This window comes from Bradyrhizobium sp. 61 (genome assembly GCF_023073075.1).
In the GTDB taxonomy this organism is placed as follows: domain Bacteria; phylum Pseudomonadota; class Alphaproteobacteria; order Rhizobiales; family Xanthobacteraceae; genus Bradyrhizobium; species Bradyrhizobium barranii.
This window is the reverse complement of the sequence record NZ_JADPIU010000103.1, coordinates 1-106,657: the sequence shown is the minus strand read 5'-3', so window position 1 is coordinate 106,657 and position 106,657 is coordinate 1. Positions and strand designations below refer to the sequence as shown.

The window sequence follows — 106,657 nt, the reverse complement described above, 5'->3', positions numbered from 1 at the left end:
TGTTCGTCCGGGCTTGCATAACCGTCGGCGAAGGCGGTGCCGATCAGTCTGCCCTTGCGCCAGGCGACCCGGCAGTCCTTGCGCAGTCCGCTGCTGAAGACCAGCGTGAACTGCTCGGCGACCCATAGCGACGAGTTGAGCTGCAGGCGGGCGCCGGTGCCGGAGACATCGCGGATCGTGCAGGGCACGCTGACGAGGCTGCCGGTGCCGTTGTCGAACTCGACAATCCCGGTTCGCAACGTCTGATGTCTGGCAGCGGCACGATGCTCGCTCATGACTTGGACTCCCAAAGCTTGCGGCAGCGTCGAACGGCGTAGCCGACGCATCCGTATGATCAGGACATGGATACCGCGGAATTTTTCCCGAACTCCTAAGGCTCCGGCACTTCAACCGGGACCGGACGCCATGGTAAAGGATTTGCTCCCAATCCATCTTTTCCGGCGGAATGCGTGCGGCGCGCCCGTGAGAGCGTTTTCGAGCGAAGTGGATACCGGTTTTCGTAAAGAAAACGCGCCAAAACAAAAACCTGGAGCAAAGGCTCTAGGGGGTGACGAGGCAAGCAATGACCGAACCGATGAAATGCCCGAACTGCCAGTCCGAGCACGCCTATCAGGACCGCGATCTCTGGGTCTGTCCGGAATGCGCCCATGAATGGCGCGCTGGGGGCGATGCGGCCGCGCCGGCTCCGCAGGAGGCCGGGGTGCGCGATGTGCATGGTAATGCGCTCGTCGATGGCGACAGCGTCATCGTGATGAAGGACCTCAAGGTCAAGGGGTCGTCGTCGGTCGTCAAGGGCGGCACCAAGGTCAGGAACATCCGCCTCCAGGACGCCACCGACGGCCACAACATCGCCTGCAAGATCGACGGCATCGGCGCGATGAATTTGAAATCGGAGTTCGTGAAGAAGGCTTAAGCCGCCCGCGTCCGCTCGAGCTATTCCTCCAGCAGCGCGTCATACCCCTTCGCGCTGAACGCCAGCAGACAAAACCCGTGCCCGAACGGATCGGCCAGCATCGCGATCCGGCCATAGGACGCATCGCGCGCGGGCGCCTCGAGGATCGCGCCGGCGGCAAGTGCGCGCGCGACGGCGGCATCGACGTCATCGACGACGACGTCGATATGCAGCGGCGTCCAGTGCCGCTCGTAGCGGCGGCGGTCGCTGCCCGCGCCCGGTGTGCCGGCCTGCTTGGTCAGAAGATACAGCGGCACGGGCCAGCCCAGCAGCTCGACGAAGTCGGTGCCGAAGCGGCGGCCGACCGTGAGGCCGAAGGCGGCGGTGTAGAAGGTGGTCGCTTGCGCTGCGTCAGGAACGTCGATGTTGAGCAGGATGGTCATGACGGGCAGCGTAGCCCGGATGGAGCGGACGCATAATCCGGAATGTTGCCGCACCTCCGGTCGCGCTATGCGATCACCGCTGCCGCTGCGCCAGATAGAACCCGCACAGCACCGTGACCAGGCCCGCCACCTGCAACATCGTCGGCGGCTCGCCGAGCAGCAGCCAGCCGACCAGGAGCGTCAGCGCCGGCACGCAGGCCGGGATCACGGCGGCGCGGGCGACGCCGAGGCGCTGGACCGAGACGGCGAACAGATAAAGCGCGGCGGGGCCGGCGAGCACGCCCTGCGCCAGCGCCTGAATGGCATTCTCGGTCACACCGATCGCCGCGACATGGGCGAGACCGACGGTGGCGAGATAGATCGGCAACAGCAGCAGCGACAGCACGTTGATGACGAGCGCGGCCGACACGGCGGAGACGCGCCAGTGCCGCAGCAGCGCGCCAAAACCGGCGAACATGAATCCGGTGAGCACGAAGGTCAGATCGCCGAGCACGCCGTCGGCTCCGATATGGCCGATCGATTCCGCGCCGATCACGCAGAGGCCGCCGACGATAACCAGGGCGCCGGCAAGGCGCGACGCGGAGATGTGCTCCTTCAGCACGACCGCCGCGAGCAGGAGGCCGCCGAGCGTCGCGCAGGAAGGCTGGATCACGCTGCCGTGGCCGAGCGGCACGAACAGGAATCCGGTGTAGGAGATCAGCGACATCACGGGACCGCCGAGCACCATCAGCACGAGGCCCCTGCCCCAGCCGATGCCGCAGAGATCACCGATGCCGGCGCGCGCGACCAGCGGCAAGAACGCGATGCCCGACCAGACATAGCGATGCACGAGCAGATCGACCGGGGTGAAACCGACCCTGAGGCCGTGCCGCGTGCCGGCAAAGCCCAGCGCCCAGAACAGCGCAGCCGACAGGCCGCAGACGACGCCGAGCAACGCCGGCGCCGCATCGTTCTTCTGAATGAGAGCGTCAGCGCCGCTCGTTCGCTGATCCATGGGAAAGCCTTATGTCAGCGCGTGAGCCGCCTCAACCCACGCCGTTGCAGGTCTGGCACGCGGCGAGATTCCGTAGCCCGGATGGAGCGTGTCCAATCGTCAGGCCGCCTCGCCGAACACCATCCGCCATCCCTTGCGCGTGTCCATGTATTCCCGCACCTCGCGAATGCGGTCCCCGGCCACCGTGAACACGAAACAATAGTCGTTCTCGTAGGGCTTGCCGCCCGCAAGCGTGGCACGCATCCGCTCCTCCACGATCACGACATCGCCGTCGGCGTAGACGCCGCGGAAGGCGATATCGACCTCGGAAAACATCCTGTGCATCTCCTGCGCGATGAAGCGCGCGATCGCTTGCGCGCCCACCATGTGATCGGTGTGATCGAGCGCGACGGCGGTGGCGTTGCCCTTCGGCGCGATCCATTCGGCATCGTCGGTGAACAGTGCGGCGATGCGGCCGGCATCGCGCGACGAAAAGGTCTTCCAGGCGTTGAGAACGATGTCTTTCGGGCTGGTCACGGCGCGCTCCAGAACTGGCATTGAGGGGGCTTGCATCGAGGGCCGCCTTCTAGGCCGCCATGCGCGTTGCGGCTCGCCACAATCGGACTCGGTCATCCCGCGGCCCTTCCGCCCGCGCGGGCATGCGCTATCATCCGGCCATGCTGAGTTTTGACGACTGCAACGCCGCGCGCCTGCGCAGGGATCCCCGTTATGACGGCCGCTTCTTCACCGCGGTGAAGACCACGGGCATCTATTGCCGCCCGGTCTGCCCGGCCAAGCAGCCGCTGACGCGCAACGTCGTCTATTACCCGACGGCGGCCGCGGCCGAAGCCTCTGGCTTCCGGCCCTGCCTGCGCTGCCGCCCCGAAACCGCGCCGTTCTGCCCGGCCTGGAACGGCACGCGTTCGACGGTCGCGCGCGCGGTGAAGCTGATCAACGAGGGCGCGCTCGATGAAGATTCGGTGGTGACGCTTGCGATGCGGCTCGGCATCTCCTCGCGTCACCTGGCGCGCTTGTTCGAGCGGCATGTCGGCGCGACGCCGCAGCAGCTTGCCAAGACGCTGCGCGTCCAGCGCGCAAAACGCCTGCTCGATGGCGGCGAACACACCATGACCGACATCGCGTTCCAGGCCGGCTTCGGCAGCCTGCGCAGATTCAACGCCGCGTTCGCCGAGCTCTATGGCAGATCGCCGTCCAGTCTGCGCTCATCGAAGCATGCGTAGCCCGAATCGAGCTGCGCAAGTTCGCTCAGAAAAATCCGGGGCTGAGATCGAGTCCATAGGTCAGGCTCAGCACGAACACGAACAGCGCGGCGGCTGCGAACAATGCAATATGTCTGAGAATAAACGCGCGCGGCGAGGTGGTGGCAATAACGGCTTTTTGCGCAACGGGCATGACGGCTCCATTATGAAAACGGTTTTTGGCCGCCACTAAGCGGCGCCCGCATCAGGCGCCGCGATCTGCAAAGCAACTATTAAAGAGATCACACGCGTCTTGAACGGCCGTCCACAATCGGCGTGCGACGGCGGTTTTTCTTGCCCCAACTTTCTCAACCCGCGCACGGCCGCGCCAGAACGTGGCTCGCTTCTCAAAAAAAGACCGCGCTCCTGAAAGGGAACGCGGTCCATGCAGGCTCGGGAGGAGACGAGCCTGTTTCATGTCTTCAAGCGATTGAGATCAGCGGGCCGTGCCCGTCGTGACGTCCGCGGTCTTGACCTTGCGCGGCGTCAGCACGCGGGCCTGGTGGACCGAAGCGACCGTGGTCGGCACGGTTGCCTGCTGCTCGACATGAGCTGCACCGAGCACGCGCACCTGCAGGGGGGAGACCGGGAAACCGTTGGCCTCATAGGTCGGCAGCTCGGCGGCGAAAGCCGCAGTGCTGCCCGCGATCGTCAGGATGGCGGCGGCGATCGACAGAGTCTTCTTGTTCATTCGTGATGCTCCTGAGTGGAAGGTTCGGAGCACATTTAAGCGCGTTTTGCTGCATTGCGACATGCCCTGTTGCATTGCAACAGCGCGCCCGCTGCATGGCAATATGTTTAATGCGCACAAGCGCTTGGTCGAAGCCCCGCCAGACGCGACATGACACTTTTATGGGCGGCGGTCAGGCACCGAGCACATGCCCCGCGTCCACGCGGCTTATTTCAACGCCGTCGCCAGCGATTGCAGCTTTGCGACGAGATTGGTGCCGAGCGCATAGATGATCTCGATGATCGCCAGCGCGATACCGGCTGCAATCAGACCGTATTCGATCGCGGTGGCGCCGGATTCATCGGCGGCAAATTCGGTCAACAGGCATTTCAATTTCACAACTCGCATCCTTCCAATTCTACCGCACGTTGCCGGCACGGGAGAGATACCAAGCCGCAATCCAAGATTGAGTAAATTCAACCCCTTCAATTTGATGACAATGAATGGCTGCCGCTTTTCAGCCACTTGCCCCCCTGAAACCGCAGGGAATTCGCGTTGCACCTCGGCAACACCCGCCCGAAAAGACCCATTTCGCCCATTTGCGCCATTGCGCCGCCACACCATCCTCCGAACAATTGACGCGTCGCGTGCCTGGCTGTGCAAGATTGGTTCGAACAGAACCGTTTGGAGGCAGGGATCATGAATGATCGGCGGTCTCTTCTGGTGGCGGTCTCGTGCCCCTCGGCCGTTCTCGCCGGCTGGCTGGCGCTCTCCCTGTCCGCCTACGCTCCGGCCCTCATCGAGAAAAGCAGCGCCAATGCTTCCGCCGTGTCGCGCGCGAAGGATCTTGGTCGGCTCGAGCTCGCCGACGTCCCGCATGCTGCGGCCATCGAGGATGGCATCGCCCTGACCGCCGATATCGCGGCCGCTGTCGCTGCAACGCCGAATCCGGATCCGGCCCCCGAGGCCGCAACAGCCGAGATGCCCGCCGCCGTCATCAAGCTCGCCTCGGCCGATCCGGCCCTGATCTTGCCGGCGGAGGCGCCGCCGGCACTACAGATATCACCTGAACCCCCGCCGCCCATCCTCAGCGAGGCTGCACCGGCAGAAGCCGCACCGGCGCCGGAGCCTGCGATCAAACTCGCATCCGCCGATCCCACCGAGATTGTAACGACAGATGCGTTGTCGCCCGCGGCGATCGCGACCGGCCCAGCGCCTGCCGCGAGCATGCCGTCGCCGCCGGCCGATACCGTCGCCGTGCTCGATGAGTGCTTTGTCATGGACGCCTGCATCGACCGCTATCTGTGGACGCTCTATCAGCGCACCGCGAAGGAGGATTCGATCAAGGTCGAGGATCGCCGCCCCGTCACCATCAAGCGCAGGGGCAAGATGGTCACGGTGATGCGCAGCTTCACAAAGCTGGTCGATCAGGATTTTGGCTGGAAGGATCCGAAAGCGGCCGAGCGCGCCAGCATGCCGATGATGGATTACGTCATCGGCGGCATGGACAAGAGCTTCAAGCGAAAGCTGTTTCGCATGCTGCTCGCAGCCGAGGCCGCCGGCCTGTCGCCGGGCATCACCAGCGCGTTCCGCGACGACTACCGCCAGTCGATCGCGAGCGGCCTGAAGGCCGCGTCCGACCGCTCCTATCATGGCGGCAGCACGCGCGGTGGCTACGGCCACGGCATGGCGGCCGACATCGTCAGCACCCAGGGCAACAACCGCGCGCAGCGCTGGGTCTCGACCGAAATCCTGTGGAAGTGGGTCGACGCCAACGGCAAGGCATTCGGCATTGGCCGGCCCTATCTCGGCCGCGATCCGCCGCATGTCGGCCCGGTCGACGGCCAGGAATACATCTCGAAGCGTGGCACGGGAGACCGCAAGGAAGCGACCAACGTGAGGTCCAAGAAGGTGATGCGGGCCGCGGCCCACGCAAAGCTGCGAAAGACACACGCCGCGCGCGAGCAGAAGAGTTTGGCTAAGCCGCAGAAGTCGGCGCAATCGGCCGGCAAGCGCGCGACCTGACCCTGTTACGGCTTCCGCCCGGGGATCGGCAGCGGTACGAGGCGCATCTCGGCGGTGCCTGCGTCTTGCGTGCGCACGAGCACCGCAAAGATGGTTTCGACCGCGAGCCGTACGGCCGCCTGCATCGCCTTGCCCTTGGCCAGATGCGCCGCAATCAGGCCGGTAAGGAGATCGCCGGTGCCTGAGGGGCGGATCGGCAACCGCGGCGTCGCAAAGCGCGACAGCTGGCCGTCGGCGCACAGGATCGTCTCCACCTGCCCTTCTGCCGTGTCAGCGAGCGTGCAGCCGGTAGCGACGACATCGATGCGACGTTGCCCCGCCAGCGCCGCGCAGGCCGTGCGCAGGCTCTGAGTGTCCGCGATCGTGACGCCCGACAGCAGCTCGAGCTCGAACTGGTTCGGCGTGGTCAGGTTGGCGGCCGGCAGCAGCCGGTGCTGCACCACGTCCAGAATGCCATCGGCGACATAGACGCGGCCGTCATCGCCGATCACGGGATCGCAGAGATAGACCAGTTTCGAATTCCGCGTCAGCGCCCGCTCGACAAAGTCGGCGATCACCGCCGCATTGCCGGGGGAGCCGAGATAGCCGGTGACCAGCACCGCAGCCTCGTCGACGAGGTCGCGCTCCTCGACGCCTTTGAGGAGATCGGCGACGAGCTCGGTCTCCAGCACCCGCCCGCGCAACGTCGGATAACGCGGATGGTTCGACAGCAGCGTCGTCGGCACCGCCGCGACGTTCACGCCCTCCGCCTGCATGGCAAAGGCCGCCGCGCTGTTGCCGACATGGCCGTGGACCACTTGGCTTTGAATGGAGATGACGAGCATGCAGAGGTCCGTAAGATCAAATGCTGAGCGAAGCAAGCGTAGCAGGAACGGCTCGCGTAGCCCGGATGGAGCGATGCGCAATCCGGGGTTCTCAGATCGCGGCATGAATCCCGGATTACGCTGCGCTCCATCCGGGCTACAAGTTTAGAGCATCTCATACCCCAGCCCCGGCCGCAGCGCCTGCATCTTCCGCGCCAGCCGCCGGTACCCCGTCTCCTCCGACCGCGCCAGCTGGTCGGCGACCGCGACATGGTCCGCATCGCTCTTCTGCTGATTGAGCTTGGCCTGTCCCTCGACCGTGTCGACCACGAGATCGACGACCCGGATCGCGGCCAGCATGCTCTCGCGCTTGCCCGGCTCCATTTGCGCGAGGTCCCAGGGCTGCTTCGGCAACCGCGCCTCGGACACCGCAAGCAGCGCATCGCCATGCCCGCGGTTCTCGTCCAGTTCGCGCAGATGCGCCACGCCCGACAGGTGCACGGCCTCGTAGAGCCAGGTCGAGACATTGTCGCGCGAAGCGTACCAGTCGTTGGAGATGTAGGCGTCGTCGCCGGCAACGATCAGCAGGAAGCGCCGCGTGCCGTCCGCAAGCGCAACGAGCGGATTCTTGGCGGTGAAATGGATCTGCACGATCACCTGCCCGTTGCGCCAGTCCAGCACGAACGGCACGTGCGAGGCCCGCGGACCGTGCTCGTCCGCCGCGACGATCATGCCGAAGCCGCGTTGCCCGGCAAATTCCAGCGCGCGCTGCTCCTCGATGCGAAACTGGGGACGAAGCAGATGCATGGCGCGGCGCTCGATGGCTCGAATAGGGGACGGCGAGCGAAGGCTAACCCATGACCCGGCAAAATCTGAAGAATAATCGGCCCGCAAACGCCGATGTCAGCAATGCCTCAGCGCCGCGCCAGCGTCGCAAGATAGGCGCAGAACATGTCGGCCATGGCATCGGCATAGACTGCGATCTCCGTCTCGCTCCGCGTCTCTTCCGAAAAACTCTTGCCGACCTCGCTCAGCGTCGCCGTGATCAGCTCGCCGGCGAGGATACGCGTCGCATCCGTGGCTTTGGGCAGCGTCTCCCGCATGAACGCGGCGACGATTCCCTCGCCGGCTGCCCGGGCGTCCTGCGCCTCGGGCGCGTCGCGATACAGCGGTGCAGCGTCACTGAGCGCGACGCGGATCGCGGCCTCCTCGCACTCAGAACGAATGAAGGCATGGACCAGCGCGCGCAGCCGCGCCGGTGGCGGCTTCGCCGCATCCGCGAGGATCCCGCGCAACAGCTCGCTCGTGCGCCGCCACTCGTCGCTCTGGAGGCGGAACAGGATCGCCGCCTTGTTCGGAAAATATTGGTAGAGCGATCCGACGCTCACACCGGCCCGCTCCGCGACCCGCGCCGTGGTGAAACGCTGCGCTCCCTCCTTGGCCAGGACCTGAACAGCGGCATCCAGAATCGCGGCCACCAGCCCGCTCGATCGGGCCTGTTGCGGCTGTTTTCGCGAGGAAATTGAACGGCTTCGGCGATCGGCCATGGCGTGCTCGGGCAATGCGAATAGGAAATGCGACGAATTAGTCGTATTTCAATCCCTGCGCAAGCACGCGCTTCTTCGCGAACTTCGGAGACATCAAATGACCACCCCGACCATCACAACGCTTGCGCCGCTGCTGGATCGCCTGTTTGACGAGGCCGAAGCAGCCAGGGGCGCAACGCATGCCGCCGTCGCCGATTTGTCCGCCGCGGACCGGGCGCGGATGATGCAAAGCAAGATCGATTACCGCGACCTCTACGGACGCTTGAAGGACGCACCGCTCGCGGTCTCGCGCGAGACGGGTCACCTGCTCTACATGCTGGCGCGCAGTTCGCGCGCCAAGGCGATCGTCGAGTTCGGCACCTCGTTCGGCATCTCGACCCTGCATCTCGCCGCAGGCTTGCGCGACAATGGCGGCGGCCGCCTCATCACCAGCGAGTTCGAGCCGTCCAAGGCGGCGCGGGCGCGGGACAATCTCTCGGCCGGCGGGCTGATCGATCTCGTCGAAATCCGCGAGGGCGACGCGCTGAAGACGCTCAGCGCCGATCTGCCCGACACGATCGACCTCGTGCTGCTCGACGGCGCCAAGGCGCTCTACCCGGAGATCCTGGATCTGGTCGAAGGCCATCTCAAGCCGGGCGCGATCATCGTCGCCGACAATGCCGACGACAGCCCCGGCTATCTCGCGCGCGTACGCAGGCCCGCAAGCGGCTACATGTCCACGCCCTTCGCCGAAGACGTCGAGCTCTCCGTGCGGATCAGCTGACGTTGCATAAAATCGACACTCTGAGCCGTCGTGCGATCTGTCGCGCGGCGGCTTCGTCTTTTCGGCGAAACAGCCGAAACTCCGGCAAACCGCGGCCAACAGGCTCCGGCCTGTCGCAGGCTCGTCACTCACACGTGATACCTCCACCCGCCAAAAGCCATGTTCCGCGTGCTAAACATACCTACCGCGCGGTATCTTTCGCGCGCCACATCTGAGCTCGCCATGACCTCCGCCTTCAATGCCTACGCCGCGCTTGCCCTCGCCATCGTCTTCGAGGTGACCGCGTCCGCCTTCCTGCAGCAGTCCGCGCAGTTCACGCGGCCATGGCCGACGCTGGCCATGGTGCTGTTCTACGTCGCCTCGTTCTACGCGCTGTCGGTGGCGATCCGGGTCATTCCGCTCAGCATCGCCTACGCGATCTGGGGCGGCGTCGGCATCATCCTGACCGCGACCGTCTCCTTCGTGCTGTTCCGCCAGATGCTGGACGCCGCAGCCTTCGTCGGCATCGGGCTGATCGTGTCAGGGGTCGTGGTCATCAACCTGTTCTCGCAGACGACGGCGCATTGATGCCGGCCAGCGCCTACACCCGCGCCAAGCAGCCCGAGCAGGTCCGGCGCGCCCTGCTCGACCATGCCGCGGCGATCGCCATGGATCACGGCGTATCGGGGATCACGGTGCAGGCGGTGGCGGCGGCGGCCGGCGTCACCAAAGGCGGGCTGTTCCATCATTTCGGCAGCAAGCAGGCGCTGATCGAGGGCCTGTTCGCCGATCTCCTCGGCCGCGTCGATGCCGAGATCGACGCCGCTATCGAAGCCGACCCGAAGCCGCGCGGCAGCTTTACGCGGGCCTATGTCAATGCGGTCTTCACCGGCAAGGCCTTCGGCTTTGCGACGCCCTGGGCGGCGCTGAGCATGGTCGTGGTCACAGATCCGTCCCTGCGCCGGCTCTGGAACGACTGGATGAAGGCGCGCCTGAAGCGTCACCGTACGACCGACGCGGCGCCCGAACTCCACGTCGTGCGCCTCGCCGCCGACGGCGCCTGGCTGTCCTACATCACGACGGGACAGACGCGCATGGGCGCGGAGTTGCGTGCCGTGCACGACCGCCTGATCGCACAGACCTATCGGCGCGGATAACCGGAACGACAGCTATTGGCTCTGCACTGCCTTGGGCGGACGCGGCGCGGATTTGGCCGGCTTTGCACCGGACTTGGCCGCCGCGCGCGGCGGCGGTTCGTCGACGGACACCAGATAGGCGGCGAGCGCCTTGGCGGAGTCGGGGCTGGTTACGTAATGGTCCTTCAGGAACCAGGCGAGCGTCAGGCTGAAGCGCCCTTTCGCCAATCCCCGCGGGCTGCGATGGCAGGTCGCGCAGCCGTCCGCGAAGAGCTTTGCGGCCGGCTTGCCGGCATCGAGATTTTGCGCGGACGCGACCGTCACCGTCAGCGCCGCGGCTGCGAGATTCACCAGGGGCGCGATCACGTCGCGCCCCGGTCGAAACAGCGAAATCAATGTCGCCCCCTAGAGCGTTTTCGAGCGAAGTGGATTCCGGTTCGCGTAAAGAAAACGCGTCAAAAGAAGAATCGGCCCCGTCGCGCGGTCACGCCGCCAACAGCTGATCGAATTCGGGCGGAGTGTAGGCCTTGCCGTCCGGGTCGGTGATGACGACCTTCCATCCCTCGCTCGCCCATACTTTTGCCTTCGCCACGATGAGCAACCGGCTCTCGCGGGCAAAACTGCACTTCTCATTGTCGCGTTCTGCGACCATTTTATAGGCCAATGCGCATCCCCTTGCGTCGCTCTGCACCCGCTCCCTCGTGGCAGCGGGCTTTGGCGGCAATTCGCCGGGAGCGTGGCAATTTGGTGCCATCGACGGCAGCATTGTGCCCTGGTTCCAACTGAGCGACGGAGATTGATCGTGCGCAGCATCAAAAATGCGATTCTGCTTGTCGCTGGCTTGCCTGGCGTGGCGCTGCTTGCCACCGCACCTGCGCGGGCGCAGACCTACGATCCGCGCTATCCCGTCTGCATCGAGATCTACACCATCGACGGCAGCAGCATCGATTGCAGTTTCACGTCGATCGCGCAGTGCGCCGCGACTGCTTCCGGGCAGTCCGCCCAGTGCTACGCCAACCCTTATGCCCTGCGGAGCCGGCCACCGGGCCCGGGTCCATCGCCGCCGCGACGGAACCGTTAGGATATTGCGATCCGCTCAGTGGACGCGGATGATATGGGGACGCCCGAGATCGATCAGCCCCTGCACCGCCGAGAGACGGTCGTCCAACGCTGCGATGGTCAGCAACAGGTTGTTGCGGCGCTCGTCGAGCATGCCCATCTCGGCACCGGTGAGCTTCGTGCTCGTCCGCTCCTTGTGAATCCCGTCGAGGGATTTGCGCAGCCCGGCGATCAGGCTGGACAGCTGTTTGGCCTCCTTGGTCATCGACCGCTTCGCGACATTTTGGCGGCGCGTCTCCGCCTGGCTCTGTCTCATCGTCATCCTCCCGTTGCCCCGCTGCCCCGAGTGGATGCTTACAGCTTTGAGTACACATATTACGATCGATGAAATCTGCCCGCGAAGAACTTTCTTAAATTGGACAAGCCGGGAACCTGACTCGAACCAAACGGAAAGCCCGGCGCGAGGACCGGGCTTCCGTTGGCAACGCCAGGGCTGTTTAAGCGCCAGCTCGCTTGCAGCATGAACGCGTCGAAGTACGCCGCGAGCGCAGAAAAAGCGTCGATCGGAAGAACCTGCGCGACATATTGGTCGGGGCGCACCACGACGATGCAGCCAGCCCTCCGATCGATACCGCGCATGGTGAAAACGTCCTGGCCGCTCTTGAGGTCCGGACAGAACATCTTCTCGTAGTCGATCAAGCCGTGTCGCCCCTTGCGCGGCAGCAGCAGCGCCGGCATCGCCTCCACGGCGAGCGCGCGATGATCCTGCTGGAAGACGGCACGCAGGTCGATCACGCTGTCGATGTCGGCTCCAGCGGGCGTATGGCGACGGGCCGGCGATTCACGGGCCTCTGCGAGAAAATCACACAGCGCGCGGATCGCCGATCCCGCGGCGGCGGGATCCTCCGCGGGCGAGAACGCGTAGATGCGGAAGCGGCCATCAGCCTGCGATGCGTGGCCGAGATGGACAGGCTTGGCATCCCCGAGCCGAATAACCGGCGCGGAATGGAAGCGCGTGCCGATGACGAGGCCTTCGGCAAGATGCTGGTGTGATGTCGCGCCCGTGAGAAGCGAAGAGCGGTAATGCGTCGCCGTGCCCGCGGTGTAGCGCCCGTGCCTCACAAAATAATCCTGCGTCTTCGCCGCATCGGCGCCACCGGCCTTGGCGGCGGAGGCGAGAATGCCCGCCCATTCGCGGTCGAAATCGATCAGCTCCTTCGCCACCGCCTGGCGCTCGGCCGAATAGGAATGCAAGAGGCCCGGTGCACACTGCCCCCGGAGGACGGCGGCGAGCTTCCAGCCGAGATTGAAAGCGTCCTGCATCGAGACGTTCATGCCCTGCCCCGCCTTCGGGCTGTGGGTGTGGCAGGCATCGCCGGCAATAAAGATGCGCGGCAGGCGGCTCGCGATCTCGGCCTCCGGCACGTCGTCGAACTTGTCGGTCAGGCGCTGGCCGATCTCGTAGACCGACCACCAGGCGATCTCCTTCACGTCAAGCGTATGCGGCTTCAGGATCCGCTGCGCTTTCGCAATCACGTCATCGGCGGTGATGTTGCGATTGGCGACGCGCTCGCCGACATCGAGTTTTGCGAGCTCGACATAAAGGCGGACCATGTAGCCGCCCTCGCGCGGAATGATCAGCAGGCTGCCGTCCTTCGCCGACTGGATCAGGGCCTTGAAGCGGATGTCGGGAAAATCGGTCACCGCCAGCACGTCCATCACGCCCCAGGCGTGGTTGGCGGAATCGCCATGCAGCTCGCGGCCGATCGACTTGCGCACCGTGCTGCGCGCGCCGTCGCAGCCGACGACATAGCGCGCCTTGATCGTCTCGATCTTGCCCTCGTTTGCGCCATCGCCGCGCTCGAGCCGCGCCGTCACGGCATGGTCGGCGGGACCTGCCGCCGGATCGACCTCGAGGTCGAGCAGGCGCCGGTTGTAATGCGGTTCGAGCTTGGCCGGCGATTTGCGCATGACATCGAGAAAGCCGTCATGGATGCGCGCCTGGTTGAGGATGACATGCGGGAATTCAGACAGCCCGTCCTCGACATCCTGCACACGCCCGCTGCGGACGATCGTCTCGGGCTTCCGTTCGTCCGGCTTCCAGAACGTGGTCTCGTTAACCCAATAGGCTTCCTTCAGCACGCGCGCGCTAAACCCATAGGCGTGGAACATCTCCATGGTGCGGCAGGCGATGCCGTCGGCCTGCCCGACCAGCAAACGGCCCGGCTTCTGCTCGACGATGCAGGTCTTGATGTCGCCGAATTGCGCAAGCTGGGCCGCGAGCGTCAGGCCCGCTGGGCCGCAGCCGACGATGAGGACATCGACCTCTTCAGGCACGGCCCCGGATGCGCCCGAAGCCTGAATGCGATCGGCGGGATCGGCGATTTCAGGATCGCCCGGCTGAAATCCATTGAGATGGAATTGCATGAGCACCTCTCCCGTCAACGTCTTCTTCGATATTGCTCAGTATGCTGACTATCAGTATACTTGTCAACGATCTGCGCATTCCCTGCCGCAACGGAGAATTCGGTGAAAGACAACAACGACATGCCCGGGCACCTGGCGCGCCGGTTCCAGCAGATCGCGGTGGCGGTGTTTCTGGCCGAGGTCGGCGAAGCCGGCTTCGACCTGACGCCGGTGCAATACGCAGCCCTTGCGACCATCAAGGCCAATCCGGGGCTCGACCAGGTGACGCTCGCAGGATTGATTGCCTACGACCGCACCACCATCACCGGGGTCATCGACCGCCTCGTCCAGAAAGGCCTTGCCGAGCGCCGCGCCTCCAGCCGCGACCGCCGCGCCCGCGAGCTCGAAATCACCGACGAGGGCCGACGCACGCTGCGCAAGATCACTCCGGCCGTGGAGTCCGCCCAGCGCGTCATGCTGCGCGGTCTCAGCGCGAAGGAAAGTGAAGAGCTGATGCGGCTGCTGCGCAAGGCCATTGCCGCCGGCAATGAGCTCAGCCGCGCCCCGCTGCGCGAGCTGGAGGCATGAACCCCGTATTTCCATCCGTAATTGTCGCAGTGCCGCGAAACCTGGAACTAACCTTCGGCTGCTAGGGTCGGCAACATTCGGCGTTTAACGCGCGATTTACTTTGCCGCTCGGGAGTTTCGGATGTTCAGGTTCCTCATTGCGGCGACGGCCATCGCGCTCTCGGCCGGTCCTGCGCTTGCCAACGGCCATGGCGGCGGCGACCCTGCTCCGCCGAAGCCCGAGGCCACGACCGCACCAGCAAAGGTGATCCTGACCAAGCAGGGCCCCACGCTCGTCGACCTCAAGGGCATGACGCTCTACACTTACGAGCGCGACACCACCGGCAAGACGTCGAACTGCAACGGCAAGTGCGCCGAGAGCTGGGTACCGCTGCCCGCAACGGTCGACGCCAAGGCCATCGGCGACTTCACCGTGATCAGCCGCAACGACGGCAGCAAAATGTGGGCGTACCGCTATCGTCCGCTCTACACCTCGCCGGCCGACAAGGCGCCAGGCGATGCCAACGGCAATGCCACGACGCTGCAATGGCGCGTCGCCCGGCCTGAGAACTAGGTCTCAACCGGCAACCCTGCCCACGACGAAAGCCTCGTGAGCAGTGGAATGACCGATCGCACCGCGCTTACCCGCGCCAGCTAGACCCCGCGGCGACCCGCGCGTTCTGCCCGGGCGGCAGCACCACCACCGTCGCATTCAGCTTCACCCGGTCGAACAGATCGATCACGTCCTCGTTGCGCATCCGGATACAGCCGGACGAGATCGCCTGCCCGATATATTCCGGCTGGTTGGTGCCGTGGATACGGTAGAGCGTGTCCTTGTTGCCGAGGTAGAGATAGATGCCGCGCGCGCCCAGCGGATTGGCGGGGCCACCGGCGACGCGCGCCGGATATGGTCCGAGCCGCGCCTGGATCTCCGCTGTCGGAACCCAGTCGGGCCATTCCGCCAGACGACCGACGCGCGCGACGCCGGAGAAGGCCATGGCTTCCTCTCCGACCGCGACGCCGTAGCGGATCGCCTTGCCTTCGGGCAGCACGAAATAGAGATAGCGCGCATCGGTATCGACCAGGATCGTGCCCGGCTGCTCCTTGCGCGGGTAGTCGACGATATGACGGAGATATTGCTCCGGCACGTTCGCCTGCGCGTAGGGCGTGTGCGCAAGCAACTGCCGGTCGCGCGGCGTCATGCTCGCATCCGTCGATGGAGAAAGCGTCGTCTGCATGCAGCCGGCGAGCGGAAGCATGGCCATGACGAACAATACGATTAGAGATTTTGGCACCACCGGCCCCCCGATAGCGGATAGTTGCGCTCCCAGCGACGCCAGATGCTGCCCAAATCGTGCTGAAAACAAGGCAATGCGGAACACGTGCCCGTGTTCGACTGGCATGGTTCCATCACCACAAACGGCGAAGAACCGTCGCACAGTCTCCATCCCCTCGCCTTGCTTTGGTCAAACCCGGCTGGACTCGTGGCTCATCGTGCGGACTCATCGGATTTGGGATGGGTTCACCTCGACAGATCGGCTCGCGCCAATGCGGACGCCCATACTTTAAACACTCGGACTTCAAAGGAGCTGCGATGCTCGCGACGCTGAACTCTAGGCAAATCGTCGATGAGATCGTGAAGGACACGGTCAAGGACAACGATCCGCACGACGCCGTTGAGATTTCACCCGACATGGTGCTGGCTTCGCGCCCCATCAGTGGTGCGCCCGCGTTGGCCCCTGAGATCGCAACCCGTCCAGAGCCGAAAATAGATCCGAAGTTCGCGCCGGAGCGCACCATCAATCCGGAGCCGAAATTCAGTCCCGTCCTGGAGCCGCAGACGGCAGCGCCCTCGGTCGACACCGCCGTGCGCGTCGCCGCCAGCGATGGTCGCCGGCAGAAGCGATCCTCCGCCGGCAAATGGCTGCGCGGCGCGTTCGTCATGATCTTGTTTGCGGGCGGAAGCGCGGCCGCCACTGTCGCCTGGGAGAAACATGGCGACACGGCCAGGCAGATGCTCGCCGAATGGACACCTGCATTGACTGCGTTGACTTCGCTGTTGCCTTCGACATCGCGAACGGCGGCACCGGTGACCGCCGCGCCGGTCACCGCTGCGCAGGCCGCGCCGCCCGCGGAGCCAGTCGCAACGGATCAAGCGGCGGATCAAGCTGCTCAACCTGCGACGCCGCCTCCGGTTCAGGTTGCAGCAGCCGCACCTGTCGCAACACAGCCCGATCCCGCGCAGTCGGTCCAATCGATGACGCGCGATCTCGCAGCGATGGCGCAGCAGATCGAAGCGCTCAAGGCCAACATCGCCGAGCTGAAGGCCGGGCAGGAGCAGATGGCGCGCGAGATGGCGAAACCGCCCGCGCCAAAGCCGGTGGCTGAGGCCAAGCCGGTCGATCCGCGCGCGCGCGTGTCCACGCTCCCGCCGCGATCTCCGGCGCCTCCGGTTCGCAAGCCGAAGCCGGTCGCGTCGCAAACCTACATGCCGGCCTATTCGCCCGCGCCGCCTGCACCTTCGCAGGCTGCCGCGGTCGCGCCGACAGCAGCCCCGGTCGCCACGACGCAAGCAGTTGCCGATGACGACGGACCTGTCGTGCGTCCGCCGATGCCGCTGCGCTAGACCAAGCGTGAGCGCAGCGTCGCTGTCGCGACGTCGCCCAAGCTGTCCGAGTCGATGCGACGCGTTGAGTCCGGGCAATTACGGAGACCGATATTTCGATCGTCTTCCGTCAAGAGAAAAGGCCGTCGGGATTTATGCCGCCGGCCTTCTCTTGCAGCTGCCGGTTCCCGGAGCCCGGTTCTGCTGCAATTCCATGCCTTATGATCACGTCGACATATTTAATAAAATCTTAACGCACACAAATGCTGCACATGATTTCTGCGCCATAAGCACAGAGATTGCGCGACCTGTTCATTCGAAAATATCGACTCAGTGGTATCATCCGGGATGTGTTGAGACTTCCACTGAAGCTCACGTCGTCACACCGGGGAAATCGAATGCCCTACTATTCCTTCGATCTCGTGGTTGGTGAAGAGTTCAAGAACCAGGGTGGAATCATCCTCGAAGACATCGAGGTCGCTTCCGATCGCGCCGTTCAATTGGCTACCGAGCTGTCGCAGGTGAAGCCGGAGCTGCAACGGAAGGGTTGCGCGGTGCGCGTCACCGATCGCGATCACAACGAGGTCTATCGCACGCCGCTCGATCCCGTACCGGCATGGCGACGCTAGGCCACGGCGTTTCGAGCGATTTGGAAACCGGTTCGCGTAAAAGCGCGTCGAACCGGGACTCAAAAGCGTCGTTCCGAGTCATCGGAACGGGGCCTTAATCGTCCAGCTCCGGCGGCTCGAACCAGTTCGTCAGCGACAATCCGCCGTCGACGACGAAGGCTGCGCCGGTGACGTAACCCGAGAGCTTGTTCGACAGCACCGCAAGCGCCATCGGCGCGAGGTCCTTCGCCTCGCCGAGACGCCCGAGCGGAATGTGCTTCGCCAGCGAGGCATCGGCAACGAACCCGCCCGCCGCGATCGCGCCGGGCACCAGCGCGTTGACGCGGATGCCGTGACGCCCGAGCGTCTTCGCGAGCTCCTTTACCAGCATCGCCATCCCCGCCTTCGCCGTCGAATAATGCGGCAGGTTGCGCGGCGTGCCCGCGTGCAGCGAGGTGAGAAACAGGAACGAGCCGGGCCGTTTCGCCGCGATCAGCCGTTTTGCCAGCCCGCGCGCCAGATGGAATCCGGCATCGAGATTGACGGCATGCATCTCCTGCCAGGTCTTGCGGTCGACCGCGAGCGCATGATCGGCCTCCCGCCGCGGCGGCGATGCGCTGTGCACAAAATGCGAGACCTCGCCGAGCGCCTCAGCGGCGGCCAGCAGGGCATCGCAAGCGTCTGACCTGGCGAGATCGCCGACCCACGGCACCGCCAGTTCAGGCCTGCCGCTCGCGCTGATCGCCGCGCTCACCCGTTCCAGGCTCACATCGGCGAACACGGTCCGAACGCCCTCGCCGACCAGCGCCTGCGCAATCGCGCGGCCGATGCCGTTGCCTGCGCCGGTGACGAGGGCCGTGTCGCGTGCGGGGTCGAACGGCGTGCTCAACAGGCTCATGTCGCTCTCCTTGGCCAGGACGGGGTGACGATAGCGCACCGCACCGGGGAGCGACAAATACGTCCCGGCACCATTGCGGAGTGGCTTGCCGGACGCTAGCCTCCCAAAAAAACGGAGGAGATATCAAGGATGCGCACCGGTTTCCTGATTGCAGGTCTGTTACTGCTCGCCGCGCCGGCCCAAGGGGCGGACCGTGCACGCTCGACCTATGTGACGATGGTCTTGCAGGCCTTCGCCGCCAAGGTGGAATGTCCGAACACCGATCTCGTCTATCAGGACCTCGTGCAGAAGGCGCAGCAGATGCAGCTGCCGGACGGCACCACCGAGAAGGTGCGCAAGGCGATTGCCTGGATGCACACCGGCGGCAAGATGGGCGAGAAGCAGGACGACGATTTGATGGCCGAGGTCGCGGTCGCGACGCAGGCGACCGACATGGACCAGCGCCGCCTCGGCATGCCGGGCTGGTGCGAGGCCCAGAAGACCAACCTCGCCGGCCTGATCCGCAGCAAGGGCGGCTAGGCGCTCTCTCGCCGCGTTAAGCACGCTGCGGCGCAACCGTCGCGGCGGCTAACTATCGTCATAATCCTCGACACCATGCGGCCTCTTCGAATTCGAACGGGAGAGCCCACATGCGGAGTATCCATATCGTTTTCGCCGGCGCATTTGCGGCCGCCATGGTGCTGACCGCGCCCGCCCTGGCGAGGAATTCCGATGCCCAGAAAGGCGAGGAAAAATCCACCTCGTCATCCTGTAGTGCCTACCAGCAGGCGCCCGACGGCTCGTGGGAACCGCTCCCTTGCAAAGAGACAGGCGAGCGTCCCCAGCCGCAGACACAAAATCGCACTACGCAGCCGGGCGCCGACCGCGGTGAGCGCTGAGCGCGCTGGCCGCGGATCAGCTCTGGTGCGGGCCGCGGATGATCTTCATGGCGTCCTCGATGTGACGCCACTCCTTGGCCTCATCGGCCTCGCCGCGGCCCTCACAGGCCTGGGCCTGCTCGGCGGCCTTCGCAATCGCAGCGAAACCATGTTTTTCCAGCATCTGGCGCGCGATGGTGTGGACCTGGATCTCGGATATCATGGGCGCTCTCCTGTTCAGGAAACCGCAGCGCCTGGCTTGGCGCTCCGCCGCCTCTGACAACGATTTCGCCGCAGGTCCCGTTCCGCCCACGATCGATCACATCGGCAGGCCTGGAATTTGACGTGACGAGCAAGCAAGACAAAGGCGGTCCGCTATGCCCAGCGGACCGCCTTCTCACCCACCCCAAATTTGCATTGTACCGGCCGGATCCCCTACCCGACCGCCGCGCGCTTGCGCTCCAAATCGTTCGGCACCTCGATATCGACCTCCAGGGTCGATACCTCGTCGCCGCGCTCGAGCCGGACGATGACCTTGGTCGGGTCCAGCGTGACGTGCCTGGACACGACAGCAAGAATTTCCTCGCGCAGCACGCCGAGCAGATCGGGCTGGCCGCGCAATCCGCGTTCATGGGCAAGCAGGATCTGCAGCCGTTCGCGTGCGACGGGTGCCGAGGCCTTCTTGCCGCGGAGAAGCCGAAGCAGACCCATGCTCATGCAGCCCTCCGTCGCAGCAGACGATCCATGAAGCGCCTGCGCTCGGCCGGAACCTGCATCGCCACGGTGTCGCCGCACAGCCGCCGCGCCGCGTCGATATAGGCCCGTGCGGGTGCGCCGTCCACGTTCGACAGCGTCACCGGCGTGCCGACATTGGAGGCCTTCAACACGTCCTGGCTCTCGGGGATGATGCCGAGCAAGGGCGTTGCGAGGATTTCGAGGATGTCGTCGATGGTCAGCATCTCGCCGCGCGCGGCGCGCGAGGCATCGTAGCGGGTGATGAGAATGTGCTTCTGGACGTGCTCGCCCTTCTCGGCCCGCACCGTCTTGGAATCGAGCATGCCGATGATGCGGTCGGAATCGCGCACCGAGGAGACTTCCGGATTGGTGACGATCACGGCCTCGTCCGCAAAGCGCATCGCCATGGAGGCGCCGCGCTCGATGCCGGCCGGGCTGTCGCAGATCACCCAGTCGAAGCGGTCGCGCAAATCGTCGATGACCTTGCCGACGCCCTCTTCCGTCAACGCGTCCTTGTCGCGGGTTTGGGAAGCCGGCAGCAGCCAGAGATTCTCCAGCCGCTTGTCGCGGATCAGCGCCTGTGGCAGCTTTGCGACACCCTGCACCACGTTGATGAGATCGAACACGACGCGGCGTTCGGCGCCCATGACGAGGTCGAGGTTGCGCAGGCCGACGTCGAAATCGACGACGACGACCTTGTCGCCGCGCTGCGCCAGCGCAGCCCCCAACGCGGCGGTCGTCGTGGTCTTGCCGACCCCGCCCTTGCCTGATGTCACGACCAGTACCTTACTCATCTGAAATGTCTCCTTTGCTGGTCAGTTCAGTGCTGTAATTCGCATGGTATTCCCCTGCAGCCAGGCCTGCGCCGGCTTGCCGCGCAAAGCGGCGTCGATGTCGTCCGCAGTCTGGTAAAATCCATCAATTGCAAGCAGTTCAGCCTCGATCTTCTGACAATAGATGCGGGCGCTCGTGTGCCCATTGACCCCCGCCATGGCACGGCCGCGGAGCGCGCCGTAGATGTGGATGGAACCGCCGGCGACGACTTCGGCGCCGGAGCCGACCGAGCCCAGAATGGTGACGTCGCCCTCCGGGAAGATCACGGTCTGGCCCGAGCGCACCGGGCTATCGAGCAGGAGCGAGGTCGGCTTGGTTACGGCCTTCGCCTCGGCCTTCTTCGGCGCGCTCGGCTCGACCACGCAGCTGCGCCCTCCCGAGAGCAGCGGCGGCATGGTCGGCGTCAGCCGGCCCTCCTCCACCCCCTCGATCCCGAGCACCCGGATGTTGCGATCCTGGAGGCTCGTGAGCAGATGGGCGATGCCGGACTGGCTGAGATCGACCGAGGACAGATCGATCACCACGGGCCGGCCGGCGAAGAAACCCGGCGAGCGCGCAATCGTGGCGTCGATCTCCTGCAGCCAGTCCTGGATCGGAACCGTCGGCACGAACACGAAGGCCACGTAGGAGCGCCCGCGCAGGCGAACCATTTGGCGTTGGACTTTTGCTGCAGCCTCCATAGCGGCCGACTCGATCCCTGTTATTGAATGGTTAACGATGCGGCGAATTTGGTTAATGGCTGGTTAATTTATCCTAGGGCACGTGGGGGTGTGGACGGGCTGGGCCTGCGGAAGGGCTTGGGCGAGCGCTTCCGCGCAACACACCGCTGTCATGCCCCGGCTTGACCGGGGCATCCAGTACGCCGCGGCTTATCCGCATCATGGCACGGCCTCTGGAATACTGGATCGCCCGCCTACGCGGGCGATGACACTGAGAATGTCGAGACAGTGGGCCCTCACGCCGTCCATTGTGATCGCAGGCCCGACCATCCGGATTGACATGCTCATGGCATCTGGTTTCGATCCGCCTCCCCCGCAGACGGAGCCGATCATGTCAATTCAGTCTTCCATCAGGCGCAAGACCGCGCCGGACATCCGTGCACGCAAGCGGGGCGAGCCGATCGTGATGCTGACGTCCTATCACGCGCATACGGCCGCACTGGTGGATCGGCATTGCGACGTCATCCTGGTCGGCGATTCCCTTGGCAACGTCATGCATGGCTTCGAGACGACGGTGCCGGTTACGCTCGACATGATGATCCTTCAGGGCGCCGCGGTGATGCGCGGCTCGAAGCAGGCGCTGGTCGTCGTCGATATGCCGTTCGGCTCGTATGAAGCTTCCAGGGAGCAGGCGTTCAACTCCGCGGTGCGGATCATGAAGGAAACGCAATGCGGCGCGGTGAAGCTTGAGGGCGGCGTCCGCATGGCCGAGACGATTGCATTCCTGTCCGGGCGCGGCATCCCAGTGATGGGGCATGTTGGCCTCACACCGCAATCCATCAACACGCTCGGTTCGTTTCGTGCCCAGGGGCGCAACGAGGTGGACTGGGGCCCGATCGAGGACGATGCGAAGGCCGTCGCCGATGCCGGTGCATTCTCGGTCGTCGTCGAAGCCGTGGCCGAACAGTTGGCGCGCAGGATTACGGAGACGATTGCGATCCCTACCATCGGCATCGGTGCGAGCGCTGCCTGCGACGGTCAGGTGCTCGTGCTCGAGGATATGCTCGGGCTGTCGCCACGCACCCCGAAATTCGTCCGGCGGTACGGCAATCTTGGTCCGGCCATCGAAGCGGCGATCGAAGGCTATGCCGCCGACGTGCGGTCACGCGCCTTTCCCGGGCCCGAACACGTCTACGGGATGAAGAAAAGCTGAGGATAGCACCGTAGCCCGGATGGAGCGCACCGAAATCCGGGACAGCGCATCCTCAGCGGCAGGTTTCCCGGATTGCGCTTCGCTCCATCCGGGCTACAAGCGGAAGCGTACGGGTGCCCTACTTCTTCACCTTGCTCGCATCCATCTTGACGGCGGGATCCAGCATCTTGGTCGTGAAGGCCGTAGAGACGTCGAACGGCTTCTCCATGCCGAGATAGGTCTGGACCAGCTCATAGTCCTTCTTCATCCGCTCGCCGTCGATCCAGCCGAGACCCTTGGCGGTCGTGAACTCGTCGGTCATCAAATACTTGATGCGCTCCCACTGGCGTTCCTGGTTCTCCTTGTCGAGACCGGAGACCTGGTCGAGCAGCGCCTTCAGGCACGGCGTGACGTCGGCGACGCAGGCGGCAAAGGCCTTCTGCGAGACGCGGACGAACTCCTCGACCAGCTTCGGGTTCTTCTGGAGATAGGCGCCGTTGACGATCAGCGAATTGCCGTAGGGGTTGAGCCCGATGTCCTTCCAGTTGATGAAGCCGAGATCGGACCCGAACTCGATCACCTTGAGATCGTGCTCGTTGTAGAAGTCGCTGATGATGTCGACGGTATGGCTCTTCAGCGCGGCGATCTTCGCGGTCGGGCCGATATTGACGAAGCTGACGGCATCAGGCGCGATGCCTGCGGCCTTGGCAAAAGCTGGCCACATCACGCGCGAGGCGTCGCCGGGCGGGTTGCCGATCTTGTGGCTCGGAAAATCCTTCACGCCATTCACGCCGTAGCTCTTCAGCCAATAAAACGTCTGGCCGGTGTTGGCGTAGATGCTCATCAGCGCGACGTCGTCGGCGCCCTTGCTCTTGGCGACCAGCATGGTGGCGAGATCGGCGATGCCGAACGGCGAGCCGCCGGAGCCGACCTTGGCGGCGGAGACGCCGGAGCCCTTGCCGACCTCGATGGTCAGGTCGATGCCGGCCTTCTCGTACCAGCCCTGCGCCTTGGCGAAATAGAACGGCGAATGGTCGGCCGTCGGTGTCCAGTTCAGGATCAGGTTGACCGCCTCCCCCGCGCTCGCCGGCACCGCCGGCACACCGAGCATCAGGGCCAAAGCCAAAGCCGAGCCCACAGCCTGCAAACGCTTCATCGCATCCCTCCTCATTGCCGCGACCCGGCTTGTCGCTCTCCCCATGTGAGGATACCAATGCAACAAGCCCGCCCTCGACTTGTCAACTGTCTGGTTGGAAATGCCCGCAAAACGTTCAGGCGACACCGTGCCGCAGCGGCGCGATCCCGTCGCCACCCGCAAGAAGCTGCTCACCGCGGCGCGCCTGGAGTTCGCCCGGCACGGCTTTGCCGGCGCCCGCGTCGACGAGATCGCCGAGCGCGCGGGCGTCAACAAGCAGCTCGTCTACCACTACTTCGGCGACAAGGACGCGCTCTATCTCGCCGTGCTCGAATGGGTCTACGCCGACATCCGCGAGCAGGAACGCCAGCTCAACCTCGAAGGCCTGCCGCCGGAAAAGGCGATCCGGAAGCTGATCGAGGCCTCGTTCGATTACCTCGCAACAAACCCCGATTTCATCGTGCTTCTGAACGACGAGAACCGCGGTGGCGCCCGCCACGTCCGCGGCTCGACCCGGCTGGAGGCGATGCATTCGCCGCTGGTGAAGAGCGTCTCCCACATCCTCCACGAGGGCGTTCGCACCGGCGTGTTCCGCAAGGGGATCGACCCGATCCAGCTCTATATCTCCATCGCCGGCCTCAGCTATTTCTATCTCTCCAACACGCCGACGCTGTCGGCGATCTTCGGCAAGGACCTGTCGAGCCGGGCGGCAAGGCGCGCCCGCCGCAGGCATGTCGTCGACCTCTTGCTGCATTCGCTCCGGCCCTAATCAACCAACTGGTTGAAACTTTCTGCAAGGCCGGTTAGGCTGACGGACAGCGGCAAGGTCGCCGCTGGCAACAGGGAGCAACCGGTGACCGGAGACGGCGCACGCACCTCGCGCAGCTTTGCGATCATCCTGATCGTGCATCTCGCCGTGCTCGTGCTCTGGCAGGTCGCGGTCGATGCCTTCCACGTGCCGAAATTCATCCTGCCCTCCCCGCTCGCGACGGTGCAGACGCTGGGCACCGCGAGCTATGCCTGGGGCGCCAACACGCTGGTCACCGCCATCGAGATCCTCGGCGGCTTCGCCCTCGGCGCGTTCGTCGGCGTCGCGCTCGCGGTGATTTTCAGCTGGGCACCGCTGCTGAGCCTCGTGCTGCTGCCGCTGTTCGTGACGATGAACATGATCCCGAAGGTCGCGCTCGGCCCGCTCTTCATCGTCTGGTTCTCCTACGGCATCGTGCCGAACATTTTGATCGCCTTCAGCATCTGCTTCTTCCCGATCCTGCTGACCACCGCGCGCGGCCTGCGCGAGGTCGAGCCGGACCTGCTCGACCTCGTCAAATCGCTGCGCGGCTCGCGCTGGACGCTGTTCCGCAAGATCCAGTTGCCGGGATCGCTGCCTTACGTGTTCTCCGGCATGAAGGTCGGCGCCATCCTCGCGGTGGCCGGCGCCATCGTCGGCGAGTTCATCGCCTCCGAGCGCGGGCTCGGCTATCTCATGATCCAGGTTCAGTCGTCGCTCGACACGCCCGCGATGGTGATGGCCGTCGTGCTGCTGACCCTGCTCGGCGTCGCTCTCTACGGCCTGGTCCTCGCCCTCGAACGCAGGTTCGTGGTCGGCGATGCCAGGCAAACTTGAAACGGCAGAACTAACGACAAGGACCGATCCATGCTGCTCACCCGCCAGACGCTGCCGAAGACGATCCCGGATATCGCAGCCCTCGACGATCTCCTGTGCCGGCCGACCCAGGCGCTGATCGACGACCTCAAGAAGGTCAAGGGCGACATCATGATCCTCGGCGTCGCCGGCAAGATGGGACCGACGCTGGCGGGGCTCGCGAAAGCCGCCGCACCCGATCGCCGCGTCATCGGCGTCGCCCGCTTCAGCGACGCGAGCGTCAAGGACTGGCTGCACGCGCGCGGCGTCGAGACGATCAGTTGCGACCTGATGGACGAGAGCGCAATTCACGCATTGCCGAAGGCGCCGAACATCGTCTTCATGGCCGGCCGCAAGTTCGGCGCCGAGGGCGACCTGTCGCTGACCTGGGCGATGAACGCGCATGTCCCGGCGCTGGTCGCGCAGGCCTTCCCGACGTCGCGCATCGTGGCGTTCTCGACCGGCTGCATCTATCCCTTCGTCCCCGTCGACCGCAAAGGCGCGACCGAGGACATGGCGCCGAACCCGCCCGGCGAATACGCCCAGTCCTGCGTCGGCCGCGAGCGCATGTTCGAGTATTTTTCGCGCAAGTTTGAAACGCCGGGCCGGCTGTTCCGGCTCAATTACGCGATCGACATGCGCTATGGCGTGCTGCACGACATCGCGACAAAGGTGCTCACGGGAACGCCAATCGATGTCAGTCTCGGCCACGTCAATTTCATCTGGCAGGGCGATGCATCCGCGCAGGCGCTGCGGTGCCTTTCGCATTGCACCGCGCCGACCTCGCCGATCAATGTCAGCGGCCACGAGATTTTGGCGGTGCGAGATCTCGCAGCAAAATTCGGCGCGCGCTTCGGCCGCGCGCCGGTGCTGACAGGCAAGGAAGAGCCGACGGCCTGGCTGACCGACACGTCGAAAGCCGTGGAGCTGTTCGGCCTGCCGGTGGTCGACACCGAGCAGTTGATCGCCTGGACCGCGGACTGGGTGTCCCGCGCCATGCCAAGCCTCGGCAAGCCCACCAAATACGAGGTGCGCGATGGACGCTACTGACGGTTCGCCCATCCTCAAGCTCGGCGTCGACGACGCGATCGCCGGGCTGGTGCTGTCGACGGAAGCGCACTGGAACCAGACCGAGGAGGACTGGCGAATCTTCCTGCACGAGGGCGTGGTGTTCGGTATTCGCGACGGCCTACGGCTGGTCGCGACCGCGGCGCTGCTGCCCTATTCCGGCAACAACGCCTGGATCAGCATGGTGCTGGTATCAGGCACGCATCGCCGCCGCGGCCTCGCCACCCGGCTCGTCGATGCCTGCCTGGAAACCGCGCGCAAGAACGGCCTGACGAGCTGGCTCGACGCGACGCCCGACGGCGCCGCCGTCTACGGGCCGCTCGGATTCACGCCGACGCTGCAATTGCGCCGGCTGAAGCTGGTGAAATCCGGGCGAGCCGAAGCCCCACCGTCTTCATCGGCGACCATCGATGCGCTGCGGGCGCGGGACCGGCGCGCCACCGGTTTCGACCGCACCGCGCTCCTCGCCGCCATCGCCCTGCGCTCCGGCTCGCGCATCGTCGCCGCGCATGGCGCCATCGCGCTGGTTCGCGACGGCCGAACCGCGCGCCATATCGGACCGTTGCTTGCCAACAATGCCGCGCCGGCGTTGGCCCTGGTTCATGCGATCGCGCGCTCCGAGACCGGCCCGATTCTGATCGATGCCGTTGCGTCGCAAGCCGCATTCCTGGACGGGTTGACCGCCTCGGGCTGGACCATCGAGCGGCCGTTCCAGCGCATGCGGTTCGGCCCCGCCACCACCGCTGCCAAGGATGCGCCATTCGCCGTCGCCGGCCCTGAATTCGGATAGGACATCATGCACCACGGCCAGATCAACAGCGACGTCCGCAAGCTGATCGCCGACGGCACCGTGCTGCCGGCGCACCCCCTCGCGCTCACGGCGGAGCGCCAGCTCGACAAGAAGCATCAGCGCGCGCTGACGCGCTACTACATCGACGCCGGCTCGGGCGGCCTTGCGGTCGGCGTCCACACCACGCAATTTGCGATCCGGGACGTCGGCCTCTACCGTCCCGTGCTGGAGCTCGCCGCCGAGACCGCAGCCAGCTGGACCAGACGTCCGCTGGCGATGGTCGCGGGCCTCGCCGGCCCGACCCAGCAGGCGACGGCTGAGGCCCGCACCGCGCGCGATATCGGCTATCACGCAGGGCTCCTTAGCCTCGCCGCGATGAAGAGCGCCTCCGAGGAGGAGATCATTGCGCATTGCACGGCTGTCGCCGCCGAGATCCCGCTGGTCGGCTTCTATCTCCAGCCGGCCGTCGGCGGGGTCGTCCTGTCGAGCCGGTTCTGGCAGCGCTTCGCCGCGATCGACAATGTGATCGCGATCAAGATCGCGCCGTTCAACCGCTATCGCACGCTCGACGTGCTGCGCGGCGTCGCGGCGGCCGGTGCGCTCGATCGCGTCGCGCTCTACACCGGCAACGACGACCACATCCTGCTCGATCTGATGCTGCCGTTCGATCTGCGCGACAACGGCATCACCACACGCACCTACTTCAAAGGCGGTCTGCTCGGGCATTGGTCGGTGTGGACCGCGAGCGCCATCAAACAGTTCGAGCGCTGCAAGGCGGCGCGGCACAAGGAGGCCGTGCCGGCCGATCTGCTCGCACTCGATGCCCGCGTCACCGACTGCAACAGCGCCTTCTTCGACGTCGCCAATAATTTTCACGGCTGCATCGCCGGTTGCCACGAGGTGCTGCGGCGTCAGGGCCTGATGCAGGGCCTGTGGTGCCTCGACCCGAACGAGGGCCTCAGCCCCGGCCAGAAGGAGGAGATCGACCGCGTCTATCGCGAGCACGCCGACCTCAGCGACGATGCGTTCGTCGCCCCCAATCTGGACAAATGGCTGGCATGAGCGCCGAGCCCTTCATCAGCCTGAGCGGCGTCCGAAAGGTCTATCGCAGCGGTGGCGCCGAGTTCCTGGCGGTGTCCGACGTCACGATGGACGTGCAGGAAGGTGAGCTCGTCTCGCTGGTCGGCCCCTCCGGCTGCGGCAAGACCACGGTGATGAAGATTTTGGCCGGCCTGCACGGCGCCGACGGCGGCACCGTCAGAATTGGCAATGCCAAAAGCCCGTTCGATCCGACCCGCGACATCGGCATGGTGTTCCAGCAAGCGCTGCTGCTGAAGTGGCGCACCATCCTGGACAACGTGCTCTTGCCGGCCGAGATCGTTGGCCTGCCGATCAAGGCCGCGCGCGAGCGGGCGCGCGATCTGCTCAACCTGGTCGGGCTTGCCGGCTACGAGCAGAGATATCCGCAGCAGCTCTCGGGCGGCATGCAGCAGCGCACCGCGATCGCGCGGGCCTTCATTCACGATCCAAAACTGATCCTGATGGATGAGCCGTTCGGGGCGCTGGACGCCTTGACGCGCGAGCAGATGAATCTGGAGATGCTGCGGATCTGGCGCGAGAGCGGCAAGACCATCATCTTCGTGACGCACTCGATCCAGGAAGCCGTGTTCCTGTCCTCGCATTGCGCCGTGCTGACGGCGGGGCCTGCGAAGATGGCCGACTACTTCCCGATCGACCTGCCCTTCCCGCGCGACCTGCCGCTGAAGACGACCGACGCGTTCGGCGCCTATGCAAGGCGGATCTATGCGAAGCTTGGCTTGGGGGCGGCTTGAGTCCGTAGCCTGGATGGAGCGAAGCGTAATCCGGGGCGGTGCCGTTGACGTGCGAGATCCCGGATTTCGCGGCGCTCCATCCGGGCTACGGAAGCGGGGCGCGGCGTAGTCACCGCGCCCTGCTCGTCATCAAGTCTTATTCCGCATCTTGCTGAGCAAATAGTTGTCGTAGAAGTTTTCCGCGATCTGCGTATAGAACAGCAGCTCCTTCATGTAGGCGTCGTGGCTTTCCTTGGTGCGCTTGAACAGGTCGCTCTTGGCGGCGAGCTCGTTCAGATGCTCCTGGGTCGCGTTGTAGCAGGCTTCCAGCACCGGCTGCGGGAACGCCTTCAGCTCCGCGCCGTTGGCGATCAGTCGCTTCAGGGCCGCCGGATTCACGCTGTCGTATTTCTCCAGCATCCAGGCACCGGCCGCCGAGGCGGCCTGATTGACGATCGCCTGGTACTGCTTCGGCAAGCTCGCCCACTTCTCGTCATTGACGATCATGTGCAGCATCGCGCCGCCTTCCCACCAGCCGGGGAAGTAATAGTACTTGGCGACCTTCTGGAAACCGAGCTTCTCGTCGTCATAGGGACCGACGAATTCAGCGGCGTCGATCGAGCCCTTCTCCAGCGCCGCATAAACGTCGCCGCCGGCGAGCTGCTGCGGCACGATGCCGACCCTGGCCAGCACGTGGCCGCCCATGCCGGCGATGCGGAATTTGAGGCCCTTGAGATCGTCGACGGTCTTGATCTCCTTGCGGAACCAGCCGCCCATCTGGGTGCCGGAATTGCCGCAGAGGATGGCGTGCGTCTTGAACGGCTTCAGCGCCTCGTTGGTGAGATCGGCGCCGCCGCCGAAATACCACCAGGACTCCTGGTGGCGATGGTTCATGCCGAACGGCGCGCCGGTGGCGTAGGCCAGCGCCGGCTCCTTGCCGATGTAGAAATACAGCGGCGTCTGCGCCATCTCGACGGACGCGACGCTGACGGCATCGAGCGCCTGGAGGCCGGGAACGAGCTCTCCGGCCGCAAAGGTCTGGATCTGGAATTTGTTGTCGGTGGCTTCCGCAACGTATTTCGCAAAGGTCTGCGCCGTGCCGTAGATGGTGTCGAGCGACTTGGGGAAGCTCGAGGTCAGGCGCCATTTGATCTCGGGCGCGCCTTGCGCAATCGCAGGTGCAGCAACCAGCGTCGTCGCGCCGGCGACCGCGCCGCCCTTGAGGAATGTACGGCGTTTCATGTTGGGGTCTCTCCCTGGAAGTTTCAAACATATCGGCGTCTGGCGACGGTCTTCGCGGACCGTTTGCCCGTTCCTATAGCGGAGTTCAAGCTGGGAGCGGAAGGCCTGCCGGCGTCCATAGCCCGGATGGCGCGCAGCGCAATCCGGGCGACGAGAGCGCGTTGAAAGGCCGCTCAGAGCAGCTTCGCGCTCACGAACAGCGCGCGCACGGCGTTGGTCGCCTGCACCGCGAGCATGGCGTTGTCGGCGGCGCCTTCGAGCGCCGCGACCGCCTCTTCATGGAGCGAGCGGAATTCCATCCACTCGACCGATTTGAAGTTGGTGAGGAATTGATAGGCCTGGCCGACGGTCGCAATCGCCAGCGTGTCGCCGTTCAGCTTGATCTTGAACGTCGTACGCAGCGGGGTCTCGGAACTTTGGGGATCACTCATGGGCTGCTTCTGGACGAGGTCGGCTTAACGAAGGGGAAACGGCAGCCCCGCCGTCCAGCAAATATCAGGAGTCGGTGCTCGCCCGCTGCGAGGCGGTCGCCGATCCGCGCAGGTTAGGCACGACGACCAGGCGGTTGAACTCGCCATTGTCCCAGGCCTTCAGGAAGCGATCATAGTCCTTGATCGAGACGCAGCCATTGGAGTCGCCGCGTGGCCCGAGCATGTAGTTGTGGGTGAGCAGGCCGACGCGGCCGAGCGCACTGGTGCCGTCAGTGGGCGTCAAGCGCAGGGCACGGACGCCGTGGAACAGCTTTTCGCGCGGCTTCAAATCATAGGTCGCCGGCGGGGTCGCGCCAACCATGCGCTGGTCGACATGGTCGGGGTCGTCCATCAGCGCGCCCATGCCCGAATGCGCCTCCAGCGCGACGCCGCTCGGCAGGTAAAGCGCCTTGGCCTTGATGTCATAGACCGCCGTGCGTGAATCGTAGCCGAGCGCGGCGAGATCAGGCGCCCTGCTGAGCAGGCCGTCGCCGGGAGTCAGTGACGCCAGCTTGATCTTGTCGGTGAATTTTTCGAAGAAGTTGCGGTTGTCGACCCTGGGGTTGGTCTCGGCATAGGCTTGGCTCGAGGCGATCTGGGACGCGAGGTCTGCCTGGGCCGGGCGCGAGCGCGGCACCGGGATGGCGTCGGCGCGCTGCGACGGCCTCGTCTCGTCAACCACGTGCCGGTCGTCATCGGTCAGGGTCGAGCCGGTCAGGGTCGAGCGCCAGTCGTCACCCTGGAGTTTTTGGGCCAGCATCGCCTTGGCGTCGCGCAGCTTGAGCTGGACCACGCTCACCGCGGAGCGCTCCAGCGTCCGCAGGCCGAAGTCACGGGCAGGCGGGCTGCTGGATACCGAAGCGAAACGGTCGTCAAACGAAGGGCCATTGGCCGGAGGCAGTGCGGTGGCCGGAGGCAGTGAGGCGGTGACCAGCGGCGCCGAATCGCCCATGTCTGCAACCCAGGCGGCCGCTCCCAGTGCCAGCGCGACGGCTGCCAAAGACAGCAGTATCGTCTCCGCTCGCCCAATACGGCGGCGCGACAACAGCCTTTCGGCGCTTGCGCGGTCGGAAACCATCAGATCCCCAAATCAACCCCCGGAGGGGCCCAACCCCCGTCCGGAGACTCTATACCAGCTATCGCATTGGGAGCCAGCTCTATGATGGAATTGTGGCTCGGTAAAGAAAAGTTAGAAGCCCTTACAAAATAAGGGTTTTTGGCAAACACTCCGGGCCACGTTTTCACGCGTTGGCCCCGCTTTTCCGGCGAGTCGGTTAGCCGGGGCTACGCTCCAACCTATCAAGTTTGAGGGGCAAATGCCGTACATCACCGACCTCCATCTCAAGGCCTCCGACACCCGCCAGAGCATCAGCGACTGCCCCGTGAAGGGCCAGAAGGGGTTCGTGCTGCGCACCACCCCCAACGGGGTGTTCAGCTTCTACTACCAGTACCTGAACAAGAAACGGCTGCATCCCGAGACCGGCAAGCCGGTGCGCGAGTGGCACCTGCTCGGCGAACACCCGGTGTGGACGATTGCCCGCGCCCGCGCCGAAGCCACCGCCCTCGCCGGGCTGGTCGCCAGCGGCAAGAGCATCACCGCTGAGCGCGCCCGTGACCTCGTCCTGTCCCGCGCCACCGGCCGCACCTTCCGGCAGATGCACGACGCCTACATGGCCTATTGCGAGGAGCCGGTGCTGCGCCGCTGGGGCACCGTGCCCCGCAAGGAGAGCCACGACGGCATCCGTTCGGCGCTGAGCCGCCCGCTGGCATGGTGGGGCGACCGGGTCGCCAGCGAGATCACCAGCCAAGAGATCATGGAGCTGTACCGCAGCTACGTCACGGAGAAGCACCCGGCCCAAGCCAACAACGTCCTGCAACAGCTTGGCACCATGTTCACATGGGGCAAGCATCCCGACCGCGCCTTCGTGACCGTCAACCCGGTCCCGACGCTGAGGGGTGACGACCGCGCGACCGAGGTCGGCGACATCGAGGATGGTCTCGTCCTCACCGCCGACCAGCTGCGCAAATTCTGGTTCGGTCTCGACGACCCGCACTGCCCCGGCTCGCCGCTCACCAAGCTGGCGCTGAAGTTGTCGCTGGTGACACTGCTGCGCACCGGGGAATGCTGCGCGATCCCGCGCGCAGGGATCGGGCCCGACACGGTGACGATCCCGCTCGCCGTCACCAAGGGGCGTCGCTCGCCCAAGGCGCGCGACCTCGTGCAGCCGCTCAACAGTCTGGCGCGCGAGATACTCGGTCAGGTCTTTTCGATTGGCGACCCGATGCGGGAGTATGCATTCCCGAAAGCGCGCGGCGGCCGCAAGTCCAGCAAGGCCGCCACCGCCAACAAGCGCTACATGGCGCAGTGTTCACTCCAAATCATGACACGCCGTCGCGGATGCCGCGACAAGGAGCGCAGCCAGATCGGCATCAACCAGTATCTCGGCCTGCCCGAAGGCTTGTCGCCGCACGATCTGCGCCGCACCGGGGCCTGCATCCTTGAGCAGCTGGGTTACAGCGACGCCGAGATCGGCAAGGTGATGACGCACAAGGCCCCCGACAAGAACGCCGCCCCGGTCACCCGCAGGCACTATCTCGTGCCGGTCAAGATCATCGAGCGTCAGATCGTTGACCCGCGCGTCAAGGCACTCGACGACCTCGATGCCGCGCTGCGCGAAATACTCGGCCTGTCGTCAACGCCGCAATTGGTCGAGGCCGCCTGAAGCGTTCGCCAACAATCGCTCACCAGCCAGACCCCGCCACGGCGGGGTTTTTCTTTTGAGAATTGTATGGTCCATACAATCGCGGAACGACACGATGAAGCCGCGATCTCGCCATCCAGCTCGATGGCGCCTGCTTGAGCAGCAATCGCGCGGCGTTTGCTGACTTCTTTTAATGCGAATCGCATCTCGACGCGGCAAATTTCGAATCGAGGAACATCGCGGCCTTGGTCAAGTTTTCCCGACGCCCTCAAGCTCGTGAGGGCAAACTCAAGCCCCGGCTCATGCCCTAACGTGGGCTGGGGTCCTTTTGAAAAAGCCCGGCGCGGAGGCCGGGAACACCCGCCGCCTGCGTCCGGTGTACGCACAACACTGTGCATAACTGTGCCCCAGCCTCCACTATGCAGTTTGTGCCACTCCCAACATTGTCACTGGATCGCGCGCGCAGAACAGCTACCTCCCCGCTGTGCAAGCAGAGACACCCATCCCGCTGAAACTGTCGAACGCCCGTCGCGCGCTGGCGGAAATGTTCATCGATCTCTGCTTGGCGTTTCACGCCACCACGGTGCCGCTGGATCAGGAGCCGGGCGAGACCGATGCCAACCGCGCCTTGGTCGCTGTCGCCGCGATGCTGGGTCACGCCAAAGGGCGCGCGATGAACGCCAGCGAGATCGCCGTCCGCCTCAACATGCCGCGCACGTCTGTCATGCGACGGCTCGACGTGTTGCGGGAGCAAGGTCTGCTGCAGCGGATCAAGGGCAGATATTATCTTGAGCCACATCGCGCGGCGCAGGTGCCACACCGGGACAAATTCACGCTGATCCTGGCAAAGGGCTTCAAGGAGATCGCGCCGCTCCTGTCCGAAATGGACAGTTGATTTTTGCGATGCAGAAAAGTCTTTCCGCGCCTTCGCATTTCTGCGGGGAACGTTCTCCGCAATTCTTGCTTCGCACCTTATACGATAGTCTGCAGACAACTGCGACCTGTAACGCCTGCCTCATTTCTGTCGTACTCTGTACGCTCTGTTGACTTCGGGGGGATTCGACGATTGATTAACAATCGCGCCCCGGTTGAAAACTGAGAAGGCGATTGTGTCGCGTAATGTACGACACCTACAGGAGGACGGGGACGGTGGCGAAGAAGAAGCGGGTGGCAAAGCTGGGCCCGACGAAAGTGAACGCCGACACCGAACGCGAGTTCGGCACGCGTCTGCGACTGGCGCGGCTCGCGAAGAACATGAGCCAGGAGCAACTGGCTGCTCAGTTCGGCCTCTCCTTCCAGCAGATACAGAAGTACGAGAAGGGCACCAACCGCATGTCCGGCTCCCGCCTGATCCAGTTCAGCAAGGCGCTCGACACCACGCCGCACCAGCTGCTGGGCTGGGACAGGACCGAGAGCGCCGCGATCATCAACGCCGACGTTTACAAGATGGCGCAGGTGTTCATGCAAATCCCGGCGCTGCTGCGCCCGCTCGTGCTGAAGCTGCTCAACGGCATCGTGGAGCTGGTCGCGTGAGCAACATCGTCCGCATGCCCCCCGACGAGAGCGAAGGATAACAACCATGGCCTATCAGAACGAACTCACGGAGATCGCGATCAACGAGCTGAAGGCGCACGGCATCCGGCCGCAACTACGCGACACCAACGGCGGCCACATCGAGATCGCGTGGCAGGTCGTCCCCGAGAAGGACGTGCGCAAGATTGTCGTTGCGAAGACGACCAGCGACTGGCGCTCACGCATGAATACACGCGCGGACGTGCGCCGCCTGTTACGCGCCGACAATGTTTCGTTGAAGATGTCCACCGACAGACCGAAGAAGCCCGAGAAGCTGAAGGTCGAGCAGGCACTGTCACTGCCGGTGGAGGTGCTGCCGATCCCCGATCAGGTCGCCGCGATGCGCGGCGAAATGGCCGACCTCGCCGAGTTGGTCGTGCGCCTCGTCAAGATCGTCACGGGCGTGCGCGACACGATCTCGACCTACGTGCCGAAGCCCGAGGAAGTCAAGCCGGCGCCAGCCTCATCGCGCAGCATCAAGCTGGTCGAGTACATCTCGCATGACCGCTGGACGAACATCGACACCCTGCCGCGCGACACCGGGTTGAAGCCCGAGCAGATCAAGCTGAAGCTGCAATATCTGAAGAACCACGACGAGGTCGAGATTTTCCGGGGACAGGTCAAGCTGAAACCGCCGAAGCATGGCGAGGCGCCGCCGAAGAAGGTCCACTGGAAGACCGCGCAGAAGATTGCGCGCGAGGAAGCCGAGCGGGTGGCGAAGGAGAAGGCAGCAGCGAAGAGGCCTGAAAAGGTGACTGCGAAGAAGAAGGGACCGAAGGCCAGCGGCGCGGCGCACGTCGCCGGGCCTGCGTTCTTCAACGGAGCCACCGCCGAGCGGGCGACATGAAGCTGGAGATAGCGAACGAGCCGGGCTGGATCGGAGACTTCTCCCGGCATCAGGCGAAGGGCGCGATCCCGAACGGGTCGCGCATTATGAAGACGCGGGCTGAGCCGCGCGAAATGACCCCGGTGGGAACATTCGGCACCGTTCTCGGCTCCATCGACACGCGTGAAATCGACCCTGCCTTCGCCACGCGCATGAAGACGGAATACGCCTATTGGGTCGAGTGGGACGACGCGCCGAAGTGCGCCGTGTTCATCGTCGGCTGGAAGATCGGCCGACCGACGTGATTATTTGAGCAGGTCCTGGCCCGGTGCCAGCAGCCGCACATAGGTGCCGCTCTCGTGCAGTTCGAGCCAGCCCATCTTGACGGCGTAATCGATGCCAGCCCCGAACTCTGCACCCCTGCCCTTCAGCATATAGAGGAACGGCGCGTTGATTTTCTCGATGTGGATGCGGCCATCCTGAACCGGCGGGATGCTGGCAGCCAGCTCGATCAGCTTGCGAGCGGCGGCCTCCGGGTCGGCGTAGGGCCGCTCCCCGACGTGCTTCATGCGCCAATGCCCCGGTGAACGGAGCGAATGTGTGCGTCGCAGGCGACTGGGATCGACTCGCCACAAAAGCATTTCGACCAGCCGCTTTGGTTCTGTGTTGGCATTTGGCACCCCTCATCCCACATGCGATATTTCCACGCATGGAAGTCGCGGCTGAGCCGCCACGCCTCGTAATTGTCCTCAGTGAGCGTCGGCTGCAGCTCCTGCCACGCGCGCTCGAACGCAACACGGGCCTCGTCGAACGTCGCGGCCGAACCGGATCGCTGCGTACCCGGCTCTATGCCGGGATAAAAGCCGACGCTCCAACCCCATTGGTCGGTGCTGGTCGGTACGCCAGCGCGCATGCCAATCGATCCTACGCGGACATCGCCGAAATAGACGTGCCAGGTTTCTTCGTGCTCGTTGTCACAGCGGCGTCGGGTGAGAGCGGTCATGCGGAGCGTTATAGAACTCGTCCTGCAGGTGAGCAACTGGACATCAACCGAGAATGAAATGGAGAACGTAGAGCGAGTAACTGATCACAAGGAGACCCATTACTACCGAAAGCCAGAATAGGAGTTTGTCATGTTTCATTGATGATCTACTGGCGGATCAAACCTTTGGCGAGATGGCGAAGCCCAATAGGGCCAATTCCCGACGAACAACGGTAGCAGACAGTCAGATTTCCATGCTTTGAGTCGAAACAAGCCGAATAGCGGCAGGACCTTCTATGTTGGCGCCAATATAGTTTTGCGCGGCCAAGATGAGAGTTTCTACGGCGGGCCGATTGTACGAGGGATGCTTCGGATTTAGGTGCAAGCCAGTTTCGACGATCATCACCTGGATAATCCCGCAGGGTAGAACTTCAATGGCGAATGATACGAAAGATGTGTGCGGCGCTTTGAAAGGCATTAGAGTCCCTTTCCCTGACGTCGAACGTAGATGACGCCCCAGCCAAGGCCGAGTGTGGCGGCAACAAGCGAGCCGAGGAGTACCCCCAGTTTCGCCGCCCTCAATAATCCCTCATCGGAGAAGGCGAGCATCGAGATGAAGATCGACATGGTAAAGCCGATCCCAGCCAGCAGGCCGACCAGACAGACGCCCCCCCACGAAACGCCCGGAGCAAGGCGACACCAGCCAAGTTGTACCGCGACCCAAGTCGTGCCGACGACACCAAGCGGTTTCCCAGCGACCAACGCAAGCGCAGTGCCCATCATCACTAGATGGCTCCCAGCGGAGAGATCAGCGCCCGCTAGGCTGACGCCGGCATTCGCCAGCGCGAAGATCGGCATGACACCGTAAGCCACCCACGGATGCATTGCCATCTGCACCCGCGACACCGGCGGCAATATCTCGCGGTGAGCTACGCGAAGGTCTCGCAGCGGTTGCTCTAACAGGTGCCGATCCCTTGCCTTCACCGCATCGCTGCTTCGCAACTGCTTGAGCACTCGCGACACTACTTCTAGCGGGGGCTCCCGCATCGGTATGGCGCGTGCCGGAGTTATCAACCCGAGCACGACGCCTGCAAGGGTTGGATGGATGCCTGCTGCCATGAACCCAATCCAAACCAAAGAACCCGGCAGTACGTAAAAGGGCGCAGAACCGATCCCAATCCGCTGACATCCCAAAACCGCGAGAACGCCAATTGACGCGATGATGAAACCGCCAAGCTGAAGACTGGCGGTGTAGAAGAGGGCAATGATCAGAACCGCAATGATGTCGTCGATGATCGCCAGAGCAAGCAGGAAGACCCGCACATTGACCGGGATGGTTCGTCCAAGCAGCGCGAGCACCCCAACGGCAAAGGCGATGTCTGTCGCGGTTGGCACGGCCCAACCCTGCCCTCTACCCGGATCGCTATTTAGGCTCAGATAGATGAGCGCTGGGACGATGACGCCACCAGTCGCCGCGACAAGCGGCAGAATGGCTTGGTCGAGTTTGCTCAGTGCGCCTTCATAAACCTCGCGCCGAATCTCCATGCCCACGACGAGGAAGAAGACTGTCATCAGCGCGTCGTTGACCCAGAAATGCAGCGAGCGGGAAAAGACGTATTCCCCGACACCGATTGTGAGCGGAAGGTTCCAAAAGGCGTGATAGCTATGAACGAACGGAGAGTTGGCCCAGATCAGTGCAGCGGCGGCGGCAACGAGAAGAGCGGCACCACTGACTGCCTCGACATGCAGAAACCGATGAAGGGTGCTGAGGGCCTGTTCCGCCAGCCGCCGGGCTTTCGGCAGATCGTCAAATGAAGGGTTATCGTTCATGGGGCGCACGCTTTCCGCGTGGCGGCCCGACCATCGCTCAGCCTGTCGCTGCTCAATGCAGCGAGCACCCGAGCGCCGTTATACATCGGGATGGCGACAATTCAACCCCGGAGGAGTGATCGGTCACCAATGTCTGCTGAGGCACCATTCCAGCCGCTCGCCACCCGCCCGTCAAGGACTCGACAAGGCCCACGCGCATTCCTATCTGCGCCAGATATGTCAAAACCTTTTGAGCCTGCGCTGCCGGTCGTGGGTACCGAGGTTCCGACCGGCGCCGACTGGATGCACGATACCGCCTGATCGTGGTGCGGGAGAACGGCCGCGTGCGCCTGCTCACCAGGAACGGCCACGACTGGGCCGGGCGCTACCCGCGCATCGTCGAGGCGGCCCTGCAGAACCGGCAGAAGCGTTTCGTGATCGACGGCGAGGCTGTGGTGCTGACCATGACCGGCCTGCCCGATTTCAACGCCCTGCACTCCCGCAGGCACGACGACGAGGTCCAGCTCTACGCCTTCGACATACTGGCGGGCGACGGCGACGACTACCGGAGCCTGCCGCTGAAGCTGCGCAAGCCCAACCTCGCGCGGCTGCTCGCGCGCCGCCCCGAGGGCATCTTCGCTGCGCCCTACGAGCAGGGCGAGATCGGCCCCGAGCTATTCCGGCAGGCCTGCCTGCATGGGCTGGAGGGCATGGTGTCGAAGCACGCCGAGCGCGCCTATCGCGCCGGGCGATGCGATCACTGGATCAAGGTCAAGAACCGGCAGCACCCGGCCTTTCACCGCGTTCGAGATACGGTCTCGACTCAAAAAAAATAGCCCCTGTGCCGGATGGCACAGGGGTGTCGAGGGTCGCGGCGTGCCATCACGCGCGTGGCCTGCCTCCTATTTGATGCAGCGTTCAATGATCGCGTCACGCCGGGCAATCGCCTTGCCGACCTCGCGCAGCGTGAACGCGAAGCCGATCAGCACCGCCAGATTGATGATCAGGATGGCGAGCAGGAACGGTGTTGCCCGCATGGTTTCGACAACCTGCTTCGCGATCTCGCGCATGGCCTACCCGTAGATGCCGCCCGCGCTGACGCTGCCTGCGATACTTCCGGGGAAGTAGTTGGCGCCGCCGCCGCCTGTCGCGATGACGCCGTTCGAGGTCGCGCCGTAACGCGGCCCGGTCACGGTCGCGCCCGCCGGGTTGAACGTCATGCCGGATGTGTAGAGCACGCCGCCCTGGTTGGTTAAGGCAAAGCCTTGGCTGAAATTGAGCGTCCCCGTGAGCGGCACAGTGCCCGCGAGGTAGTTTGCCATATAGCCGTTGTTGACGGACAACAAGTGGAAGCCCGCGTCGCCGCTGATGGTGTAATTGCCGGTTGCGGCAATGATCGCGGCCCCGCTCGCCCGCATGTGAGCGTAGCCCTGATTGAACGTCTGGAAATCAATCTTCTGGAAATAGATGATGCCGCCGTTGGTCGCATCAAGGCCGCTCCCGGCAGAGGTGGCGCGTATCCGCATGCCGCGAATATGCCACGGGCGCACATTGTCGGAAATGAAGACCGACGACCCGTTGCCATCGACCGCGACATTGCTGGGTGTCGTTTCGTCGCCGACGATAATGGGTGCAAGCGCGCCGACATAGTTTTTGAGTTGGTTGCCAAAGCTGAGATTGCCGCCGCCAGCGGGGCGCACGATGACGGTCACCTGATAGATCGAGAGATCGAGCGAGGCGATGACATCAATCGCCTTCTGGATCGTCAGGAAGGCCCCGCCAGCGGTGTCCGCCAAGCCATTGTTGGCGTTGTTGCCATCGGGACGGACGTAATAGGTACGCGCCGCCGTCAACATGTCGCGGACAATTGGCGCGGCTGGCACGGCTGACCATGCGAGGCTTTTCCGGCCGTAGAGGATGCCGTCATTCGGCGCCTCAGGAATGCCGCCGCCTGTTACGGCTGTCCACGCCGCATTTTTTCGGCCGTAGGTCGTGCCATCGCTAGGCGCATCCGAAATGCCGCCACCAAGCAGCGAGATCGGCAATTGTGCATATTGCCCGGTCGCGGGATTGAAGATCAGGGCATAGGTGGCCCCGGCTGGAACGGCGCTGATGGTCTGGAAATCGTTGTAGTCGAGATCGAGATAGTAATCGCCGTTCTGCTTGGTGACATCGACACCGGCGCGGCCGATCACTCGCGCAGGAAAGCGCGGTGACACTTTCAGCTTGATGGCGCGCGGTTTGACGCTGAGGAACGGAACACTCATAGACGGGTCTTGATGTGGGCGAGCACGGCCGCCTGGTTCGGCAGTGCCAACACGGACTGATACACTTCGACCCACAGCACGAAATCGGGCTGCTGCGCGATCTGCAAGGTCAGCGCGTCGGTGTAGCCGTCGAGCACCCCGGCCGGGATCGGCCGCAGCAGGTTGGACACCGCCATCACGCCGCCGAGGCTGTGTTCGGTGTCGATCATCGTTGCGGCTGTGCCGTCAGCAAGCCAGTCCAAATAAGCCGGATCACTCACCCCCACATAGTCGCGCAGCTTGGACGAGTAGACCTGCAAGCCGTCGCCGCCGACGATCCAGTACCAGTCAAAGACATTGTAACTTTTGCTCATGTGTATTGCCCGCCTGTGAGAACCGAGCCCGCCACCGTCCCCGGAAACAGCGTGATTGAGCCGGTGTCGGAGATGACGGAATTGGTGACGGCGCTGTAGCGCTGGCCTGTCACCACAAACGCGCCAAGGCTGAACGTCGTTGTAAAGGCGCTGATATAGCCGAGCGTGCGCGCGGTCGCCGTAGCGCTGCTATAAGTCACGTTCGCGCCAATCGTGAATGCTGCGCCGTTGATATACAAAAAGCCGCTGATCTCAGCGAGGAGAAGACCGGCCCCGCCGGTCAGCACCTTGTGCGCGCCCTGAATTTGCAGCCTGCCGAAATTGCCGACATAGATGCGGTAGTTGGCGCTGGTGCCAGCCCACTCGCAAGTGTTCAGCGTGACAAGGGTATACGAGCCAACATTGACATCCTGCCCCGCCGAGGATTGCAGGCGGAAGCCGTTGAAGGTGAAACTTCCGCCGTTAACTGCCGCAGCCCACAGCGCTGGTGAACCTGTGATAATGACATTGCCCGGCGTAACGTTGTCGCCGTTAAAGGTGACGTTGCCAGAACCGAGATAGGATTTCAGGATCAGTTGCGCATAGGTGCCGTTGGCGACCGTGACGACGTTGTTGAAAATGCTGTTGTCAGTCGCTGCAATGACATCCATCGCCTTTTGCAGCGTGGCGAACGCGGTTCCGGTAGTCAGGCCGTTGTTGGCATCGCTGCCCGTCGCAGCGTTGACGAACAAATTACGATCCGCCGTCAAAACGTTGCGGACATTGATCCATGCCGCACTGCGCCGCGCATAGGTGCTGCCATCGTTCGGGGCATCCGCGAGCCCTGCGGGTACGGCCGACCACGCTAGGTTTTTCCGGCCGTAAAGCGTGCCGTCATTTGGCGCGTCCGCAAGACCGCCACCGAGCAACGCAATCGGCAACTGTGCATATTGCTTTGTCGCCGGGTTGTAGATCAGCGCATAGGTCGCGCCGGTCGGCACCGCAGAGATCACCGGGAAATCGTTGTAGTCGAGATCGAGGAAATACTCCCCGCTCTGCTTGGTCACGTCGATGCCAGCGCGCCCGGTCAGCCTCGATGGAAACTGCGGCAGAACCTTCAGCTTGATGGCGTCGCTCATTGCTGGTCGATACCTTCCATCACGTTGACGTTGCCGATCACGAGCTGCACCGTGCGGTCGTCACGCGAGATGCGAACGCCGACGTTGTAGGCGCCAGGGCACAGGCCGCTCATCTGATCGTCAGAAAAATCCCACTGGAAGGTGCCGACATCGGGCAGCGTGATCGAGCCGTCGTCGGTCGAGGCTTTCAGCCGCACGCTGCCTTGCTCATCAGCGACACTCAGCGTCAGCCGGCAACCGCTGATGTCGATGGTGTCGCCGCTCTCGGCGTCGGTGAGCACGATGGCTTCCGACCAGTCGCCGCGATTGGAAGCGGTCGCGAAATAGCCGGTATACATGGCGCCTCACAATTTGATGTAGAGCGTGACCAGCAACGTCGGCTGCGTGACCGAAAACGGCGAGCTTGAGCCGCCACCAGTCGAGCCGGTGAACGTGGATGCGGCCTGCGAGGCGGTGATGGTTGCGCCCGTGTTCTGAAACGAACCGCCCGGCGAGCTATTGGAGATGAGGGCGCCGCCACCGAGGAATTGCGCGTTGTGGCTGATGCTGATGGCGCCGTTGCTGATGACGCCCGCTGGCGTGATCGGCGGAAGATTGGCGAGCGCCAGCGCCCTGATTTCGGCGCCGCTGGCGGCGCCAAGCTGATCGGGGTTGATGCCGAAATAGGTTAACGTCAGGCGGCCCGCGTCGGTGCTGCCCATGGCGCCGAGACCGGCGAGCAAGCGTCCGCGCGCGTCTGGCGTCGTAATCGTCTTGTTCGCCGCCCAATCCGCCGCCGAAGACGCGCCGCGCGACGGCGACACCGGCAATGTGCTGTCACCATTCCAGAGAAAATTGAACAGCGCCTGACAGTCCGCATTGGCGCGCTCCGAAGCGCCCGACGTGGCCGAGCCGATGGTGCGCCCGTTCATGCGGACGAAACCGGCAAGCACGCCCGTCCCGTAGAACGGCTGGATCGCGCCGGTCTGGATCAGCGTGGTCGGATCGACACCGCCGCCACCGCCACCGCCCGCGCTGGGGCCGATCACGAGGACGCCGTCGCGCGCGAGCTGGGTGACGCCGAACTTGTCGTCGAGGCGAACCTTGATGTAGCCGTCCGCGAGGAAGAACTGCGGCACGCGGCCAGCGGCGTCCAGCTGGATCGGGTTCGGCTGCAGGATGCTCAGCGACGCATCCTGATAGGGCTGCTGCGGCGTGCTCACCGTGCCCGCCTGAATGATGTAGAGCAGCGCACCCGACAGCGGTTTGCCGAACTCGTCGAACTGCTGGGTGAGCGAAAGCGGGATGGTGCCTGCCATCTGTGCCTCAACAAAAAGCCCGCCAGAGGCGGGCTACTGATCGCGGTTTGGTGAAACGTATAGTCGCGGGACGCGGCCGGTTTGCCGCAGCCCCTCCAGTGCCCGATAGCCGAACCGATCCATGTAGCGCTGCGCGACGCCGAGCGCGTGCGAGCCTTCGCCGACGATGCGCGGCGAGCCCGCCGCCAGCGTCGCCGGGATCAGCGCGAGCGAACCAACGTGACCGCTGGCGAGATCGCCGAGCGCGTGGAACAGCTCGACGCCACTCGCCGCCCTCGCGAGACCACGCGGCTCCCACGCGTTCAGCGACGCGCCCGCGATCTTGTTGGTGAGCTGCGGCGCGCCTGCGGCCTCGAGTTGGCTCACCATGTCGATGCGCTTGCCGAAGTTGGTGTTGACGTTGTTGCGCATGATCGAGGTCAGTTTGCGTAGCGCCGGTTCGACTGGCGCGTTCGGCTTGCCGATCAGTGTGCGCTCGATCTCGCGCAGCGCGGTCGAATAGCGCTCGTAATCTGCCATCGTCTTCGCATAGGTCGGGTCTTGCTTGACGATGGTGCCCTTGACCGCGTCGTAGAGATCGCCAGCGATTTTGCGCGCCGCCTTGTCCTCAAACGGGATCTTCCCGAGCACGTCCTCGTAGACGACTTTCTTCAGCTCGTCGAAGCCTGCGGGCGTGTGGAAGAAGGCGGGGTCGCGACCCTTCCACTCGTTCACGAGGTCCACCAGCCTGTCGCGGATCGGCAGCAGCTCCTGACGCGGCCTGCCGTGATAATTGACGATGTTGTCGATGCGGTTCACCGCAGCGTCGATGTCGTTGAACTGCAGCTGCGCCGGGTTGGCGCGGGTCGCGGCCATCTCGCGCTGATAGCTCGCCTGCGCGTCGCGCTTCATCTGATTGGCCGCAGCGCGCGCGTCGGCGACAATCTCGTCGATGGGCGCATTGCGGCGCATCTGCGAGGTCAGCGCCTCCGACGCGGCACCGCCCTCGCGCCCCGCCTGCCGGGCCGCCGCAATGGCCTCCCCGCCCGCGCCGGTCGTGACGCCGAGAAGTTTGTTCGCCCCCCACACTGCGCCAGCCGCAGGCGCGGTCACTGCATTGAGCGGATCGACAAAACGCCCCGCCGTGCCTGCGGCCTTCGCGGCCTTGCCAGCGAGACCCGGCAGGCGCCCGAGCACCGCCTCGCCGCCCGTGAGCAAGGTCGAGATGTCGCCGAACACACCGGCAGGGTCTTCCGCCAGGGCGCGCTTGAAGCCTTCCGTCGAGGTGTAGCGGTTGGCGAAATACTGGTTCACCGCGTCGGCATATTGGGTGTGCTCGTCGCCAGAGATCAGGCCGCCCTTTTCGAGATAGCCCTGCCCGACATTCTTGATCGCGGTCGCGGTGTCGATTGGATGCAGGATCGGCTGCACGATGTCGGAAACGAAGTTGCCGATGCTCGATGGCGCGTTCTGCAGCGCGCGCCCCGGCACGTCCGACCACGAGATCGGGTCCAGCTCCGCGAGCACGGCGGGATCGGTGACGGGTGTGCCGCTGGTCGGCGCTGCAGAGCCGTTCAGCTCAGCGAGCAGTGCGGCATCGGTGACGGGCGTTGCCATCAGAGCGCGTCCCAGCTGCCGTCAGCCTTGCGGCCATAGGTCTTCCCCTTGATCGTTTTGGTCTCGACGTAGCCGCCCTGCGCTGGCCCTGCAGCTGCTGCAGGAGCCGGTGCGGCGGCAGGAGCGGCCGACGGCGCAGTCAGCAGATTGCCGCCACCCCTCCCCTTGCCGAGCAGCTCGCCCATCGTGCTGAGGTGCCGCTCAAGCCCGTTGATCTTGGAGCTGATGGTGAAGGTCGTGTCACGCGGCGTGATGCGGTACTGCTGCGCGTTCTGCTCTGCCTCCGTCTGGCTCATGCCCGCGCCGGTCAGCAGGCGGATCAGGCTCTCCGCGCCCGCGTCCAGCATGCGCTTGGTCTCGCCGGGCACCCCGACATTCGCAATCGCCTTCGCGTGGTTCTGCCAGTTCTCGATGCCGACATCGCCGCGCGCGACGCGCGCGCGCAGATCGGGCAGCGTGCCCATAAACGATTTGGCGAGACCGATGCGCGCGACGATCTCGTCGCCGATCTTCTCGGGGGTCGCGCCGGGGATCGGCTCGACGCCCTTGGCGTGGTCGTTCGGATCGAGCCAGCGGTAATTCGCCGGGAGCTTGCCGCCCTTCCCGCCCGCGTCGGCTGCACCGCCACCGATGTCAATCGGGCCTTCGGCGCCCTGCTTCTTCACGCGCACCAGCCGCTCGTTGCCACTGTCGTCCTTGACCGTCTTCACCTCGTAATCGTTCTTCACGTCGCGCATCATGATCTCGGAGCGACCGGTGCGGCTGTTGGTCCGCACCAGATTGTCGCCGACCACCTTGAAGTCGTAGGTGCCGGGATCAAGCTGCTTCTGCACGAGGCCGATGGCGAGCGGTCGCGTCAATGGATTGCGGGCGAGCGCCGCGAGCTGCTCCGGGCTGATCGCCGGGGCCTGCGGCTGGTCGCTGACGAGCGCACCGACCGCGCTGTTGCGCACCTCGTTGAAGGCGAGCGCGTTGCTCTGCGGCGCGCCACGCGACGCCCCCGACGTGATCTCGGGCGGCAGGCCGAGGTTGCGGTTGAAGCGATCCGCGTAGGACGACACCGAGGTGCCGAGAATGTCGCGCGCGTTCGGATTGTTCATGCCGCGCTCGCCAGCGAACCACGCCTTGGCGGCGCCGGTCGGGCCGTACTTATCGACGAGGCGGCCGAACTCGCCCTTGTAGACCGCGTCCTGCGCTTGCGGATTGATCAGGAACTCACGCGGCGTCAGTCGCTGGCCGTAATAGCGCTCCGTCCACTCGGGGACGTTCGCACCCATCACCTGATAGCGGCCGAAGGCGCGGTCGCCGGTCTTCGTCTGCGGGCCGACCAGCCGGTAGTTGCCCTGCGGGCTGCCGCTCTCAATGGCGGACGTTGCCTGCGCATAGCGCGCCATGGGGTCGGCCGCCTGCGCGACAGGTGCAGCAGCCGCCAGCGCAGGTGCGACAGGAGCAGGTGCAGCAGGTCCGGCCACGGCAGGCTCAGCCGGAGCGGCAGGCGCATCCGGCCACGGCGGTGGTTGCGTGGCAGGGACCGGCGCGGTGCCACTGCGGAGCGGATACTGGCCGAAGGTCTGGGCCGCCGCCTGGTCGAACCAAGGCGGTGCCGTGACGCCCGGCGGCACGGTCGGACCCGGCAGTCCAGTCGCCTCCTGCGGACGCGGCCGGGGCAGCGGGATGCGCTCCGTGACGGCGGGGCCTGCTGGTGCAGCGGCGACCGGCGGACTCCCCACGGGCGGCGCCTGAGTCACCTGAGGGCCATTCTGCTGGGGGCCATTCTGACCCGAGCCGTAGAGCTGCGCGATCAGCCGCGCGGCTTCCTCCTCCTCGCGGTTCTTCCGCAGCGTCTCACCGATGCGCGCCAGCGGTGACCAGTCGATCTCGCCGATGAAGGAGCCCGGCATGTCATACCGGACAGGGTTGATCGCCATCGCCGGTCTCCTAGCCGAAGCCGAACATGCCGCCCAACTTGCTCAGGCCCTGCCCGAGCGGCGAGCCTGAGAAGTTGTAGGAGCCGCCAGAGTAGGCACCGCCGCCACCACCACCGCCGCCGCCCGTGAAGCTGGAGCCGAGGCCCGGCATGCCGAACGCAGCGCCCGCGATGGACAGGCCCGCGCCGAGCAGGTTCTTCGCGCCCGCCGCCTCGCCTGCGGCCTGCTGGTTGTTCGCCGCGACGTTGGTGCTCATGTTGTTGCCGTAGACGTTGGTCTGGTTCTGGCCGTACTGCGAGGCGAGGTTCGCGAGGTTGGTGTAGCCGCCCTGCTGGCCCTGCGCCGCCGCCGCCGTGTACTGGCCGCCCATGCCAGCAGCGCCCTGCAGGCCCGCCATCCACGGCTGGTACTGTGTCTCGTAGAGGTTCTTGGTGATCCAGTTGCCGGTGTCGATGTCGGCGTTGCCGCTCGCATACATGCCACCGATGGCGCGCCTGCGGTCGATGGCATCGAGCGCGGCGTTCTGCGTCAGCTCATAGCCGGGCGTGGTCTGGAAGACGGACTGCGCGCCCTTCGCGGCATCGGTGCCGTTGACGCCGAGCGCGTTCATCCAGACATCGCCTGCAGCGTTGTATTTGGTGCCGAGCGCGGCGAGCGGGTCGTAAGCCGAGATGCCCTTGTTGAGCGCGGCAGTGCCTTCGCCGTAGGTGTTCTTGAGCGCATCAAGCGAGGAGGTCTGGTACTCGGCCGCGAGCCGCCGGTTGGCTTCCGCAGCTTCGCGTTCGGCACCACCGCCGAACAGCGTGTCAAAGAAACCAGCCATGTCAGTTTGCTCCAGCCTTGAACTGGCCCTGTGTCGCGTCCCAGATCAGCACCTGATTGTTGGCAATCGAGGTGACGGTCGGCGGCGATGCGGGTGGAGAGGTCGGCCGCGAAAATTCGATGTAGCCGAACAGATTGACGAAGCTCTCGATCACCTTGAGCTTCTCGTACCAAGTCGGGTTCATGGTGCCGTCAGGCAAAAGGATCGGCACGTTCTGCGCGGGCAACGAGAACTTCGTCCTCATCGCAGCTTGTCCCCGAGCATGTCGGCGCCCATGAAAGCGAAGTCCACGCCCGCGCTCTCCTCGAACCGCCAGCGCACGCCCTGCACTTCGGCCTGTCCCCAGATCGAGGCGCGCACCCGCCCGTTGGTGATCGCCTGCCGCCCGATCTTGACGTTGCGCGGGTTCGACCAGTTCTGACCCCCGTTGCGGGAGATCGAGATCGCGATCTCGACATTGGTCTCGTCGGGGTCGTGACCGGTCGCGTCGCTCGCGCCCTTGGTCAAATACAGCTCGATGGCGTTGATCCGCACCGCGTTGGGGAATGAACCGAACGGGCCGGTCTCGATCCGCATGTTGATCGGGTTGCCCAGCTCCTTGCGCACCTGCGCGCTGATCTCGCACAGGTTGGCGCCGTCGCTGTCGCCGCACAGCCACTTGTTGAAAGCCTGCACGGGATAGAGGCCGCGCCAATACTGCTGCAGGTACGAGCGCCGCTCGTGCCATGTGTTGAGCGTGGTGTCGAAAATCCAGCACCACGCCGCGCCCTGGACAACGACGAAGCCGTGGCCACGCGAGTTGAACACGCCGACGCGAATGTTGCTCTTGACCGGTTCGCGCTCGATCAGCGTGTCGATGTCGGAGTTCGAGATCGGCACGCACTCGTATCCGTTGAGGCGCGAGACGCGGTAGTCGTCGCCGACGAGGAAGATGCCCTTGCCGAAACCGTCCTCGCTACCTGCAATCGCGGCGGGCCCAACGAGGCCGCGCCCGATGGTCGCGATGTAGGAGAACGGGTAGCCGCTGTCGTTCGCGCCGCCCCACACCTCCAGCGAGGTCGAGCCGCACAGCAGCAGCTGGCCGTTGGCGAGCGGCACCGGACGGTAGAGCGTGTCGGGCTTGCTCTCGGCGGTGGCCGAGTTGAGCACGTTGATGGTGGTGACGTTGACGTTCGAGGTGCGCGTGGTGCCGTTGCCATAGGTGAAGACGAAGAAGCCCTTGTGGAACACCACCGCGTTGGGCTGGCCGACATTGGCGTCGGGATAGGTGACGACCTGACCGCTGCCGTTGATCCAGAATGCGCCGTTGCCCGGCGAGACAAACACCACGTCGGGATTGGCGGCGTTGTTGCGCGCACCGAACACGATCTCGCTGCCGGGGATCGCGCCCGGCAGCAGCGTGCCCACGCCGCCAGCGGCCGACCACGAATAGACCGACGTGCCGAACACGCCATAGAACGTGTTGTTGACCAGCACGCCGCCACGGAAGCGGCCACTCGGCGTCGTGCCGAACGCGCTGAGGCCCGGCACCCTGAACCAGCCATACGGCTTGCCAGCGGTCTCGGGCAGCTTCTCCGGGTAGCAGTTGAGCACGCGGCCTCCTGCGGCCTGCGGCTTGAGACCCGGCGCTGTCAGGAGAGGAAACGGGACATCGCTCATCAGAAGTAATTCACCGCCAGCACTTCGTAGGTCGGCGTCTGCGCGATCAGGTAGCGCAGCCGCTGCTCGTGCTGCTGCACCGCCATCAGATCGAGCGGCTGGTTCGAGAACTCGGCCGCCGCGTAGATCGCGACGAGGCGCGCCATGGTCTCGAACACGAGGTTGGGGATTTCGTCGCGGTCGGAGATGGCGACGATCTTGTTGATCTCGGCGATCACATCGTCGATGCAGCGGTCGATGGTCGCGTGCTCGACATCGCCGAGCGCCTCGCCCGGCACATACTTGCCGAGGATCGCTGCAGCCTTGTTGATCAGCTCCTCAGCGCTGTGGGTCTCTGCCATCACGGCACCAGCTTGATGCGCAGGGCGGGTTCGGTGGTGGGACCGGGGATCACCTCCAGCGCGATGGCGAAGACGCGCTCCGCAGGCTGCGTCACCGGCAGGTCACGCGTGCCCGAGCGGAACTTGATGAAACTGGCGGCGGCCAGATAGTCGGCCGGGACGATCACCGCCGTGCCCGCCACCACGATCGATTTCAGCTCGATGCCCTTGTTGTCGAACACATCGTTGAAGAACAGGCCGTCACTGGAAATCTGGAACGTCAGCGGCGCGTTCAGCCAGTCGCCGGGCATGGTGAGCCGCACGATCTGGCCCGCGCTGCAATCGACGGCGTCGGACAGGCTCTCGCCCGCCGCAATCGTCGGGCCGTTGATGATCTCGATGGCCATGATGTCTCCCCAAATGAAAAGGGCCGCTCAACGGCGGCCCTTCTTCACCTTCTTCTTCGCCTTCGGCTTAGCGGTGCGCCTTGCCGATGTGCTCGTCCTTGGCTTCGGTTTTCGGGCCCTCCTTGGGCTCATCACCCTTGGAGACCTCCTTCGGCGGCGTGTAATCGCTCACGCCTTCGACCTTGAGCATGCCGCCCGCCTTCTCCAGGCGCGCCATCAATGCGTCGTCGCAGACCACGGTGTCGGGCTTGCCGGTGACGAGCGTGGTGCCGCCGATGTCCAGCGTCTTCGCCTCGCCCTTCGGCGCGGTGTACGTCACAGTTGCTTTCTTCATCACGTTTCCCTTTACGGTGTGCGTTCCACATGAAACGGAAAAAGCGCCGGGCCGAAGCCCGGCGTTCCCTCACTTCATGTAGCCTTCCAGCAGCAGGTTGATCGTGGGTGTCGGGCTGAGACCCGCTGCCGCCACCGTTGCCGTCAACAGGATGTCGGTGTCGTCGGTGAACTCGTAGCCGACCGAACCGGCGACCAGCGCAGGCATCGCGCCGCCCGCCTGTCCAATCGCGTTGGCGGCGAAGAAGCGCGCGTTGTTGGCGGCGTCACCGAGCGCCAGCATCAGGGCCGCGCCGGTATCGAGGTCGCCGACCGTGCCGCCGATGGACTGCAGGATGAAGCCCTTGGGCACACGGGCGATGGCCGTCTGCGCGTTGAGCGCAACGTCACCGGCAACGAGCGTGATGGTGGGGCCGCCGAACACCTTCTTGGTGCGGGCGAAACCCTGACCGCCAGCCTGCGGCTGACGGTATGCAGTGCGAGGAGCCATGGTCATGATCTCATCGTTCGAGAAAAATCAGCGCGGGCGGGTCCGTCCACGCTGTCGCTGTTGTGGGTCGATAGATCAGGTCGTGGCGACGAAGCCGGTGACCATGCCCCAATCGACGAGATCGCCGACCGTCGCGCCGGACGCCGTGAGCGGTGCCTTGGCGATCTTGCCGACGCCGTACTGCGCCTCGATGCCGAGACCGGTGACGAAGTCGTAGTCGCCGTCCTCCAGCTGCGTCGGGCGCGGCATCTGGCCGGTCGCATAGGCCAGCGCGGCCTGACCGCAGAGGAAGAACGGCTCGACGTTCGCCGACGCGGTGCCGATGGTGCCGAGGTTCAGACGCTGCGTGATCTCGGGGATGTTCTTGTAGAGAACACCGTCGAACAGCAGCGCACCGCCCGTGAAGATCGGGTTGGTGCTGGTGGGGTTGCCCTCACGCGCACGCGCGTCGCGGTTCGCCTGGTACATGACGGGATCGTTCTGCAAGCTGCGGAACGCGCCGTCGCCGAGGAAACAGACGTACATTTCCTCGTCCAGCTCCTCGATCTCCCACGGCGTGATCTTGGGGCGGCCGTTGTAGACGCCCGGATTGGCCGAGGAGACGCCCGACTGCTTCGCCTTCTGCTTGGCAAGCGAGCCCACTGCCGCCGTCATGATGTCGGCGGTGGTGTCGAGCAGCAGCGCCGCTGCCGCGAAGGTGGACGGCACCGCCGAGGCGGCCACCGTGCCGAACTGGACGCGGTCGAGGTTCGCGTTCATCCAGCTGTCCTTCTGGCCTGCGCTCGCCGCCGACCACTTGATCCCGTTGACGCGGTTGCCGGGAACGCCGAAGCGGTTCGCCTGCACCGACGCGGTCGGGATCGACAGCAGCGCGTCCGTGATGTCGTCACGAACGACGCGGCGTGCCCAGCCGCGCAGGAGATCGCGCGCGGTCGAGCGGACGTTGAACGAGGACTCCTTGTTCGACGCGCGGTTGTTGGCGACCGCGTTGCGGGCCCAGTCCGCCCACAGCGGGAAGCCGTAGCTGTCGAGCATTTCCTCGTTGCCGCGCAGCGTACCAGCGCCGACGCCGTCACCTGACATCTGGTTGACGAGCGGGACGTTGACCTGCTTGCCATGCTTTCGAGATCGGCGAGGCGCACGATGACGTTCGTGGAGCTGTCGCCCATGAACGGATCGAAACGCGAGCGCCGCAGGAAGTCCGAGATCACCTGACGGCGAAACTTGATGACCTCGTTATTGACGTGGTTGGACGTAAGCATAGCCGCTCACCATTGGTGATGCGCGGCGCGTGCGGGCTCGCTCTCGCGATGCCCTGTGTGTTCAGCGCCGCTTTGCCTGAGTTGCGGCCCGGAACAGTTCTGCGTCGGAGGGTTCGACGACTTGAGCGTCGCCTCCACCGGCACCGATGTTGCCGAGCGATGGAGAGGCGACCGCAGGCTTGACGGGGCGAGCGACGTGTTGACCTGTCGCTGCCGCTTGACCTTTCGCAGCTTCAATGACGCGAGCCCGGTACTCGGGATCGGCCAGTGCTTCTTCGAGAATGCGCTTCCTGTACCCGTCGAGATCACCACCGATGTTGCGCAGCGTCTCGCCGTCCTGATGCCATTTGACGATGACACCGTAGGGATCGTGCGAACCCATTGCGCGCTGGTAGGTGCTCCACGCGTGCGGATCACCGCGCTGCATGCCCTGTTCGAGGGCCTGCCGTGCGGAACCCACCCTCTCCTCGCCATGCCGCTGCAGGGCGAAGTCGAGTGACATCGCTTCACGCTGCATCTGGAATTGCGACTGGATGGTTTCGAGGTACGGCTTCAGCTCCTGCTGCACGAACCCCGAGGGGTTCTCGAACAGGTCAACGCCCTTGGGCTGCTCGCGCTGCTGCTGTGGCGGCGCTTGCCGCGCCAGCAGCTGCATCTGGGCCCGCAGATCGTCGCGTTCACGTTCGGCCCTGCGCCGCGCTTCAGCCTCCTCGCGCAAGCGACCCGGAGGAACGGGCGCGTTGTCGTCGGTCTTGGCTTCGGGCTTCAGTTCGGGCTTCGGTTCGGTCTTTCCGTCCGGTGCCAGGGCGACCGGTTTGTCCGGCTCCTTCACGGGTGGCGGGTTCTCGAACTTGTCGAGCGTTTCGGCTTCGACAGCCGCGTTGAACAAAGCATTCTCGTCGAGCGCGTCAGCGCCCTGCGTTACGTCAGTCATTGCCTTGTGGTCTCCCCGGAATGTCGTTTCCGGCAAACGTGGCCCGGCTATCGCGACGAGCGGCGTGGCGAGACATCCCTCTCGCTGGGTGACGCGATGTCGCTCGCGTCAGGCGTGGTGCGTGATTGCGTTCACGCGGACGAAGGGTGTTGCGGGCACGGGGACAGGCCGCGCCCGCCCGTCACCGGCCTGCCGCAGAACGACAGGAACGCGACGACGGTTTTCTATTTCTGTGCAGTCTGACGACGCGCGGCGGCGAAGCGCGCGACGCGCTCGCGGCTGTCGCGATCTTCGGCGCGGTGGAAGTCATCCACGCGCCGGTCGAGATTGCGGTGATAAGTCTCGATGCCACGGCTGGCGATCTGCTCGATGGACTGCGAGAAGCGATCAGCATGACGCTGCGCGTGGTCCGCGAGCAGCTGCAGCGGCGTGACGCGGTCCTTGTTGCGCAACGCTTCGGCCGAGGCGCGCTTGTGCTCCGCGGTCGCCTGCGTCTCCGCGATGTTGGCGAGCTGCTCCGCGTAGTCGAGCGGCGTCTTCGGTTCGGGGCCGCCGTCCGGCATGCCTTCGGTGCGTGCCTTGGCGATGTTGAGCATGCCTGCGGTCTGCGCCTTGCCTGCGTCGGCCTGCGCCTTGCCCGCCTGCGCGTTGGCGAGAGCAGCTTCGGCCATGGTCTTCTGGATGATGGCGTTCTGCGCTGCCTGCTTCGCAGGATCGGGCTGCGCCAGCATGCCGAGCAGCTTCTTCTTCTCCGACAGCGGCAGGTTCGACGCCTCGATGATGAGCTGCGGCGGCACCGGCACGTTGTTCTGGTTCAGCGACATCAGCAGGTCGAAGATGTCGCCCATCACCGTCTCGGTGTCGGGGCCCTCATCGACCTTGATCTCGACATCGATGTTGCCGAGCACGTTGACCAGCATCGGGCGGCCATACGGGTCCAGCTCGACGCCGTTGATCTGCATGAACTGCGCGACGTTCTGGTCGCCGGTCACGCGCAGGAAACGCTCGCCGGTCCAGTAATGCTGCGCGGCGACCCAGCAGGCGCGGTAGCGCTCCAGCTTCCACATGCGGAAATTTTTCAGGAACGGCCCCAGCTCCGCGAGCCCGGCCTGCTGCAGCATGTTCGCCGCGCGACCGGAGACGTTCTGGCCAAATTCCTGGATCAGCTGCTGGTTCGGGCCGAAGCTGTCGATCTCGGTCTTTGCGTCTTCGTAGTATTTGGTCTGCTGCAGGAACTCCTGCTCCGGCTGCAGCACCTCCAGCGCCTTCGGGTCTCCGGTGTAGACCAGCACGCCGTCAGGCCGCGCAGCCTCGCGCCGCGTCACCTCGATGTCGTCAACGGCACCCTGCGCGATCTTGAGCTGCCGCGTGTTCATGATGTGGATCGCCTTGGAGCGGTGCTGGTTGAGCCCGTCCTGCGGTCCCTTGAGGCGGCGCACGAAGCCGTAGTGATCGCCGTCGATGTCGATCATGTTGGCGAACGCGTGATACTTGGAGATCGACAGGCCGCGTTCGTTGAAGAACTGGCTCTCGCCGCTCATGATCTCGACCCTGCCCGTGTGCAGGCACCAGCGCCACTGATCGCCGCGCTTGTACCAGTGGTCGATCAGGCGCACGCGGCGGCGGCTATCGACCCAGAGGTTCTCGCGGTCGGTGTCGAATGCTGTCCAGTAGCCGCCGTCGCTGTCGAGATGCTCCTTGACGAGCTCCGACGCGCCGTCAGCGAGCGCGTCCAGCTCGTCGATGTCCGCCCATTTGTAGACGCCGTGAAAGCGGGTGTCGCCGAAGTTGGAGCGCAACGAGCGCGGGTCGTAGAAGAACGTGCGAGGGTCCACATAGACGAAGCGCAGATCGGGGTCGCCCTTGTCACCGGGCACCAGCATCAGCTCGTCGATTCCGATGCCATGCACCAGCGCGTCGCGGCAGCACTCCACTTCAAGGTCTTCGGCGAACGAGGCGTCGTTGATGGTGCGGATCACCTGCGTCGCGACCTCAGCCCCCTGCTCGCCGTTCGGCGTATTCGGATAGCACTTCGGGTCGGTGCGCAGGCGGCGGATGGTGCCCGACAGGCTGTCGATCTTGCGCCCGGTGCGGTCGAAAGTGATCGGCGGCTGGTGCCGCTTGCGCAGCACCTTCAGCTGCTCTGGCGTCCACTGATCGACGTGATAGTAGCGCCACGACTGGCGCTGCTCCTCGATCTCGCGCGATTTCGCCGAGCAGTAGTCCTCGAACTCACGGCGGCGGATGATCAGCTTCGAGGTGGCTGTGTCGCTGGGACTCTCGTAGCTCGCGTAGTTTGCGACAGCCGTGTCGAGATTGATCATAGCGTCATGGCATCCACATTGTTGTTGCGTTTCACCGAGCGGTAGCCGTCATCCGGCAGCTTGACGGTCGGCGCTGCGCCGACGCGGCCCTTCACCATCTTGTCGAGCAGCTGGCCGACAAGGCCGAGCGCGTCGCCCTGGTCGTCGTGCTTGCCAACCCACAGGTTGAGAACTTCCGCGAAGAAGTCCGCCGCCCACGGCGCGTTCTTCGGATAGAAGATGCCGTCGAGCGCGAGCCGACCTTGGATCGAGCGCGCGCGCACCGCCTTGTCGCCGCGCGTCGGAAACTGCTCGCGATTGACCCACACGCGACGGTCACGCATGCGACGCTCAAGGAACGGCCCGACCGAGGCCTTGATCTGGCCGGTCTCCTCAGCCCATGCGAGCGGCTTGTACTTCTCGACCAGATCGCAAAACGCGTCGATCCAGACATCGGTCGTCCTCTGGCCGCGCCAGATGTCGAGCAGATAGAGATTGTTCATGTGATCGACCCCGATCACGACATGCACGGTGAAGTCGCCGCCGTTGTCGGTCACCGCGTAGTCGCTCGCGCCCTAGCAGCGCATCAAGGTGTGCGATGGCGCGATGTCGAGCGGCTTGAACCACTGGGTCTTGAAGAAGTCGCCCTCGTCGGGAGCCGGCGCCTGCTGGTACAGCGCCGACCACACGCGCGGCGGCGTCGTCTCCTTCAGCTCGCGCAGCTGTTCGCCGTAGCCGTAGGCATCGTCCCCCCACAGGAACTCGCCGGGCGCGCGGCCGAGCTGGTCATTCGCCTTCGCCTCAGCGGGCAGCGAGATCACTTCCCACGGCTGATGGTTGAGGCAGCGGCCCGCGAGATCGTCCTCGTGCCAGCGCGTCTGGATCAGCAGCTGACGCGCGCCGGGGATCAGGCGGGGCCGGAAGTCGTAGAGGTACCACTCCCAGAGCCGCTCGCGGATCGCCTCGCTGTCGGCGTCCTCGCGCGAACGCAGGGGATCGTCGATCACGCCGAACAGCGCGCGGAAACCGGCGATGCCGATGCGCGCGCCTGCCGCGAGATACTCGCCGCCTTCCTTGATCGCCCAGCGGCCCGCCGCCTGGTTCTGGTCGTCGGGCGTGATGCCGAGGATCGAGGAGTGCTCCGCGATCAGATTGCGGACGCGGCGCCCCCAGCGCTCTGCCAGCTCCGTGGTGTGCGAGGCGGCGAGAAACTGCGCCTTCGGAAACTGCGACATCGCCCACGGAGGAAACAGTACCGAGGCGTAGGTCGATTTCGCCGAGCCCGGCGGCATGAAGATCGCGAGGCGCGGGATGTCACCCCGCGCAAGGGCCTCCAGCTTTTCGATCAGCAGCAGATGGTGACGGGCTGGCGTGTAGCCGTTTGCAATGCACCACTCCGCGAGAGACGCGCGAAGCAGTTTTCGCCGGAGGATTTCCCCTGCGGCGTCTTCCGCCGAGATCATGATTGCTGAAGAAGCGGCCCATCAGGTCGAAGGCCGCCCGGATTTCCTGCTCGTTCGCCACGCCATCATGAACGTGGGATACAAAATGCGGCATCCCGATCAAGCGACCGAGCCGCTTGGCCGAAATTCCGGTGATGTCCGTGAACGCATCGACCACTGACATAAGTGCGAAGTGGTGCCGCTCGTTTTCTTGTGGCATTGCGGGCTCCCCTCCCAAGGGAGAACCATCAAACGCCAAACATTACGAACTCGCAACAATTACGAGGCGACCGGTGCAGAAGTCGCATGGACCGCATCGCGGCTTGACAGGCGCACAAAGTACGAGAGCGCCCAGCGGCAGTTGCGCGAATTTATTACTCGCTCGCCTCTCGGGTGAGCGCCGCGTCGTACTCGCGCAGCAGATCGATGATGTACTGCTCCTCAGGCTCGATCACTTCAGGCACCTCGCCCCACCAGTTGATGGCGATGAAGCCTTCGGCGAGCTTACCGATATGTTGATCCCTGATGGGGAGCAGTCGCGCTAATGCCGCTTCGCGCCCACTCAGGCGTACCAATTCCGCCAGCAAGACCGAAGATAGCACTTCGGGCTTGGTCGATTGAGATGTCGCCACGGTCGTAGGCCCCCCAGATGTCGTCAACGGCAGCATTATTCTTAGCCGTTTTCCACTTCGCGGGGAATAGCTCGCGCACCGGCTCCCACGTTGCGGACTGGCCCGCGCGCGGGATCAGGCCGACGCTCTCGGCAAACTGCCGCGTGGCATCGTTCACCAGACCATAGGTGCCCTTGACCCCGGTGATGGCGCTGGAGCGCGCGTTCACCGAACCGGCCGGGCCGCCGGACGCCAGATGCTGGATCACCGCCTCCGACGCCCCGGACAGTGGACGCATCTGCGCCGCAGCCACCTGATGGGTGTCCGCCGTCACGTCGCCGAAGCGCGGGTCGTTCGGCACCTCGATGTTGTTGTAGAACGAGCGCACTTTGTGCTTCTCGCCGAGCAGCGGCGAAATGATGCCCATGTCACCGCCCGAGCGGATCGCGCGCACCGCCTTGTCGATGTCGCCGAACGTGCCCCACGCCACCTTGCTGGGATCACCGGACATCGTGGTGATGAAATCACCATAGTCGCCTTCCGGCAGGATCGAGCGATAGTTGCGCGTGTTGTGCGCCTCGTCGAAGGCGCGCACGAACAGCGCCGCGTTCTTCGGATCGACCTGATCGAGCCGCTTACCGGTGATCTCGCGCAGCGCATCTTCGGCGCCAGGCGCAGCCATCACCTTCGGCTGCGACCTGATCCAGTTGACCATGTCGCCGGACGCGCGCGGATTGTCCATGACGATGTCGCCGACGCGCTCGCCGAGCGTGGCGTTCATGAACCAGTCCTTTTGCGGCGACAACGACGCCAGCGCGGCCGACGCGCTCTGACGCGGGATGCCCCAGCGCTGCGCCATCGCATCGGAAATGCGGTTCGCGCCCTCGTACCAGTGCGGCGCGCGCGCCTTCATCTCGCCGGGCGAGTTTTCGTACAGGAAGCGCATGTTGCCAGCGGCCTGATCGACATAGGCCTTTGCCGCCTCCTCGGGCGCCATGCCCTGCAGCCGCGCGAAGCCCGGATAGCGCGACAGCAGCGAGGTGTTGTGCGCGAAGCCCTCCGGGTCCGCCTTCATCTCATCGACGCCAATCGACAGGTGCTGCCGCAGCGGGTCTTCGGTCGCCTTCACGGCGGTCGGGAAGCGCGTCGAGACGCGCAGATCACCGGCAGCGATGGGCACGCGAGCTGCTTCACGGGCGCCCTTCGCAGCCACGCCGAGCGCAGCCAGCGGCGTCGCCAGCATCATGTCGCCGCCGAGCCCGAGGGTCTGCAGCGCCGCGTCGCGATAATTGCCGCTGAGGAGGTTGCGGCCGAACGACGGCTGATAGCCGCCCCTGAAATCCGGCAGCAGACCGAGCACGTCGGCGATGCCAGCGCCGGGGACAAGCCCCGCCGCCATCGAGGCGGCGTCGGCGCCACCCTCCAGAGCGGAATTGCGGCGCACATCCGATATCACGGAGCGCCGCATGCGAGCTGCTGCCGCTTCGGCGGCGTCCTGCGTCAGGTTGCTGAGCGGTTCGGACAGGTTGGGCCGGTAGCGGATACGGTCGAGGGGGCCGTATTCGTCCGCCATCGCTGTGTTACCTCTGCCCTCGTGCGCTCATCTTTCAGATCAATCACTGTGACGCCCGCAGCGCGGGCCTGCCTGCACATATCGGCGGTGCCGTCGCCGCCAGGAAACGCGACCACGAGCTGCGGCTTGCCCTCGGCCAGCATCTGCTTGTTGCGGATGGGCCCGGCGCTGTTGCCGTGCAGCCGCCAGTGCGCCGGAAACATCTCGACCGGCACCTTGTGCTCGCCCGCCCAGCGATGTGCGCAGGTGTCCGCGCCCTTCGCCCTGCCGTGGATCAGCAGCGTGAAGCGGTGGAGGTCGTGCAGCATGTCGAGATACTTCTTGACCGCCGCGTAGTTTTCGAAGGTGCGCCCGCCGCACACGATGACGTTCATTGCGCCCGCTCCACCCTGATCACGCCACGGCGGCGCAGGGCGGCGGCGGTGCGGCTGCGCAAGGAGTGCTCGAACCCGCGCCTGTCACCGCGCATCAGCTTGGCGAACAGCAGGTCGATCACTTTCTGCTCCTGCGCAGAGCGATATTTGCGCAAGTCGCACACGAGACGCAGGTCACGGTCGTGCGCGGACTCTGTCACGACGGCAGCTCGCGCGCGATGGCGTCGGCGAGTGCGTGGACATCGATCACGCCGATCACATCGAACTTGTCGGGCGTCTCGACCGGCACCAGAGAGACCTTGCGGTCGCGCTGTTGGCGCTTCAGCTCGTCGCGGATGATGTCGATGAGGTCATCGCGCGTCATTCTCCCAGCAAGTCCCAGCTGGTTTCGACGCAGTCCATGAACGCGGGCTTCTCCATCCCGGCTTCGGCCGCGATGGAGACCAGAACATCAGCGAGGAGCGCGAGCGCGTCGGCGACCGCGATATTGGCGGGGATCGCATCGATGAACTTGAGCCGGGCCAGCTCATACTCGTGATCGGTCACGACAGCCTCCTGCGCGCGTCGATGATCGAGACGTTCTGCGCGAGCAGCTTGAAGGTCTGGATTGCGCCCGCGCTGTTGGCGAGCGCGCGCCAATCGACCGGCAGCTGGTCGCTCAGAAACCGCGCGACGTGCGGCGACAGCTTGTCGATGTCGTGCTTGCGCAGAAAATTCTTCACCGCCTCGACGCTGTCGATGTTCGGACGGAGCGCGGACGGGTTGAGCTGGAAGATCACCTGCTCCAGCACCGCGACGCGGGCCTCGAGCCGGGCGATCTGGGCGTTGAACTGGCTGCGTTCAGTCATGACCCAATGCCCTCCGCGCGATTTCTCCGACCGACGTGATGACGTGGCGCATGCAATGCGCTGAGATGCTGTCGAGGCTGATGCCTGCAGCTTCCAGCGCGGCGCGCGCCTTCTTCAGATCGGGTTCGGGGAAAACAGAGAGGGGATAGGCTTCAGACCACTGCACAATCGACTGCAGTCCGTCTTCCATCGCTTCGCAACGCTCGCACATCATCGTCTGTCCTCGATGATTGTAGCCGGGTCAGTGCAGATTGGGCTGGGGGGCTGAGGCTGCACTGCCCGACAAGGCCCCGATGACACCGCCGCAGGGGCGGCCTAAAGCGGTATGTCGGGGGCTTGCCGAAAAGTACGCACAAATCGCCCCTATCGTAAAGAGTTCGATCCAAAGAATTTTTGGGGGGCTTGACGCGGGTGATGTGGTGGAGATTCGTGACGTAGTTTGCCTCGAAGGCATAGGCGTGGAAAACCCGCCACTTAGGCCGTGTCCTCATAAACCGTCGGCGATGTCCGCTTTGCTCCGATACCGACCGCCTTTGTGCAACCGCAGCAAATGTCGTGATGGGCCAACAGGCGACATGGGACACATCGACAAATGAAAGAGGCCGCCAACTGAGGCGGCCTCTTGTAGCTCTGACAGGTCACTACTGGCTCGCTACGACCTAGTCTCCGTTGGCGCGAGTCCTCTTCATTTGTTCCTTAACCTCCGTGAGAACCTGGGCTAGGCTGTAGGACGCCGGGGACTGAAGCGCCGGGAACGGACCGTAGCTTTCTAGTTCTTTCAGCCACAGCGCCTGACCGACAGGGATGATGTTCCAGTCGTAGATGTAGGCGGTAACGGGTCCGGCAAGTGCGCCGCCCTGGCCGAGAAGGGTTTTCGGTTCGAAACCGACGGACCCCTCGAACGGATCCCTTTTGATGTTGGCGACCAAAGGCCAATGGAAGGTATGGACCCCCATCAGGCCACCGGTCGCGGCCTCGGATGCCATCGCGAAGTAGATCTTCCAGTTCTTGTAACGCACTGCCGACGGAACCGGACCTCCGTAATAGAAGAAACTATCACGTGCCGACTTCTCCGACTTGCCGGTCAGATAGTCGAGCTGGTTGACCCCCTGAAGCTTTGTCTTGACGATGCCGGGATACCTGCCCTCCATGATCTGCTTGTTGAGGTCGTTGCCCTTGGCGCCACCGGCGATTTCAACAAAGGTCGGCAACCAGTCATACGATGCGAAGATGTCGTCCAGGACGGTGCCAGGCTTGATTTTGCCCGGCCAGCGAATGACACACGGAGCGCGCATGCCGCCCTCCCAGGTGGTCAACTTGCCACCTTTGAAGGGCGTGTTGCCGCCATCGGGGAAAGTGATGACTTCGGCGCCGTTGTCGGTGGTAAAGACCAGAATCGTGTTGTCGAGCTGGCCCATGTCTTCGAGTTTCTTGATCACATAGCCGATGTTGTCGTCCATCTGCTTCATGCCGGCTTCGTTGACGCCCCAGTCTTTGCCGCCGGGCGTCCCTACCATCGCCATGTACTTGTCCGACAGCATCGTGGTGATGTGCATGCGTGCTGGGTTGTACCAGACGAAGAACGGCTTGTTGGTCTTCTTCGGATCGTTGCGGTCGAGGAAGTCGATGACCTTGGCCGAGATTTCCTCATCCGCGGTTTCAGAGCGCTTCAGCGTCATCGGGCCCTCGTCCTTGCAGGTCTGGTTCTGCTCGGTGCCGTCGGAAGAGGTACAGGCGAGTACCGGCCGCGGCGGCGTCATGCAAAGCGTGGTCTCCGGATCCACCGCGCCCGGAACCTCGGAAAGGCCGCGCACCGGCGTGTTCTTGCAAGGTGGAACGATGGCCTGTTCGGTCGGAGTCTTGTTGATGTCGGGGAAGCTCACGCCCTGCATCGCATCGAGGTGATAAAGGTAGCCCCAGAACTCTTGGAAGCCGTGTGCCGTCGGCAGCGCTGCCGAGTGGTCGCCGAGATGGTTCTTGCCGAACTCGCCGGTGTTGTAGCCGAGGTCGAGCAGGAACTTGGCCAGCGACGGCGTGCCGGGCTGCAGGAAGGATGGGCTGCCGGGCAGTTGCGGCGGAATCATGCCGGCGCGCAGCGGCGTCATGCCGGTGAAGAAGGCGGTGCGCCCGGCAGTGCAGCTTTGCTCGGCGTAGTAGGTCATGAACTTCGCACCCTCTCGTCCGATGCGGTCGATGTTGGGTGTCTCACCGACCATCAGGGCTGCATAATGCCGATGTCGTCGCCCATGATGAAGAGAATGTTTGGTTTCTGCTGCTGTGCCGCAGCGGGCATGCTCGTCAGCCCGGTCATTGACAATGACATAAGTGTCGTTGCTCCGAGGAATGTAGCCGTGACCCGCTTATGCCAACCTGTCGCCTTCCTCGGCGAAACGCTCGCTCCAGCTCGCGGCCTGTTCTTGAGAATGCAGTCAAACATGGTCACTCTCCGGTTGCAGTGCATGTCACGCTTTTGCCTGACGCACGGAAAGCCAACCTCCAATTCTCGGGAGAGCCCGCTTTTGATTCAGATCAAGCCAGACAACCATCGAGTGCGGCTTGCGACCAGGCGTTCGTGCTTACGTCAGTGATGCTGACGTTGACGGACAACTCGTTCAGCCTGCTGTTTGAGGTTTGACAATTGTCCGAAGGCGGACATGGTTGCCGCGCGCGAAGCGGAGCCGGGCGGAGGACCGTTCGTCAGACACAAACTGCGGGCGCAACATTGAGATCGATTACGAACGAATCTCGACGTCCGGTACGGGTCATTTTCGACAGTTTCGGCGGGGACTGTCAGTTGGTGGATGTCCGCTTTTGCCCGCAAGCGCCGTACCATGAGGAATGCCGCCGCTGCGGGTGTTGTTGGTCCGACAGGGACACCGCCCGCTGGTCCCGTGGGGCCGAGGCCCCCTGCACACGCCCACGGCGTGACTGCGAATTTCTGGAATGGCGGTGACATCGGGTGGGGTGTCAATAAAAGCATGCTTCCCCGCCTAGATTTTTCCCTCCCCGGTCCCCCTGGCAGAGGGGCACGGCCCCCACCCCCTTGGGATCGCTCACCTATTCCGATGCGCTCGCATGCGTCGTACCTGATGCGAGCTGGTCACGTCACCGGGACGCAACCACACCACGTCACAGCCCGAGGGGACCGCAACACTGAAACGGTCGTTTCACTGTGTCGGTTCGTCGGCAGTTCGGGTGTATTCCCCATCGATCACAGTGCCATGTGCCCCCGCCTTCTGGCTTGCGATGGCGTAGAGCTGCGCATCCGTGAGGGTTTCGACCTTCAGCGTGTGCCCATGCTCGACCGAGCGCACGTCGCGCCACTCCTCGGGGTCTGCGTTCTTCAGCGCGAACACGGCGGCGCTGGTTTCCGCGCCCTTGCGCGCCCGCAACAGCTTGCGTTCCAGGAACAGCACCCGAGCAGGCCGTGCGCGAGACACCGCGTCCGAGAAGTCGCTGTGCTCCCTGATCCACCTGTACACCGTGTCCCGGCTCACCCCGATCATCCCAGCGAAGGCGGTGAGGCTGATGCCCTCGTTGTTCGTCGCCTCGATCAGCATGTCACCGTATTCCGGTCGATAGCCACTCGGCCTGCCGAAGGTCTGGTCGCCCCTGTAGTGGGCTGGGAGCGTGGTCTGCTTGAAGGGTGCCATCGCTCAGCGCTCCGCGCCTGGACGCATGGAAGGGGCTGCCAACTGGAGCATGGGGCTGTCCAGTGTGCCCCCGAGCGGCAGCTCGTCCAGCTCGGGCTGGCTATCCCGACCCCCCCAGTCAAGCAGGCTCACCCTCCTCGCCCTCCTCTCGTCGGCCCGCCGTTCGCGCCGCAGGTCGTGCGCAGCCCGCGCCTCCGGGTTCCGGCACCTCGCCGTCCGTCTCATAGTCGTCCTCCATGCAGTTTTGGCCAAGCGACTGGATTTCAGGCGGCGCGGCCCCTATCTTCTCTCGACAATGGATGCTCAGCACCCCCTTCCAATGTTTGGATTTTAAATCCCCTGAACCTTGGGAATCTGGCATGCTGATGGGCAACCGCAATTTTCTATCAACCCAGCGGCGTCGATCATCTCGCTATGCCAAGTGTAAACCCCGATATCCTACGCTGGGCGAGGGAAACTGCCGGTCTGTCGGTCGAGGACGCAGCTGCTAAACTCGATCTCAAAGACGCACGCGGCGTAACCGGAGCTGATAGGCTCGCCGCATTAGAGGCTGGAGAGCGTGAGCCGTCGCGACCGCTCTTGGTTCGCATGGCGAAGCAGTATCGTCGCCCCTTGCTGGCTTTCTACATGGCTGCGCCGCCAACACAGGCCGAACGGGGTGAGGATTTTCGGACACTGCCTCCTGAGCATTCGATAGCCCAGGACGCGTTGGTGGATGCTCTAATACGCGATGTTCGCGCACGACAGCAAATCGTCCGGGAAGCCTTGGAAGAAGAAGATGCGGCGATCAGGCTGCCGTTCGTCGGATCGATGACGATGCGTCAAGGGGCTAATGCGGTTTTGGCCTCAATTGTCGAGACGCTGAACTTGGACTTGGAGCGCTATCGGCGCGGCACAAACCGCCAACCTGGCGGCTTCGCCTACTTACGCCATCAAGCGGAGCAGGCTGGCATTTATGTGCTGCTCATCGGCAATCTCGGCAGCCATCACACGAGCCTCGATGTCGAAACCTTTCGAGGCTTTGCGCTCGCCGACGAAGTCGCGCCCTTTGTCGTCGTCAATGATCAGGACGCACAAACGGCCTGGGCATTCACACTGCTCCACGAGCTGTGCCACATCTGGCTCGGCGCCACAGGAGTGAGTGGAGCGGTTGCCGAGAGTGCCGTCGAGCAGTTCTGCAACGACGTTGCGGGCCGCTTCCTTCTTCCTTCTGCTGAGATCGAGACGCTCGCCGGTTTGCGCGGCGCGAGCTTCGAGAGCGTGGTTACTCGGATAAATGACTTCGCAGAACAGCGAAACATCAGCCGCTCTATGGTCGCTTACAAGCTGCTAAGAGAAGGCCTCATCGACCGAGAGCTTTGGAGCCGGTTGACTGCCCTCTTCCGTAGTCAGTGGAAAGCGGCTCGCGCATCGGAACGCGAAAGAAATCGGGAGCGCGAAGGCGGGCCGAACTACTACGTGGTGCGGCGTCATCGGCTAGGTGACGCGCTCGTCAACCTGACGGGTCGCATGCTCGCAGAGCGAATACTTTCCCCCACCAAGGCGGGAAAGGTTCTCGGCGTCAAAGCTTCCAATGTCTACGGCGTGGTCGGGACCGGATCGGCCGGTTTTAACGCGGCGCAGGGGTGACGATTGTTACATCTGCTCGATGCCAGCACTCTTATTACCGCCAACAGGGAATACTATCCGTTGGACCGAATCCCCGAATTTTGGGATTGGCTCCTGCATCAGGGGGCGCGAGGTCAATTAAAAATTCCGCTTGAGATGGTTGAAGAGATCAGAGAAGGGACCGACGAAGTCGCAGCTTGGATCTCAGAGAGGGACCATCTAGAGGCATTGACCCTCGAAGAAGATGTGGACGTTGACCTACTTCGGCGGGTTATCGAAGAAGGCTATGCGCCTGATCTGACGGATCAAGAAATCGAGATTATTGGTAGAGATCCCTTCCTCATTTCGCACGCATTAAAGTCACCCGACCAACGCTGCGTCGTGACTGCCGAAATCTCGAAACCGAGCAAACAACGCGCCAATCGGAAGGTGCCAGACGTTTGCAATGATTTCGGCATTCGCCCGATGGACAGCTTTGGCCTCATCAGATCGTTGAATTTCTCAACGGCTTGGCGAGCCGCAGCAGGCGTGTGACTCCCAATGGCACATAATTACTAATTGGATTAGAGAGTCAGCCGTCAGTTCAACTTACGACGAAGCTTCTGAATGATTTCGCGCAGATCTTTCGCGTACTCCTCCACGACCCGCCGCGCTTCGTCCAAGCGGGAAGGCTTGGGCGCCGGTAGTTCATCGGGGCGTGGTTCCTCCGTCTGGTTCATGGCGACACGTTCAGCCAGCACCCGAGAGGGATCATTGAGCCAGATCAATGGCCCGCCCAAGGCTAAAAACTTATCCAGAGGTCCGAGCTATCGTTGTGGATCAAAGCTCTGAAGCTTGTTTAGATCGAGGATGACAATCTCGCGTTGGGTGTTGCCAATAAAATTGAGAACGCCCTCGCAATGCAATCGAGACACTGCGCGCGAAACCGTTTCCAGCGTCAATCCAAGGTAGTCCGCGATATCGCGCCGATTCATCGGTAAGGACACATTGTTTGATCCGGTTCGGCGATCCATCTCAATCAAGAATGCGGCAACCTTTTCAACAGCCGTCTTTCGGCCCAGAAGCAGCATGTGATTTTCCGCGTGCTCCAGATTGGTCGTTGTCATGGTAAGCAGGTTGCGCGAAATTGCGGCATCCGTGTCCGCCATCGACTGGAGGCTTGCTCGCTTCATTAGATACACAGTGGTTTCGATGACGGCTTCTGCGGTAAATCGATGGTTCTCACCGTTTTCGAATCCGAAGACATCGTCCTTTAGATGAAATGCGCCTATTTGACGCCTGCCATCGGATAGCAGTCTATAACTTCGCACAGCGCCACGTTTAATCTGATAGACGTACTCGGCCGGTTCCTTTTCGCCGAAAATTTCTTTGCCTTTTCGGTACGTGAATTCGCTTAGTTTGACCATTGGAGTTGGCGCGCTCGTAAAGCCGAGATCGCCGAGTGTGTTGGGCTGAAGGCGTTGATCCGTGGTGCGAACAAACATGGCGGCACCCCTCTCCACGCTTGGGCTTGCGTGCACAAAATGCGAAATCTTCGAGCTTCGACTTCGCTAAGGGAATAGCAGCGTATTGGAGAGCGAGCTCTTAGATCATTGTACCAAAGTACAAGCGAATGTGCGGCTGGAACCTTGGCTTCGTCTGCTTCTGCTGGCTGATGTCCGCTTCTACCGGGTAAGCGTCTAACCTTGGGCCTGGTCGCAAGCGTTGTGTAACCAAAACCTTTTCCGCTTAGGTCTTCACTGCCTAGGCATTTATTGCCAGCCGACCCGTGGGTGATTTGTGGGTGAGTTCTGGTACAGGGTCTTAATTGTCGGCGCAGCGATGGTGCCCGTGCTCATCATGGTCGCCGCCATGTTACATGGGTCTTGACGACATAGGCATTTGCTTCCTATAACTGGCAGCAACTGAGGAGCCGCTCCATGAAGACCGCCGTCGCCTACATCCGCGTCTCGACCCAGAAGCAGGGCCGCTCCGGTCTCGGCCTTGAGGCGCAGCAGGCCGCCATCGCCGCGTTCGCCGCCGCCGAGCGTTACGAGGTCGTCGAGACCTTCGTCGAGATCGAGACCGGCAAGGGCAGCGACGCGCTTGAGACCCGCCCGCAGCTCGCCGCCGCCATCGCGCAGGCGACCAAGCTGAAGGGCACCGTGGTCGTCGCCAAGCTGGACCGCCTCACCCGCGACGTTCACTTCGGCTCCGGTCTGATGTCGCGCCGGGTTGCCTTCCGCGTCGCGGCGATGCCGCACGCCGACAACTTCCAGCTCCACATCATGCTCGCCGTCGCCGAGAAAGAGCGGCAGGACATTTCGGATCGCACCAAGGCCGCCCTCGCCGCCTGCAAGGCGCGCGGCGTCAAGCTGGGCGCGCCCAACGCTGGCCAGAACAAGGCCGAGGCCGCCGCCGCGTTCGCGGAGAGCCTGCGCGAGGTCGTCGAGCCAGTCATGTGCCAGTCGTCGCGCCAGATCGCAGCGCACCTCAATGCGCGCGGCATCACCACGGCCGAAGGGTCGTCGTGGCAGTCCGCGCAAGTCATCCGCCTGATCGGCCGCCTGCAGCCGAAAGAGCAGCTCGATGTCGCCGCGTAAGCCCCCCCTCAACGCCCCCATGAGCGGCGCGGAGCTGGACGACGCTCTCATCGAAATCTTCGGTGAGAACCGCCAGACCGCGTTTGCGCGCGCCATCGCCTCGACGCCGCGCACCGTGCGCAGTTGGGTCGCCGAGACCTACGGCATGGTGCCGCCGCACATCGCCATCCTCGTGCGCCTGATGCTGCAGGCGAAGGTGACACCCGAGCAGCTGCCGGAGATCGAGCGATGAACTACTGGTTGGCCGCGTTCATCATCGTCGTATTCGGCACGTCGTTCATTCAGCAATTTTTCCCAAAGGTTGCCGAGTGGATCGCCGACGAGGTGCTGGACCCTTACGTCTTCAGGCCCATCGGCATCGGGCTGGTCGTTCTGTTCTTCGTGGCGATCATCTTCAACGTCATCTGAAACGCAAAAGGCCCGCCTGCTGAAGCCGGGCCTTTCTCGTCCCGCCGATCACGCAGGCCCGGCGCACCAAGGGGGCTTGGTCGAGAGGCGCAGTGCGGAGAGTAGCGAAAACTTGCTCCAAAACGCCCCTCAACGCAAGGCGTCGAAGAACACGCTGAGGCGGTGCCCGGCGTCGCCCAGCAGCTCTGCCGCCTTCTCCCGCGCCCGGTACGGCGAGCGCATCCCGAGGCTCGCGCCGGTCTCCTGCAGCCCCCTCCCGAAACACGCGACCTGATCGGCCACGAACGAGGGCCGGAAGCCGATTGCCTGCTTGGCGGCGTAGTAGGTGCGCTTGTGATCGAGCTGCGCCTCCGTCCGCGCCAGTCCGCTCATGGACGCCGGGTCGAAGCTGTAGATGCGGTTGAGATCGACGCTGTTGAGCGGCCCCTGCAGGCCCGCCGCAGCCCAGTGCAGCGCGTAGCGGCGCAGCGCATGATATTCGAGCGCCGACAAAATCCGGCGCACCAGCGCCTTCCCCAGCGGGTCGTCCAGCATGGTGATGCGGCGGGATGATCGCGAGCGACCGACGAGCTGGAAAAATTCGCCCGCCTTGGCGAGACGTTCCTGGGTGGGCCCGGCGTCGTCGAGTGGCAGCTGCATCGGCGACCTCGATGTGAAGTGAGGTGCAGCGCTATGCGCCACGATCTCCACACCGGCAAGCCCCTCGCCGCCAGCTCCAGAGAAGGTGGTAGTTGTTTAAGTTTTGTATTCGAAGCAATTGCTTCGCGATGCGGTTTCGACCCGGCGACCATCCAAACGGGCTAAGTCATTGAGCGGACTCGCGCGGCGCGAAGCAAACGCGAAGCAAAACGGAAGCACTGGTTCCGTGGGATGGTCTCCAAAAAAGACCATGCGTTATCCCCGTAATTTTCAGTGATCACCGAGCCGGGAGCGTGCGCGGCGGCTCATGCCGCTCGACTGGCCGCCCGCCTGACCGGCCAACGCGCGCAGGACCGCGATGCGCTCCTGCCTCATCATGTCCCGATCTGCGCGCGGGTTGCGCCAGTGCGCGTCGAAAAACTTTGCAAGCACCGGCTTGGTGCGCCGCCACTGCCGCTGATCGAGGCGCGCGATCATCCGCATCGCGGTGTCGTCCTCGTGCGGCAACTCTCCATGGACGCTGTAGTGCATCAACAAGTGCAAGTAGGCACCGCTCTGCAGCGCCGACAGTTTCTGCGTATCGCGCAGGTACGGGCCGATCTCGATGTTGAGATAGCGCCGCTTCACGTCAATCCCCCGCGTGGTTATCGACGATGCGGACCCAGCTGTAGCGTCCGACCTTCGTCTTCTTGCGCGCGGTGTCGGTCTTGATGGTCAGGTGCTTGGCGTAGAGACCATCGACCAGCGCCTGCGGGTTGCTGTCGCACTGCATCAGCTCGACATCGTGGTCGCTGCCGATCTCGCGCACCCAGATGCTGTACCGCTTCATCACCGTCATTCTCCTGGCGCGCGGTACTTCATCGCCAGCAGGAACGGGTTGAGGCCGTAGCTCAGCCACCAGCCCAACTCGTCGCCATAGGCGTGGCTCTCGCGGTGGTGACGCGAGCACAGCGGCAGTGCCCATTTGTCGTGGCTCTTTTCCTGCATGCCCGTGTATCGCTTCCCGTCGTTGATCGAACCGACGCGCAGATGCGCGGCTTCGGTCGATGTGTCGTCGCCGCAGATGCAGCACGGCTGCGTGCGGATGTAGGCGAGGTACGCCTCGTCACGCTGCCGTGGGTCGCGCATCAGTTGATCGTCGCACCGGACTCGTCGTCATCATCGTCGGCCATGTCGAGGAGCGCGCGGCGCACCTCCGGGGGCAGCTCGTCGAGGTCCACCGGCTTCGCGCCCATCGCGTCGAGCGCCTCGCCGGCGCTGGCGTACTTGCCGGTGCGGACGCCATCGAGATGCTGGCGCAACCGTGCCAGCATCTCCCTCATGGTGTCCTTCATCTCGGGGTGCTCAGCCATCGCGGCCTTCACCTGCTCCGACAGCGCCACCGTGAAATCTTCGCCAGCCGGAATCTCGTCGAGCCGCGCCTTGATGTGCTGCACCATGTCGTCCCACGTGGTGATGATCGCCTTCAGCGTCGCCTCCTTGGTGTTGCCTGAGGAGATCGCGCCGTAGACGATGACGGCGAGCAGCGCCTCGAACCCTTCGATGAAGGTCGCGCCGTGCTTGCCCAGGGCGTCCATCACAGCGTTCTCCAGCATGCGTTGCTTATCCATTTTCCTTGTTTCTCCACGCCTGATAGGCGAAATCGAGCTGGTGCCACTTCTGCCGTTCTTCCGTCCGGCCCGGCTTGCCGAGATCGCTGCGGCTCGCGACGCCGCAGTGATGGCGCACGCAGTCGGCGGCATGCCCCTCGTCGACGACATCCGCGTAGTGCAGCTCCTCACGCAGGAACGCCCAGAATGTCGGCTCCTTGCAGCGCATGCCCGCCTGCTTCGCCGGACCGAGGTCGCGCCACCTATCGCGCTCCATGCTGGCGTGATCGACCGGCGTCTCGTCGTCTTTCACCTCGACCAGCACGCAGGCGAACCGCGTGCCCATCGCCGCCCGCGTGATGCGGCTGTCCATGTCGATGGCGGCAATGGTCAGGCGCAGCTGCCAGTCGCCGGACTGACGCTGCGTCAGCCCGTCCTTCTTGACCTCCAGCGAGATCGTGTTGCGGCGTGCGAGGTCGGAGAGGTCCATCACTTCAAGACCCTTGCGCATTCGGCAATCGAGCGCTCGATGCGGTCGGCGAGCGCCAGCAGCTTCTTGACGCTGGGCTCCAGGTCGCGGACCAGGGCGAGCGCCTCCTTGGCTTCGGCGAGCTGCTTGCGGATGTCCTCGTTGCCGACCTCGTCGCCGAAGTTTTCGTCGCGAATCACCTTGACCCACTGCAGCGGCACGCCGAGATCGGCCGCCACCCGCACGTCGGTCCAGTTCGCGGAATAGCCGACCTTGTCGTTGACGTAGACCTCGTTCAGCTTCTCGAAGATGATGCGCCGTTCCTCGCGCGACATCGCGCGCGGCGGCAGCACATCGACCGGCTTGGCGTTGTTCGCGACGACCTGCAGCGGCAGTTCCTTCGTCATGGGCTCGATCCTCTCCCTCAAGACTTCCTGCTTCGTGGTGGTGCGGTAGGCGTTGCACTTCGGGCAGCGGTGCTCGCGGCGCTTGCGGCCGATGAACCAGCCACGCGGGATGAGCCTGCGGCGCACGAACTGGATTTCGATGGCGTCCTGATCGCGTTGAGAGGACGCTGGCACCGCGTAGGTGTTGTAGGGGAGCCGCTCCTCTGTGCCGCACGGGCAGCGCACGATGATGCCGCGCGACAGCCTGTTGTCGTCGCCGAACACCATCGGCGCATGCCGGAACGCCTGCACGTCATGCTTCACGGGCGGCACCTCCGAGCTGTTCGGCCTTCGCCAACACCAGCGCCTTGAGCATTTCGACTTCCTCGTCGCTCAGCTCATAGCGGCGGCGCGCCGCCCTCTGCCCTTCGCTATTCCACCACTCGCCCAGCTTCTCGCGGCTGGCGAACTCGTTAGCGATGGTAGCCTTGAGGTGTTCGATGAACTCGGCGCGCCTGGCGCCCAGAGCCTGCCGACGGCGCAGCTCGCTCTCGTCAACGACGTTGCTCTGCTCCTTGTCGTAGAGCGCGAGGCCGAACGGGTTGCCGAACGTCATGAAGGCGCGCTTCATCGCGTCGGTCTCGGCCTCCTTCACCGCGCTTTCGTGGGCGAGGCCGCGATCACGGTCGATGCCGTGCCCCGAACCGAACCCCTCGCGCACGATGTCGCCAACCGTGACGCGCACCTTGCAGATGTAGGTCACGCCGAAGCCGGGCAGCTTGTTCTCGCCGATCTCGCGCTCGTAGTCCGCGATGCAGGTGACGAAGATGGTTTCGCGCTGCCAGCCATCGAAGCCAAAGATGCGGTTGGCTTCGGCGATGACGTGCCAGCCCTCGACGTAGCTGAACGTGCGGCCGCCCTGCCTGCGCTCCTTCACCTGCGAACGGTTCAGCGGGGCGGACAGGTTCGCCTTCTGGTCATCATTGAGGGGCATCATTTCACTCCCTGAAAAGGGCGCGACACACGAACCCACACCACCGCGCTCGAACCGGAGCGCGTCAGCTCCTTGCGCCCGCTGTCCTGAACGTGACCCATCTGGAACAGTTCGCAGCGGCGCGGGCGGTAGGTGTTCTGATTCATCGAGATCGCAGCCGCGACGCGCTCGTCGCAGCCGCCATCGGGGTGCTCAGCCATCCACGCCAGAATTTTCTGGTGCGCCTTGTTGATGCGGCGACGCGCCTTGGTCGCGGCCTCGTGGCTGGCCTCGCTGTGCTTCTGGTGCGGTGGCTCACCGCCATAGAGATTGTATTCGTCGTTCATCACTTCACCGTCACGACAACAGAGGGCGGGGAGTTCGAGAGCGCGAGACCGGGCAGCTCGCGCCCGGCCTTCAGCGCGTCCTTGATCTTGGTCCGGTCGGGCTTGCGCTCGATCTTGACGAGGTCGTCCGGCAGCGTGTCGGCATCGGGTTCGCCGACGAGCTGCGGCGTGTTGTTGCGCAGGAAGACGGTGCCTTCCGGCAGCTCAACCTTGCGCAGGTTCGCCGCGTCCAAAATCGACAGCATCAGCGCGCGCGTGAACTCGACGCGGCGGTCGAAGCGCTGCGCGCGTGCCTTGAGGTCGTCCTGGCGCGCCTTGGTCGCGGTGCTCATCGCCTTTGCGTCCTCGCCCATGCGGATCAGGTCGGTGAGCACGTCAGACAGCGCGGTCTCGCCGTCGAGCATGTCGGCGCGCAGCACCTCGTCCTCCGCGATCTCGGGATAATGCCGGATCAGGGACTCGATCTCGGCGCGGAGCATGTCGGCCTCACGTTCGTTCATCGCTTGATCACTCCCTCCCATTCGGCGCGGTCGAGGACGCAAGACAGGTTGTCGCGGGCGTCCTGCAGGATCAGGAACACGGCGCGAGCCTGCCCCTTGGTCATCTCGTTCTTGAGGATCAGCGCGTCGCTCTGCATGCGCAGGACGCGTTGCTCCATTTCGATGGTCGGCGAGCTATGAACCAGCTCCAGTGTCATGGGGCTTCTCCCTGTACGCATCGAGCGCGCGGGAGACCTGACGCAGCGAGTACGTCAGGGCGTCCTTGGTCAGCACCAGCTGGCCTTCGGCCCACGCCTCGAAATCGGGTTGCAGATGCATCGCGTTGACGGCACGCAGGATCGCGTCGGCGTGCCACCTGATCTCGTCGAGGCGCGGGCTGATCTGTTGGTCCCACCGGTCGAGGCTGATCCCCATGCGCCTTACTCCAGACCGCGCATGCCCCAGAGACGCGGGTCCGCAATCGCACGACGACGCCGCAGCGCGCGGCTCATCGCGACATACGTGGATGCAGGGAACGCCCCTGCACGACCCGGCCAGTTCTTCGCGGTGTTGATGTTCGTGGCCGTCAGAACCGCCACCTTCGACAAACCGCCGAGGTGATCGACCACTGCCTTCGCGGTCGTCAATCTGCGCATGATCGATCTCAATTCGTAAGTGTAATCACTATCGAACTGAGTACGCATCCGCGACGGCGGCGGAATTGCGGCGGGAATTAAAGGACGGTCGAGCTATAAATTCGTACTCATTGCGCAGGCGCATTAAGTGCGATACAACCCCCCGTGCAGGTTGCATTACGTATGTGTATACCAGTTATAGGTATCTTTCTGCACACACGCGCTGGGGCGAGATTGCATGAAGAAGATCAAGGGTTTCGAGAAGGACGCCGACGCATACAAGGCGCGGCTGAGATTGTTGCGAGAGGTCGTTGCAGCAGGGAGCCAGCAAGTCTTTGCCGACAAGATCGGCATCGACATGAAGCGCTGGAACAATTACGAGCGCGGCTACCCGATCCCGCGCGAAATCGCCTTCCTTCTCAGGGAGAAGCTGAAGGAACCGCTCGCCGAGTGGCTCTGGTGGGGACTGGACAAACACTTATCCCCGCAATTCAGAGCCAGCCTGAAAACCGCCGAGCAGCGCGTAGCGACGCGCGCCAAGGCGGAAGCTGAACTGGCGGCAGCGAAAAAGCACGTCGAGGCGCTGAAGAAAAAGGTTCGAGCCTAAATCGAACTCTGTTGCGTTTCGTACTGAGTGCGAGATACGCTCCCCGGCTCTCGGCAAGAGAGCAAGGGGAGTTTCGTCATGGACGGATACGCTCGAAATGAACGCGACCGCATCGCCGCCCTGCGCGACGAGATCGAGCGGTCGGCCACGCGCATCTATCCGGCGCATCCGGCTGCACCACAGCAGCCCATGGTGCAGCCGCCCACCTACGGCGCGCCGCAGCGCGACGCCATCAATTCGCTGGTCGATAAGGTCGTCGGCGATGTCTGCGACCGCATCGTCGAATTGAAGAAGCAGCTCGACGCCCTGCAGCAGCAAATCTTGGTCGGCGGCGCCGCCACCAAGGTCACCCTCAACGAGCAGATCGACGCCTGCATGCGCGTCAACGACGAGACCACGCGCATCGGCGATGCGGTCGGGGAGATCGCCGACCGGCTGCAGAGGTTCTGACCATGGCGCAGGATGATCCCTTCATGGGCGTCGGCGTCGAAGCGCCGACCCCGGCACCAGCACCGAAGAAGCCCGAGCACCCGCTGAGCCTCGACGAGCGCAAGGCGCTCAGCTGGTTCAAGGCGAACACCCCGGCCAGCCCCAACGCGAAGGGGTTGCCCAAGAGCGAACACCGCGCCGTCCTGATGGCGCGGTGCCTGATCGAGATCAGCCCGGAGCGCAGGCGCTACGACCCCATCAGCTACTCGATCACCGGCAAGGGGATCGACCACCTGAGGGGGTGGCACAATGACTGACAGGTCCACCGCACCGTGGACATGGAGCGAGGTGGACGCGCTCAACCGCTTCCAGCGGCTGGGCCTGTTCCACCCGTTCACCTGTCCCGACGCCCACGACGGCGCCGACCGCACCCTCGTCGCCACCCGGAGCGGCTGGGTGTGCTGCCATTGCGACTACCGGCAGGACTGGGCGCACCGCTCGATGCTCGCGCCCGGGCCCCAACTCGGCTCGCCAGGGGGATCACAAAGCCCGCTCCGCGATCTCATCCTGCACCTCGACCGGGTCGCGCGGTACCACATCGCCTACCCGCAGGCGGCCGACGCCCTGCGCCATCTGCGCGACCACTTGTCGGCGCTGGCGTTCTGCGAGGAGACCAACCAGCGCGCCGCAGGCGGCGCGCCCACCACCGTCTACAAGCGTTAGGAGGGCCGCCCGTGAGCGACCGCGACCAGAGCACCAAGACCGCCACCAACGAAAACGAACGCACCGACGAATCTGCCTCCGAGGTGCGGCCCATGCTCAACGCCGAGCAGGTTCTCGCGATCATCCCAATCAGCCGCACCACGCTGTTCCGGCTGGAGCGTGACAAGGTCTTCCCGCAGGGCGAGCCGATCACGCCGCACCGCAAGCTGTGGTTCAAGGATGAGGTGATCGCGTGGCAGCGGGATTTGCGCGACCCGAAGTCCGCGCTGTCTCAGGCGATGAAGGCTCGCGCAGGAGGCCGAAAGCCCGGCCGCCCGCCGCGTTCGCTGAAGGCGGTCTAGCTTTTCCCGGTCACCGTGTGCTCAGGCTCCCAAGGCTCCAGTCCCCGCCAGCCCCCGGACGGGCCGCCAACTGAGGGGCCTTAGTGTCTGCTGATTGGCTCAAATCTATCGAGCCTGGTTGCGCCTTCCCAAAGCTCTACCGGGTGCCCGTCAACAAGCAATTTGGCTCGCTCCCGAGCCCCCGCCTCGTCCGGCACCACGATGTCAACTCGGAACGTTATGTGCCCTTCGCCGTCGATGATATATGCGCGAAACTCTCGCATGATCCCGCTCCAAAACACCGCCTCGTTCCGAAGCAGGAACAATTTAGAGCCGATCAAAAATCACGTCACTACCCAAATTAAGCCACTGGCCACTGAGGTCGGAGGCCAGCGCCGTTAGCCCGAGACAAAAGGCGGTCTAGCTTTTCCCTAGGTTTTTGGGATCGCGTTAGCCCACGGTTAGCCCGAGACAACCAACCGAAAATAATACTGAGGAATATCAAATAGTTACGGCGATTGACTAAATTGGGAGCCAAAACTTAGGCATAATCGCGGCCGACAAGCCCCCCTTGAGGTATCCAATGACCGATCCTTTCGACCTAGAGCGCTTTGTCAGGGCCCAGGACCCGGTTTTTGGCGACGTCCAGGGGGGAGCTGGCCCGGGGCCGGAAACAGACTCACTGGATGTGGTTCGTCTTCCCGCAGATCGCCGGCCTCGGCTTCAGCACCATGTCGCAGCGCTACGCCATCGGCTCGCGCGCGGAGGCCAGAGCCTACCTCGCCCACCCCGTACTCGGTCCGCGACTCATTGAATGCACCACGCTCGTGCTTGCCGTCGGGGGACGAACCATCAACGCGATCCTCGGCGCGCCCGATGACGCCAAATTCCGCTCTTCGATGACGTTGTTCGGCGCGGTCTCCGACGAACTCGTCTTCGACCAGGCGCTCGCCCGATATTTCGCAGGCGAGCGCGACGGCGCGACGCTGGAGAGGCTCGCCAGGCTCGATCGGCCGGCGCGCTAGCGCGACCTACGTCTAGACGAATGGACGCATGCAGGCGGGGCATGGCGGCCGGCAGCGTAAACTCCGGATTAACACCGGCTGCCTATCGTTTGCGCAGAATAATTTTCTTCCCCGCGCCAATTGCCGGACAGATCATGAAAATCGGTACGCTGCTGACCACCGCCATCGTCTCGCTCTCGACAGTCGGCGGCGGCCTCGCCGTCTACGTCGCCGTGACGAAGTACCAGACGATGGACAGGATCGCCGAAGCGCAGGGACGACTCTCGATCGTCCGCGCCGCCAGCGACATCCCGCGCTACCTCAACCCCGAGCGCGGCTTCGCAACCAACATCCTCTACGGGCCCGCGACGGTCGATCCGGCGCAGCTCACCGAGCACGACAAGCTGCGCAAGCAGACCGACGGCGCCCGCGACAGGATGAACGCGCTGCGCAAGGAGCTGCCCGGCCCGTTCGACGACGGCGCCACCATCGGCAGCAACATGGACGCGATCAATTCGAAATTCACCGCGCTCCGCGAGGCCATCGACAAGGCGATCGCGGGACCTGCGGATGCCCGCAAGGACGCCGCCAAAAAGGTCGTCGCCGACAATGCCGTGCTCAATGCCGGCGTCACCGCCCTGCTCAACGAGCAGGTCCGCCGCATGGCGATCCTGAACGGCGACGCCTACCGCCAGTCCAACTACGCCAACATCGCCATGACGCTGCGCGACGTCGGCGGCCTCAATTCCAGCGTGCACAAGAACCTCGTCGGCGCGAAGAAAGTGGCCAACGACGCCGAGAAGGCCGACATGGCCCGCATGCAGGGCCGCAACGACCAGATCGTGATGTCGCTGATGGAATTGCGTGGCAACGCGGCAACTCCGGCTAACGTCGCCGCGGCGCTGGAGACGATGAACTCGAACTATGTCGAGGAATTCGGCCGCGAGATGAAGCTCGTCAAGGACGGCGCCGTCAGCGGCAAATACGAACACGATGTCGAGACCTTCTACGTAGCGTCCCAGAAGGGCCTCGGGTCCATTATCGGCGTCCGTGACGCCTTCTACGACAATGCCGAGCAGATCCTCGCCGGCGCTTCCTCCGCGGCGCGCACCAGCTTCACCATCGCGCTGGCCGGCCTCCTCGCCGTGCTGATCGCCAGCGCCGGCCTGATCGTGATGGTCCGCCGCCGCGTCTGCGCTCCGATCGTCAGCCTGACGACGCGGATGTCGCGCCTTGCCGACGGCGAGGTTGCGGACGAGATCCCCGGCGCCGAGCGTTCCGACGAGATCGGGGCGATGGCCTCCGCCGTCCAGGTGTTCAAGGACAACATGATCCGGGCCGACCGGCTCGCAGCCGAGAAGCAGGCCGAGAACGACGGCAAGATGCGCCGCGCCCAGGCGCTCGACGGGCTCACCCGCGCATTCGAAGCCAAGGTCACCGAGCTCGTCGGCGGCCTCTCCCGCGCCTCCTCCACCATGGAAAGCACGGCGCAATCGATGACCTCGACGGCGGCCCAGACCAACAGCCAGGCCGCGGTCGTTGCCGCCGCCTCGCAGCAGACCTCGACCAACGTGCAGACGGTCGCGAGCGCGACCGAAGAGCTGACCTCCTCGATCTCCGAGATCGGCCGGCAGGTGGCACAAAGCACCGAGATCGCGGCCCGCGCCGTCGATAACGCCCGCCGCACCGGCGACACGGCGCGCGCGCTCGCCGAGGGCGCCCAGAAGATCGGCGACGTCGTCACGCTGATCCAGAGCATTGCCGAGCAGACCAATCTGCTGGCGCTCAACGCGACCATCGAAGCCGCCCGCGCCGGCGACGCCGGCCGCGGCTTTGCGGTCGTCGCCTCCGAAGTGAAGTCGCTGGCGGGCCAGACCGCCAAGGCCACCACCGAAATCTCCGAGCAGATCACCGCGATCCAGTCCGCAAGCGACGAGACCGTGAACGCGATCCGCAACGTCGCCGACGTCATCGCCGAGATCGACCAGATCGGCACCGCGATTGCGGCTGCGATCGAGGAACAGGGTTCGGCGACCCGGGAGATCTCCCGCAGCGTGCAGGAAGCCGCGCGCGGCACCCAGGAGGTCAACAGCAACATATCGGGCGTGCAGCGTGCCGCCGACGACACCGGTGCAGCCGCAAGGGAAGTGCTGGGCGCGGCCGAGCAGCTCTCGACCCAGTCGCGCGATCTCGCCGGCCAATTCGACCGCTTCCTCGGCGAGGTCAGGGCCGCCTAGTCAGCTTAGTATGGCGGCGCCTTGCGCGCCCGCTGCGCCTTGGCGGCCTCGATCCACCACAGCAGGTCGTCGGCAAAGCGCGGGAATGAGCGCTCCAGTGCCTTGCCGCCCTCGCCGATCGGCTCGCTCTCGGCCGACAGCGTCTGCGCGATCGGTCCGACGCCGATGGTGCTCGACACCACGACCATGCCCATCTCCGACAGCGTGCCATGCCAGGCGGTCGAGGCGCGTGCGCCGGACAGTCGGCCGGCGGAGTAGCTCACGATCGCGGCCGGGCGCCAGAACCACTCTTCCAGGAAGTGATCGGTGAGGTTCTTCAGGCCGGGCTGGATGCCCCAATTGTATTCGCCGGTGACGAAGACAAAACCGTCGGCGCCGCGGATCTGCCCCGCCAGCTTCTCGAGCGCCTCGGGTGCTGCCCCCTTGGGATATTCCTTGTACATGCGGTCGAGCATCGGCAGGCCGATCGCCTTGGCGTCGATGAACTCGACCTCCTCGCCGCGCTGGCGCAGGCGATCGATAACGAAATTCGCAAGGCGGACGCCCATGCGGTCGGAACGGTAGGAGCCGTAGAGGACGAGGATGCGGTTGCTCATGGCCGGCACGCTAGCACGAAACAGCGATACGGCCTCAACCGATTCGCCGCGCTACCGTTGTCGTCCGAGCTCCAGCGTTTGCGACGGCGTCTCGCCGAACTGGTCGCGATAGCTTCTGGAGAAGTCGCTGAGATGCCAGAAGCCGAACGCCAGCGCGACGGCCTTGACGCTGTCGGCGCCGGCGAGCAGGCGCTGGCGCACCAGCCACAACCGGCGCAGGCGCAAATAGCGATGCAGGCTCATGCCGCGATAGCGGCGGACGACGTCGTGCAGGGTGCGGACGGACAGGTTGAGCTTGCGCGCGATCTCCTCGCTGTAGATCGGCTGCGAGAGGTCGTCGGACAGAAGCGCGCGGATCTCCCGGAAGATCCTGAAATTGCGTTCGTCATTGGGACGCAGGGTCCATCGCGCGGCAACGACGCTTTCGAATGCGTCGTCGACGGCGCCAAGCAGGGACTCCTTCATGGCTGCGGCCTTCAGCGGCACGTCCGCGGCTCCGATCGGCTCCGACGCGGCAGCCAGCACCTCACGAACCAGGCTGCGCAGCCGGTTCAGGCTCGCGGCCGTCGTTTCAAATATCTTGAAGCTGGATGTCGCGTGCGGCCAGCCGCGATCCGTCACCTCCGGCCTGAACACCACCGAGGCAATTTGCCGCTCCACCTCCTCGATGGTGGTGTAGGCGGCGCCGCCGCTGCCGATCACGATGACCGGTCGTGCCCGCTGCGAGCCGTTGAAGCGGATGGGCACGTTGAGCTCGTCCATCGTGAATCCGATGGCGGTGCAATTCTCGACGAGCTGCGCGTCGACGACGCGGGGAAACGCCCGCGTGAAATTCACGTCGCAACCGGGCAGCGACAGAATCGTCTGCTCGGCCGAAATCCTCCGTACGAAGGGCGTGAACTCGAAATTCAGGCCTCGTATGGCATTTCGAAATTCATCGACGTCGGAGAAGCGAAATACCTTGGGCGCAATGCTGTTCATGGCAATGTGAAACGTCGCGTCGTAACCAACGCGCGTCCGGCGGCGATGCCGGTCCGAGTTTCCCCCTTTCGGTTGTCCCGTTCGACCGAAAGAATCATCCTAGTTCGTCTCGTTCAATTGGCGAGGGTCCTGTTCAAAGGACAAGTCGCCGCATCGAGCCTCGCCGAATTTCGATAGCGTTTCCAGCGCCGCCAGCGGTGCGCTGATACCCCGTCGATCAAGCTCTAAATTTCAAATTAACGCATGTCAGGCGGAATGAAGGTCATTGGATAGTCGCGATTTTTTTGAGTCAGGCCCCTGCCATGATGGCAAATTTGCCTGCTGATATTCTGGTTGAGCTGGAACAGGCGGTCGCTACGTGCCCGCCGGACCGCTGTGCACGCATCCTATCCGGCATTGTGCAGTTGCTCACCGGTAGCCGCGACCGGCCTCAGGAATTGCTCGCCGGCGTGGTTGACGGCGTTCTGCTGCGATTGACGGAACGCGTCGAGGCCAAGGCGCTCGTTCAACTCAGCACCGCGCTTGCCGAGCTCAAGCTGGCCCCGCCCGAGACATTGCAGCGCCTTGCCTCGCACGACGACCCGGACGTGGCCTGTCCTGTCCTCCTCAAATCGCAGGCGGTCTCCGCCACCGATCTCGCGGCGATCGCGGCCTCGTGCGGCGAGCGGCACCAACGCGCGATCGCCGCGCGGAACTCGATCGAGCCTGAAGTGACCGAGGCGCTGATCGAACGCGGCGGCCCGATCTGCCTCGCGCTGATCAAGAACCCGGGAACCCAATTCTCCGAGGCAGCTTACGCCGCGCTGATCGCCAGGGCTGATCCGGACGGCGAGATTGCCAAGGCGCTGGTGCTGCGGCCCGGCACGCCCGACCTGGTCGTCCGGAAGCTGCTCTCCCAGAAGGCGCCGGCCCCGAAGGCGCCGGCCAAGGCCAACGCATCCACCATTCCGCCCGCACAACGCGCCGCGCCTGTTCCGCCCAAGCTGCCCTGCCCGGCCGACTATGCGAGCGCGAGGCCGGAGATCGTCGCCCTCAGCCGCGTCGGCAAGCTCAACGATTCCACCGTCAACCGCTTCACGATCCGCGGCGAGACGGCCAATCTGTTCACGGCGCTCTCGGTGCTCTCCGGCGCTCCGATCGAGATCGTGGAGCATGTCATGACCGATGACGATTGCGAGGGCCTGGTCATGGCCTGCCGGGCCGCACGGCTGAACTGGGCCACCACGCTTGCGATCCTGAGCAACCGCAGCGGCTCACGGCTCTCCTTCGTCGAACGCGAACGGGCGCAGCAGATTTTCGAAACGCTTCTCTTGTCGACCAGCCAATGGACAGTGCGCTGGGGGGAAATTGCAGCGAGTGCCAACCCAAGCGATGCGGGACATCGCGGCACAAAAATGGGGGTTAGCCGATGAGGTTCGACGGTCGAAAGGCGCTTCGCGTACGGATGGATCACAAGCAGGCCGTCAATCTGATGGGCTCCGACGGCACCTGGCGACGCAGTTGCTTCCTGCTCGACGTGTCGCAAAGTGGCGCCAAGATCGAGGTCGAAGGGACGCTCGACGTGCTCCAGGCCAAGGAATTCTTCATGCTGCTGTCATCGACGGGTCTTGCCTACCGGCGGTGCGAACTGGTGTGGATCGACGGCACCATGGCCGGCGTGCACTTCATCACCGCAGACGGCAAGAAGAAGCCGGCGAGCGCAAAGGCGGCCGCCGCGCCAAACTCCACGCCGAGCAAATAGGCTCCAGAATTCATCGAGCTCATTCAATGTCATCATAGTCCGGTCCGCCGTGCAGAGTGCCCGAACCATATCCAGCCCCGTCAAAAGCGACGGCGGCGTCCGAACGACGGAAGCGGTTCGCCCGTTTGTGCATGTGCTGGCCGATTCGTCCGACAAACTGGCGGGGGTCTGCTCGGCCCTCGAACGGCAATTTACCGTCGCCGGCGAACGACTCGATGCGGAAGCCAGGCTGTCACAAGTGCCATTCGCGGTCGTCGTTCGCGCGGAGCTGCGTGACGTCGGCACCATCGCGGCCATCAAGAAGCGCGCCGGCAAGCTGGCGAAAGCCACGAAGCGCATCTTCCTCGTCGAGCACTCGTCCCACGTCGGCATCTCGCAGGCCTACGCACTCGGCGCCACCCTCGTTCTTCCCGGGGCGCTCAACAAGAGCAAGCTGCTGGCAGCGCTGGCTGACCCGGCCGAGCTGGCCTCTGCTGCCTCAAGTGACGCACCGCAACCGGACAACGCCGTCGAAGCCGCGGCAACCGCCATCGCTTCGATGTTCACGGCCGTCACGCTCGGCGAGCCCCTCGACGTCGACGGCACGAAGGAAGCGGGCCGCAGGATCGCGGACCGCATCACCGAGCACGGCCTGTCCGAATGGCTTGCCACGGTGCGGCGTCACCATGAGGGAACCTACCAGCATTGCCTGCTCGTGACCGGCGTGGCGATCGACTTCGGACTGAGCCTCGGCGTCGGGCGAGCCGATCTCGAGCGGCTGTATTCCGCGGCCATGTTCCACGACATCGGCAAGGCGCAGATTCCGCTTGCGATCCTCGACAAGCCCGGCCGCCTCGACGCCGACGAACGCGCCATGATCGAGAAGCATCCGGCGGCGGGTTACGAGTTTCTGAAGGATCACGAGAAAATCTCGCCCGAGATTCTCGACGCCGTGCGGCATCATCACGAATATCTCGACGGAAGCGGTTATCCCGACGCGCTGTGCGGCGAGAGCATCAACGACATCGTCCGCATTCTGACGATCTCGGACATCTTCGCCGCGCTGATCGAACACCGGCACTACAAGCCGACGATGCCGCGCACCGAGGCCTACAACATTCTTTGCGGGATGACCGGAAAGCTGGAGAAAGCCCTCGTAACCTCGTTCAAGGAGGTTGCGCTCACGCGATGACCGCGCAGGCGGGGCGATCCCGCAGCGAGGACCTCGTCACGAACCGCGCTTAGTGCGTGGCCCGGTATTTGGCGCGGTGCGGAATCGACCGGGAGGCCAGTCCTTCCGCAAGCAGCTTCATGTCCTCGCGTCTGCCACTCCGGATCAGCTTGCCGAGCTCATCGGGTGTGAAGGGAAGATTTGGATCATCATCGATCGGATACCGCGGTCGCGGACCGAAGAACCGTCGAACCAGGCTAGCCAGCCGCCGCATGTCGATTCCCTCGCGCCAGCAACAAACCTTTCACTGCGCGTATTGTTCCTCCCGCGCGATCGAGATTGCAAGAGGCCACCAACGGCTCAGCATCAAAAAAATTCGACGAGAGAATAATCTCCCCTCCTCCACCTCAGCCGGCTCTCCGCGCTAGTCGGCTCGCAGCGTCAGCCGGCTGTGCGCATCAGCGACTTCCCGCGCTAGTCGGCAAAGCCGACATAACGCACGAAATCGTCGTTGCCCTCGCGATCGGAGCGAACGGCGTTCGCGGCGAAGCTGTCGTCGGGATACCCCATCGCCACACATGTCATGATGACCTCGTCTTCCGGAATCTTCGCGACCTCGCGCACGATGTCGGAGCGCATGATGCCCTGCCCGTTGATCACCGAACCGAGACCGCGGTCCCAGGCCGCGAGCACGATGCCGTAGCAGAGCGCGCCGAGATCGAAATGGCAGACCGCGCCGGGATCCAGCACGCGGTCATAGGTCAGCACCAGCGAGACCGGCGCGTCGAACTGGCGGAAGCCGCGCAGCACCCAGTCCTGCCGCATCGGCTTGTCGTCGCGCGCGATCCCCATCGCGCCGAACAGCTTCTTGGCGATGTCGACCTGCCGGGTGCGATGAATGCCCTGGTATTCGCCGTGGCTGATGATGTCGCGCTTGACCTTGGCGCCGCCGACCATCTCCTCCATGTTGCGGCGGCGCAGCTCCTCAAGCGGAGGGCCTGTGAGCACATGGACATGCCAGGGCTGGGTGTTCATCGACGACGGCGCGCGCTTGGCGCTCCCGATGATCGCCTCGATCACCGCGCGCGGCACCGGCTGCTGCTTGAAACCGCGCACGCTGCGGCGCGACTGGACCAGCGTTTCGAATTCCAACTCTTGACCTCCCTGACCGTTCATTCCGCGGCATTGCAATTGTAACGCGTAACCGGTTGCCGATGCGGTACGCCAAATCTATGCTACCCCGCAAGCAAGACCAAGAACCCAGCGAGGACCTGCAAATGCCCGCACCGCTCGATCCCGTCATCGCCCAGATCATTCCGCTGCTGCCGCTGCGCGATCCCACCACGATGACGCCACAGAGCGCGCGCGATGCCTTGCGCGCACTGGCTGCCTCGCGTGCGGATGTGCCGCCGCCCCCCGTCGACACGGTGCAGGATATCAAGGTGAAAGGCGGCGCCGGGGCGCTCGATGCACGTGTCTATCGCGTCGGCCCCAATCCTGCGCCAACCGTGGTCTTCTTCCACGGCGGCGGCTGGGTCGCGGGCGATCTCGAAACCCACGACCGGCAGGCGCGCAATCTCGCGATCGAGACCGGCGCGGTCGTCGTCTCCGTCGATTATCGGCGCCCGCCGGAAACGCGCTTTCCCGGCGCCTTCGGGGACGCGTTCGCTGCCGCAAGTGACATCTTCAACCGCATCGCGGAATTTGGCGGCGATGCAAAGCGTCTCGGCGTTGCTGGCGACAGCGCCGGTGGCAATCTCGCAGCCGCCACCGCGATCGCCTGCCGCGACGCCGGCATCAAGCTGGCCGCACAATTGCTGGTCTATCCCGTAACCGACGTCGTCGGGGGCTACGCGGATGCGCGCGAGAACGCGCCCTATCCGTCACGCACCGAGAATGCCGACGGCTATTTTCTGACACGCGCGACGATGGAATGGTTTTGCGGCCACTATCTCGCTGATCCCAAGGATGCCGCCGACTGGCGGGTCTCGCCGCTCCGCGCCGCTTCGCTCAAAGGGCTCGCGCCCGCGATCGTGACCACCGCATGGTTCGATCCGTTGCGCGACGAAGGCGCGGCCTATGCACGGGCGCTGGAGGCCGCCGGCGTCCGCGTCAAGCACCATGAGGGCCCCGGCCTGATCCACGGCTATTTCGGCCTTGGCGATGCTTCCGCGGCCGCGAAGGCCGAGGCGCAACGCGCACGGGCCGATTTCAAGACACTGCTCGCGCGCGGAATCTGAACCGCAGATGAATGGAAAAATCCGCGACATCGGTCGTGGCGCGCATCGATCCTGCTTGATTGCGCCACGATTCGCGGTTCCAATCCGCTTGGTAATTTTGTCCTAGGGAGACACCCATGATGAAGCGGATTTTTCTCGCAGCGATCGTCGCCACCTTTGCAGCGGGCTCGGCCCTCGCGGACGACACCTGCGAGAGCAAGGCGGTCGGCAAGGACGGCAAGGCGCTCGCCGGCGCCGCCAAGACCTCGTTCATGAAGAAGTGCAAGGCCGACGCCTGCACGCCCAAGGCCGTCAGCGCCGACGGCAAGCCACTCGCCGGTGCCGCCAAGAACAGCTTCATGAAGAAGTGCGAGGTCGGCGCCTGATCGCTGCTGGTTCGCCACTGCTGCACGGACACTCTGCAACTCCGTCGTGCCCGGGCCTGTCCCGGGCATCCACATATGTGTGTCCGTGCGGCACAGATCAGATGGCCGGGCCAAGTCGAAAGCACGAACGTCCTCTGGTAACATCGTCGTCAAGCCGTTCGAATTAACCACCAATTCGATCCAATTTTAATAAGACAACAACGCTGCTTGTTAGCGTGAGCCGCACAGATCAACGTGCGGGAATTGCCGTTTTCCGGATATCGGCGGGACCGGGAAAGTGACTTCGTCGAGTGCGATCGTCTTTCATTGGGAGCATCTCGCCATGATCGAACGTCGTGCAATGAAGCGCATACCGATCAACCGGGCCGCGCGGCTATCGTTTGGTGAAATTCACGGGACTCATCCGTGCCTGGTGCGCGATATCAACGCCTTGGGTGCCCGCATTTCCACGCCGTACTACATATTTGCCGACGAGTTTGTGTTGTCGTTCGACGGCCATTCCGGAATTTTCTACTGCCGCGTCGTATGGAAAAAGGAGACGCTCTGCGGCGTTTTATTCCTCCTGCGTCGTCGCGCGCCAAAGGCAGCGAACGATTCCGGCGCGCCCGGAAATGTGGTGCGACTTGATCGCCGGCTCGTGTGCCGCGGCGGGGTCTTTAGCCCGGACGTGTCGGCCTGACTGCTCGCACGCGCCGACGATGCTATCGAATAGGTCCGGTCACTTCCCGTACCGGCTCCATGCGACGGTCGGTGTCTGCCGCATCGCCGCTGTCACCGGGCGCATCAGTATGGGGTTGATGAACGCAAGCGGCCGCCTGATCGCCTCGCCTGCGGTTGCTGCCAATACGGGTTCTCCACGCACATCGCGGAAAGTCCGATCGCCGACGCTCGGCACTGATCCCATGACGTATAAGCGCATTCGAAATAGGTGCTGCCTCCCCACTCCCATCTCTGAAGGCAGACGGGGTGGCTGGGATCGTAAGTTTGGGCTGTAGCCGAGGCGATCGCCAGGATCGCCGCACTGCCCAGGATTAGCCAACGGAGCATCCACATCGCCGCCTCCTCCAAATGGATCATCCAAGCTTTCCGGCTCGACCGCCGCTCATGTGGAGACAGAAGACGCTTTGCGACGCTTCATAGCTCCTGCGTCGTCGCTCGACGAAAGCGGCGAACGAGTCCCTCGCGCCCACATCGGCACCTCTGCGCTCGCCCCAGGCCGGCGGACATAACTCATCCGATAAGTGGCCCTGAGCCTTGCTCGGAAAGACCCTGCAGCCGCCATCCTGCAATATCACTGGTCTTTCCGCATTGCTCGCAAATCAGGTGAGAGCATCCCCTAGCTCGTCCCCGCTGAACGTTCTCGCGGGAGGCTTCACATCCGCAGCGCGGGCAAGCTAGCGCCGCGCGCCCGCATCCAGGGCTTGCGAGCAAGAAACTGGCGAAGTTCGATACGCGGTCGACGATCCTTCTGATCAATTTGGATTATCCAAACGACGGCCCCGGACTTGGGTTGAGTGTGAGGTTCCGGGACCGTCATCGAGGCGCAGACCGCAGCCCACCCGCGCACTGCCAGTAACGTGGATGTCCGCGCGACGAACAATTGTCTTCTGGTACAATCCCACTGCGCGTCATCATGCCCGCTAGCGGGCATTGCGGTGCTCGGAGCCGATAGCCAATCCTGGCCCGTCAGCGAAACATCGATGCCTCTCAACCAGGTCCGCCTGATGGGCCGCAGCGCACTGGATATCTCGCGCCGAACTCTTCGCATTTGCCCTGTACCGAAGACCTTTGATCTGGATCAAGGAGTCGAACTATCGATGCAATCTCAACTTGGGCGATAGGCGACGTTCGGAACCATCGACGCCTGTCACATCAAATTCGCGAATTAGGGGGCAACCAACAGACCTGCAACGTAGTGGAGAGACCGCCATGGCCGTCAATCTCATTTCAGCTGCACAACAGCTCCTGACCCCTGAAGTCATTGCGCAGATTTCCTCCTTTCTTGGGATGGACCGAAGCGCGACGCAGAAGGCCGCAATAGCGGCCATCCCGACCATACTGGCCAGCCTGTCGGACCTGGTCGGAACCCCGGCCGGTGCCAATCAACTGTCAAAACTGCTGTCACAACAGCAAGGCACCAATCCCATGGATATGTTGCGCAACGCCGGCGCCCCGGACCTGGCTCAGACGGGTTCGAGCATGTTGTCCGGACTGCTTGGAGGCCGAACCATGGATACCATGGCCCAGGCGATCGGCGGCTTCGCGGGAATGGGCGATGGCGGCGGCAAGTCGTTACTCGCCGTGGTCGGGCCGCTAGTCCTGGGTATGCTCGGCAAGCAGCAGCATGACGCCGGGATGGATGCAAACGGACTGGCATCGCTTCTGCGCTCGCAGAAAGATCAGATCATGGCGGCGATTCCATCGGGCCTCAGTGATCAACTCAGCGCCGCGGGCCTGATCGACAAGGCACGCAGTGGAATGGCCACTGCCGCCGCCACAGGGAGCCGGATCGCCGGCGTTTCCGGCGCTACTGGCGCGAGCCAGGCCGCCATGGCCGCCGGCCGGACGCAATGGCCATATTGGCTCGCCGCGCTCGTTATCGTTGCCGGACTTGCCATATATGCGCTTCAGCGTCCGACCGAGCAGACGGTCGCTCAGAGTACAAACGTTGCGCGGCCCTCAACCGGAACTGTGGGCATGGCGCCCGCGGATCTGACCGTTGACGGCGTGAATCTGGCGAACCAGGTCAATTCGTCCCTTGGTACGCTGCAGGCTCAACTGCCGACCATCACCGATGAAGCTAGCGCGCAGGCGGCCCTGCCGAAGATCAACGACGCCATCTCACAGCTGGATGGCGTTACGGCGCGAGCCGCCAAGCTTTCTCCGGAAGCACGACGCGCGCTTGCCAAGCTGATCGTCGCGGCGGCGCCGGCCATCAATCAGATGTGTGACAAGGTCTCGGCGACACCGGCCGGCACGATCGCAAAGCCCGTGATCGACAATCTTCGTGCCAAGCTCGACCAGTTGGCGAAAGCCTGAAAGCCAGAGACGTCACACGCAATAAACTCGCCACACTTCAGGACGGGACGTGTTTCCCAGCCTCCCGTCCTGCAAGATGAAAGGAGAAGACTCCATGGCCGACAAGACCAATTTCACCAAGGATGAATGGGCGCTCCTCCTGAGAAGCCCGATGAATGCTGGAATGGCCATTACGGCTGCCGAACCGAGCGGATTGTTTGGCCTTCTGAAGGAATCATTTGCTGGCGGCACCGCGCTCGCCCAGGCGGCCACCGATCCCAATGCCAACCCCTTGGTAAAGGCTGTGGTCGCCGACTTCCAGACGAGCGACGGCCGGGCCGCGGCTCATGACGGGTTGAAGGCAGAGCTCGGCAAGAGCACGCCGGCCGAGATCAAGACCAAGACAATCGCATCGTTGCATGAAGTCACGGCGCTGCTTGCTGCGAAAGCTCCGGATGATGCCGCGGCTTTCAAGGGCTGGCTGCGTCAGATTAGTCAAAAGACGGCTGAGGCTGCATCGGAAGGCGGAGGGTGGTTCGGTGGGGGCGTTCAGGTCAGCGACGCCGAGAAAGCAACCCTCGGCGAAATCTCCAGCGCGCTTGGCATCTGATCTCGGTGGGCCGCACGGCCCACCTCTACGCGCCCTGCACCATTGGTTGCTGGATGACGGACCCGTCGAATGACGGATTGTCCAGGCTTGATCTGAATCAGACGCGTACCTTGGCCTGGATTGAGAGTTTGCGTAGCACCCACTATGCACGATGCCCCTACCAGAGCCGCTGGCTTCCCCAAGGCCAGCGGCTTTTCCTTGCGGCGATGTGCGGACAGTTGGGCAAACTCTCGTTGCGCGTCGGCTGGGCGCTGACCGAAGTGGCAACTCCGCTGCCTTCCACGGTAACGTTGACATATGTCAAAGCCGGCAATTCCTGGAACCGAACTAGTCCAACCAGCTGAGGCGCTGGGGGGGCCATCATGAAACGATGGAGCGGTCAACCTGCACTGCTTGCTGCTACCGCGATTGCTGCATCATGCATCGCATTCGATGGTGGAATTGAATCTGCGCATGCGAAGTTCAGTCGAATAACGAAGTCGGCGATTGTCCCTGGCGCAACGCCGCGGGAAGTGCATGACCATACCCGCGACGCAAACGGTTCGCCAAGTGCCAACGACCTCCCCTCGCTTGCCACGAAATCACCGCGACGGCGTCAGCGCGCAGCAGCGCAAGGCCCGAAAGCTCACGGCGACATTCGGCGAGCAACGCATCGGAAGAGCAACCATCAGCACGGATTTCATAAAAAACGTCCTAGAAGGGAAACCCCACTGTTTGGGCTTGCGAGTTTCTACTCGGAAGATCGGATGACCGCGAGCGGCGAGAGGTTCAACAAGCATGCGCTGCATGCGGCGCATCCGTCCTTGCCTTTCGGAACGCGCCTGCGCGTGACCAATGTCTTGAACAAAAAGTCCGTGATCGTGAGAGTCAATGACCGTGGTCCATTTGTTCATGGACGCATCATCGACGTTACATCGGGTGCGGCCCAAGCCCTTGGAATGATCAAGATCGGCGTGGTCAATGTCACGCTTGAAATCGTTCGATAATGGCCGCCCATTTCATATATCGACGGCGGCCGGGCCGTGATCAAAACGGCGGGAAAGGACTGATTTGGGCGTACACGGCCTAGTCCCGCTTGAACCGATAGTCGAACGCCCCATCCAGCGGCTTGATCAGCCCGACCGTCGGCGCCGGAAAATGGATCGGCAGGATCAGCGTGTCGGTGTCCGCAACGGAGGCAAAGAACTTTCGCCGCGAGACCGCCGACTGCCTGGCATCCCAATCCGGCTTCGCCGACCAGTCCGGCTCGCGGCACTGGATCTGATGATGCATGAGATCGCCCGCGACCACCGCGCGGCTTCCCCTCGAAAAGATGTTCACGCAGCAATGACACGGTGAATGCCCCGGCGTCGGCGTCAGCGTGACCGTGTCATCGAGCGCGTAGTCGTCGTCCACCAGCAGCGCCTGCCCGGCCTCGACGATCGGCAGGCAGTTGTCGCGGAAGACGGTGCCGGGCGGATTGTTACCTTTGGCATTCTCCGCCTCCCAGGCAGCGTACTCGCCCTTGTGAAAGACGTACTTTGCATTCGGAAACGTCGGCACCCAGCGGCCGTCGCGCAAGGTCGTATTCCAGCCGGTGTGGTCGATGTGCAGATGCGTGCAGAAGACGTAGTCGATCTGCTCGAAAGAGATGCCGAGCGCGAACAATTCGTTGCGCCAGCGCTCCTTGCCGGGAAAGTCGAACGGCGGCGGATGACCCTTGTCCTCGCCGGTGCAGGTGTCGACGAGGATGGTGTAGCGCGGCGTGCGCACGACAAACGTCTGGTAGGTGATGACCATCATGCCGCGCGCGGCATCGAATACCTCCGGCTCCATCGTCGGCAGATGACGGGCGAACACGCCCTCATCATAGGCCGGGAAGAAATCCTGCGGCCGCCGCCACGGCCCTTCCCGCTCGATCACCGCATCGATGGTGATGTCGCCGATCCGCAGTTGCTTCATGGTTGTTCGCTCCCTTTTTGGGAGGGAACCTAGCGGGCAAGACCACCGCGTTCAAGACGCGCCGGCCGCCGCTCAGGCCTGCTTCAGCAGATGCTGGGCAAACCCGGGCAGCGAGCGGAAGGCCATGTGCAGATTGTCGTTGAAGGAGGCAGTCAGATAGCCGTGGTTCTGCCAGGCACGGACAAGCGCTGCACGGCTGAAGATCGAGACGTGACCGTTGCGCGGGCCAACATACCACCAATTGACGCCGTGCGCCTCGAAATCAGGCGGCTGCAGCAGCGTGGAGAACAGCACGAGTCCGGTCTCCTTTGTGCTCGAGACGATGGCGGCGATGCCGGCCGTCGGATCGGGCATGTGCTCCAGCGTCTCGAAGCAGGTGACGATATCGAATTTCCCCTGCGGCGGCCGCGAGAAATCGGCCACGAAGGGATCGAAGGTCTGCGCCTCCAGGAATCCGGAGCTGCGCAACGTCGTGCTCAGCAGGCCGCCACCGCCGCCATAGTCAAGCACGCGCAACTCGGCCTTGCTCGCTCCAAACAGATCCTGCACCAGTTTTGCGCAGCTTGCCGGCCGGGCCTCCCTGTAGTCGGGATCGACCTCGATGTAATCGTCGTTGTAGATCTCGGTCTTGAAGTTCGCCTCGCTCCAGTCGTCGAATGCATCGGTGAACAGGAACCCGCAGCCTTGGCAGCGGTGGTAATAGACCGGCTTCCCCAACAGCGGCAGCCGCCTGCCGCGCGCTTCATTGCAATGTTTGGCGAAGTCGACCACGCCGAACAGTGCGGCCTCTGCGCTGCAGATCTTGCACGGCAGAGGCGCCGTGGAAATCTCTTTCAGTTTGGTGATCATGCCCTGTTCCGCGACCTTCGCTCTGCAGCGGACCATCGCCCGTGAGGGTTGCGCGAGGCTTGCGCATGCCTGTGCGGCCGGGACCTTGATTTCGGTGTGACGTGACCACAGCCACGCCGCGTTATCTCAACGACGCACACACGTCGCCGAGGCGTCACACGCGCGTCGTGGGCCACGCTCGATAATCCCCGCGTCATTCCAGGTCAAACCCGCAGGTTGCGCAGCAAGAAACATGGGGCACCACGTGGACATGAAAGCGCTCTTCTCCCTGATCTCGTCGATATCGCTCGCCGCATCGCTGGCCGGCACCGCAATTCCGGCGCACGCCGATCAGGACGACAACGGCCGCGACCGCGGCTTCGACAATTCCAGGGATCGCGACCACGATCGCGACCATCATCACGGACACCGCTCGCCGCCGGTAGTCGTCATCTCGCTCGACGGTGCAAAGCCCGATTTCATCCAGCAATTCATCGACGAAGGCGTACTGCCGCGCGACGGCGCTCTGGCGCGGCTGAGCCGCCATGGCGCGGTGGCGCAGCAAAACATCACGGCGTCGCCGTCACTTACCGCCGTCTCGCATATCGAGATCGCCACCGGCTCGACCGCCGTCCACAACGACATTCCCTCGAACACCTTCCAGGCGATCGTCGGGCCGGCTACGTCGAGCCTCAGCGGTTTCGCCGCGCCGATCGGCGGCTATCGCGAGAGCCCGCTCGGGCCCTCGCCGCGTCCGACGGCATTGCCGCTGTGGGTGCAACTGCGCCAGCAGGGCAGGAAAGTCGTCACTGCGACGTGGCCGGGCGGCGACGGCGCCGACATCTCGATCAACGGCACGGTGGTGCAACCGGCCCAGCCGATCCGCATCACCGACTACACCGTGCCGTTCGGCGCATTCGGCGGCATCGGCGCCCAGGGCTTTTCGCTCACATCGGCGGACTTCGCCGCCGATCCGGCCGTGGCCACGGCCCTCCAGGCGGCTGGCCGCTTCTCGTTCAGCCCGGTGCTGGCAACCTCCGCGCCGATCGAGACGTTCTCATGCGCATCCGCTCCGACCGCAACCTGCACCAACGCGGCTACCCAGGACATTAAATACGCGATCCGGGTAGCGGCGCTCGACACCACCAATGACAGCAGGGTGAACTACGACACGCTTGTATTCTTCGACGCCACGCGCGGCATTACGGCTGGACCGTTCAAGCCCCCGGCGACCGGACCGGCCTATGCGAAGTTCGGTGGCGAGAACGCGCCGTTCTTCTTCGACGGCAGCGGCGCCAAGGTCGGTGCGGCCTACTTCGTCTCGCAGCTCGCGCCCGATCTCTCGGTGGTGCGCTTCGCCCGTTACGGCGCCAACTTCATTCCGCGCAACGCACCGGTCCTGACCGACGTCGACGACATCAACAACACTATCGGCTTCTGGCGTCCGCAGGCCGACTTCCGCATTCCGGAGCGGCTGAGCCCGGGCTTCACCAATTTCCCGGACATCGAGATCGAGGCGATGTTCGAGGACATGGTCAAGACCTTCGTGCGCTATCAGGCCGATATCGGCGAGCGCGCCATCCTGAACAATCCCGACGCCGATCTCGTGATGATCTATATTGAGCAGCCCGACGGCTCCGAACATCAGTTCCTGCTCACCGACCCGCGCCAGGGCACCAACCCGAAGGACCCGAACTCGATCGGGGCCAACCAGGACGCAGCCAAGGTCGCCCGCTACAAGTCCTACATTCGCTTCGCCTATCAGACCGCGGACAAGGCGGTGAAGCGGATCGCCGATGCCGCAGGGCCGGACAGCAACGTCATCGTCGTGTCGGACCACGGCTTTGCGCCGTTCCATACCTCGGTCAGCATGGCCAATATCCTGAAGAACGCCGGCATCGACACCACCAAGGTGGCGATCCGCACCTCCGGTCCGGCGGCCAACATCTACGTCAACCTGCAACAGCGCGAACAGGGTGGCACCGTCGATCCTGCCACCTACAAGTCGCTGGTGACGCAGATCACCGAGGCCGTGAGGAATGCCGTCGATCCCAACCCCAAATTCAACGCTTCGCTCGAGGACGGGCGGCTGTTCACGGTGGTCGAGACCCGCCCGCTACAATGCGAGGCCGGGCTCGGACAGTGCACCAGCAAGACAATCGGTCAGGACTTTGGCGACGTATTCGCGCTGATGGCCCCGGGGTACAATTTCGACGGCATCCAGAGCCCCGGCGTCGCCCGGCTCGGCGATGCTCCGTTCAATGCGGCGACGACCACGCTGTCGATGCCAAACTTCTACGGTGCCCACGGCCACGATCCCAAGCTGCCGGTGATGAGCGCGACCTTCATCGCCGCCGGCCCGCAGATCCGCAACAACGCCACGATCCGGCGCATGCACAATCTCGACGTCGCGCCGACCATCATGCAGATCCTGGGCGTCCGGCCGCACCAGGTCGATGGCGAGGTGCTGCGCGAGATTTTGCGATAGCGATTGAGGACCACAACGGATGGGTGCTGTACCGCCGCCCATCCCGCTAGTTCATTGCGAGTCTCTCGATTTGGTTGCAGCCCGGATGGAGCGAAGCGCAATCCGAGGCCGGAGCAACTGCATCACGCGACCGCTCGCGTGGAACGAATCCCGGATGGTCCTTCGCTCCATCCGGGCTACGGCTTCCAATTAAGACCGCAACCCCGGCGCTTCCTGCCCGGTGCGCGCGACATATTCCGTGTAGCCGCCACCGAACTGGTGGATGCCTTCCGGCGTCAGTTCCAGCACGCGGTTCGACAGCGTCGCCAGGAAGTGGCGGTCATGCGAGACGAACAGCATGGTGCCCTCGAAATCCGCCAGCGCCGTGATCAGCATCTCCTTGGTGGCGAGGTCGAGATGGTTGGTCGGCTCGTCCAGCACCAGGAAGTTCGGCGGGTCGAACAGCATCTTGGCCATCACCAGGCGCGCCTTCTCGCCGCCCGACAGCACGCGGCAGCGCTTCTCGACGTCGTCGCCGGAGAAGCCGAAGCAGCCGGCGAGCGCGCGCAACGACCCCTGCCCTGCGGTCGGAAACTGGTCTTCGAGCGACTGAAACACGGTGCGCTCACCGTCGAGCAGATCCATCGCGTGTTGAGCGAAATAGCCCATCTTGACGCTGCCGCCGACTGCCACCGTGCCCTCGTCCGGCTCGCTCGCACCGGCAATGAGCTTGAGCAGCGTCGACTTGCCGGCGCCGTTGACGCCCATCACGCACCAGCGCTCCCTGCGGCGGATCATGAAATCGAGGCCGTCATAGATGCGCTTGCTGCCGTAACCCTTGTGGACGTTCTTGAGCGCCACGACGTCCTCGCCCGAGCGTGGCGCCGGCGGAAAATCGAATGCCACGGTCTGGCGGCGGCGCGGCGGCTCCACCCGCTCGATCTTGTCGAGCTTCTTCACCCGGCTCTGCACCTGGGCCGCATGAGACGCCCGCGCCTTGAAGCGCTCGATGAACTTGATCTCCTTGGCGAGCATGGCCTGCTGGCGTTCGAACTGCGCCTGCTGCTGCTTCTCGTTCTGCGCCCGCTGCTGCTCGTAGAACTCGTAGTCGCCGGTATAGGTCGTGAGCGAGCCGGAATCGATCTCGATCACCTTGGAGATCACGCGGTTGATGAACTCGCGATCATGCGAGGTCATCAGCAGCGTGCCTTCGAAATCGTGCAGGAATTTTTCCAGCCAGATCAGGCTTTCGAGATCGAGATGGTTGCTCGGCTCGTCGAGCAGCATGACGTCGGGGCGCATCAAGAGAATACGCGCCAGCGCCACGCGCATCTTCCAGCCGCCGGAAAGCTTGCCGACATCGCCGTCCATCATCTCCTGGCTGAAGCCGAGGCCGGACAGCGCCTCGCGCGCGCGGCCGTCGAGCGCGTAGCCGTCGAGCTCCTCGAACGCGTGCTGCACCTCGCCATACCGCGCGATGATCTCGTCCATCTGGTCGGCCTTGTCGGGGTCGGCCATCGCGGCCTCGAGCTCGCGCAACGCGGCTGCGACCTCGCTCACGGGACCTGCGCCATCCATCACCTCGGCCACGGCGCTGCGGCCGCTCATCTCGCCGACGTCCTGGTTGAAATAGCCGATGGTAATGCCGCGATCGGTCGAAACCTGCCCTTCATCGGGCAGTTCCTCGCCGGCGATCATCCGGAACAGCGTGGTCTTTCCCGCGCCGTTCGGGCCGACGAGGCCGATCTTCTCGCCCTTGTTGAGGGCGGCGGAAGCTTCGATGAACAGGATCTGGTGGCCGGCTTGCTTGCTGACGTTGTCGAGGCGGATCATGGGGTCTTTTTGGGGGGAATGTTGCGTTGCAGCGTCATAGGCCATACGGGCCGCCAGGGGAAGCCCGGCCGGGCCCGGATTCCACCCCGCCAGACGCCAGCTTCCTGTAATTCATCCCGACGCGACGCTTCGCGCCCGCTGCCTGCCGTCTCGCTGTCCGCTTCCAGCCGAAGCGCGCTGTCCGAGCGGCAAGGCGTGACGTCCGCCAATGTCCCATATAGCGGACTTGCCGCTACCGCCCGTCAGGCGTCGGCTTGTGACCCATAGCGGTCATGGGACCTTCTTTTGCCCGCCTGCATCCGGGAGCCTTTCTCGCAATGACGCTGTTCCCCGCATAGGCGATGCTGTCAACGTGCACGCCGTCGCCAATTGCTCGGGGTGTCCCCGGTCAGCTTCCTGAAGGCGGCGGCGAACGCGGTCTGGGAAGAATAGCCGAGCGCGACCGCGATCGAGATGACCGACGCGTCGGTGCCGCGCAGCATGTTTTTGGCCTCCTCGAGCCGTTGCTGGCGCCGCCAGGCATGTGGGGAAAGCCCGGTGCTTTCCTTGAAGGCGCGGCAGAAGTGGAATCGCGAAAGACCGGCATCAGAAGCGAGCGCCGCGAGCGATACGTCAGCGTCGATGTCCGAGTGCAGGCGCTCGATGGCGCGGCGCAATACGACCGGTGAGAGGCCGCCCCGCGTCGGCTGGAACGTGGACGGCGCGCCGACATGCGCCGCCAGCAGGCGCGTGGCCAAGAGGTCCATCAGCTGATGCCTGAACAGTGTATCCACGACTACATTGCCCACCACGGCGTCGGTCGCGGTCAGGAGCAATCGGGATGTAATGGGGTCGGGATGCGCCGTTCGCTCCAGCAGATCGGTCGAGGTGGCGCTGTCGACCTCGCCTGCAACCCGCTCGAGCGTGGCGTGCGGAAGATAGAGTTGGATGACATCGACAGGTTTCGGAATATCCCACCGGGAGCTCGATCCTTCGGGGATGATGATCACGACTCCGGGACGAAACGTACCGATCGCAACCACGCTTCCCATCCGCCGCTCCATGCGCTGCACCGTGCCGTTGTAAGCCATGATGACGTGATGGCTCATGGGCGCGACGACGTCGTGCAGCGGGTCATGCTTCCAGTGGGCGATTCCGGCGCCGGAGGAATCCAAAGCCATTTGAAATGGCGTGGTCCCGAGCACCCGCGCCATTTCTGCACCGGCGGGAGGGCGCTCGGCATGAGCCGGAGTGACTTGGCACGCCTCAGGCGCAACTGACGCGTCCTCCAGGGAAGCGCGCAAGATATGCTTGTTCATGAACGTATCCTCGCACTCGGGAGGCGATGCAGGTGGTAAGCCGTGCCTCGGCTCGGCCAGGTTTGTTGCGTTGATTGCGAACGTCAGTGCGCGTCGAGTGCAGGCGGGCCAGCCATTTCTCGAACCCTCGTTCCCGAAGGGTGAGAAAATGTGTACTGTTTCGAACGGAAAAGACCTTGCAGCCGGCCTGAATTGCGATCGAGTTTTCCTTGGCTTCTTGTCCAGGAAGGATCACAAGTGTCGTTTCTATTCGAAGATTATTGTCTCGATGCCAACCGGCGCGAGCTCAAGCGAGGCTCCGAGCTCATCCCCATCGGACCGAAGGTGTTCGACCTGCTGCTCTTCCTGGTCCGAAACCGGGAACAGGTCGTGACAAGGGACGATCTTCTGAAGGCGGTGTGGGAAGGACGGATCGTGTCCGAATCCACCCTGACCAGCCACGTCAATGCCGTGCGCAAGGCAATCGGGGATACCGGCAAGGAGCAACGCCTGATCCGGACGGTTTCTCGCAGAGGCTTCCGGTTTGTTGGCGAGATCACCGAGGAAGAATTGCCCGCGCGAGCCTCGGTCACAGACCCAGGTACGGATCTTGGCGTTCAACATGTAAAGAACATTCAGGAGCCAATCAGGGCCTTTGAGGTCGATGCGCCGACGGAAACGCGAGAGGCTGCGCCAGTTTTTGCTGCCGAGGCCGGGAGTCCGCCTCCGCTGCCCGACAGGCCTTCCATTGCGGTGCTTCCGTTTCAGAATATGTCTGGCGATGTCGAACAGGAATACTTTGCCGATGGAATGGCCGAGGACATCATCACGGCGCTGTCCCGTTTCAAGGCGCCATTTGTCATCGCCCGAAACTCCAGCTTCACCTACAAGGCGCGCGCTGTCGACGTGAAGCAGGTGGGGCGCGAGCTTGGGGTGCGCTACGTGTTGGAAGGGAGCGTTCGCAAGGCGGCAAACCGAGTGCGCATTACGGGACAACTCGTCGATACCGCTACTGGAGCACATATTTGGGCCGATCGGTTTGATGGCGAGCTCGGCGACATCTTCGATTTGCAGGACCAGGTGACTGAAAGCGTTGTCGGGGCGATCGCGCCTGCGGTGGAGAAAGCTGAGATCGAGCGCGCCAAACGCAAGCCGACCGCTAGTCTCGACGCCTATGCCCACTATTTGCGCGGTCTGGCCCGGCTTCATCAGTTTGGTAACCGGCAAGCGAACGACGAGGCATTGCGTCTGTTCAACCGCGCGATCGAGCTCGACCCGGAATTTGCCACCGCCTACGGTCGCGCAGCCTTTTGCTACCTCATTGCCAGGATCAATGGCTGGATTCCGGACACGGCGAACGCGATTGCCGAAGTGAAGAAGCTCACCCAACGGGCAGTTGAGTTGGGCAAGGATGACGCGAACGCGCTCTCCGCTGGCGGGAATGCGTTAGCGTTTGTTGTTGGGGATCTCGGGGTAGGTGCCGGCTTAGTTGATCGCGCGATCGCGCTTAACTCCAATCTGGCTGAGGCATGGAATTTCGGCGGCTGGGTAAAACTCTGGCTCGGCGAGCCGGAATCGGCGATCGAGCGCTTCGCACGAGCCATTCGCCTGAGCCCACTTGATCCGTGGCTGATGGGCATGCGAGCCGGGACCGCGTATGCACATTTCTTTTTGGACCGCTATGACGAAGCGGCATCATGGGCGGCAATGGCATTGCAGTGCAGCCCGGACTATCGGCCTGGATTACGGATCACCGCCGCAAGCAACGCAATGGCCGGTCGGCCGGAGCAAGCACACAAGGCCGTGGCTCGGCTGCGAGAACTGAGCCCCACGCTGCGCCTTTCCAATCTCAAAGATGTGCTTGGCCCTTATCGACGTGCTGAGGACGTCGCGCGATATGAGGAAGGATTGCGGCAAGCAGGGCTGCCCGAATGACCATCTCGGCCAAGGTACTCGCCTTGGCAACGCGGTGATCGAATAAGCGCAACTTCCGCTAATGGCCCAAAGCGGACGCTTTGTAGTCTTTGCTCAGATGTCGACTTGTGACCCGGAGCAGACGTCGATCCCTAGCGATCATGACTTGCCGCAGTTACCCCCGTTGACTAGCTTAGCTGCTGGCAAAATGCCCTGTCGTGAAATTTGCAAGACCGATTTTGATAGACTCTGTTTGAACCACATGGGTGTCTTCATGGTTCGGCTTCCGGTTATTTTCTTGCTGGGAATTTTCTGTGCGTCACTGAGCAGTTTGAGCGCTTTCGGACAGAGTTGCGGTACAACGCCGCTCGACGTGCAAATCCTCGGTTCTGGTGGCCCCAGAATGAATCCCACTCGGGCATCGACGAGTTATCTGGTCTGGATCGAGGGGCGCGCAAGAATACTCATCGACATGGGCGGTGGTGCTCAACACCGCTTTGGTGAATCGCAAGCCAAACTCGAAGACTTGTGGATGGTCGGAATAAGCCATCTTCATCCAGATCACGTTTCCGACTTGCCAGCGTTCCTTTGGCTGAGCCACGAGGTCCGCAAGGAACCTCTCAAGGTTTTCGGTCCTACAGGCAACGATGCGGCCCCTGACTTTGCGATTTTCCTCAACAGGCTTTTTGACGAGAAGACTGGCGCATTTCCAGTGCTCGGATCGGCGTTAGGCGGCTCATACGGGGGCAGCGGCGTGCGGCCCGATATGGGGCGCGTTGTGGCGGGTAGCGTTCGACTTGATGTCGGAGTGATTGACGCTGTCAAAAGCGATCCATCCGTGGTTTTGCAGCGCGAGGGAACGACAGTCACGGCACGGAAAATCCCGCATGGAAATATGCCAACCTTGGCCTATCGCGTGCAGACCGGAAATGTGTCGATCGTGTTTAGCTCCGACCAAAACGGCACCGATCCAGGCTTCGTCGAATTCGCAAAGGGCGCGAACCTCCTGATCATGCATCTTGCGATCGCGCCCGGTGCGAATGTTCCCTTGCACGCAACACCGGCAGTCGTCGGACGCGTTGCCCAAGAGGCTGCGGTCAAGCAGCTCATCGTCAGTCATTTCGGTCTGTTTGAACTCGATGCGGCCATCGCTGATTTGCGAACTGCCTACAACGGGCCGCTCATCGTCGGAGCAGACATGCAGTGTACGCCAGTGCTGTGAGACCCACGGTCCTTCGCTGGTTGATGTCCGGTTATGGCCCACAGCGGACCTGCCGCTGCCACCCGTCAGGCGTCAGCCTGTGCCCCCTTGGTTGACTTTGCTCAGTGTGTTTCCCGCACCGGCAACTGCCCCCTTGAGCAAAACCAGCTGTGGCTCTTCCACCGGTTGTTGAAAATCGCGGGAGCAACCAATTTACGGATTGCTAGTAGATTCTATCGTAAATAGTTCAAGAAGATAACAACAACCATACCGGGTTCCATTACCCGACCAAATCCATGAATGCATCTGCTTTCCTGATCGCGACGGCCTTTGGCGCAGCATTCCTTGCTGTGGAGTACAAGTGGTACTACCAGCCCGACATGTTCAATCCGGATGTCGTGCTCAGCATCTTCTCTAACGAGCACATGAAAGCTCGCGCAGCAGTTCGGCACGTGCTGATCGATCCGGACTCGGCCAAATTCAGCGCATTGCGTTCAGTCGAGGCCGACGCGGCGCGATATGTCTGCGGCGCCGTCAACGCCAGAGACAAATCCGGCCAATCCATCGATGCCGCTTTCGTCTACACTGTGGCCGTTGACTTTGCCCGCATCGACGACGACGGCCGGATCACGCAGCTGCGCTCGGGATTTCGGCCTTGCCCCACTGAAAATGACAAGGTCGCGCAGCAGAAGCCTGCTCTTTCGCCTGGCATGCTGTCCGTTGCGCAAACCGTTCAGAAGGTTGCTCCGCAGGCCGGCACCTCAACTGTGTCAGGTCTGACGACGCGTGCACCTGCGGCAGGCGCAACGGCGTCCGGCGGGACCATGGAGCAGCAGCTCCGCGAGCTGGGCGCACGGACTGTCCCGCCTCAATCGGCCAATGGAGCCCAGGCAAATTTGCCGGGAGAGCGTGGGACCGGCAAGGAGAGTGAGTGGCGAGCCGATCAGCCTCCCGTCGCATGGCCCAAATTCCCTCCGGATCACCCTTTGGCGAGGTCAACCCGGAAACGGAGCCCCTCCGAGGCACTCGCCTTCGCAAAGGGCGTCGAGGAGCGCTGGAACCAAGCCAAGTCGTCCGGAAACGTCGCGATGCGTCCCTCGTCGGACGAAATCAAAGAGGCGTGTCGCGCCTTGCTTGCGATCGATCCCACAGACAGCGAATATCGAAAGGCTTGGGCAACTTTCGTGCACCTGCAAGACATCGACCGCGATGTTGCGATGAAATGAAGCGCGAGAGGTAGAAGAACTGGCCTTCCCGCCTCTGGCCCAAGGACGACATTCGTCCCAGACCACTTCGATGTCACTTTTTGGCATAAGCCGACGCGGCTTCGATGAGGATACGTCCTAGGCCCGCCGCATCAGCTTGAGCGAGGCTGCAAGGCGCAGGCTGCGCTTGCCGGCGAGCGCGATGCCTTCGAGCTCACCGCTATCCGCCGTGCAGGTTCCGGAGAAGCCGATCCCGACCTCATAGCCGCCAAACACGGGGTTTTCGCCCTTCGCCGGCGTGTGCTCCTGGTTCAGCATCTCGCCCTTCCAGCGGCCGTCCGCCGAGGAATAGGAGCCGAGATAGTAGAAGAACGCATCGCCGCCGAGGATGCGGCCGTCGATCAGGAGCATCACGCCCGATAATCCGGCATCGACACCGTCAAGCGCGCACAGGCTCATCCCATAGAGTCCGTTGGCGATGCCGCCCGGACCGACCGCACCACTCGGAGGCAACCCCTCGTCGTCGAGCCGGGTGAGATTGGCCCAGAATTTGGCGCCCGGCATGGTGTCCGCGCCACCCTCGAGACGGATCTGGTTACCGTGCAGCCGCCCGCGCGCACCGATCGAGGCGATATCGGCTCCCATCAGCGGCTTGTGATTGGGATCCTCATTGTGCCGTTCGGTGATCACCTCGGCGACGATCTCGCCGTTGCGCTCGACATAGGTTCCAAGGTGCGCGAAGGCCGAATTGCCGCCCAGCATCTTACCGTCATGCAGGCACATGATGCTGCGGCCGAACGCATCGTTGACGCCGTATTCAACCTTGTAGAGTCCGTCCAGCAATTCAATAAGCCCACAAAATCAGAAAAGAATCGCGGGCTACCTAGGCCGTGATCCCATAAATCAGCCGATCGGTCGGCTTGCCAGAGTCCGCTATGCCCCCGATAGCTACCAAATTCCGCAGCACAGCGAAATGATGCGAAGGGCCAAAACCGGAAATCGTCAACTTACCAGGAATACCGCACCACGCCCTTGCCGGCGTAGCTGGTGGTGACGTCGGAGAACTCGCCTTCGAAGGTGGCGGCGGCGGACCAGCCGTTCAGCCATTTCTTCTCGACGGAGGCGGTGACGAGCGCGGAGTCGCTGGCTTGCGCGGCGCCGCCAACGACAAAGGATGCGCCCGGCAATGTCTGGAACGTCGCACCGATATTGCGGCCGGGGTTGAAATCATGCGCCCATGCCAGGCGCCCTCGCAGCGTGAAGATTCCGTCCGCCATCGCATATGATTTGTCGCTGCGAAGGCCGAGCTCGCTGCGCGTATCAGTGACACTCTTCGAGGCGTAGGCGAGCGCAAAGGTATTGACGCCGGTTACCGCCTGCTCGGCATAGGCAGGCAGGTCGAAGGTGGTGAACTGTCCTGCGGCATAAGGCGTGATGCCCACCCCGCCCATCCATGGGCTGACAAAACGATAGCCGCCTTCGACGCGACCGGACCACGCATTGGCGTTGAACTGCGCGCGCAACTGGTCGATGCCGGCCACCGTCACGGTGCGGTTGGTGGTGATGTCCTGCCAGCCATAGGCCAGTGCGCCGGAGAGATACGCCGCACCGGCATTGTGCCGGATGAAGGCGCCGGCCTGGAACAGATCAGATCGGCCAGAGCCGCTATTGACGACGCTGAAGTTCGTACCACCGCCGGCCAGCGCAAAGCCTGCCAGCGTATTCGGCGAGATACGGTAATCGGCGCCGACCGCGGTGCCTGCGATGCGGCTAGTCGTGTTGTTGGAGCCGAGTGTCGTGTTGCCGTCGGTGGTCTGCGAGCCGCCATAGCCCGCCGCCCACACGCTCCAGCGCTGCGCGAACGGATCGGCCATGACGACCGCCTTAGTGAACATCGCATGGGCGTCCCGCGCCGCACCGGAGCGTGGCATGTCCGGTGAGGCGTAGGCCGATGCGCCCGCCGATGATCCCGCTGAAACGCCATCGCCGCGACCGTCGATGAAGGGATCGGTCAGCAATCCCATGAACTGGTTCATCGCGTTGAAGGTCGTCTGCTGCGAGCCGGTCGCGGTCTCGCCCGAGATCTGGGTCAGTCCCGCCGGCGTCAGCCCGCCGAACGCCAGCGGAATACCGCCGTTGGAGTTGAAGAAATTGACGATCGGGTCGGCGATGTTCCGTTGGTTGTTGTTGAGACCCGTCCCGGGCGGCGGCACGAAACTGAGAACGAGATTGAGATACGCATTGTTGGCGTCATAGCTCAGGCTCGACGCGAATCCACCCGGCAAGTTGGTGTTGACGATCGAGCCGAACGTGCTGGTGCCGATACCGCCGGTGGCGTTGAGGATGGTGTATTGCTTTGCGACATAGGCCCCGGCTGCGAAAGATGCTTTGACGGTGGCGCCGCCGAACGTCGCCACGCCGGTGACGTTGGTGCGGTCGGCCGCCGAAGGCGACACCTCGACCATGTAGCTCGATGCGGCCGTCAACACGAGATTGCCCTGCACGGTCAACGTGCCGATCGAATTGCCGGGCGCCAGCGTGCCGCCATTGATGGTCGTGTTGCCGACCGTGCCGTTGCCGCCGAGCGTGCCGCCGGCATTCACCGTCACCGCGCTGGCCGTGCTCGTGCCGTTGACCGTGAGCAGGCCGCCGTTGACCGTGGTCGCGCCTGTGAAGGTGTTGGTGCCCGTCACATTGGTCGCGCCGCTATTCACCGTCAGCGTCATGCCGCCGCCGAGGCTGTTCAGCGTGCCGCCGCTTGAGGTCACTGCGCCGGTCAACGCGCCGTTCGCCAACGTGCCGCCCGATAGCGAAACGATATTGATCGTTTGTCCCAGCAAACCGAGATCGAGCGTGCCGCCGGTGTTGATTGTCGTCGCACTCGTAGCGCTGAATGTGTTCGCCGCAGCGCCCCTTAGCGTGCCGGCATTGATCGTCGTAGCTCCAGTATAAGTGTTGGCGCCAGAAAAGCTGAGCGTGCCGATGCCGCTCTTGGTAATGGCGCTCGATCCACCGGTGCCGCCGAGGCCGTCCGAGGCCGCGGAGCCGCCGGAACCGTTCTGATCGGCGATGGCGTCCGACACCGTGTAGCTGCCGCTGCCACCGAAGGTCAGCGTCGAGCCCTGCACAAAGAAGCCCGTGCCTAAGGCCGAGCCCGCACCGCCGCCGTTGGAGCCGGTGCCGCCGGCTACGCTGCCGCCCGAGGTCGAGCCGTTGCCGTTGATGGTGAGCGAGCCGCCCTTGACCACGAACACCGCCCCGCCCATGCCGCCGCCGCCGCCGTTCCCGCCACTGGTGCCGTCGC

130 protein-coding genes and 3 pseudogenes (1 of these 133 cut by a window edge) are annotated in these 106,657 nt (G+C 63.8%); 52 read left to right on the top strand and 81 right to left on the bottom strand.

The features are described 5' to 3' along the window. Nucleotides 1-275 carry the 5' portion of a helix-turn-helix domain-containing protein gene (locus tag IVB46_RS40115; protein ID WP_247310899.1) on the bottom strand. The gene continues 262 nt to the left of window position 1, outside the view, so the window shows 275 of its 537 coding nt (coding positions 1-275); the start codon lies at nucleotides 273-275; its stop codon lies beyond the left edge, outside the window. Between the two features lie 287 nt (nucleotides 276-562). Here IVB46_RS40115 and IVB46_RS40110 point away from each other — a divergent pair, with 287 nt between their 5' ends. Continuing rightward, nucleotides 563-913 (top strand): zinc ribbon domain-containing protein YjdM, encoded by a 351-nt coding sequence (locus IVB46_RS40110; protein WP_247310903.1) that lies wholly within the window; start codon nucleotides 563-565, stop codon nucleotides 911-913. A gap of 20 nt (nucleotides 914-933) precedes the next feature. Here IVB46_RS40110 and IVB46_RS40105 read toward each other — a convergent pair whose 3' ends face one another. The 3 genes from IVB46_RS40105 to IVB46_RS40095 form a co-directional block, all read right to left on the bottom strand. Beyond that, nucleotides 934-1,335 carry a VOC family protein gene (locus IVB46_RS40105; RefSeq protein WP_247310905.1) on the bottom strand — a complete coding sequence of 134 codons (402 nt, stop codon included), beginning with the start codon at nucleotides 1,333-1,335 and terminating at the stop codon, nucleotides 934-936. 73 nt (nucleotides 1,336-1,408) lie between these two features. Then, nucleotides 1,409-2,329 carry a DMT family transporter gene (locus IVB46_RS40100; protein ID WP_247310907.1) on the bottom strand — a complete coding sequence of 307 codons (921 nt, stop codon included), beginning with the start codon at nucleotides 2,327-2,329 and terminating at the stop codon, nucleotides 1,409-1,411. A 99-nt stretch (nucleotides 2,330-2,428) separates the two neighbouring features. Beyond that, on the bottom strand, nucleotides 2,429-2,845 hold the full coding sequence (locus IVB46_RS40095) for a nuclear transport factor 2 family protein (protein WP_247310910.1): 417 nt from the start codon (nucleotides 2,843-2,845) through the stop codon (nucleotides 2,429-2,431). Between the two features lie 122 nt (nucleotides 2,846-2,967). Between IVB46_RS40095 and IVB46_RS40090 the strand changes: the two genes are divergently transcribed. Continuing rightward, complete coding sequence (locus IVB46_RS40090) at nucleotides 2,968-3,549, top strand: Ada metal-binding domain-containing protein (protein ID WP_207794726.1); 582 nt, start codon at nucleotides 2,968-2,970, stop codon at nucleotides 3,547-3,549. A 25-nt stretch (nucleotides 3,550-3,574) separates the two neighbouring features. Here the strand turns inward: IVB46_RS40090 and IVB46_RS40085 are convergent, their stop codons facing one another. From IVB46_RS40085 to IVB46_RS40075, 3 genes are all read right to left on the bottom strand, one after another. After that, nucleotides 3,575-3,721, bottom strand: a complete 147-nt coding sequence (locus IVB46_RS40085) for a hypothetical protein (protein ID WP_166096368.1) — start codon at nucleotides 3,719-3,721, stop codon at nucleotides 3,575-3,577. 282 nt (nucleotides 3,722-4,003) lie between these two features. Continuing rightward, the gene (locus tag IVB46_RS40080; protein ID WP_028161188.1) at nucleotides 4,004-4,258 is read right to left on the bottom strand and encodes a hypothetical protein; all 255 of its coding nucleotides are present in this window, start codon (nucleotides 4,256-4,258) and stop codon (nucleotides 4,004-4,006) included. Between the two features lie 207 nt (nucleotides 4,259-4,465). After that, complete coding sequence (locus IVB46_RS40075; protein WP_028169565.1) at nucleotides 4,466-4,630, bottom strand: Flp family type IVb pilin; 165 nt, start codon at nucleotides 4,628-4,630, stop codon at nucleotides 4,466-4,468. 306 nt (nucleotides 4,631-4,936) lie between these two features. Here IVB46_RS40075 and IVB46_RS40070 point away from each other — a divergent pair, with 306 nt between their 5' ends. After that, nucleotides 4,937-6,262 carry a hypothetical protein gene (locus IVB46_RS40070; RefSeq protein WP_247310913.1) on the top strand — a complete coding sequence of 442 codons (1,326 nt, stop codon included), beginning with the start codon at nucleotides 4,937-4,939 and terminating at the stop codon, nucleotides 6,260-6,262. Between the two features lie 5 nt (nucleotides 6,263-6,267). Here the strand turns inward: IVB46_RS40070 and pdxY are convergent, their stop codons facing one another. From pdxY to IVB46_RS40055, 3 genes are all read right to left on the bottom strand, one after another. Further along, nucleotides 6,268-7,086 (bottom strand): pyridoxal kinase, encoded by an 819-nt coding sequence (pdxY, locus tag IVB46_RS40065; protein WP_247310916.1) that lies wholly within the window; start codon nucleotides 7,084-7,086, stop codon nucleotides 6,268-6,270. A gap of 144 nt (nucleotides 7,087-7,230) precedes the next feature. Continuing rightward, on the bottom strand, nucleotides 7,231-7,872 hold the full coding sequence (locus tag IVB46_RS40060) for an FMN-binding negative transcriptional regulator (RefSeq protein ID WP_247310920.1): 642 nt from the start codon (nucleotides 7,870-7,872) through the stop codon (nucleotides 7,231-7,233). A gap of 107 nt (nucleotides 7,873-7,979) precedes the next feature. Beyond that, on the bottom strand, nucleotides 7,980-8,612 hold the full coding sequence (locus IVB46_RS40055) for a TetR family transcriptional regulator (RefSeq protein ID WP_247310923.1): 633 nt from the start codon (nucleotides 8,610-8,612) through the stop codon (nucleotides 7,980-7,982). A 97-nt stretch (nucleotides 8,613-8,709) separates the two neighbouring features. Between IVB46_RS40055 and IVB46_RS40050 the strand changes: the two genes are divergently transcribed. The 3 genes from IVB46_RS40050 (at nucleotide 8,710) to IVB46_RS40040 (ending at nucleotide 10,511) form a co-directional block, all read left to right on the top strand. After that, complete coding sequence (locus tag IVB46_RS40050) at nucleotides 8,710-9,375, top strand: O-methyltransferase (RefSeq protein WP_247310926.1); 666 nt, start codon at nucleotides 8,710-8,712, stop codon at nucleotides 9,373-9,375. A gap of 222 nt (nucleotides 9,376-9,597) precedes the next feature. Continuing rightward, nucleotides 9,598-9,942 carry a multidrug efflux SMR transporter gene (locus tag IVB46_RS40045; protein ID WP_014495640.1) on the top strand — a complete coding sequence of 115 codons (345 nt, stop codon included), beginning with the start codon at nucleotides 9,598-9,600 and terminating at the stop codon, nucleotides 9,940-9,942. Then, nucleotides 9,942-10,511 (top strand): TetR family transcriptional regulator, encoded by a 570-nt coding sequence (locus IVB46_RS40040; protein ID WP_247310929.1) that lies wholly within the window; start codon nucleotides 9,942-9,944, stop codon nucleotides 10,509-10,511. Before IVB46_RS40045 ends, IVB46_RS40040 begins: the two co-directional genes overlap by 1 nt. 12 nt (nucleotides 10,512-10,523) lie before the next feature. Here the strand turns inward: IVB46_RS40040 and IVB46_RS40035 are convergent, their stop codons facing one another. Next, the gene (locus IVB46_RS40035; protein ID WP_247345361.1) at nucleotides 10,524-10,886 is read right to left on the bottom strand and encodes a hypothetical protein; all 363 of its coding nucleotides are present in this window, start codon (nucleotides 10,884-10,886) and stop codon (nucleotides 10,524-10,526) included. 88 nt (nucleotides 10,887-10,974) lie between these two features. Further along, the gene (locus IVB46_RS40030; protein ID WP_247310931.1) at nucleotides 10,975-11,256 is read right to left on the bottom strand and encodes a hypothetical protein; all 282 of its coding nucleotides are present in this window, start codon (nucleotides 11,254-11,256) and stop codon (nucleotides 10,975-10,977) included. Between the two features lie 36 nt (nucleotides 11,257-11,292). On the opposite strand from IVB46_RS40030, the gene IVB46_RS40025 reads away from it, so the two are divergent. Then, a complete protein-coding gene (locus tag IVB46_RS40025) occupies nucleotides 11,293-11,571 on the top strand; it encodes a DUF3551 domain-containing protein (RefSeq protein WP_247310934.1) in 279 nt (92 codons plus the stop codon). A 15-nt stretch (nucleotides 11,572-11,586) separates the two neighbouring features. On the opposite strand, the gene IVB46_RS40020 is transcribed toward IVB46_RS40025, so the two are convergent. Together IVB46_RS40020 and IVB46_RS40015 are read right to left on the bottom strand one after the other, a co-directional pair. Continuing rightward, entirely contained in the window at nucleotides 11,587-11,814 is a 228-nt protein-coding gene (locus tag IVB46_RS40020; RefSeq protein WP_224580733.1) for a hypothetical protein, read from the bottom strand. A 110-nt stretch (nucleotides 11,815-11,924) separates the two neighbouring features. After that, entirely contained in the window at nucleotides 11,925-13,976 is a 2,052-nt protein-coding gene (locus tag IVB46_RS40015; RefSeq protein ID WP_247345358.1) for an FAD-binding monooxygenase, read from the bottom strand. Between the two features lie 102 nt (nucleotides 13,977-14,078). Here IVB46_RS40015 and IVB46_RS40010 point away from each other — a divergent pair, with 102 nt between their 5' ends. Together IVB46_RS40010 and IVB46_RS40005 are read left to right on the top strand one after the other, a co-directional pair. Continuing rightward, entirely contained in the window at nucleotides 14,079-14,543 is a 465-nt protein-coding gene (locus IVB46_RS40010; protein ID WP_071917490.1) for a MarR family winged helix-turn-helix transcriptional regulator, read from the top strand. 121 nt (nucleotides 14,544-14,664) lie between these two features. Beyond that, on the top strand, nucleotides 14,665-15,096 hold the full coding sequence (locus IVB46_RS40005; protein WP_247310940.1) for a hypothetical protein: 432 nt from the start codon (nucleotides 14,665-14,667) through the stop codon (nucleotides 15,094-15,096). 67 nt (nucleotides 15,097-15,163) lie between these two features. On the opposite strand, the gene IVB46_RS40000 is transcribed toward IVB46_RS40005, so the two are convergent. After that, the gene (locus IVB46_RS40000) at nucleotides 15,164-15,781 is read right to left on the bottom strand and encodes a L,D-transpeptidase (RefSeq protein ID WP_247311545.1); all 618 of its coding nucleotides are present in this window, start codon (nucleotides 15,779-15,781) and stop codon (nucleotides 15,164-15,166) included. 335 nt (nucleotides 15,782-16,116) lie between these two features. Here IVB46_RS40000 and IVB46_RS39995 point away from each other — a divergent pair, with 335 nt between their 5' ends. Then, nucleotides 16,117-17,148, top strand: a complete 1,032-nt coding sequence (locus tag IVB46_RS39995) for a hypothetical protein (RefSeq protein ID WP_247310943.1) — start codon at nucleotides 16,117-16,119, stop codon at nucleotides 17,146-17,148. Between the two features lie 377 nt (nucleotides 17,149-17,525). Further along, a complete protein-coding gene (locus tag IVB46_RS39990; protein WP_027530842.1) occupies nucleotides 17,526-17,756 on the top strand; it encodes a hypothetical protein in 231 nt (76 codons plus the stop codon). A 94-nt stretch (nucleotides 17,757-17,850) separates the two neighbouring features. Here the strand turns inward: IVB46_RS39990 and IVB46_RS39985 are convergent, their stop codons facing one another. After that, on the bottom strand, nucleotides 17,851-18,633 hold the full coding sequence (locus IVB46_RS39985; protein WP_247310945.1) for an SDR family oxidoreductase: 783 nt from the start codon (nucleotides 18,631-18,633) through the stop codon (nucleotides 17,851-17,853). 129 nt (nucleotides 18,634-18,762) lie between these two features. Between IVB46_RS39985 and IVB46_RS39980 the strand changes: the two genes are divergently transcribed. After that, nucleotides 18,763-19,152, top strand: a complete 390-nt coding sequence (locus tag IVB46_RS39980; RefSeq protein ID WP_247310948.1) for a hypothetical protein — start codon at nucleotides 18,763-18,765, stop codon at nucleotides 19,150-19,152. Between the two features lie 110 nt (nucleotides 19,153-19,262). Further along, the gene (locus IVB46_RS39975) at nucleotides 19,263-19,511 is read left to right on the top strand and encodes a hypothetical protein (RefSeq protein ID WP_247310951.1); all 249 of its coding nucleotides are present in this window, start codon (nucleotides 19,263-19,265) and stop codon (nucleotides 19,509-19,511) included. 16 nt (nucleotides 19,512-19,527) lie between these two features. Here the strand turns inward: IVB46_RS39975 and IVB46_RS39970 are convergent, their stop codons facing one another. From IVB46_RS39970 to minC, 4 genes are all read right to left on the bottom strand, one after another. Beyond that, nucleotides 19,528-19,713, bottom strand: a complete 186-nt coding sequence (locus tag IVB46_RS39970) for a hypothetical protein (RefSeq protein WP_028161169.1) — start codon at nucleotides 19,711-19,713, stop codon at nucleotides 19,528-19,530. A gap of 212 nt (nucleotides 19,714-19,925) precedes the next feature. Continuing rightward, nucleotides 19,926-20,207: a cell division topological specificity factor MinE gene (gene minE, locus IVB46_RS39965; RefSeq protein ID WP_063983590.1), complete on the bottom strand. Its 282-nt coding sequence runs from the start codon at nucleotides 20,205-20,207 to the stop codon at nucleotides 19,926-19,928. Next, entirely contained in the window at nucleotides 20,204-21,019 is an 816-nt protein-coding gene (minD, locus tag IVB46_RS39960) for a septum site-determining protein MinD (protein ID WP_063983591.1), read from the bottom strand. Before minD ends, minE begins: the two co-directional genes overlap by 4 nt. A 21-nt stretch (nucleotides 21,020-21,040) precedes the next feature. After that, nucleotides 21,041-21,739, bottom strand: coding sequence for a septum site-determining protein MinC (gene minC / locus IVB46_RS39955; protein ID WP_063983592.1), 699 nt, complete (start codon nucleotides 21,737-21,739; stop codon nucleotides 21,041-21,043). Between the two features lie 370 nt (nucleotides 21,740-22,109). Here minC and panB point away from each other — a divergent pair, with 370 nt between their 5' ends. Next, the gene (panB, locus tag IVB46_RS39950; RefSeq protein WP_247311548.1) at nucleotides 22,110-22,931 is read left to right on the top strand and encodes a 3-methyl-2-oxobutanoate hydroxymethyltransferase; all 822 of its coding nucleotides are present in this window, start codon (nucleotides 22,110-22,112) and stop codon (nucleotides 22,929-22,931) included. A gap of 118 nt (nucleotides 22,932-23,049) precedes the next feature. Here panB and IVB46_RS39945 read toward each other — a convergent pair whose 3' ends face one another. Then, the gene (locus IVB46_RS39945; RefSeq protein WP_247310954.1) at nucleotides 23,050-24,066 is read right to left on the bottom strand and encodes an ABC transporter substrate-binding protein; all 1,017 of its coding nucleotides are present in this window, start codon (nucleotides 24,064-24,066) and stop codon (nucleotides 23,050-23,052) included. A gap of 100 nt (nucleotides 24,067-24,166) precedes the next feature. Here IVB46_RS39945 and IVB46_RS39940 point away from each other — a divergent pair, with 100 nt between their 5' ends. From IVB46_RS39940 to IVB46_RS39915, 6 genes are all read left to right on the top strand, one after another. Continuing rightward, on the top strand, nucleotides 24,167-24,814 hold the full coding sequence (locus tag IVB46_RS39940) for a TetR/AcrR family transcriptional regulator (RefSeq protein ID WP_063983595.1): 648 nt from the start codon (nucleotides 24,167-24,169) through the stop codon (nucleotides 24,812-24,814). Nucleotides 24,815-24,898: 84 nt separating this feature from the next. After that, nucleotides 24,899-25,669, top strand: coding sequence for an ABC transporter permease (locus IVB46_RS39935; protein WP_166353007.1), 771 nt, complete (start codon nucleotides 24,899-24,901; stop codon nucleotides 25,667-25,669). Between the two features lie 30 nt (nucleotides 25,670-25,699). Then, on the top strand, nucleotides 25,700-26,737 hold the full coding sequence (locus tag IVB46_RS39930; protein ID WP_247310957.1) for an NAD(P)-dependent oxidoreductase: 1,038 nt from the start codon (nucleotides 25,700-25,702) through the stop codon (nucleotides 26,735-26,737). Then, on the top strand, nucleotides 26,724-27,545 hold the full coding sequence (locus tag IVB46_RS39925; RefSeq protein ID WP_247310961.1) for a GNAT family N-acetyltransferase: 822 nt from the start codon (nucleotides 26,724-26,726) through the stop codon (nucleotides 27,543-27,545). The genes IVB46_RS39930 and IVB46_RS39925 overlap by 14 nt, the downstream gene beginning before the upstream one ends. A gap of 6 nt (nucleotides 27,546-27,551) precedes the next feature. Next, a complete protein-coding gene (locus tag IVB46_RS39920; RefSeq protein ID WP_247310964.1) occupies nucleotides 27,552-28,607 on the top strand; it encodes a dihydrodipicolinate synthase family protein in 1,056 nt (351 codons plus the stop codon). After that, nucleotides 28,595-29,377, top strand: a complete 783-nt coding sequence (locus tag IVB46_RS39915; protein WP_247310967.1) for an ABC transporter ATP-binding protein — start codon at nucleotides 28,595-28,597, stop codon at nucleotides 29,375-29,377. Before IVB46_RS39920 ends, IVB46_RS39915 begins: the two co-directional genes overlap by 13 nt. Before the next feature lie 129 nt (nucleotides 29,378-29,506). On the opposite strand, the gene IVB46_RS39910 is transcribed toward IVB46_RS39915, so the two are convergent. The 3 genes from IVB46_RS39910 to IVB46_RS39900 form a co-directional block, all read right to left on the bottom strand. Then, nucleotides 29,507-30,598, bottom strand: a complete 1,092-nt coding sequence (locus IVB46_RS39910) for a substrate-binding domain-containing protein (protein WP_247345355.1) — start codon at nucleotides 30,596-30,598, stop codon at nucleotides 29,507-29,509. 173 nt (nucleotides 30,599-30,771) lie between these two features. Next, nucleotides 30,772-31,029, bottom strand: a complete 258-nt coding sequence (locus IVB46_RS39905; protein WP_014495671.1) for a hypothetical protein — start codon at nucleotides 31,027-31,029, stop codon at nucleotides 30,772-30,774. A gap of 64 nt (nucleotides 31,030-31,093) precedes the next feature. Then, nucleotides 31,094-32,077, bottom strand: coding sequence for a DUF2778 domain-containing protein (locus IVB46_RS39900; RefSeq protein ID WP_247311551.1), 984 nt, complete (start codon nucleotides 32,075-32,077; stop codon nucleotides 31,094-31,096). Nucleotides 32,078-32,384: 307 nt separating this feature from the next. On the opposite strand from IVB46_RS39900, the gene IVB46_RS39895 reads away from it, so the two are divergent. From IVB46_RS39895 to IVB46_RS39875, 5 genes are all read left to right on the top strand, one after another. Beyond that, a complete protein-coding gene (locus IVB46_RS39895) occupies nucleotides 32,385-33,791 on the top strand; it encodes an integrase arm-type DNA-binding domain-containing protein (RefSeq protein ID WP_247310973.1) in 1,407 nt (468 codons plus the stop codon). Between the two features lie 463 nt (nucleotides 33,792-34,254). Beyond that, nucleotides 34,255-34,665 carry a helix-turn-helix domain-containing protein gene (locus IVB46_RS45155; protein ID WP_247310976.1) on the top strand — a complete coding sequence of 137 codons (411 nt, stop codon included), beginning with the start codon at nucleotides 34,255-34,257 and terminating at the stop codon, nucleotides 34,663-34,665. Nucleotides 34,666-34,919: 254 nt separating this feature from the next. Next, nucleotides 34,920-35,303, top strand: coding sequence for a helix-turn-helix transcriptional regulator (locus IVB46_RS39885; protein WP_247345350.1), 384 nt, complete (start codon nucleotides 34,920-34,922; stop codon nucleotides 35,301-35,303). Nucleotides 35,304-35,349: 46 nt separating this feature from the next. Next, a complete protein-coding gene (locus tag IVB46_RS39880; protein WP_247345347.1) occupies nucleotides 35,350-36,189 on the top strand; it encodes a hypothetical protein in 840 nt (279 codons plus the stop codon). After that, nucleotides 36,186-36,473, top strand: a complete 288-nt coding sequence (locus IVB46_RS39875) for a hypothetical protein (protein ID WP_247310984.1) — start codon at nucleotides 36,186-36,188, stop codon at nucleotides 36,471-36,473. Before IVB46_RS39880 ends, IVB46_RS39875 begins: the two co-directional genes overlap by 4 nt. Here IVB46_RS39875 and IVB46_RS39870 read toward each other — a convergent pair whose 3' ends face one another. The 3 genes from IVB46_RS39870 to nhaA form a co-directional block, all read right to left on the bottom strand. Next, a complete protein-coding gene (locus IVB46_RS39870; RefSeq protein WP_247310986.1) occupies nucleotides 36,474-36,737 on the bottom strand; it encodes a hypothetical protein in 264 nt (87 codons plus the stop codon). It lies immediately after the preceding gene. Further along, nucleotides 36,734-37,171: a hypothetical protein gene (locus IVB46_RS39865; protein WP_247310989.1), complete on the bottom strand. Its 438-nt coding sequence runs from the start codon at nucleotides 37,169-37,171 to the stop codon at nucleotides 36,734-36,736. The genes IVB46_RS39870 and IVB46_RS39865 overlap by 4 nt, the downstream gene beginning before the upstream one ends. Nucleotides 37,172-37,627: 456 nt before the next feature. Continuing rightward, a complete protein-coding gene (gene nhaA, locus IVB46_RS39860) occupies nucleotides 37,628-38,980 on the bottom strand; it encodes a Na+/H+ antiporter NhaA (protein ID WP_247310992.1) in 1,353 nt (450 codons plus the stop codon). Between the two features lie 323 nt (nucleotides 38,981-39,303). Between nhaA and IVB46_RS39855 the strand changes: the two genes are divergently transcribed. Further along, on the top strand, nucleotides 39,304-39,795 hold the full coding sequence (locus IVB46_RS39855) for a DNA ligase (protein ID WP_247310995.1): 492 nt from the start codon (nucleotides 39,304-39,306) through the stop codon (nucleotides 39,793-39,795). Nucleotides 39,796-39,861: 66 nt separating this feature from the next. Here IVB46_RS39855 and IVB46_RS39850 read toward each other — a convergent pair whose 3' ends face one another. From IVB46_RS39850 to IVB46_RS39755, 20 genes and pseudogenes are all read right to left on the bottom strand, one after another. Continuing rightward, nucleotides 39,862-40,029, bottom strand: a complete 168-nt coding sequence (locus IVB46_RS39850) for a hypothetical protein (RefSeq protein WP_247310998.1) — start codon at nucleotides 40,027-40,029, stop codon at nucleotides 39,862-39,864. A 3-nt stretch (nucleotides 40,030-40,032) separates the two neighbouring features. Beyond that, nucleotides 40,033-41,226, bottom strand: a complete 1,194-nt coding sequence (locus tag IVB46_RS39845; protein ID WP_247311000.1) for a hypothetical protein — start codon at nucleotides 41,224-41,226, stop codon at nucleotides 40,033-40,035. Further along, complete coding sequence (locus IVB46_RS39840) at nucleotides 41,223-41,579, bottom strand: hypothetical protein (RefSeq protein WP_247311003.1); 357 nt, start codon at nucleotides 41,577-41,579, stop codon at nucleotides 41,223-41,225. The genes IVB46_RS39845 and IVB46_RS39840 overlap by 4 nt, the downstream gene beginning before the upstream one ends. Next, the gene (locus IVB46_RS39835; protein ID WP_247345344.1) at nucleotides 41,576-42,697 is read right to left on the bottom strand and encodes a hypothetical protein; all 1,122 of its coding nucleotides are present in this window, start codon (nucleotides 42,695-42,697) and stop codon (nucleotides 41,576-41,578) included. Before IVB46_RS39835 ends, IVB46_RS39840 begins: the two co-directional genes overlap by 4 nt. Beyond that, a complete protein-coding gene (locus IVB46_RS39830) occupies nucleotides 42,694-43,035 on the bottom strand; it encodes a hypothetical protein (RefSeq protein ID WP_247345341.1) in 342 nt (113 codons plus the stop codon). Before IVB46_RS39830 ends, IVB46_RS39835 begins: the two co-directional genes overlap by 4 nt. 6 nt (nucleotides 43,036-43,041) lie before the next feature. Beyond that, on the bottom strand, nucleotides 43,042-43,995 hold the full coding sequence (locus IVB46_RS39825; protein WP_247345338.1) for a hypothetical protein: 954 nt from the start codon (nucleotides 43,993-43,995) through the stop codon (nucleotides 43,042-43,044). Nucleotides 43,996-44,028: 33 nt separating this feature from the next. Then, nucleotides 44,029-45,591, bottom strand: coding sequence for a hypothetical protein (locus tag IVB46_RS39820; protein ID WP_247345335.1), 1,563 nt, complete (start codon nucleotides 45,589-45,591; stop codon nucleotides 44,029-44,031). Then, entirely contained in the window at nucleotides 45,591-47,519 is a 1,929-nt protein-coding gene (locus IVB46_RS39815) for a hypothetical protein (RefSeq protein ID WP_247345332.1), read from the bottom strand. The genes IVB46_RS39820 and IVB46_RS39815 overlap by 1 nt, the downstream gene beginning before the upstream one ends. 10 nt (nucleotides 47,520-47,529) lie before the next feature. Beyond that, entirely contained in the window at nucleotides 47,530-48,342 is an 813-nt protein-coding gene (locus IVB46_RS39810; RefSeq protein WP_247311021.1) for a hypothetical protein, read from the bottom strand. A gap of 1 nt (nucleotide 48,343) precedes the next feature. Further along, nucleotides 48,344-48,586, bottom strand: a complete 243-nt coding sequence (locus tag IVB46_RS39805) for a hypothetical protein (protein ID WP_028152237.1) — start codon at nucleotides 48,584-48,586, stop codon at nucleotides 48,344-48,346. Continuing rightward, nucleotides 48,583-50,001, bottom strand: coding sequence for a cadherin-like domain-containing protein (locus tag IVB46_RS39800; RefSeq protein WP_247311024.1), 1,419 nt, complete (start codon nucleotides 49,999-50,001; stop codon nucleotides 48,583-48,585). Before IVB46_RS39800 ends, IVB46_RS39805 begins: the two co-directional genes overlap by 4 nt. Then, nucleotides 50,001-50,342, bottom strand: a complete 342-nt coding sequence (locus IVB46_RS39795) for a hypothetical protein (protein ID WP_212490714.1) — start codon at nucleotides 50,340-50,342, stop codon at nucleotides 50,001-50,003. Before IVB46_RS39795 ends, IVB46_RS39800 begins: the two co-directional genes overlap by 1 nt. Continuing rightward, nucleotides 50,342-50,728 (bottom strand): hypothetical protein, encoded by a 387-nt coding sequence (locus tag IVB46_RS39790; protein WP_247311027.1) that lies wholly within the window; start codon nucleotides 50,726-50,728, stop codon nucleotides 50,342-50,344. The genes IVB46_RS39795 and IVB46_RS39790 overlap by 1 nt, the downstream gene beginning before the upstream one ends. Nucleotides 50,729-50,795: 67 nt before the next feature. Beyond that, nucleotides 50,796-51,062: a hypothetical protein gene (locus tag IVB46_RS39785; RefSeq protein ID WP_247311031.1), complete on the bottom strand. Its 267-nt coding sequence runs from the start codon at nucleotides 51,060-51,062 to the stop codon at nucleotides 50,796-50,798. A 69-nt stretch (nucleotides 51,063-51,131) separates the two neighbouring features. After that, entirely contained in the window at nucleotides 51,132-51,557 is a 426-nt protein-coding gene (locus IVB46_RS39780; RefSeq protein WP_247311034.1) for a hypothetical protein, read from the bottom strand. Nucleotides 51,558-51,626: 69 nt separating this feature from the next. Continuing rightward, nucleotides 51,627-52,664: pseudogene (locus tag IVB46_RS39775) on the bottom strand (DUF4043 family protein); the annotation flags it as partial. A 210-nt stretch (nucleotides 52,665-52,874) separates the two neighbouring features. Then, entirely contained in the window at nucleotides 52,875-53,747 is an 873-nt protein-coding gene (locus IVB46_RS39770; RefSeq protein ID WP_247311039.1) for a hypothetical protein, read from the bottom strand. Nucleotides 53,748-53,971: 224 nt separating this feature from the next. Next, the gene (locus IVB46_RS39765; protein ID WP_247311042.1) at nucleotides 53,972-56,071 is read right to left on the bottom strand and encodes a hypothetical protein; all 2,100 of its coding nucleotides are present in this window, start codon (nucleotides 56,069-56,071) and stop codon (nucleotides 53,972-53,974) included. After that, nucleotides 56,068-56,607, bottom strand: a complete 540-nt coding sequence (gene terL, locus IVB46_RS39760) for a phage terminase large subunit (RefSeq protein ID WP_247311045.1) — start codon at nucleotides 56,605-56,607, stop codon at nucleotides 56,068-56,070. The genes IVB46_RS39765 and terL overlap by 4 nt, the downstream gene beginning before the upstream one ends. 18 nt (nucleotides 56,608-56,625) lie before the next feature. Next, entirely contained in the window at nucleotides 56,626-57,513 is an 888-nt protein-coding gene (locus IVB46_RS39755) for a hypothetical protein (RefSeq protein ID WP_247311048.1), read from the bottom strand. Between IVB46_RS39755 and IVB46_RS39750 the strand changes: the two genes are divergently transcribed. Beyond that, the gene (locus IVB46_RS39750; protein ID WP_247311051.1) at nucleotides 57,512-57,673 is read left to right on the top strand and encodes a hypothetical protein; all 162 of its coding nucleotides are present in this window, start codon (nucleotides 57,512-57,514) and stop codon (nucleotides 57,671-57,673) included. The genes IVB46_RS39755 and IVB46_RS39750 overlap by 2 nt on opposite strands. Nucleotides 57,674-57,996: 323 nt before the next feature. On the opposite strand, the gene IVB46_RS39745 is transcribed toward IVB46_RS39750, so the two are convergent. From IVB46_RS39745 to IVB46_RS39710, 9 genes and pseudogenes are all read right to left on the bottom strand, one after another. Beyond that, entirely contained in the window at nucleotides 57,997-59,676 is a 1,680-nt protein-coding gene (locus tag IVB46_RS39745; RefSeq protein WP_247311054.1) for a hypothetical protein, read from the bottom strand. Continuing rightward, on the bottom strand, nucleotides 59,604-60,050 hold the full coding sequence (locus IVB46_RS39740) for a DUF2493 domain-containing protein (protein ID WP_247311058.1): 447 nt from the start codon (nucleotides 60,048-60,050) through the stop codon (nucleotides 59,604-59,606). The genes IVB46_RS39745 and IVB46_RS39740 overlap by 73 nt, the downstream gene beginning before the upstream one ends. Beyond that, complete coding sequence (locus IVB46_RS44980; RefSeq protein WP_256468703.1) at nucleotides 60,047-60,172, bottom strand: hypothetical protein; 126 nt, start codon at nucleotides 60,170-60,172, stop codon at nucleotides 60,047-60,049. The genes IVB46_RS39740 and IVB46_RS44980 overlap by 4 nt, the downstream gene beginning before the upstream one ends. Before the next feature lie 74 nt (nucleotides 60,173-60,246). Then, nucleotides 60,247-60,414: a hypothetical protein gene (locus IVB46_RS39735; protein ID WP_247311064.1), complete on the bottom strand. Its 168-nt coding sequence runs from the start codon at nucleotides 60,412-60,414 to the stop codon at nucleotides 60,247-60,249. Further along, entirely contained in the window at nucleotides 60,411-60,596 is a 186-nt protein-coding gene (locus IVB46_RS39730; RefSeq protein WP_247311067.1) for a hypothetical protein, read from the bottom strand. The genes IVB46_RS39735 and IVB46_RS39730 overlap by 4 nt, the downstream gene beginning before the upstream one ends. Further along, nucleotides 60,593-60,898 (bottom strand): hypothetical protein, encoded by a 306-nt coding sequence (locus IVB46_RS39725; protein WP_247311070.1) that lies wholly within the window; start codon nucleotides 60,896-60,898, stop codon nucleotides 60,593-60,595. The genes IVB46_RS39730 and IVB46_RS39725 overlap by 4 nt, the downstream gene beginning before the upstream one ends. Then, on the bottom strand, nucleotides 60,891-61,112 hold the full coding sequence (locus IVB46_RS39720; RefSeq protein WP_247311073.1) for a hypothetical protein: 222 nt from the start codon (nucleotides 61,110-61,112) through the stop codon (nucleotides 60,891-60,893). Before IVB46_RS39720 ends, IVB46_RS39725 begins: the two co-directional genes overlap by 8 nt. A gap of 445 nt (nucleotides 61,113-61,557) precedes the next feature. Continuing rightward, a pseudogene (locus IVB46_RS39715) lies at nucleotides 61,558-63,221 on the bottom strand (arylsulfatase). An 844-nt stretch (nucleotides 63,222-64,065) separates the two neighbouring features. Continuing rightward, the gene (locus IVB46_RS39710; RefSeq protein ID WP_247311076.1) at nucleotides 64,066-64,551 is read right to left on the bottom strand and encodes a DNA-packaging protein; all 486 of its coding nucleotides are present in this window, start codon (nucleotides 64,549-64,551) and stop codon (nucleotides 64,066-64,068) included. Between the two features lie 588 nt (nucleotides 64,552-65,139). On the opposite strand from IVB46_RS39710, the gene IVB46_RS39705 reads away from it, so the two are divergent. Together IVB46_RS39705 and IVB46_RS39700 are read left to right on the top strand one after the other, a co-directional pair. Continuing rightward, nucleotides 65,140-66,180 (top strand): ImmA/IrrE family metallo-endopeptidase, encoded by a 1,041-nt coding sequence (locus IVB46_RS39705; RefSeq protein WP_346016160.1) that lies wholly within the window; start codon nucleotides 65,140-65,142, stop codon nucleotides 66,178-66,180. A 3-nt stretch (nucleotides 66,181-66,183) separates the two neighbouring features. Further along, nucleotides 66,184-66,693: a DUF4411 family protein gene (locus IVB46_RS39700; protein ID WP_247311081.1), complete on the top strand. Its 510-nt coding sequence runs from the start codon at nucleotides 66,184-66,186 to the stop codon at nucleotides 66,691-66,693. Between the two features lie 44 nt (nucleotides 66,694-66,737). On the opposite strand, the gene IVB46_RS39695 is transcribed toward IVB46_RS39700, so the two are convergent. Continuing rightward, nucleotides 66,738-66,926, bottom strand: a complete 189-nt coding sequence (locus IVB46_RS39695) for a hypothetical protein (protein ID WP_247311084.1) — start codon at nucleotides 66,924-66,926, stop codon at nucleotides 66,738-66,740. Nucleotides 66,927-66,965: 39 nt separating this feature from the next. Further along, a complete protein-coding gene (locus IVB46_RS39690; protein WP_247311087.1) occupies nucleotides 66,966-67,643 on the bottom strand; it encodes a helix-turn-helix domain-containing protein in 678 nt (225 codons plus the stop codon). A gap of 435 nt (nucleotides 67,644-68,078) precedes the next feature. On the opposite strand from IVB46_RS39690, the gene IVB46_RS39685 reads away from it, so the two are divergent. From IVB46_RS39685 to IVB46_RS39675, 3 genes are read left to right on the top strand one after another with little or no spacing between them, the layout of a single operon-like run. Next, nucleotides 68,079-68,741, top strand: coding sequence for a recombinase family protein (locus IVB46_RS39685; RefSeq protein WP_247311089.1), 663 nt, complete (start codon nucleotides 68,079-68,081; stop codon nucleotides 68,739-68,741). Then, nucleotides 68,728-68,973 carry a helix-turn-helix domain-containing protein gene (locus IVB46_RS39680; RefSeq protein WP_247311092.1) on the top strand — a complete coding sequence of 82 codons (246 nt, stop codon included), beginning with the start codon at nucleotides 68,728-68,730 and terminating at the stop codon, nucleotides 68,971-68,973. Before IVB46_RS39685 ends, IVB46_RS39680 begins: the two co-directional genes overlap by 14 nt. Next, nucleotides 68,970-69,149, top strand: a complete 180-nt coding sequence (locus IVB46_RS39675) for a hypothetical protein (RefSeq protein WP_247311095.1) — start codon at nucleotides 68,970-68,972, stop codon at nucleotides 69,147-69,149. Before IVB46_RS39680 ends, IVB46_RS39675 begins: the two co-directional genes overlap by 4 nt. Before the next feature lie 129 nt (nucleotides 69,150-69,278). Here IVB46_RS39675 and IVB46_RS39670 read toward each other — a convergent pair whose 3' ends face one another. From IVB46_RS39670 to IVB46_RS39610, 13 genes are all read right to left on the bottom strand, one after another. Continuing rightward, on the bottom strand, nucleotides 69,279-69,788 hold the full coding sequence (locus IVB46_RS39670) for a hypothetical protein (RefSeq protein WP_035678016.1): 510 nt from the start codon (nucleotides 69,786-69,788) through the stop codon (nucleotides 69,279-69,281). Nucleotides 69,789-70,058: 270 nt separating this feature from the next. Further along, nucleotides 70,059-70,415 (bottom strand): DUF1376 domain-containing protein, encoded by a 357-nt coding sequence (locus IVB46_RS39665; protein WP_247311097.1) that lies wholly within the window; start codon nucleotides 70,413-70,415, stop codon nucleotides 70,059-70,061. 1 nt (nucleotide 70,416) lies between these two features. Then, nucleotides 70,417-70,617: a hypothetical protein gene (locus IVB46_RS39660; protein WP_247311100.1), complete on the bottom strand. Its 201-nt coding sequence runs from the start codon at nucleotides 70,615-70,617 to the stop codon at nucleotides 70,417-70,419. Nucleotides 70,618-70,622: 5 nt separating this feature from the next. After that, nucleotides 70,623-70,916, bottom strand: a complete 294-nt coding sequence (locus IVB46_RS39655; protein ID WP_049810395.1) for a DUF968 domain-containing protein — start codon at nucleotides 70,914-70,916, stop codon at nucleotides 70,623-70,625. Then, on the bottom strand, nucleotides 70,916-71,398 hold the full coding sequence (locus tag IVB46_RS39650; RefSeq protein ID WP_247311104.1) for a hypothetical protein: 483 nt from the start codon (nucleotides 71,396-71,398) through the stop codon (nucleotides 70,916-70,918). The genes IVB46_RS39655 and IVB46_RS39650 overlap by 1 nt, the downstream gene beginning before the upstream one ends. After that, a complete protein-coding gene (locus IVB46_RS39645) occupies nucleotides 71,391-71,888 on the bottom strand; it encodes a hypothetical protein (protein ID WP_247311107.1) in 498 nt (165 codons plus the stop codon). The genes IVB46_RS39650 and IVB46_RS39645 overlap by 8 nt, the downstream gene beginning before the upstream one ends. Next, nucleotides 71,867-72,556, bottom strand: a complete 690-nt coding sequence (locus IVB46_RS39640; RefSeq protein ID WP_247311109.1) for a hypothetical protein — start codon at nucleotides 72,554-72,556, stop codon at nucleotides 71,867-71,869. The genes IVB46_RS39645 and IVB46_RS39640 overlap by 22 nt, the downstream gene beginning before the upstream one ends. Continuing rightward, the gene (locus IVB46_RS39635) at nucleotides 72,546-73,226 is read right to left on the bottom strand and encodes an RAD52 family DNA repair protein (protein WP_247345325.1); all 681 of its coding nucleotides are present in this window, start codon (nucleotides 73,224-73,226) and stop codon (nucleotides 72,546-72,548) included. Before IVB46_RS39635 ends, IVB46_RS39640 begins: the two co-directional genes overlap by 11 nt. Beyond that, nucleotides 73,226-73,552: a hypothetical protein gene (locus IVB46_RS39630; protein ID WP_247311115.1), complete on the bottom strand. Its 327-nt coding sequence runs from the start codon at nucleotides 73,550-73,552 to the stop codon at nucleotides 73,226-73,228. Before IVB46_RS39630 ends, IVB46_RS39635 begins: the two co-directional genes overlap by 1 nt. Further along, entirely contained in the window at nucleotides 73,552-74,052 is a 501-nt protein-coding gene (locus IVB46_RS39625; protein WP_247311118.1) for a siphovirus Gp157 family protein, read from the bottom strand. Before IVB46_RS39625 ends, IVB46_RS39630 begins: the two co-directional genes overlap by 1 nt. Beyond that, entirely contained in the window at nucleotides 74,049-74,249 is a 201-nt protein-coding gene (locus IVB46_RS39620) for a hypothetical protein (RefSeq protein ID WP_247311121.1), read from the bottom strand. The genes IVB46_RS39625 and IVB46_RS39620 overlap by 4 nt, the downstream gene beginning before the upstream one ends. Further along, entirely contained in the window at nucleotides 74,227-74,466 is a 240-nt protein-coding gene (locus IVB46_RS39615; RefSeq protein WP_247311124.1) for a hypothetical protein, read from the bottom strand. The genes IVB46_RS39620 and IVB46_RS39615 overlap by 23 nt, the downstream gene beginning before the upstream one ends. Before the next feature lie 5 nt (nucleotides 74,467-74,471). Beyond that, entirely contained in the window at nucleotides 74,472-74,687 is a 216-nt protein-coding gene (locus IVB46_RS39610; protein WP_247345322.1) for a hypothetical protein, read from the bottom strand. Between the two features lie 217 nt (nucleotides 74,688-74,904). Here IVB46_RS39610 and IVB46_RS39605 point away from each other — a divergent pair, with 217 nt between their 5' ends. The 7 genes and pseudogenes from IVB46_RS39605 (at nucleotide 74,905) to IVB46_RS39575 (ending at nucleotide 79,986) form a co-directional block, all read left to right on the top strand. Next, nucleotides 74,905-75,273 (top strand): hypothetical protein, encoded by a 369-nt coding sequence (locus IVB46_RS39605; protein WP_247311130.1) that lies wholly within the window; start codon nucleotides 74,905-74,907, stop codon nucleotides 75,271-75,273. 78 nt (nucleotides 75,274-75,351) lie between these two features. Beyond that, complete coding sequence (locus IVB46_RS39600; protein ID WP_247311132.1) at nucleotides 75,352-75,723, top strand: hypothetical protein; 372 nt, start codon at nucleotides 75,352-75,354, stop codon at nucleotides 75,721-75,723. A 2-nt stretch (nucleotides 75,724-75,725) separates the two neighbouring features. Further along, entirely contained in the window at nucleotides 75,726-76,019 is a 294-nt protein-coding gene (locus tag IVB46_RS39595) for a hypothetical protein (RefSeq protein WP_247311135.1), read from the top strand. Beyond that, the gene (locus tag IVB46_RS39590; RefSeq protein ID WP_247311137.1) at nucleotides 76,012-76,425 is read left to right on the top strand and encodes a hypothetical protein; all 414 of its coding nucleotides are present in this window, start codon (nucleotides 76,012-76,014) and stop codon (nucleotides 76,423-76,425) included. Before IVB46_RS39595 ends, IVB46_RS39590 begins: the two co-directional genes overlap by 8 nt. 11 nt (nucleotides 76,426-76,436) lie before the next feature. Then, entirely contained in the window at nucleotides 76,437-76,766 is a 330-nt protein-coding gene (locus tag IVB46_RS39585; protein WP_247311141.1) for an AlpA family phage regulatory protein, read from the top strand. A gap of 562 nt (nucleotides 76,767-77,328) precedes the next feature. Further along, nucleotides 77,329-77,770, top strand: a pseudogene (locus tag IVB46_RS39580) (DUF1810 domain-containing protein). 134 nt (nucleotides 77,771-77,904) lie between these two features. Next, the gene (locus tag IVB46_RS39575; protein WP_247345319.1) at nucleotides 77,905-79,986 is read left to right on the top strand and encodes a HAMP domain-containing methyl-accepting chemotaxis protein; all 2,082 of its coding nucleotides are present in this window, start codon (nucleotides 77,905-77,907) and stop codon (nucleotides 79,984-79,986) included. 5 nt (nucleotides 79,987-79,991) lie between these two features. On the opposite strand, the gene IVB46_RS39570 is transcribed toward IVB46_RS39575, so the two are convergent. Together IVB46_RS39570 and IVB46_RS39565 are read right to left on the bottom strand one after the other, a co-directional pair. Continuing rightward, on the bottom strand, nucleotides 79,992-80,582 hold the full coding sequence (locus IVB46_RS39570) for an NAD(P)H-dependent oxidoreductase (protein ID WP_063983604.1): 591 nt from the start codon (nucleotides 80,580-80,582) through the stop codon (nucleotides 79,992-79,994). A gap of 51 nt (nucleotides 80,583-80,633) precedes the next feature. Beyond that, complete coding sequence (locus IVB46_RS39565; RefSeq protein ID WP_247311154.1) at nucleotides 80,634-81,563, bottom strand: AraC family transcriptional regulator; 930 nt, start codon at nucleotides 81,561-81,563, stop codon at nucleotides 80,634-80,636. A gap of 302 nt (nucleotides 81,564-81,865) precedes the next feature. Between IVB46_RS39565 and IVB46_RS39560 the strand changes: the two genes are divergently transcribed. The 3 genes from IVB46_RS39560 to IVB46_RS39550 are packed head-to-tail and all read left to right on the top strand — an operon-like array spanning nucleotide 81,866 to nucleotide 84,475. After that, complete coding sequence (locus tag IVB46_RS39560) at nucleotides 81,866-82,975, top strand: DUF2336 domain-containing protein (protein WP_247311158.1); 1,110 nt, start codon at nucleotides 81,866-81,868, stop codon at nucleotides 82,973-82,975. Further along, nucleotides 82,972-83,304 carry a PilZ domain-containing protein gene (locus IVB46_RS39555; RefSeq protein ID WP_028152715.1) on the top strand — a complete coding sequence of 111 codons (333 nt, stop codon included), beginning with the start codon at nucleotides 82,972-82,974 and terminating at the stop codon, nucleotides 83,302-83,304. The genes IVB46_RS39560 and IVB46_RS39555 overlap by 4 nt, the downstream gene beginning before the upstream one ends. Before the next feature lie 49 nt (nucleotides 83,305-83,353). Continuing rightward, complete coding sequence (locus tag IVB46_RS39550; RefSeq protein ID WP_247311160.1) at nucleotides 83,354-84,475, top strand: HD domain-containing phosphohydrolase; 1,122 nt, start codon at nucleotides 83,354-83,356, stop codon at nucleotides 84,473-84,475. 453 nt (nucleotides 84,476-84,928) lie between these two features. Here IVB46_RS39550 and IVB46_RS39545 read toward each other — a convergent pair whose 3' ends face one another. After that, complete coding sequence (locus tag IVB46_RS39545; protein WP_208086504.1) at nucleotides 84,929-85,606, bottom strand: nitroreductase; 678 nt, start codon at nucleotides 85,604-85,606, stop codon at nucleotides 84,929-84,931. Between the two features lie 125 nt (nucleotides 85,607-85,731). On the opposite strand from IVB46_RS39545, the gene IVB46_RS39540 reads away from it, so the two are divergent. The 3 genes from IVB46_RS39540 (at nucleotide 85,732) to IVB46_RS39530 (ending at nucleotide 87,738) form a co-directional block, all read left to right on the top strand. Further along, nucleotides 85,732-86,694 carry an alpha/beta hydrolase gene (locus tag IVB46_RS39540; protein WP_247345316.1) on the top strand — a complete coding sequence of 321 codons (963 nt, stop codon included), beginning with the start codon at nucleotides 85,732-85,734 and terminating at the stop codon, nucleotides 86,692-86,694. A gap of 116 nt (nucleotides 86,695-86,810) precedes the next feature. Then, nucleotides 86,811-87,059 (top strand): hypothetical protein, encoded by a 249-nt coding sequence (locus tag IVB46_RS39535; protein WP_135216116.1) that lies wholly within the window; start codon nucleotides 86,811-86,813, stop codon nucleotides 87,057-87,059. Between the two features lie 322 nt (nucleotides 87,060-87,381). Continuing rightward, entirely contained in the window at nucleotides 87,382-87,738 is a 357-nt protein-coding gene (locus tag IVB46_RS39530; protein ID WP_247311167.1) for a PilZ domain-containing protein, read from the top strand. A gap of 104 nt (nucleotides 87,739-87,842) precedes the next feature. On the opposite strand, the gene IVB46_RS39525 is transcribed toward IVB46_RS39530, so the two are convergent. Beyond that, nucleotides 87,843-88,106, bottom strand: a complete 264-nt coding sequence (locus tag IVB46_RS39525) for a DUF3551 domain-containing protein (protein WP_309248392.1) — start codon at nucleotides 88,104-88,106, stop codon at nucleotides 87,843-87,845. An 882-nt stretch (nucleotides 88,107-88,988) separates the two neighbouring features. Here IVB46_RS39525 and IVB46_RS39520 point away from each other — a divergent pair. From IVB46_RS39520 to IVB46_RS39510, 3 genes are all read left to right on the top strand, one after another. Next, nucleotides 88,989-90,098 (top strand): DUF937 domain-containing protein, encoded by a 1,110-nt coding sequence (locus IVB46_RS39520; RefSeq protein ID WP_247311170.1) that lies wholly within the window; start codon nucleotides 88,989-88,991, stop codon nucleotides 90,096-90,098. A gap of 94 nt (nucleotides 90,099-90,192) precedes the next feature. Continuing rightward, a complete protein-coding gene (locus tag IVB46_RS39515) occupies nucleotides 90,193-90,687 on the top strand; it encodes a hypothetical protein (protein ID WP_247311173.1) in 495 nt (164 codons plus the stop codon). Between the two features lie 362 nt (nucleotides 90,688-91,049). Then, nucleotides 91,050-91,673 carry a septal ring lytic transglycosylase RlpA family protein gene (locus IVB46_RS39510; RefSeq protein WP_247311176.1) on the top strand — a complete coding sequence of 208 codons (624 nt, stop codon included), beginning with the start codon at nucleotides 91,050-91,052 and terminating at the stop codon, nucleotides 91,671-91,673. A gap of 79 nt (nucleotides 91,674-91,752) precedes the next feature. Here the strand turns inward: IVB46_RS39510 and IVB46_RS39505 are convergent, their stop codons facing one another. Then, on the bottom strand, nucleotides 91,753-92,628 hold the full coding sequence (locus IVB46_RS39505; RefSeq protein ID WP_247311178.1) for an MBL fold metallo-hydrolase: 876 nt from the start codon (nucleotides 92,626-92,628) through the stop codon (nucleotides 91,753-91,755). 72 nt (nucleotides 92,629-92,700) lie between these two features. Then, on the bottom strand, nucleotides 92,701-93,477 hold the full coding sequence (locus IVB46_RS39500; RefSeq protein WP_247311180.1) for a class I SAM-dependent methyltransferase: 777 nt from the start codon (nucleotides 93,475-93,477) through the stop codon (nucleotides 92,701-92,703). Between the two features lie 250 nt (nucleotides 93,478-93,727). On the opposite strand from IVB46_RS39500, the gene IVB46_RS39495 reads away from it, so the two are divergent. After that, nucleotides 93,728-95,944: an alkaline phosphatase family protein gene (locus IVB46_RS39495; protein ID WP_247311557.1), complete on the top strand. Its 2,217-nt coding sequence runs from the start codon at nucleotides 93,728-93,730 to the stop codon at nucleotides 95,942-95,944. 189 nt (nucleotides 95,945-96,133) lie between these two features. Here IVB46_RS39495 and IVB46_RS39490 read toward each other — a convergent pair whose 3' ends face one another. Then, nucleotides 96,134-97,756 (bottom strand): ABC-F family ATP-binding cassette domain-containing protein, encoded by a 1,623-nt coding sequence (locus IVB46_RS39490; protein ID WP_247311183.1) that lies wholly within the window; start codon nucleotides 97,754-97,756, stop codon nucleotides 96,134-96,136. A gap of 347 nt (nucleotides 97,757-98,103) precedes the next feature. Then, nucleotides 98,104-99,054 carry an AraC family transcriptional regulator gene (locus IVB46_RS39485; protein ID WP_247311185.1) on the bottom strand — a complete coding sequence of 317 codons (951 nt, stop codon included), beginning with the start codon at nucleotides 99,052-99,054 and terminating at the stop codon, nucleotides 98,104-98,106. Nucleotides 99,055-99,291: 237 nt separating this feature from the next. Between IVB46_RS39485 and IVB46_RS39480 the strand changes: the two genes are divergently transcribed. The 3 genes from IVB46_RS39480 to IVB46_RS39470 all read left to right on the top strand — a co-directional run bounded on the left by IVB46_RS39480 (nucleotide 99,292) and on the right by IVB46_RS39470 (nucleotide 103,374). Then, nucleotides 99,292-100,968 carry a winged helix-turn-helix domain-containing protein gene (locus tag IVB46_RS39480; protein ID WP_247311187.1) on the top strand — a complete coding sequence of 559 codons (1,677 nt, stop codon included), beginning with the start codon at nucleotides 99,292-99,294 and terminating at the stop codon, nucleotides 100,966-100,968. A gap of 253 nt (nucleotides 100,969-101,221) precedes the next feature. Next, entirely contained in the window at nucleotides 101,222-102,169 is a 948-nt protein-coding gene (locus IVB46_RS39475) for an MBL fold metallo-hydrolase (protein WP_247345313.1), read from the top strand. 275 nt (nucleotides 102,170-102,444) lie between these two features. Beyond that, nucleotides 102,445-103,374, top strand: coding sequence for a hypothetical protein (locus IVB46_RS39470; RefSeq protein WP_247311193.1), 930 nt, complete (start codon nucleotides 102,445-102,447; stop codon nucleotides 103,372-103,374). A 117-nt stretch (nucleotides 103,375-103,491) separates the two neighbouring features. Here IVB46_RS39470 and IVB46_RS39465 read toward each other — a convergent pair whose 3' ends face one another. Both IVB46_RS39465 and IVB46_RS39460 read right to left on the bottom strand, forming a co-directional pair. Beyond that, nucleotides 103,492-104,196: a hypothetical protein gene (locus IVB46_RS39465; RefSeq protein WP_247345310.1), complete on the bottom strand. Its 705-nt coding sequence runs from the start codon at nucleotides 104,194-104,196 to the stop codon at nucleotides 103,492-103,494. 164 nt (nucleotides 104,197-104,360) lie between these two features. Further along, a partial coding sequence (locus IVB46_RS39460) for an autotransporter domain-containing protein (RefSeq protein WP_247345307.1) occupies nucleotides 104,361-106,657 on the bottom strand: 2,297 nt, incomplete at its 5' end.

Bases quoted from the DNA above. Each gene is read 5' to 3' on its own strand.
- IVB46_RS40110 (WP_247310903.1), top strand. From the start codon at position 563: ATGACCGAACCGATGAAATGCCCGAACTGCCAGTCCGAGCACGCCTAT.
- IVB46_RS40105 (WP_247310905.1), bottom strand. From the start codon at position 1,335: ATGACCATCCTGCTCAACATCGACGTTCCTGACGCAGCGCAAGCGACC.
- IVB46_RS40100 (WP_247310907.1), bottom strand. From the start codon at position 2,329: ATGGATCAGCGAACGAGCGGCGCTGACGCTCTCATTCAGAAGAACGAT.
- IVB46_RS40090 (WP_207794726.1), top strand. From the start codon at position 2,968: ATGCGCTATCATCCGGCCATGCTGAGTTTTGACGACTGCAACGCCGCG.
- IVB46_RS40085 (WP_166096368.1), bottom strand. From the start codon at position 3,721: ATGCCCGTTGCGCAAAAAGCCGTTATTGCCACCACCTCGCCGCGCGCG.
- IVB46_RS40080 (WP_028161188.1), bottom strand. From the start codon at position 4,258: ATGAACAAGAAGACTCTGTCGATCGCCGCCGCCATCCTGACGATCGCG.
- IVB46_RS40070 (WP_247310913.1), top strand. From the start codon at position 4,937: ATGAATGATCGGCGGTCTCTTCTGGTGGCGGTCTCGTGCCCCTCGGCC.
- pdxY (WP_247310916.1), bottom strand. From the start codon at position 7,086: ATGCTCGTCATCTCCATTCAAAGCCAAGTGGTCCACGGCCATGTCGGC.
- IVB46_RS40060 (WP_247310920.1), bottom strand. From the start codon at position 7,872: ATGCATCTGCTTCGTCCCCAGTTTCGCATCGAGGAGCAGCGCGCGCTG.
- IVB46_RS40055 (WP_247310923.1), bottom strand. From the start codon at position 8,612: ATGGCCGATCGCCGAAGCCGTTCAATTTCCTCGCGAAAACAGCCGCAA.
- IVB46_RS40050 (WP_247310926.1), top strand. From the start codon at position 8,710: ATGACCACCCCGACCATCACAACGCTTGCGCCGCTGCTGGATCGCCTG.
- IVB46_RS40045 (WP_014495640.1), top strand. From the start codon at position 9,598: ATGACCTCCGCCTTCAATGCCTACGCCGCGCTTGCCCTCGCCATCGTC.
- IVB46_RS40040 (WP_247310929.1), top strand. From the start codon at position 9,942: ATGCCGGCCAGCGCCTACACCCGCGCCAAGCAGCCCGAGCAGGTCCGG.
- IVB46_RS40030 (WP_247310931.1), bottom strand. From the start codon at position 11,256: ATGCTGCCGTCGATGGCACCAAATTGCCACGCTCCCGGCGAATTGCCG.
- IVB46_RS40020 (WP_224580733.1), bottom strand. From the start codon at position 11,814: ATGACCAAGGAGGCCAAACAGCTGTCCAGCCTGATCGCCGGGCTGCGC.
- IVB46_RS40015 (WP_247345358.1), bottom strand. From the start codon at position 13,976: ATGCAATTCCATCTCAATGGATTTCAGCCGGGCGATCCTGAAATCGCC.
- IVB46_RS40005 (WP_247310940.1), top strand. From the start codon at position 14,665: ATGTTCAGGTTCCTCATTGCGGCGACGGCCATCGCGCTCTCGGCCGGT.
- IVB46_RS40000 (WP_247311545.1), bottom strand. From the start codon at position 15,781: ATGCTTCCGCTCGCCGGCTGCATGCAGACGACGCTTTCTCCATCGACG.
- IVB46_RS39995 (WP_247310943.1), top strand. From the start codon at position 16,117: ATGCTCGCGACGCTGAACTCTAGGCAAATCGTCGATGAGATCGTGAAG.
- IVB46_RS39990 (WP_027530842.1), top strand. From the start codon at position 17,526: ATGCCCTACTATTCCTTCGATCTCGTGGTTGGTGAAGAGTTCAAGAAC.
- IVB46_RS39985 (WP_247310945.1), bottom strand. From the start codon at position 18,633: ATGAGCCTGTTGAGCACGCCGTTCGACCCCGCACGCGACACGGCCCTC.
- IVB46_RS39980 (WP_247310948.1), top strand. From the start codon at position 18,763: ATGCGCACCGGTTTCCTGATTGCAGGTCTGTTACTGCTCGCCGCGCCG.
- IVB46_RS39975 (WP_247310951.1), top strand. From the start codon at position 19,263: ATGCGGAGTATCCATATCGTTTTCGCCGGCGCATTTGCGGCCGCCATG.
- IVB46_RS39970 (WP_028161169.1), bottom strand. From the start codon at position 19,713: ATGATATCCGAGATCCAGGTCCACACCATCGCGCGCCAGATGCTGGAA.
- minE (WP_063983590.1), bottom strand. From the start codon at position 20,207: ATGAGCATGGGTCTGCTTCGGCTTCTCCGCGGCAAGAAGGCCTCGGCA.
- minD (WP_063983591.1), bottom strand. From the start codon at position 21,019: ATGAGTAAGGTACTGGTCGTGACATCAGGCAAGGGCGGGGTCGGCAAG.
- minC (WP_063983592.1), bottom strand. From the start codon at position 21,739: ATGGAGGCTGCAGCAAAAGTCCAACGCCAAATGGTTCGCCTGCGCGGG.
- panB (WP_247311548.1), top strand. From the start codon at position 22,110: ATGTCAATTCAGTCTTCCATCAGGCGCAAGACCGCGCCGGACATCCGT.
- IVB46_RS39945 (WP_247310954.1), bottom strand. From the start codon at position 24,066: ATGAAGCGTTTGCAGGCTGTGGGCTCGGCTTTGGCTTTGGCCCTGATG.
- IVB46_RS39940 (WP_063983595.1), top strand. From the start codon at position 24,167: ATGCCCGCAAAACGTTCAGGCGACACCGTGCCGCAGCGGCGCGATCCC.
- IVB46_RS39930 (WP_247310957.1), top strand. From the start codon at position 25,700: ATGCTGCTCACCCGCCAGACGCTGCCGAAGACGATCCCGGATATCGCA.
- IVB46_RS39925 (WP_247310961.1), top strand. From the start codon at position 26,724: ATGGACGCTACTGACGGTTCGCCCATCCTCAAGCTCGGCGTCGACGAC.
- IVB46_RS39920 (WP_247310964.1), top strand. From the start codon at position 27,552: ATGCACCACGGCCAGATCAACAGCGACGTCCGCAAGCTGATCGCCGAC.
- IVB46_RS39915 (WP_247310967.1), top strand. From the start codon at position 28,595: ATGGCTGGCATGAGCGCCGAGCCCTTCATCAGCCTGAGCGGCGTCCGA.
- IVB46_RS39910 (WP_247345355.1), bottom strand. From the start codon at position 30,598: ATGAAACGCCGTACATTCCTCAAGGGCGGCGCGGTCGCCGGCGCGACG.
- IVB46_RS39905 (WP_014495671.1), bottom strand. From the start codon at position 31,029: ATGAGTGATCCCCAAAGTTCCGAGACCCCGCTGCGTACGACGTTCAAG.
- IVB46_RS39895 (WP_247310973.1), top strand. From the start codon at position 32,385: ATGCCGTACATCACCGACCTCCATCTCAAGGCCTCCGACACCCGCCAG.
- IVB46_RS39880 (WP_247345347.1), top strand. From the start codon at position 35,350: ATGGCCTATCAGAACGAACTCACGGAGATCGCGATCAACGAGCTGAAG.
- IVB46_RS39875 (WP_247310984.1), top strand. From the start codon at position 36,186: ATGAAGCTGGAGATAGCGAACGAGCCGGGCTGGATCGGAGACTTCTCC.
- IVB46_RS39870 (WP_247310986.1), bottom strand. From the start codon at position 36,737: ATGAAGCACGTCGGGGAGCGGCCCTACGCCGACCCGGAGGCCGCCGCT.
- IVB46_RS39865 (WP_247310989.1), bottom strand. From the start codon at position 37,171: ATGACCGCTCTCACCCGACGCCGCTGTGACAACGAGCACGAAGAAACC.
- nhaA (WP_247310992.1), bottom strand. From the start codon at position 38,980: ATGAACGATAACCCTTCATTTGACGATCTGCCGAAAGCCCGGCGGCTG.
- IVB46_RS39850 (WP_247310998.1), bottom strand. From the start codon at position 40,029: ATGCGCGAGATCGCGAAGCAGGTTGTCGAAACCATGCGGGCAACACCG.
- IVB46_RS39845 (WP_247311000.1), bottom strand. From the start codon at position 41,226: ATGAGTGTTCCGTTCCTCAGCGTCAAACCGCGCGCCATCAAGCTGAAA.
- IVB46_RS39840 (WP_247311003.1), bottom strand. From the start codon at position 41,579: ATGAGCAAAAGTTACAATGTCTTTGACTGGTACTGGATCGTCGGCGGC.
- IVB46_RS39835 (WP_247345344.1), bottom strand. From the start codon at position 42,697: ATGAGCGACGCCATCAAGCTGAAGGTTCTGCCGCAGTTTCCATCGAGG.
- IVB46_RS39830 (WP_247345341.1), bottom strand. From the start codon at position 43,035: ATGTATACCGGCTATTTCGCGACCGCTTCCAATCGCGGCGACTGGTCG.
- IVB46_RS39825 (WP_247345338.1), bottom strand. From the start codon at position 43,995: ATGGCAGGCACCATCCCGCTTTCGCTCACCCAGCAGTTCGACGAGTTC.
- IVB46_RS39820 (WP_247345335.1), bottom strand. From the start codon at position 45,591: ATGGCAACGCCCGTCACCGATGCCGCACTGCTCGCTGAGCTGAACGGC.
- IVB46_RS39815 (WP_247345332.1), bottom strand. From the start codon at position 47,519: ATGGCGATCAACCCTGTCCGGTATGACATGCCGGGCTCCTTCATCGGC.
- IVB46_RS39810 (WP_247311021.1), bottom strand. From the start codon at position 48,342: ATGGCTGGTTTCTTTGACACGCTGTTCGGCGGTGGTGCCGAACGCGAA.
- IVB46_RS39805 (WP_028152237.1), bottom strand. From the start codon at position 48,586: ATGAGGACGAAGTTCTCGTTGCCCGCGCAGAACGTGCCGATCCTTTTG.
- IVB46_RS39800 (WP_247311024.1), bottom strand. From the start codon at position 50,001: ATGAGCGATGTCCCGTTTCCTCTCCTGACAGCGCCGGGTCTCAAGCCG.
- IVB46_RS39795 (WP_212490714.1), bottom strand. From the start codon at position 50,342: ATGGCAGAGACCCACAGCGCTGAGGAGCTGATCAACAAGGCTGCAGCG.
- IVB46_RS39790 (WP_247311027.1), bottom strand. From the start codon at position 50,728: ATGGCCATCGAGATCATCAACGGCCCGACGATTGCGGCGGGCGAGAGC.
- IVB46_RS39785 (WP_247311031.1), bottom strand. From the start codon at position 51,062: ATGAAGAAAGCAACTGTGACGTACACCGCGCCGAAGGGCGAGGCGAAG.
- IVB46_RS39780 (WP_247311034.1), bottom strand. From the start codon at position 51,557: ATGACCATGGCTCCTCGCACTGCATACCGTCAGCCGCAGGCTGGCGGT.
- IVB46_RS39770 (WP_247311039.1), bottom strand. From the start codon at position 53,747: ATGACTGACGTAACGCAGGGCGCTGACGCGCTCGACGAGAATGCTTTG.
- IVB46_RS39765 (WP_247311042.1), bottom strand. From the start codon at position 56,071: ATGATCAATCTCGACACGGCTGTCGCAAACTACGCGAGCTACGAGAGT.
- IVB46_RS39750 (WP_247311051.1), top strand. From the start codon at position 57,512: ATGATTGCTGAAGAAGCGGCCCATCAGGTCGAAGGCCGCCCGGATTTC.
- IVB46_RS39755 (WP_247311048.1), bottom strand. From the start codon at position 57,513: ATGATCTCGGCGGAAGACGCCGCAGGGGAAATCCTCCGGCGAAAACTG.
- IVB46_RS39745 (WP_247311054.1), bottom strand. From the start codon at position 59,676: ATGGCGGACGAATACGGCCCCCTCGACCGTATCCGCTACCGGCCCAAC.
- IVB46_RS39740 (WP_247311058.1), bottom strand. From the start codon at position 60,050: ATGAACGTCATCGTGTGCGGCGGGCGCACCTTCGAAAACTACGCGGCG.
- IVB46_RS39735 (WP_247311064.1), bottom strand. From the start codon at position 60,414: ATGACGCGCGATGACCTCATCGACATCATCCGCGACGAGCTGAAGCGC.
- IVB46_RS39725 (WP_247311070.1), bottom strand. From the start codon at position 60,898: ATGACTGAACGCAGCCAGTTCAACGCCCAGATCGCCCGGCTCGAGGCC.
- IVB46_RS39720 (WP_247311073.1), bottom strand. From the start codon at position 61,112: ATGATGTGCGAGCGTTGCGAAGCGATGGAAGACGGACTGCAGTCGATT.
- IVB46_RS39710 (WP_247311076.1), bottom strand. From the start codon at position 64,551: ATGGCACCCTTCAAGCAGACCACGCTCCCAGCCCACTACAGGGGCGAC.
- IVB46_RS39705 (WP_346016160.1), top strand. From the start codon at position 65,140: ATGGCGAAGCAGTATCGTCGCCCCTTGCTGGCTTTCTACATGGCTGCG.
- IVB46_RS39690 (WP_247311087.1), bottom strand. From the start codon at position 67,643: ATGTTTGTTCGCACCACGGATCAACGCCTTCAGCCCAACACACTCGGC.
- IVB46_RS39685 (WP_247311089.1), top strand. From the start codon at position 68,079: ATGAAGACCGCCGTCGCCTACATCCGCGTCTCGACCCAGAAGCAGGGC.
- IVB46_RS39680 (WP_247311092.1), top strand. From the start codon at position 68,728: ATGTCGCCGCGTAAGCCCCCCCTCAACGCCCCCATGAGCGGCGCGGAG.
- IVB46_RS39675 (WP_247311095.1), top strand. From the start codon at position 68,970: ATGAACTACTGGTTGGCCGCGTTCATCATCGTCGTATTCGGCACGTCG.
- IVB46_RS39670 (WP_035678016.1), bottom strand. From the start codon at position 69,788: ATGCAGCTGCCACTCGACGACGCCGGGCCCACCCAGGAACGTCTCGCC.
- IVB46_RS39660 (WP_247311100.1), bottom strand. From the start codon at position 70,617: ATGAAGCGGTACAGCATCTGGGTGCGCGAGATCGGCAGCGACCACGAT.
- IVB46_RS39655 (WP_049810395.1), bottom strand. From the start codon at position 70,916: ATGCGCGACCCACGGCAGCGTGACGAGGCGTACCTCGCCTACATCCGC.
- IVB46_RS39650 (WP_247311104.1), bottom strand. From the start codon at position 71,398: ATGGATAAGCAACGCATGCTGGAGAACGCTGTGATGGACGCCCTGGGC.
- IVB46_RS39645 (WP_247311107.1), bottom strand. From the start codon at position 71,888: ATGCGCAAGGGTCTTGAAGTGATGGACCTCTCCGACCTCGCACGCCGC.
- IVB46_RS39635 (WP_247345325.1), bottom strand. From the start codon at position 73,226: ATGCCCCTCAATGATGACCAGAAGGCGAACCTGTCCGCCCCGCTGAAC.
- IVB46_RS39630 (WP_247311115.1), bottom strand. From the start codon at position 73,552: ATGAACGACGAATACAATCTCTATGGCGGTGAGCCACCGCACCAGAAG.
- IVB46_RS39625 (WP_247311118.1), bottom strand. From the start codon at position 74,052: ATGAACGAACGTGAGGCCGACATGCTCCGCGCCGAGATCGAGTCCCTG.
- IVB46_RS39620 (WP_247311121.1), bottom strand. From the start codon at position 74,249: ATGACACTGGAGCTGGTTCATAGCTCGCCGACCATCGAAATGGAGCAA.
- IVB46_RS39615 (WP_247311124.1), bottom strand. From the start codon at position 74,466: ATGGGGATCAGCCTCGACCGGTGGGACCAACAGATCAGCCCGCGCCTC.
- IVB46_RS39610 (WP_247345322.1), bottom strand. From the start codon at position 74,687: ATGCGCAGATTGACGACCGCGAAGGCAGTGGTCGATCACCTCGGCGGT.
- IVB46_RS39605 (WP_247311130.1), top strand. From the start codon at position 74,905: ATGAAGAAGATCAAGGGTTTCGAGAAGGACGCCGACGCATACAAGGCG.
- IVB46_RS39600 (WP_247311132.1), top strand. From the start codon at position 75,352: ATGGACGGATACGCTCGAAATGAACGCGACCGCATCGCCGCCCTGCGC.
- IVB46_RS39595 (WP_247311135.1), top strand. From the start codon at position 75,726: ATGGCGCAGGATGATCCCTTCATGGGCGTCGGCGTCGAAGCGCCGACC.
- IVB46_RS39590 (WP_247311137.1), top strand. From the start codon at position 76,012: ATGACTGACAGGTCCACCGCACCGTGGACATGGAGCGAGGTGGACGCG.
- IVB46_RS39575 (WP_247345319.1), top strand. From the start codon at position 77,905: ATGAAAATCGGTACGCTGCTGACCACCGCCATCGTCTCGCTCTCGACA.
- IVB46_RS39570 (WP_063983604.1), bottom strand. From the start codon at position 80,582: ATGAGCAACCGCATCCTCGTCCTCTACGGCTCCTACCGTTCCGACCGC.
- IVB46_RS39565 (WP_247311154.1), bottom strand. From the start codon at position 81,563: ATGAACAGCATTGCGCCCAAGGTATTTCGCTTCTCCGACGTCGATGAA.
- IVB46_RS39560 (WP_247311158.1), top strand. From the start codon at position 81,866: ATGATGGCAAATTTGCCTGCTGATATTCTGGTTGAGCTGGAACAGGCG.
- IVB46_RS39555 (WP_028152715.1), top strand. From the start codon at position 82,972: ATGAGGTTCGACGGTCGAAAGGCGCTTCGCGTACGGATGGATCACAAG.
- IVB46_RS39540 (WP_247345316.1), top strand. From the start codon at position 85,732: ATGCCCGCACCGCTCGATCCCGTCATCGCCCAGATCATTCCGCTGCTG.
- IVB46_RS39535 (WP_135216116.1), top strand. From the start codon at position 86,811: ATGATGAAGCGGATTTTTCTCGCAGCGATCGTCGCCACCTTTGCAGCG.
- IVB46_RS39530 (WP_247311167.1), top strand. From the start codon at position 87,382: ATGATCGAACGTCGTGCAATGAAGCGCATACCGATCAACCGGGCCGCG.
- IVB46_RS39525 (WP_309248392.1), bottom strand. From the start codon at position 88,106: ATGCTCCGTTGGCTAATCCTGGGCAGTGCGGCGATCCTGGCGATCGCC.
- IVB46_RS39520 (WP_247311170.1), top strand. From the start codon at position 88,989: ATGGCCGTCAATCTCATTTCAGCTGCACAACAGCTCCTGACCCCTGAA.
- IVB46_RS39515 (WP_247311173.1), top strand. From the start codon at position 90,193: ATGGCCGACAAGACCAATTTCACCAAGGATGAATGGGCGCTCCTCCTG.
- IVB46_RS39510 (WP_247311176.1), top strand. From the start codon at position 91,050: ATGAAACGATGGAGCGGTCAACCTGCACTGCTTGCTGCTACCGCGATT.
- IVB46_RS39505 (WP_247311178.1), bottom strand. From the start codon at position 92,628: ATGAAGCAACTGCGGATCGGCGACATCACCATCGATGCGGTGATCGAG.
- IVB46_RS39500 (WP_247311180.1), bottom strand. From the start codon at position 93,477: ATGATCACCAAACTGAAAGAGATTTCCACGGCGCCTCTGCCGTGCAAG.
- IVB46_RS39495 (WP_247311557.1), top strand. From the start codon at position 93,728: ATGAAAGCGCTCTTCTCCCTGATCTCGTCGATATCGCTCGCCGCATCG.
- IVB46_RS39490 (WP_247311183.1), bottom strand. From the start codon at position 97,756: ATGATCCGCCTCGACAACGTCAGCAAGCAAGCCGGCCACCAGATCCTG.
- IVB46_RS39485 (WP_247311185.1), bottom strand. From the start codon at position 99,054: ATGAACAAGCATATCTTGCGCGCTTCCCTGGAGGACGCGTCAGTTGCG.
- IVB46_RS39475 (WP_247345313.1), top strand. From the start codon at position 101,222: ATGGTTCGGCTTCCGGTTATTTTCTTGCTGGGAATTTTCTGTGCGTCA.
- IVB46_RS39470 (WP_247311193.1), top strand. From the start codon at position 102,445: ATGAATGCATCTGCTTTCCTGATCGCGACGGCCTTTGGCGCAGCATTC.